This is a genomic window from Microbacterium sp. ProA8 (assembly GCF_039905635.1).
In the GTDB taxonomy this organism is placed as follows: Bacteria; Actinomycetota; Actinomycetes; order Actinomycetales; family Microbacteriaceae; genus Microbacterium; species Microbacterium chionoecetis.
On the sequence record NZ_CP157000.1, the window covers coordinates 4,114,503 to 4,229,845 of the forward strand.

General features: G+C 71.0%; 102 protein-coding genes and 1 tRNA gene (1 of these 103 only partly in view). 58 read left to right on the plus strand and 45 right to left on the minus strand.

The genetic code is table 11. The features are described from left to right. Positions 1–109 precede the first annotated feature (109 nt). Both ABG085_RS18390 and ABG085_RS18395 read left to right on the plus strand, forming a co-directional pair. Positions 110–1,498: an Nramp family divalent metal transporter gene (locus ABG085_RS18390; protein ID WP_347977193.1), complete on the plus strand. Its 1,389-nt coding sequence runs from the start codon at positions 110–112 to the stop codon at positions 1,496–1,498. 22 nt (positions 1,499–1,520) lie between these two features. After that, the gene (locus ABG085_RS18395) at positions 1,521–2,156 is read left to right on the plus strand and encodes a metal-dependent transcriptional regulator (RefSeq protein ID WP_347977194.1); all 636 of its coding nucleotides are present in this window, start codon (positions 1,521–1,523) and stop codon (positions 2,154–2,156) included. A gap of 296 nt (positions 2,157–2,452) precedes the next feature. Here the strand turns inward: ABG085_RS18395 and ABG085_RS18400 are convergent, their stop codons facing one another. Further along, the gene (locus ABG085_RS18400; protein WP_347977195.1) at positions 2,453–3,406 is read right to left on the minus strand and encodes an SDR family NAD(P)-dependent oxidoreductase; all 954 of its coding nucleotides are present in this window, start codon (positions 3,404–3,406) and stop codon (positions 2,453–2,455) included. Between the two features lie 62 nt (positions 3,407–3,468). Between ABG085_RS18400 and ABG085_RS18405 the strand changes: the two genes are divergently transcribed. Then, positions 3,469–4,278: an HAD-IIA family hydrolase gene (locus ABG085_RS18405; protein ID WP_347977196.1), complete on the plus strand. Its 810-nt coding sequence runs from the start codon at positions 3,469–3,471 to the stop codon at positions 4,276–4,278. A gap of 299 nt (positions 4,279–4,577) precedes the next feature. On the opposite strand, the gene ABG085_RS18410 is transcribed toward ABG085_RS18405, so the two are convergent. Next, positions 4,578–5,606, minus strand: a complete 1,029-nt coding sequence (locus tag ABG085_RS18410) for an aldo/keto reductase (RefSeq protein ID WP_347977197.1) — start codon at positions 5,604–5,606, stop codon at positions 4,578–4,580. A 75-nt stretch (positions 5,607–5,681) separates the two neighbouring features. On the opposite strand from ABG085_RS18410, the gene ABG085_RS18415 reads away from it, so the two are divergent. The 3 genes from ABG085_RS18415 to ABG085_RS18425 are packed head-to-tail and all read left to right on the plus strand — an operon-like array spanning position 5,682 to position 7,846. Next, entirely contained in the window at positions 5,682–7,121 is a 1,440-nt protein-coding gene (locus ABG085_RS18415) for a PLP-dependent aminotransferase family protein (RefSeq protein WP_347977198.1), read from the plus strand. A 9-nt stretch (positions 7,122–7,130) separates the two neighbouring features. Further along, on the plus strand, positions 7,131–7,703 hold the full coding sequence (locus ABG085_RS18420; RefSeq protein WP_347977199.1) for a YdeI/OmpD-associated family protein: 573 nt from the start codon (positions 7,131–7,133) through the stop codon (positions 7,701–7,703). Beyond that, positions 7,700–7,846 (plus strand): hypothetical protein, encoded by a 147-nt coding sequence (locus ABG085_RS18425; RefSeq protein WP_347977200.1) that lies wholly within the window; start codon positions 7,700–7,702, stop codon positions 7,844–7,846. Before ABG085_RS18420 ends, ABG085_RS18425 begins: the two co-directional genes overlap by 4 nt. Before the next feature lie 8 nt (positions 7,847–7,854). Here the strand turns inward: ABG085_RS18425 and ABG085_RS18430 are convergent, their stop codons facing one another. From ABG085_RS18430 to ABG085_RS18450, 5 genes are all read right to left on the minus strand, one after another. Beyond that, positions 7,855–8,742 (minus strand): RNA polymerase sigma-70 factor, encoded by an 888-nt coding sequence (locus ABG085_RS18430; protein WP_347977201.1) that lies wholly within the window; start codon positions 8,740–8,742, stop codon positions 7,855–7,857. Positions 8,743–8,752: 10 nt separating this feature from the next. Continuing rightward, complete coding sequence (locus ABG085_RS18435) at positions 8,753–9,343, minus strand: carboxymuconolactone decarboxylase family protein (RefSeq protein ID WP_347977202.1); 591 nt, start codon at positions 9,341–9,343, stop codon at positions 8,753–8,755. 83 nt (positions 9,344–9,426) lie between these two features. Next, entirely contained in the window at positions 9,427–10,005 is a 579-nt protein-coding gene (gene pyrE / locus ABG085_RS18440; protein ID WP_308870194.1) for an orotate phosphoribosyltransferase, read from the minus strand. A 30-nt stretch (positions 10,006–10,035) separates the two neighbouring features. Further along, complete coding sequence (locus ABG085_RS18445) at positions 10,036–10,881, minus strand: hypothetical protein (protein ID WP_347977203.1); 846 nt, start codon at positions 10,879–10,881, stop codon at positions 10,036–10,038. Between the two features lie 122 nt (positions 10,882–11,003). Beyond that, on the minus strand, positions 11,004–13,310 hold the full coding sequence (locus ABG085_RS18450; protein ID WP_347977204.1) for a hypothetical protein: 2,307 nt from the start codon (positions 13,308–13,310) through the stop codon (positions 11,004–11,006). Positions 13,311–13,494: 184 nt separating this feature from the next. On the opposite strand from ABG085_RS18450, the gene ABG085_RS18455 reads away from it, so the two are divergent. Next, positions 13,495–14,334, plus strand: a complete 840-nt coding sequence (locus ABG085_RS18455; protein ID WP_347977205.1) for an exodeoxyribonuclease III — start codon at positions 13,495–13,497, stop codon at positions 14,332–14,334. A gap of 30 nt (positions 14,335–14,364) precedes the next feature. Here ABG085_RS18455 and ABG085_RS18460 read toward each other — a convergent pair whose 3' ends face one another. Next, on the minus strand, positions 14,365–14,928 hold the full coding sequence (locus ABG085_RS18460) for a hypothetical protein (protein WP_347977206.1): 564 nt from the start codon (positions 14,926–14,928) through the stop codon (positions 14,365–14,367). A 239-nt stretch (positions 14,929–15,167) separates the two neighbouring features. On the opposite strand from ABG085_RS18460, the gene ABG085_RS18465 reads away from it, so the two are divergent. After that, a complete protein-coding gene (locus tag ABG085_RS18465; RefSeq protein WP_347977207.1) occupies positions 15,168–17,069 on the plus strand; it encodes a sigma-70 family RNA polymerase sigma factor in 1,902 nt (633 codons plus the stop codon). Positions 17,070–17,133: 64 nt separating this feature from the next. On the opposite strand, the gene ABG085_RS18470 is transcribed toward ABG085_RS18465, so the two are convergent. Next, complete coding sequence (locus ABG085_RS18470) at positions 17,134–17,874, minus strand: helix-turn-helix domain-containing protein (RefSeq protein ID WP_347977208.1); 741 nt, start codon at positions 17,872–17,874, stop codon at positions 17,134–17,136. Beyond that, on the minus strand, positions 17,875–18,312 hold the full coding sequence (locus ABG085_RS18475) for a VOC family protein (RefSeq protein ID WP_347977209.1): 438 nt from the start codon (positions 18,310–18,312) through the stop codon (positions 17,875–17,877). A 194-nt stretch (positions 18,313–18,506) separates the two neighbouring features. Here ABG085_RS18475 and ABG085_RS18480 point away from each other — a divergent pair, with 194 nt between their 5' ends. After that, positions 18,507–19,805: a sensor histidine kinase gene (locus ABG085_RS18480; RefSeq protein ID WP_347977210.1), complete on the plus strand. Its 1,299-nt coding sequence runs from the start codon at positions 18,507–18,509 to the stop codon at positions 19,803–19,805. Continuing rightward, on the plus strand, positions 19,802–20,545 hold the full coding sequence (locus ABG085_RS18485; protein WP_347977211.1) for a response regulator transcription factor: 744 nt from the start codon (positions 19,802–19,804) through the stop codon (positions 20,543–20,545). The genes ABG085_RS18480 and ABG085_RS18485 overlap by 4 nt, the downstream gene beginning before the upstream one ends. Before the next feature lie 250 nt (positions 20,546–20,795). Here ABG085_RS18485 and ABG085_RS18490 read toward each other — a convergent pair whose 3' ends face one another. Then, positions 20,796–21,365 (minus strand): NADPH-dependent FMN reductase, encoded by a 570-nt coding sequence (locus tag ABG085_RS18490; RefSeq protein ID WP_347977212.1) that lies wholly within the window; start codon positions 21,363–21,365, stop codon positions 20,796–20,798. Between the two features lie 255 nt (positions 21,366–21,620). On the opposite strand from ABG085_RS18490, the gene ABG085_RS18495 reads away from it, so the two are divergent. Both ABG085_RS18495 and ABG085_RS18500 read left to right on the plus strand, forming a co-directional pair. Then, positions 21,621–22,505 (plus strand): ATP-binding cassette domain-containing protein, encoded by an 885-nt coding sequence (locus tag ABG085_RS18495; RefSeq protein ID WP_347977213.1) that lies wholly within the window; start codon positions 21,621–21,623, stop codon positions 22,503–22,505. Continuing rightward, positions 22,502–23,629, plus strand: a complete 1,128-nt coding sequence (locus tag ABG085_RS18500; RefSeq protein ID WP_347977214.1) for an ABC transporter permease — start codon at positions 22,502–22,504, stop codon at positions 23,627–23,629. The genes ABG085_RS18495 and ABG085_RS18500 overlap by 4 nt, the downstream gene beginning before the upstream one ends. A 78-nt stretch (positions 23,630–23,707) precedes the next feature. Here the strand turns inward: ABG085_RS18500 and ABG085_RS18505 are convergent, their stop codons facing one another. After that, complete coding sequence (locus tag ABG085_RS18505; RefSeq protein WP_347977215.1) at positions 23,708–24,118, minus strand: VOC family protein; 411 nt, start codon at positions 24,116–24,118, stop codon at positions 23,708–23,710. A gap of 138 nt (positions 24,119–24,256) precedes the next feature. Between ABG085_RS18505 and ABG085_RS18510 the strand changes: the two genes are divergently transcribed. After that, positions 24,257–25,624: a glucose-6-phosphate dehydrogenase gene (locus tag ABG085_RS18510; protein ID WP_347977216.1), complete on the plus strand. Its 1,368-nt coding sequence runs from the start codon at positions 24,257–24,259 to the stop codon at positions 25,622–25,624. 39 nt (positions 25,625–25,663) lie between these two features. On the opposite strand, the gene rraA is transcribed toward ABG085_RS18510, so the two are convergent. Together rraA and ABG085_RS18520 are read right to left on the minus strand one after the other, a co-directional pair. Next, positions 25,664–26,131, minus strand: coding sequence for a ribonuclease E activity regulator RraA (rraA, locus tag ABG085_RS18515; protein ID WP_347977217.1), 468 nt, complete (start codon positions 26,129–26,131; stop codon positions 25,664–25,666). Positions 26,132–26,303: 172 nt separating this feature from the next. Then, entirely contained in the window at positions 26,304–26,840 is a 537-nt protein-coding gene (locus ABG085_RS18520; RefSeq protein ID WP_347977218.1) for a winged helix-turn-helix domain-containing protein, read from the minus strand. Between the two features lie 57 nt (positions 26,841–26,897). Between ABG085_RS18520 and ABG085_RS18525 the strand changes: the two genes are divergently transcribed. The 4 genes from ABG085_RS18525 (at position 26,898) to ABG085_RS18540 (ending at position 31,673) form a co-directional block, all read left to right on the plus strand. Further along, positions 26,898–28,409, plus strand: coding sequence for an MFS transporter (locus ABG085_RS18525; protein ID WP_347977219.1), 1,512 nt, complete (start codon positions 26,898–26,900; stop codon positions 28,407–28,409). Between the two features lie 169 nt (positions 28,410–28,578). Beyond that, on the plus strand, positions 28,579–29,736 hold the full coding sequence (locus ABG085_RS18530) for a type III polyketide synthase (protein ID WP_347977220.1): 1,158 nt from the start codon (positions 28,579–28,581) through the stop codon (positions 29,734–29,736). Positions 29,737–29,836: 100 nt separating this feature from the next. Next, entirely contained in the window at positions 29,837–30,541 is a 705-nt protein-coding gene (locus tag ABG085_RS18535) for a methyltransferase domain-containing protein (RefSeq protein WP_347977221.1), read from the plus strand. Further along, entirely contained in the window at positions 30,534–31,673 is a 1,140-nt protein-coding gene (locus ABG085_RS18540) for an NAD(P)/FAD-dependent oxidoreductase (RefSeq protein ID WP_347977222.1), read from the plus strand. Before ABG085_RS18535 ends, ABG085_RS18540 begins: the two co-directional genes overlap by 8 nt. Before the next feature lie 168 nt (positions 31,674–31,841). Here the strand turns inward: ABG085_RS18540 and ABG085_RS18545 are convergent, their stop codons facing one another. The 3 genes from ABG085_RS18545 to ABG085_RS18555 form a co-directional block, all read right to left on the minus strand. Further along, positions 31,842–32,699: a UbiA family prenyltransferase gene (locus ABG085_RS18545; protein WP_347977223.1), complete on the minus strand. Its 858-nt coding sequence runs from the start codon at positions 32,697–32,699 to the stop codon at positions 31,842–31,844. A 29-nt stretch (positions 32,700–32,728) separates the two neighbouring features. Next, positions 32,729–34,936: an AAA family ATPase gene (locus tag ABG085_RS18550; RefSeq protein WP_347977224.1), complete on the minus strand. Its 2,208-nt coding sequence runs from the start codon at positions 34,934–34,936 to the stop codon at positions 32,729–32,731. Between the two features lie 84 nt (positions 34,937–35,020). Then, the gene (locus ABG085_RS18555) at positions 35,021–36,685 is read right to left on the minus strand and encodes a SulP family inorganic anion transporter (protein WP_347977225.1); all 1,665 of its coding nucleotides are present in this window, start codon (positions 36,683–36,685) and stop codon (positions 35,021–35,023) included. A 257-nt stretch (positions 36,686–36,942) separates the two neighbouring features. Here ABG085_RS18555 and ABG085_RS18560 point away from each other — a divergent pair, with 257 nt between their 5' ends. After that, a complete protein-coding gene (locus tag ABG085_RS18560) occupies positions 36,943–37,350 on the plus strand; it encodes a hypothetical protein (RefSeq protein WP_347977226.1) in 408 nt (135 codons plus the stop codon). Positions 37,351–37,389: 39 nt separating this feature from the next. Here ABG085_RS18560 and ABG085_RS18565 read toward each other — a convergent pair whose 3' ends face one another. From ABG085_RS18565 to ABG085_RS18575, 3 genes are all read right to left on the minus strand, one after another. Continuing rightward, complete coding sequence (locus ABG085_RS18565) at positions 37,390–38,412, minus strand: helix-turn-helix domain-containing protein (RefSeq protein ID WP_347977227.1); 1,023 nt, start codon at positions 38,410–38,412, stop codon at positions 37,390–37,392. Between the two features lie 322 nt (positions 38,413–38,734). Beyond that, positions 38,735–40,039 carry a glycosyltransferase gene (locus ABG085_RS18570; protein WP_347977228.1) on the minus strand — a complete coding sequence of 435 codons (1,305 nt, stop codon included), beginning with the start codon at positions 40,037–40,039 and terminating at the stop codon, positions 38,735–38,737. 5 nt (positions 40,040–40,044) lie between these two features. Beyond that, the gene (locus ABG085_RS18575; RefSeq protein WP_347977229.1) at positions 40,045–41,256 is read right to left on the minus strand and encodes a glycosyltransferase; all 1,212 of its coding nucleotides are present in this window, start codon (positions 41,254–41,256) and stop codon (positions 40,045–40,047) included. Positions 41,257–41,381: 125 nt separating this feature from the next. On the opposite strand from ABG085_RS18575, the gene ABG085_RS18580 reads away from it, so the two are divergent. The 4 genes from ABG085_RS18580 to ABG085_RS18595 are packed head-to-tail and all read left to right on the plus strand — an operon-like array spanning position 41,382 to position 44,574. Continuing rightward, entirely contained in the window at positions 41,382–42,029 is a 648-nt protein-coding gene (locus ABG085_RS18580; protein WP_347977230.1) for a hypothetical protein, read from the plus strand. Between the two features lie 14 nt (positions 42,030–42,043). Further along, positions 42,044–42,880, plus strand: a complete 837-nt coding sequence (locus ABG085_RS18585) for an LLM class F420-dependent oxidoreductase (RefSeq protein ID WP_347977231.1) — start codon at positions 42,044–42,046, stop codon at positions 42,878–42,880. A gap of 60 nt (positions 42,881–42,940) precedes the next feature. Then, entirely contained in the window at positions 42,941–43,612 is a 672-nt protein-coding gene (locus ABG085_RS18590; RefSeq protein ID WP_347977232.1) for a GAP family protein, read from the plus strand. A gap of 47 nt (positions 43,613–43,659) precedes the next feature. Continuing rightward, on the plus strand, positions 43,660–44,574 hold the full coding sequence (locus tag ABG085_RS18595) for a formylglycine-generating enzyme family protein (RefSeq protein WP_347977233.1): 915 nt from the start codon (positions 43,660–43,662) through the stop codon (positions 44,572–44,574). A gap of 96 nt (positions 44,575–44,670) precedes the next feature. Here the strand turns inward: ABG085_RS18595 and ABG085_RS18600 are convergent, their stop codons facing one another. Next, positions 44,671–45,603 (minus strand): HAD family hydrolase, encoded by a 933-nt coding sequence (locus ABG085_RS18600; protein ID WP_347977234.1) that lies wholly within the window; start codon positions 45,601–45,603, stop codon positions 44,671–44,673. 83 nt (positions 45,604–45,686) lie between these two features. Between ABG085_RS18600 and ABG085_RS18605 the strand changes: the two genes are divergently transcribed. The 4 genes from ABG085_RS18605 to ABG085_RS18620 all read left to right on the plus strand — a co-directional run bounded on the left by ABG085_RS18605 (position 45,687) and on the right by ABG085_RS18620 (position 52,676). Further along, positions 45,687–47,189 (plus strand): arylsulfatase, encoded by a 1,503-nt coding sequence (locus ABG085_RS18605; protein ID WP_347977235.1) that lies wholly within the window; start codon positions 45,687–45,689, stop codon positions 47,187–47,189. Positions 47,190–47,348: 159 nt separating this feature from the next. Next, positions 47,349–49,685 (plus strand): arylsulfatase, encoded by a 2,337-nt coding sequence (locus ABG085_RS18610; RefSeq protein ID WP_347977236.1) that lies wholly within the window; start codon positions 47,349–47,351, stop codon positions 49,683–49,685. Between the two features lie 101 nt (positions 49,686–49,786). Then, the gene (locus ABG085_RS18615; protein WP_347977237.1) at positions 49,787–51,400 is read left to right on the plus strand and encodes a phospholipase D-like domain-containing protein; all 1,614 of its coding nucleotides are present in this window, start codon (positions 49,787–49,789) and stop codon (positions 51,398–51,400) included. 418 nt (positions 51,401–51,818) lie between these two features. Then, the gene (locus ABG085_RS18620) at positions 51,819–52,676 is read left to right on the plus strand and encodes a DUF559 domain-containing protein (protein ID WP_347979240.1); all 858 of its coding nucleotides are present in this window, start codon (positions 51,819–51,821) and stop codon (positions 52,674–52,676) included. Positions 52,677–53,091: 415 nt separating this feature from the next. On the opposite strand, the gene ABG085_RS18625 is transcribed toward ABG085_RS18620, so the two are convergent. Further along, positions 53,092–54,219 carry an AI-2E family transporter gene (locus tag ABG085_RS18625; RefSeq protein ID WP_347977238.1) on the minus strand — a complete coding sequence of 376 codons (1,128 nt, stop codon included), beginning with the start codon at positions 54,217–54,219 and terminating at the stop codon, positions 53,092–53,094. 154 nt (positions 54,220–54,373) lie between these two features. On the opposite strand from ABG085_RS18625, the gene ABG085_RS18630 reads away from it, so the two are divergent. Genes ABG085_RS18630 through ABG085_RS18640 form a run of 3 tightly spaced genes read left to right on the plus strand, consistent with a single transcriptional unit; the run spans position 54,374 to position 55,575 of the window. Next, complete coding sequence (locus ABG085_RS18630; RefSeq protein WP_347977239.1) at positions 54,374–54,760, plus strand: SHOCT domain-containing protein; 387 nt, start codon at positions 54,374–54,376, stop codon at positions 54,758–54,760. 24 nt (positions 54,761–54,784) lie between these two features. Further along, positions 54,785–55,204 carry a DUF6325 family protein gene (locus tag ABG085_RS18635; protein ID WP_347977240.1) on the plus strand — a complete coding sequence of 140 codons (420 nt, stop codon included), beginning with the start codon at positions 54,785–54,787 and terminating at the stop codon, positions 55,202–55,204. 11 nt (positions 55,205–55,215) lie between these two features. Next, positions 55,216–55,575 (plus strand): SHOCT domain-containing protein, encoded by a 360-nt coding sequence (locus ABG085_RS18640; RefSeq protein ID WP_347977241.1) that lies wholly within the window; start codon positions 55,216–55,218, stop codon positions 55,573–55,575. 73 nt (positions 55,576–55,648) lie between these two features. On the opposite strand, the gene ABG085_RS18645 is transcribed toward ABG085_RS18640, so the two are convergent. Next, the gene (locus ABG085_RS18645) at positions 55,649–56,485 is read right to left on the minus strand and encodes a potassium channel family protein (protein ID WP_347977242.1); all 837 of its coding nucleotides are present in this window, start codon (positions 56,483–56,485) and stop codon (positions 55,649–55,651) included. Positions 56,486–56,599: 114 nt separating this feature from the next. Here ABG085_RS18645 and ABG085_RS18650 point away from each other — a divergent pair, with 114 nt between their 5' ends. Then, positions 56,600–57,955 carry an ion channel protein gene (locus ABG085_RS18650; RefSeq protein ID WP_347977243.1) on the plus strand — a complete coding sequence of 452 codons (1,356 nt, stop codon included), beginning with the start codon at positions 56,600–56,602 and terminating at the stop codon, positions 57,953–57,955. On the opposite strand, the gene ABG085_RS18655 is transcribed toward ABG085_RS18650, so the two are convergent. The 3 genes from ABG085_RS18655 to ABG085_RS18665 are packed head-to-tail and all read right to left on the minus strand — an operon-like array spanning position 57,932 to position 61,878. Beyond that, complete coding sequence (locus ABG085_RS18655; protein ID WP_347977244.1) at positions 57,932–59,035, minus strand: DUF998 domain-containing protein; 1,104 nt, start codon at positions 59,033–59,035, stop codon at positions 57,932–57,934. The genes ABG085_RS18650 and ABG085_RS18655 overlap by 24 nt on opposite strands. Positions 59,036–59,092: 57 nt before the next feature. Continuing rightward, positions 59,093–60,187 (minus strand): AI-2E family transporter, encoded by a 1,095-nt coding sequence (locus ABG085_RS18660; RefSeq protein ID WP_347977245.1) that lies wholly within the window; start codon positions 60,185–60,187, stop codon positions 59,093–59,095. 56 nt (positions 60,188–60,243) lie between these two features. Then, on the minus strand, positions 60,244–61,878 hold the full coding sequence (locus ABG085_RS18665; protein ID WP_347977246.1) for a SulP family inorganic anion transporter: 1,635 nt from the start codon (positions 61,876–61,878) through the stop codon (positions 60,244–60,246). Between the two features lie 194 nt (positions 61,879–62,072). On the opposite strand from ABG085_RS18665, the gene ABG085_RS18670 reads away from it, so the two are divergent. Then, positions 62,073–64,397 (plus strand): arylsulfatase, encoded by a 2,325-nt coding sequence (locus ABG085_RS18670; protein ID WP_347977247.1) that lies wholly within the window; start codon positions 62,073–62,075, stop codon positions 64,395–64,397. Between the two features lie 118 nt (positions 64,398–64,515). Next, the gene (locus ABG085_RS18675) at positions 64,516–65,919 is read left to right on the plus strand and encodes a DUF2252 domain-containing protein (RefSeq protein ID WP_347977248.1); all 1,404 of its coding nucleotides are present in this window, start codon (positions 64,516–64,518) and stop codon (positions 65,917–65,919) included. A 17-nt stretch (positions 65,920–65,936) separates the two neighbouring features. Here the strand turns inward: ABG085_RS18675 and ABG085_RS18680 are convergent, their stop codons facing one another. Beyond that, complete coding sequence (locus ABG085_RS18680; RefSeq protein ID WP_347977249.1) at positions 65,937–68,303, minus strand: arylsulfatase; 2,367 nt, start codon at positions 68,301–68,303, stop codon at positions 65,937–65,939. A 129-nt stretch (positions 68,304–68,432) separates the two neighbouring features. Between ABG085_RS18680 and ABG085_RS18685 the strand changes: the two genes are divergently transcribed. Beyond that, positions 68,433–68,777: a carboxymuconolactone decarboxylase family protein gene (locus ABG085_RS18685; RefSeq protein WP_347977250.1), complete on the plus strand. Its 345-nt coding sequence runs from the start codon at positions 68,433–68,435 to the stop codon at positions 68,775–68,777. Between the two features lie 7 nt (positions 68,778–68,784). Here ABG085_RS18685 and ABG085_RS18690 read toward each other — a convergent pair whose 3' ends face one another. Both ABG085_RS18690 and ABG085_RS18695 read right to left on the minus strand, forming a co-directional pair. Beyond that, positions 68,785–71,028, minus strand: a complete 2,244-nt coding sequence (locus ABG085_RS18690) for a LuxR C-terminal-related transcriptional regulator (protein ID WP_347977251.1) — start codon at positions 71,026–71,028, stop codon at positions 68,785–68,787. Between the two features lie 46 nt (positions 71,029–71,074). Continuing rightward, complete coding sequence (locus ABG085_RS18695; RefSeq protein ID WP_347977252.1) at positions 71,075–71,689, minus strand: TetR/AcrR family transcriptional regulator C-terminal domain-containing protein; 615 nt, start codon at positions 71,687–71,689, stop codon at positions 71,075–71,077. A gap of 80 nt (positions 71,690–71,769) precedes the next feature. Between ABG085_RS18695 and ABG085_RS18700 the strand changes: the two genes are divergently transcribed. Further along, positions 71,770–73,395 (plus strand): amidohydrolase, encoded by a 1,626-nt coding sequence (locus tag ABG085_RS18700; RefSeq protein ID WP_347977253.1) that lies wholly within the window; start codon positions 71,770–71,772, stop codon positions 73,393–73,395. Between the two features lie 2 nt (positions 73,396–73,397). On the opposite strand, the gene ABG085_RS18705 is transcribed toward ABG085_RS18700, so the two are convergent. After that, the gene (locus ABG085_RS18705) at positions 73,398–73,814 is read right to left on the minus strand and encodes a hypothetical protein (RefSeq protein ID WP_347977254.1); all 417 of its coding nucleotides are present in this window, start codon (positions 73,812–73,814) and stop codon (positions 73,398–73,400) included. 136 nt (positions 73,815–73,950) lie between these two features. Here ABG085_RS18705 and ABG085_RS18710 point away from each other — a divergent pair, with 136 nt between their 5' ends. Beyond that, a complete protein-coding gene (locus ABG085_RS18710) occupies positions 73,951–77,289 on the plus strand; it encodes a DUF5979 domain-containing protein (RefSeq protein WP_347977255.1) in 3,339 nt (1,112 codons plus the stop codon). 71 nt (positions 77,290–77,360) lie between these two features. On the opposite strand, the gene ABG085_RS18715 is transcribed toward ABG085_RS18710, so the two are convergent. The 8 genes from ABG085_RS18715 to ABG085_RS18750 all read right to left on the minus strand — a co-directional run bounded on the left by ABG085_RS18715 (position 77,361) and on the right by ABG085_RS18750 (position 85,892). Then, positions 77,361–78,197, minus strand: a complete 837-nt coding sequence (locus ABG085_RS18715; protein ID WP_347977256.1) for a hypothetical protein — start codon at positions 78,195–78,197, stop codon at positions 77,361–77,363. A 75-nt stretch (positions 78,198–78,272) separates the two neighbouring features. Then, positions 78,273–78,746, minus strand: coding sequence for a MerR family transcriptional regulator (locus tag ABG085_RS18720; RefSeq protein WP_347977257.1), 474 nt, complete (start codon positions 78,744–78,746; stop codon positions 78,273–78,275). A gap of 110 nt (positions 78,747–78,856) precedes the next feature. Next, entirely contained in the window at positions 78,857–79,852 is a 996-nt protein-coding gene (locus tag ABG085_RS18725; RefSeq protein WP_347977258.1) for a DnaJ C-terminal domain-containing protein, read from the minus strand. 14 nt (positions 79,853–79,866) lie between these two features. Further along, the gene (locus ABG085_RS18730) at positions 79,867–80,496 is read right to left on the minus strand and encodes a nucleotide exchange factor GrpE (protein ID WP_347977259.1); all 630 of its coding nucleotides are present in this window, start codon (positions 80,494–80,496) and stop codon (positions 79,867–79,869) included. A 2-nt stretch (positions 80,497–80,498) separates the two neighbouring features. After that, on the minus strand, positions 80,499–82,370 hold the full coding sequence (dnaK, locus tag ABG085_RS18735) for a molecular chaperone DnaK (RefSeq protein ID WP_347977260.1): 1,872 nt from the start codon (positions 82,368–82,370) through the stop codon (positions 80,499–80,501). A 163-nt stretch (positions 82,371–82,533) separates the two neighbouring features. Further along, the gene (locus ABG085_RS18740) at positions 82,534–83,736 is read right to left on the minus strand and encodes a cation:proton antiporter (protein WP_347977261.1); all 1,203 of its coding nucleotides are present in this window, start codon (positions 83,734–83,736) and stop codon (positions 82,534–82,536) included. A 1-nt stretch (position 83,737) separates the two neighbouring features. Then, positions 83,738–84,226: a TrkA C-terminal domain-containing protein gene (locus ABG085_RS18745; RefSeq protein WP_347977262.1), complete on the minus strand. Its 489-nt coding sequence runs from the start codon at positions 84,224–84,226 to the stop codon at positions 83,738–83,740. A gap of 82 nt (positions 84,227–84,308) precedes the next feature. Beyond that, the gene (locus tag ABG085_RS18750) at positions 84,309–85,892 is read right to left on the minus strand and encodes an MFS transporter (protein WP_347977263.1); all 1,584 of its coding nucleotides are present in this window, start codon (positions 85,890–85,892) and stop codon (positions 84,309–84,311) included. A 184-nt stretch (positions 85,893–86,076) separates the two neighbouring features. On the opposite strand from ABG085_RS18750, the gene ABG085_RS18755 reads away from it, so the two are divergent. From ABG085_RS18755 to ABG085_RS18765, 3 genes are all read left to right on the plus strand, one after another. Next, positions 86,077–87,561: an MFS transporter gene (locus ABG085_RS18755; RefSeq protein WP_347977264.1), complete on the plus strand. Its 1,485-nt coding sequence runs from the start codon at positions 86,077–86,079 to the stop codon at positions 87,559–87,561. Positions 87,562–87,734: 173 nt separating this feature from the next. After that, entirely contained in the window at positions 87,735–88,262 is a 528-nt protein-coding gene (locus ABG085_RS18760; protein ID WP_347977265.1) for a hypothetical protein, read from the plus strand. Between the two features lie 120 nt (positions 88,263–88,382). Further along, positions 88,383–90,437 carry a substrate-binding domain-containing protein gene (locus ABG085_RS18765; protein WP_347977266.1) on the plus strand — a complete coding sequence of 685 codons (2,055 nt, stop codon included), beginning with the start codon at positions 88,383–88,385 and terminating at the stop codon, positions 90,435–90,437. Between the two features lie 21 nt (positions 90,438–90,458). Here ABG085_RS18765 and ABG085_RS18770 read toward each other — a convergent pair whose 3' ends face one another. Continuing rightward, complete coding sequence (locus ABG085_RS18770; RefSeq protein WP_347977267.1) at positions 90,459–91,157, minus strand: MarR family winged helix-turn-helix transcriptional regulator; 699 nt, start codon at positions 91,155–91,157, stop codon at positions 90,459–90,461. Positions 91,158–91,274: 117 nt separating this feature from the next. Between ABG085_RS18770 and ABG085_RS18775 the strand changes: the two genes are divergently transcribed. The 14 genes from ABG085_RS18775 (at position 91,275) to ABG085_RS18840 (ending at position 104,992) form a co-directional block, all read left to right on the plus strand. Further along, positions 91,275–92,165 (plus strand): hypothetical protein, encoded by an 891-nt coding sequence (locus ABG085_RS18775; RefSeq protein ID WP_347977268.1) that lies wholly within the window; start codon positions 91,275–91,277, stop codon positions 92,163–92,165. A 151-nt stretch (positions 92,166–92,316) separates the two neighbouring features. Further along, positions 92,317–93,024 (plus strand): CbiX/SirB N-terminal domain-containing protein, encoded by a 708-nt coding sequence (locus ABG085_RS18780; RefSeq protein WP_347977269.1) that lies wholly within the window; start codon positions 92,317–92,319, stop codon positions 93,022–93,024. Positions 93,025–93,186: 162 nt separating this feature from the next. Next, positions 93,187–94,908 carry a nitrite/sulfite reductase gene (locus ABG085_RS18785; RefSeq protein WP_347979241.1) on the plus strand — a complete coding sequence of 574 codons (1,722 nt, stop codon included), beginning with the start codon at positions 93,187–93,189 and terminating at the stop codon, positions 94,906–94,908. 118 nt (positions 94,909–95,026) lie between these two features. Next, positions 95,027–95,770: a phosphoadenylyl-sulfate reductase gene (locus ABG085_RS18790; protein WP_347977270.1), complete on the plus strand. Its 744-nt coding sequence runs from the start codon at positions 95,027–95,029 to the stop codon at positions 95,768–95,770. Positions 95,771–95,835: 65 nt separating this feature from the next. Further along, complete coding sequence (gene cysD, locus ABG085_RS18795) at positions 95,836–96,765, plus strand: sulfate adenylyltransferase subunit CysD (protein ID WP_347977271.1); 930 nt, start codon at positions 95,836–95,838, stop codon at positions 96,763–96,765. Then, positions 96,766–98,157: a GTP-binding protein gene (locus tag ABG085_RS18800; protein WP_347977272.1), complete on the plus strand. Its 1,392-nt coding sequence runs from the start codon at positions 96,766–96,768 to the stop codon at positions 98,155–98,157. 70 nt (positions 98,158–98,227) lie between these two features. Next, the gene (locus ABG085_RS18805; protein WP_347977273.1) at positions 98,228–99,298 is read left to right on the plus strand and encodes an ABC transporter substrate-binding protein; all 1,071 of its coding nucleotides are present in this window, start codon (positions 98,228–98,230) and stop codon (positions 99,296–99,298) included. 1 nt (position 99,299) lies between these two features. Then, a complete protein-coding gene (locus ABG085_RS18810) occupies positions 99,300–100,175 on the plus strand; it encodes an ABC transporter ATP-binding protein (RefSeq protein WP_347977274.1) in 876 nt (291 codons plus the stop codon). Then, the gene (locus ABG085_RS18815) at positions 100,165–101,169 is read left to right on the plus strand and encodes an ABC transporter permease (RefSeq protein WP_347977275.1); all 1,005 of its coding nucleotides are present in this window, start codon (positions 100,165–100,167) and stop codon (positions 101,167–101,169) included. The genes ABG085_RS18810 and ABG085_RS18815 overlap by 11 nt, the downstream gene beginning before the upstream one ends. Continuing rightward, on the plus strand, positions 101,166–101,993 hold the full coding sequence (cobA, locus tag ABG085_RS18820) for a uroporphyrinogen-III C-methyltransferase (protein WP_347977276.1): 828 nt from the start codon (positions 101,166–101,168) through the stop codon (positions 101,991–101,993). The genes ABG085_RS18815 and cobA overlap by 4 nt, the downstream gene beginning before the upstream one ends. Beyond that, the gene (locus ABG085_RS18825; protein WP_347977277.1) at positions 101,990–103,402 is read left to right on the plus strand and encodes an FAD-dependent oxidoreductase; all 1,413 of its coding nucleotides are present in this window, start codon (positions 101,990–101,992) and stop codon (positions 103,400–103,402) included. Before cobA ends, ABG085_RS18825 begins: the two co-directional genes overlap by 4 nt. Next, positions 103,399–103,728 carry a ferredoxin gene (fdxA, locus tag ABG085_RS18830; protein ID WP_347977278.1) on the plus strand — a complete coding sequence of 110 codons (330 nt, stop codon included), beginning with the start codon at positions 103,399–103,401 and terminating at the stop codon, positions 103,726–103,728. Before ABG085_RS18825 ends, fdxA begins: the two co-directional genes overlap by 4 nt. Further along, entirely contained in the window at positions 103,721–104,686 is a 966-nt protein-coding gene (locus ABG085_RS18835) for an NAD(P)/FAD-dependent oxidoreductase (protein WP_347977279.1), read from the plus strand. The genes fdxA and ABG085_RS18835 overlap by 8 nt, the downstream gene beginning before the upstream one ends. A 111-nt stretch (positions 104,687–104,797) precedes the next feature. Further along, on the plus strand, positions 104,798–104,992 hold the full coding sequence (locus ABG085_RS18840) for a DUF2795 domain-containing protein (protein ID WP_347977280.1): 195 nt from the start codon (positions 104,798–104,800) through the stop codon (positions 104,990–104,992). A gap of 54 nt (positions 104,993–105,046) precedes the next feature. Here ABG085_RS18840 and ABG085_RS18845 read toward each other — a convergent pair whose 3' ends face one another. Further along, the gene (locus tag ABG085_RS18845; RefSeq protein WP_347977281.1) at positions 105,047–105,520 is read right to left on the minus strand and encodes a hypothetical protein; all 474 of its coding nucleotides are present in this window, start codon (positions 105,518–105,520) and stop codon (positions 105,047–105,049) included. 171 nt (positions 105,521–105,691) lie between these two features. Between ABG085_RS18845 and ABG085_RS18850 the strand changes: the two genes are divergently transcribed. Both ABG085_RS18850 and ABG085_RS18855 read left to right on the plus strand, forming a co-directional pair. Beyond that, complete coding sequence (locus ABG085_RS18850) at positions 105,692–106,396, plus strand: response regulator transcription factor (RefSeq protein WP_347977282.1); 705 nt, start codon at positions 105,692–105,694, stop codon at positions 106,394–106,396. Next, positions 106,393–107,403 (plus strand): HAMP domain-containing sensor histidine kinase, encoded by a 1,011-nt coding sequence (locus tag ABG085_RS18855; protein ID WP_347977283.1) that lies wholly within the window; start codon positions 106,393–106,395, stop codon positions 107,401–107,403. The genes ABG085_RS18850 and ABG085_RS18855 overlap by 4 nt, the downstream gene beginning before the upstream one ends. Positions 107,404–107,490: 87 nt before the next feature. On the opposite strand, the gene ABG085_RS18860 is transcribed toward ABG085_RS18855, so the two are convergent. After that, complete coding sequence (locus tag ABG085_RS18860) at positions 107,491–108,132, minus strand: helix-turn-helix transcriptional regulator (RefSeq protein WP_347977284.1); 642 nt, start codon at positions 108,130–108,132, stop codon at positions 107,491–107,493. Between the two features lie 288 nt (positions 108,133–108,420). Here ABG085_RS18860 and ABG085_RS18865 point away from each other — a divergent pair, with 288 nt between their 5' ends. Further along, positions 108,421–109,350, plus strand: a complete 930-nt coding sequence (locus ABG085_RS18865; RefSeq protein WP_347977285.1) for a hypothetical protein — start codon at positions 108,421–108,423, stop codon at positions 109,348–109,350. A 55-nt stretch (positions 109,351–109,405) separates the two neighbouring features. On the opposite strand, the gene dcd is transcribed toward ABG085_RS18865, so the two are convergent. Then, entirely contained in the window at positions 109,406–110,014 is a 609-nt protein-coding gene (dcd, locus tag ABG085_RS18870) for a dCTP deaminase (protein WP_347977286.1), read from the minus strand. 103 nt (positions 110,015–110,117) lie between these two features. Then, complete coding sequence (locus ABG085_RS18875; protein ID WP_347977287.1) at positions 110,118–110,744, minus strand: DUF1349 domain-containing protein; 627 nt, start codon at positions 110,742–110,744, stop codon at positions 110,118–110,120. A 126-nt stretch (positions 110,745–110,870) separates the two neighbouring features. Here ABG085_RS18875 and ABG085_RS18880 point away from each other — a divergent pair, with 126 nt between their 5' ends. The 3 genes from ABG085_RS18880 to ABG085_RS18890 all read left to right on the plus strand — a co-directional run bounded on the left by ABG085_RS18880 (position 110,871) and on the right by ABG085_RS18890 (position 114,347). Then, a complete protein-coding gene (locus ABG085_RS18880) occupies positions 110,871–112,091 on the plus strand; it encodes a nucleotide disphospho-sugar-binding domain-containing protein (protein WP_347977288.1) in 1,221 nt (406 codons plus the stop codon). Positions 112,092–112,172: 81 nt separating this feature from the next. Beyond that, positions 112,173–112,243: transfer RNA gene (locus tag ABG085_RS18885), tRNA-Gly, on the plus strand. A 4-nt stretch (positions 112,244–112,247) separates the two neighbouring features. Beyond that, entirely contained in the window at positions 112,248–114,347 is a 2,100-nt protein-coding gene (locus ABG085_RS18890; RefSeq protein WP_347977289.1) for an acyltransferase, read from the plus strand. 37 nt (positions 114,348–114,384) lie between these two features. On the opposite strand, the gene ABG085_RS18895 is transcribed toward ABG085_RS18890, so the two are convergent. Together ABG085_RS18895 and ABG085_RS18900 are read right to left on the minus strand one after the other, a co-directional pair. Next, positions 114,385–115,143, minus strand: a complete 759-nt coding sequence (locus tag ABG085_RS18895) for a class I SAM-dependent methyltransferase (protein WP_347977290.1) — start codon at positions 115,141–115,143, stop codon at positions 114,385–114,387. A 53-nt stretch (positions 115,144–115,196) separates the two neighbouring features. Further along, positions 115,197–115,343: the 3' portion of a hypothetical protein gene (locus ABG085_RS18900; protein WP_347977291.1), read on the minus strand. 138 nt of this gene lie beyond the right edge of the window; 147 of the gene's 285 nt are visible here — the last part of the coding sequence; its start codon lies beyond the right edge, outside the window; its stop codon occupies positions 115,197–115,199.

The window sequence follows — 115,343 nt, forward strand, 5'->3', positions numbered from 1 at the left end:
CCCGGTTTCGTCTCGGTCGTTGGCGCTCTTCTCAGTGAGGGAGCCACTTTTCGGCTCGCCGAAAAACGGTTATGGTTTCGGTGTGCCGAAAACTGCCGAAGACGTCAGGATGCCGTCCGCCACCGCCCGCCGCGCATCGATGCCGCGCCTGGCCTGGCTGATCGGGCCTGCCCTGGTCGCGGGCGTCGCGTATCTCGATCCCGGCAACGTCGCGAGCAACATGACCGCCGGCGCGCGGTACGGCTACCTCCTGGTCTGGGTGGTCGTGCTGGGCAACGTGATGGCCTGGCTCATCCAATACCTCTCGGCCAAGCTCGGCATCGTCACGGGCCGGAGCCTGCCCGAGACCCTGGGCGCGCGCATCCGTTCGAAATGGGGCCGCCGCGCCTACTGGCTGCAGGCCGAGCTCGTCGCGATGGCGACCGACATCGCCGAGGTGATCGGCGGGGCCGTCGCGCTGAACCTGCTGTTCGGCGTCCCCCTGCTCTGGGGCGGCGTGATCACCGGCACCGTCTCGATCACGCTGCTGCTGATCCAGTCGCGCCGCGGGCCGCGGCCGTTCGAGTTCGTGATCATCGGCCTGCTCGCGATCATCGCCATCGGCTTCTCGTTCGGAGTGTTCGTCGCACCACCGGACGGCGCGAGCGTCGTCGCGGGCCTCGTGCCGCGCTTCGAAGGCACCGACTCGGTGCTGCTGGCCGCCTCGATCCTGGGCGCCACGATCATGCCGCACGCGATCTATGCGCACAGTGCTCTGGCAAGGGACCGCTTCGCGCCGCGACCACTTCCCCGGTCGTCGAGCGAGCGAGGAACGCGGTCGTTGAGCGAGCTTGCGAGTCGAAACGCAGAGACGACAGGCGCCGAGCAGACGGCCGACGACGGCCTCGAGCCGCTCAGCGACCGGTCGGCGCCGGACCCGACGCTGGCCGAGCTGCGCGGCATCCCGACCCGCCGCCTGCTTCGCGCGACGAAGTGGGACGTGTCGATCGCGATGCTCATCGCCGGCACCGTGAACCTGTGCATCCTGCTGCTCGCTGCAGCGAACCTGGCCGGCGTGCCCGGTACCGACTCGCTCGAGGGCGCGTACGCCGCGCTGTACGCGGGGCTGGGTCCGCTCGTGGCGACCCTGTTCGCGGTGGGCCTTCTCGCCAGCGGGCTGGCGAGCACGTCGGTCGGCGCCTACGCCGGAGCCGAGATCATGCACGGCCTGCTGCACATCCGCGTGCCGCTCCTCGCCCGGCGTCTCGTGACGCTCATCCCGGCGCTCGTCATCCTGGCGATCGGCTTCGACCCCACCGTCGCGCTGGTGCTGAGCCAGGTGGTCCTGTCGTTCGGCATCCCGTTCGCGCTCGTGCCGCTGGTCGCGCTGACCGCGAACCGCGAGGTGCTCGGCGGGTTCCGCAACCGGGTGTGGACGACGATCGCGGGCATCGCGGCATCCGTCTTCCTGATCGCCCTCAACGGCGTGCTGCTCTTCCTGGTGCTCACGGGGGCGTGACGGGCGCCGGTACCCTGAAGCCGTGGCCTCTCCTGCCGTCGACGACTACCTCAAGACGATCTACCACCACACCGAGTGGCAGGACGACCGCATCACCCCGTCGCAGCTGGCGAGCGAGCTCGGCCTCGCGCCGTCGAGCGTCACCGAGATGGTGCAGAAGCTCGCGGCCCAGGGGCTCGTCACCCACCGGCCGTACGGTCCGGTGTCTCTGAGCGCCGCCGGCGAGCGGCGCGCGGCCGCCATCATCCGCCGCCATCGGCTCATCGAGACGTGGCTCGTGCGCGAGTTCGGCTACGCGTGGGACGAGGTGCACGACGAGGCCGAGGTGCTCGAGCACGCCCTCAGCGACCGGCTGCTCGAGGGCATCGACGAGCGCCTGGGGCGTCCGCGCTTCGATCCGCACGGCGATGCGATCCCGGATGCCGCGGGCCACGTCCACCGCGAGCCCTTCGTGCTGCTCGGCCGGGCGCCGGCGGGTCATGTCGGCCGCGTGCTGCGCGTGAGCGACCGCGACCCCGAGCTGCTGCGGGCTGTGGAGTCGGCCGGCGTCGAGGTCGGGGCGACGGTGACGGTGACGAATGCCGAAACCCTGCGGATCGGCGCCGCCGAGGTGTCTCTGCCGCTCGCCGCCGCCGACGCCGTGTGGCTCAGCGCCTGACGCCCGCCCGCTCGTCACCCGAGGTTCCGCGGCATCCGAGGTCTCGGTCGCTCGTGTCCCGAATTCGGTCGCTCGTGTCCCGAATTCGGTCGCTGATGTCCCAGCTTCCGCCGCAAGCGCTGCTTCGAACGGTGGAAAGTGGGACGTGCGACTTCGGGACAGAACATCGAGCGCGATTGCTCGCCGTAGCCACATGGCGACGGATGCGGCGGCATCCGCTCTTCTCGATGTCGTGACGTCACCGCGTCGTGATCGGCGCGCAGAATCGGAGGCGGAGCCGCGACTCTGCGGCGGGCTCAGACCTGCGAGCGGCGCGCCGCCGCCTCGAACGGCCAGCGCACGCCTGTCGCCGTCTGGGCGAAGTCCCAGAGGCGGGCCGCGACGTCAGGGTCGCGGGTGATCTTGGCCGCGGTCTGCCGGCGCGGTTCGCCGCGCGAGCCGGTGCGCGGCCCCCAGAACTCGCCGCCCTCGACCTCGGGGTCGGTGAGCGCGCGCACGAGCGACCACGCGCCGTGCTCCTTCGACTGCGCGATCGCGGCCTGCAGGTTGTCGCGGAACCGCTTGGCGCGCGAGGGCTCGTTGACCCCGACGATGCCGGGCGTCCTGCCGCCGGTCGAATAGCCCGGGTGCGCGACGACGCTCGACACGCCGATGTCGGCCGCGCGCAGCCGCCGGTCGGCCTCGAAGCCCAGGGCCGCGGTGGCGACCTTCGACTGCACGTATGCGCGCCAGGCGGTGTACCGGTCGGAGAGCTGCGGGTCGACGGGGTCGTACGGCGTGAGCGAGGTCGACATGCTTCCGAGCCACACCATGCGACCGGATGCCTCGGCCAGAGCTGTCAGCAGCTCTCCGGCGAGCGCGTAGTGCCCGAGGGCGTTGGTGGCGAACACGACCTCGTGCCCGTCCATGGTGGTCTCGCGCGCCTTCGGCGCGTGGACGATTCCGGCATTGAGGAGGACGCCGTCCAGGCCGCCCCTGCCCCGCACGCTCGCGGCCGCCGAACGCACCGAAGCAAGGTTGCTGGTGTCGAGGATGAGGGGCTCGGTCGCGTCGGGTGCGGCATCCGGAACCCGCCGCCGGATCGCGGCGCGCGCCGCCGACAGCCGGTTGGGATGGCGGGCCGACATGAGCACCCGGGCACCTGCCCGCACGAGCTGTTCGGACGCGAAATAGCCGAGGCCGGCGTTCGAGCCGGTCACGAGATAGACACGACCCGCCAGGTCGGGAAGGCTGCGGGGATCCCACGTCACGGGATCGACCCTACGCCCGCGCGACACCTGCTCAGGCCACACGACCGCATAGCCTGGGACGCATGCGCACGAGGTCTGACATCGAATGCTGGCTCACCGACATGGACGGCGTGCTGGTGCACGAGAACACCCCGGTTCCGGGGGCCTCCGACCTGCTGCAGCAGTGGCGCGAGCAGGGGGTGCCGTTCCTCGTCCTCACCAACAACTCGATCTTCACGCCGCGCGATCTGTCGGCCCGGCTGCGCGCCTCCGGCCTCATCGTTCCGGAGGAGTCGATCTGGACCTCGGCTCTCGCGACCGCCGACTTCCTGAAGTCGCAGATGCCCGGCGGCACGGCGTTCGTCATCGGCGAGGCGGGACTCACGACCGCGCTCCACGAGGCCGGCTTCATCATGACCGAGACGGACCCCGACTACGTCGTCGTCGGCGAGACCCGCAACTACTCGTTCGAGGCGATCACGAAGGCGATCCGCTTCATCGGCGCCGGCGCCCGCTTCATCGCGACGAACCCCGACGCGACCGGTCCGTCGACCGAGGGCCTGCTGCCGGCGACCGGCGCCATCTCGGCGCTGATCACGAAGGCGACGGGCATGGAGCCGTACGTCGTGGGCAAGCCCAACCCGATGATGTTCCGCTCGGCGATGAACCGCCTGGGCGCCCACTCCGAGAACACCGGGATGATCGGCGACCGCATGGACACCGACGTCGTCGCCGGCATCGAGGCGGGCCTGCACACCGTGCTCGTGCTCACCGGCATCAGCGACACGGCCGAGATCGCCCGCTACCCGTTCCGCCCCGACGAGGTGCTGGACTCGGTCGCCGACCTGCTCGACGCCGAGCCCGTCGAGTCCGAAGACCCCGAGCTGCTCTAGCGCTTCGCGCCGCAGCGCTTTCGGGGGACGGATGCCGCGGCCCCCCGGCATCCGGTCGTCCGGGGTTGTCCGCACCGCTTCTAGCGACTCGCCAAAAGGCGCGGCGCCTGCGGGCCCTTCTTGGCGACTCGCCAAAATCCATGGCCGGCGAACATCCTCGCGATCTGGACGACTCGCCAAAAAGTACCCCCGACGCGCAACGCTCTTGGCGACTCGCCAGAAACGCACCGCGAGGAGACCGGGCCTCCCGGCCGTGCGGGTGCGGCGGGCTTCCGCAGCGCCCGCCGCACCCCGTCCGGCTACGCCAGCTCGAGGCGCGCACGCATCTCTGCGTCGAGCACGAGGTCGGCGGCGTCGAGGCGCGCGCGCACCTCGGGGTCGAGCACGAGGTCGGCGGCGGCCAGTGCCTCTTCGAGCTGCGCGACGGTCGAGATGCCGACCACCGGGATCACCGGCACGGCGCCGCCCAGCAGCCATGCGAGCGCGACCTGGTTCGGCGTCGCGCCGATCTCGGCGGCGATGTCGTGCAGCACGCGGACGCGCTCGCGGTTGGACGCGTGGCGCATCGGCGCCCACATCGGCTTGTCGTCCCGCGTGAAGGCGCCCTGGTGCAGCGGCGAGTACGCCGTGATGGTCAGGGGCGGGCGACCCTCGACGCCCGCCGCGGCGACGTAGTCCAGCATGTCGGCCGACACGTCGTTCGTGCGCCCCGCGGCAGGGCTCGGGTAGACGTAGCTGTATCCCTGCTGCACGACGCCGTACGGGTCGACGCCCTGCCGCAGCGCCTCCTCGCGCGCTTCGACGAGGCGCCAGAGCGCGACGTTCGAGATGCCCGAGATGCCGACGAGGCCCTCGCGCTGCAGCTGCCCGAAGGCGCCGACGGTCTCGGCGAGCGGGGTCTCGCGGTCGTCGACGTGCCCGTACAGCACGTCGATGCGGTCGATGCCGAGGTGCTGCAGGCTGAGACGCGCCTCGCGCGCGACGACCTCGGCCGACAGGCCCTGGAAGTTCGTAGGCTCGACGTTCTGCAGCGGCAGCGCCGGGTCCTTCTTGGCTGCGCCGAGCTTCGTGGCGAGGCGCACTTCGCCGAGGCCGCCGCGCCGGCGGATCCACTCGCCGAGCACGTCCTCGCTGTCGCGGCCGTGGCCGCCGACCCAGGCGTTGTAGTTGTTCGCGGTGTCGACGAAGGTGCCGCCCGCGTCGGCGAAGCGGTCGAGGATCTCGAGCGATGTCGCGGTGTCGGTGCGCGTGCCGAAGAACATGGTGCCCAGGCACAGGGTCGAGACCTCGAACGAGGTCGTCCCGTTGGAGATGGTGCGGTACTGCATGGCGTGCCCTTTCTGGGGTGGGAAGGAGTACTCCCATCGTGGAACCTGAACGGACTGGGAGTACGATCCGATTCCATGGTGGAACTCCAGACCAATCCCATCGCCTGGGACACCCTGCTCGATCTCTCGGCACACGACGGCCCGCGTCATGTGCGCCTCGAACTGGCGGTGAGGGATGCCGTCGCCACCGGCCGCCTGCCCTCCGGCGCCGTCCTCCCCCCGAGCCGGCTGCTCGCGGCGTCACTGGGTGTCTCCCGCTGGGTCGTGACCGAGGTGTACGGGCGGCTCACCGCCGAGGGGATCCTCGAGGCGAGGACCGGGTCGGGCACGCGGGTCGCTGCGCGCGGGGGCGTCTCAGCCGCACGTCCGGCGCCCGCACCGGTGGCGGCGCAGCGGCGACCGCGGTTCGACCTCGCGCCGGGCGTCCCCGACCTGCGGCACGCGCCGCGCGCCCTGTGGCTGCGGGCGATGACCGAGGTGCTGGCCGAGACCCCCGACGCCGAGCTGTTCCGGCTCGACGGCGATGTGCCGGCGGCGCGGGTGGTGCTGGCCTCCTACCTGTCGCGCGCACGATTCGCGAGAGCGGATGCCGACGCCGTCGTGGTCACGCACGGCGCCGCCGACGGCATGCGGCGGGTGGCCCGCGTGCTGCGCGAGCACGGGCACACGGAGATCCTCGTGGAAGACCCGTCGTGGCAGCGCATGCGCCAGGTGGCCGCGGCGGAGGGTCTCACGTCGGTGCCCGTCCCGGTCGACGCGCACGGGGTGGACGTCGACGCGCTGGCCACGGCATCCGTCCGCACCGGCGCGCGCGCCGCGCTCGTGACACCCGCGCACCAGTTCCCGGTCGGCGTGGCGCTGACAGCCGAACGGCGCGATCGCCTGATCGCCTGGGCCCGCAGGTGCGACGGGGTCGTGATCGAAGACGACTACGACGCCGAGTTCCGCTACGACCGCCGGCCGATCGGAGCGCTGCAGGCGATGGCACCCGACCGGGTCGTGCTCGCGGGCAGCCTCAGCAAGACCGCGACGCCGGCCCTCGGCCTCGGCTGGCTGGTGCTGCCGCCCTGGCTGCGGGACGGCGTGCGGGATGCGGGGGCCTCGGCGCCCTCGACGATCGACCAGCTCGCACTCGCCCGCTTCCTCGCCGCCGGCGGCCTCGACCGCCACCTGCGGGCCGCCCGCACGCGCTATCGCCGCCGCCGCGAGGCCTTGCTCGCAGCGCTCGAACGCGCGCTGCCCGAGTGCCGCGTGTCGGGGATCGCCGCGGGGCTCCACGTCGTGCTCGACCTCCCTGCGGGCGTCCGCGCGGCGGACGTGGTGCGCTTCGGCGCGGCCCGTGACGTCGCACTAACCGACATCCGCCGCTATCGCGTGTCGCCCGACGCGCCTGCCCCCGAGCAGCTCGTGCTCGGCTACGGCGACCTCGCCGATCCACTCGTCGAGGAAGCCGTGAGTACCCTCGCCGCCGCGGTCCGCGAGGCCGCTGCGCCCGGGGTCGGCGGCTCCCGATAGGGTCGCGGCATGGGCGTGCTCGACGACGGTGAGAAAGTGGAGGCCACGGATGCCGCCGCCTGGCGGGCCTGGCTCGAGGCGAACCATCGCACCTCGAAGGGTGCATGGCTGGTGAGGCCCCGCCCGGGGTCGGGGCTCGAGCTGGTCGGCTACGAGGAGGCGATCCAGCAGGCGCTGTGCTTCGGCTGGATCGACGGTCCGGTCCGCACGTTCGACGAGCAGCGCGGCGGACTCTGGTTCGCTCCGCGGCGGCCGTCGAGCGGCTGGGCGGCGACGAACAAGGCGCGGGTCGCGCAGCTCGAGGCCGAGGGGCTGCTCACGGAAGCCGGCATCCGTGCCATCGAACTGGCGAAGCAGAACGGGTCGTGGACGGTGCTCGACAACGCCGAGGCGCTGCGCGAGCCCGACGACCTCGCCGCTGCACTCGACGCGGTCCCCGCCGCGCGCCGCACCTGGGACGCGTTCCCGCCCTCGACCCGCAAGATCGGCATCGCGAGCGTCGACTCCGCCCGGCGGCCCGAGACGCGGGCCGCTCGCATCGCGAAAGTCGTCGCGGACACCGCGGAGGGGAAGCGGCCGTGATCTCACCGACCGAGCAGACGCTGCTCCTGGTGGTCACGGCGCTCATCACGCTGACCACGCTCATCGTCGTGGTCTGGCAGCTGTGGCGCGGCCGCGGCCGGCGCGGCGGCGGCGGCGACGGCGACGGCGTCGGCGACGACTGATCAGGCGATCAGCGCGCGACCTCCGCCTCGGCGTCGAGCCAGCCCAGCTTGTCGGGATTGGCGATGGAGTAGATCTGCGTGATCCGCCCGTCGGCCACCGTCAGGCTCACGACTCCGGTCAGCTGACCGTCGAGCTCCACCCGGATCCCCGGCTGGCCGTTCACCCACGTCGCCGACGCGACGAGCGTGCCCTCGAGCTTCGACATGCCGCCGATGAGGTAGCGGGCGAGGCGCTCGGCGCCGACGATCGGCCGGCGCGCGGCGCCCTTCACCTTGCCGCCGCCGTCCGCCACCGACACGACGTCGGGCGCGAGCACGTCCATCAGCCCCTGCAGGTCGCCGGTGTTGAGCGCCGCGACGAGGCGCTCGACGGCCTCCTCGTGCTCCGACGGCACCACCCGCACCCGCGGGCGCCGGGCCGCAACGTGGTCCTTCGCCCGGTGGGCGATCTGGCGCACCGCCGCAGGGGTCTTGCCCACGGCATCCGCGATCTCGTCGTACGGCACGTCGAAGACCTCGCGCAGCACGAAGACCGCGCGCTCGGCGGGGCCGAGCGTCTCGAGCACCGTGAGCATCGCGATCGAGAGGTTCTCGGCGAGCTCGACGTCCTCGGCGACGTCGGGGCTCGTCAGCAGCGGCTCGGGGAGCCACTCCCCCACGTAGTCCTCGCGACGTCGCGACACCGTGCGCAGGTGGTTGAGCGCCTGACGCGTCACGACGCGCACGAGGTACGCGCGCGGCTCCTGCACGGTGTCGCGGTCGACGGCCGCCCAGCGCAGCCACGACTCCTGCAGCACGTCCTCGGCGTCGGCGGCCGAGCCGAGCATCTCGTACGCGACCGTGAACAGCAGATTCCGGTGTGCGACGAACGGGTCGTCGACGTCGTCGGCGCTCATGTCGGCGAGCCTACGCGCGGGCGGCGACGGCGGGCCGCTCGGCCAGCGGCGGCAGTCCGCACGAGTCGGCGAACTGCTCGGAACGGATGCCGAGCGCCACGTTCATGCGGGCCGACATGTTCATGAAGGCGACGCGGGCCGCAAGTTCGATGAGGCCCGCCTCGCCGAGCTGCTGCCGCAGCGCGTCCGACAGCTCGTCGGTCACGGCCGGCGGCGTCTGACTCGCCGCCTCGGCGTACTCCATGACCTGACGCTCGAGCGGCGTGAACACCGTCGATTCCCGCCAGCGCGGCACCTCGCGGACCTTGGCGCCGTCGACGCCGCGATTGCGCGACATGAAGTAGTTGAAGTCGAGGCAGAAGCTGCAGCCGATGGTCGCGGCCGCCGCCATCGCGGCGTAGGTCGACAGGTTCGGATCGAGCTCGTGCCAGTGCTCGACCTTCTGCCCGATGCCCATCGAGTCCTTCATGACGGCCTTGTGGTGCCACAGCACGCCGACGGAGTCGGGCACGCGACCGATCATCTTCTTGGCCGCCGCCTTGACCAGGGCGCCGTAGACGCCGGTGACCTCGGTCGCGGGGATGCGGGTCGTCTCAGTCATGTCTTTCCTCCGTGTCGTCGGATCGAGTCCTTCGACATGGAGACACCGGCCGGCGCCGGCGTGTGACATCCCGGCGGCAAGAACTACTGCGGTTCGAGTCCGAGGTCGTCGAGGTCGATCGCGGCCAGCCACTGCAGGCCCTCGGCCTCGACGGCCGCCTGGGCGCCGGTCTTGCGGTCGACGATGACGGCGACGGCGACGGGCTCCGCGCCCTCGCGGCGCAGCGCCTCGACGGCCTTGAGCGCGGACTGACCTGTGGTCGAGGTGTCTTCGAGCACGACGACGCGCTTGCCCGCGACATCCGCCCCCTCCACCTGGCGTCCGCGGCCGTGGTCCTTGGGCTCCTTGCGCACCACGAACGCGTCGAGCGGCATGTGCGTGCGCGCGGACTCGTGCATCACGGCGTTCGCGATGGGGTCGGCGCCGAGCGTGAGCCCGCCGACCGCGACGATGCCGTCGACGTCGCGGATGAGGTCGAGCATGATGCGCCCGATCGACGGCGCCGCACGGTGGTCGAGGGTGAGCTTGCGCATGTCGACGTAGTACGTCGCCTTCTTGCCGCTCGAGAGCGTGAAGTCGCCGTGGAACACCGCCTCGTCCTGGATGAGGGCGATCAGGTACTGGCGATCGGCTTCGAGCGCAGGCGTGGAGGCGACGGTCATGGCAATGAGTCTACGGATGCCGCGGGCCGGTCACCCGGGCAGAGCCCGGCCCGTGAGCGCAGCGATGCCTCGCGCCTCGGCGGCCGGCAGGACGGCGTCGCGCCGCGCGTCGGGCCCGGTCGCGCCGGGAGGGAGGAGCGCTGCGACCGCCCGTGTCACCGCCGGGTCGCCGGCGACCGCGGCGAGCGCAGCGGTGCGGCCGAGCGCCAGGTTCGCGGCTGCCGCCGTGCCGGCGTCGACGGAGGTCGCGAGGCGCTCGAGCGACGGCGCGGCGGCGCCGATCACCCCGGCGCCGAGAAGGCTCTGCAGCACGTCGCGGTTCCCGAGGTCGGCGGCGTCGGCGTCGGCGGGGGCGGTGCGCACGAGCGCCACCGGCTCCGCTTCGACGGTCTCGCCGCGGCGCGCGGCGAACCGCGCGGTCACCACGTACCGGCCGGGGGCGGGGAACAGCGGCACGCTGCCCGAGGCCAGCAGCGGCACCGCTGAGACGAGGCGCTCACCTGCGGCGAGATCGACCGAGCGCGGCGCGGAGTCCACCGGCCACGGCCACGTCGCTCGCAGCGGCGGACGGCCCGGCGCGGCGACGTCGATCTCGAGGTCGCCTTCGACGAGGTTCAACCGGGCGCTGACCGTCGCCGCCCCCCGCGCGATGAGCTCCACGTCCGCGAAGGCGATGCGATCGAGCGGAACGGTCCACGCGCCCGCTGCACTCGCCGGCGAGTCGCTGCCCCGCGCGACCCCGGGCGCGTCCCCGGGAGCTGGCCCACGTGCGGGGTCGGCGGCGGGCGCGTCCCCGGGAGCCGCGCCGCGCACGGGCTCAGCCGCGGCCGGCCGGAGCCGGAGCTCCAACCCACCGCCGTCCGTGAGAGGTGTCACGGCTCGATCCTTCCCCTGGGCGGGCTTCGTGTCACCCTCCGCAGGAGAAACCGCCCTCCACAGAAACGGTCAAACCTCCTGCGGAAGGCGATTTCTCCTGTCGAGTCGCCGCGACCCCCGGCTCAGCGGCCGGTCGGCTCCACGAAGTCCTCCGCGATGCGCTCGGCCGCCGCGACGTCCTTGCCGGCGACCGACCGGGCTCCGCCCTTCGCGCGCGACTTCAGGGCCGCGATCGTGTCGGCCACGACCGGGGCGTCCTTCTCGGTCGGGCTGGCGACCGTCACCGCCAGGGCGGCCACACGCTCGGCCGATCGGCCGGCGAGCGCCAGCTCGAGGAAGTGCGCCGCCTCGTCCGGCGCCGCCGCGCGCACATCGCGCGCGCGGACGTCGGTGAACGACCGGGCGAGAGCATTGGCGAGCACGAGCGCGCCGGCCGCACCGGTGTCGGTGTCGCTGTGCTGCTCGGCCAGATCGGTCAGCACCGCGCGGGCTGCGGCATCCGTCGCGAAATCGCCCAGCGCGATGGCGCGACCGACCCCCGGCGTGAGCGTCTTGGCGCTGATGTCGACCTCGGGGTCCGAGCCGGGCCCCCGCACGTCGACGGTCATCGGAGTGGACCGCACCGTGGTCATCGCGTCGACCTCGAGCTGGGCCGTGATCGTATGGCGTCCCGGCTCGGTGAAGGTCACGCCCTGGTTCGTGAAGAACACCTGGACGTGGTTGCGGATCGACTCGCCCGGTTGCAGCACCGTCGTCGGGCGCGGCCCGCACCCGATGGCGACGTCGACGAGGTGCTGGAGCGAGTGGTCGGGCGGCGTGTGCAGGAAGACGAGGTCGCCCTCCGACAGGTTGATCAGCGTCGTGACGGTGCGCGGCTGGTCCGACACGTTCGTGAGGACGACCTCGGCGGTGACGTACTCGCCGACGAACGCCTGCGCGGGCATCGCGACGGTGAGCTCCAGGCCCTCGTCTCCCGTGTCGCCCGCGAGGCCCGCCACGTCGACCGGGGCGGGCAGGCCCGCCGACAGGTCGCCGTGGCCCCACCCGAAGTTCTTCCAGCCGGGGCGCACCTGCGGATCGGGCGAGTGGATGAGGGAGGTGCGGTCGTGGTTCGAGAACGCGAACGAGGCATTGCCCGGATAGGGATTGGCCGTGGTCGCGAACCCCATGACATCGCCGGTCTGGTTCATGATCTCGATGCCGATGCCCGGGTTGTGGACGTCGTGCTTCGGGTGCCACAGGTTGAACGCGTGTCCCGCCTCGTGCACCAGGGTGCGGAGGAACGCCGCGGGCACCTCGTCGAGCGGGCGTCCGCGGGCCGCTGCGGCGATGAAGGAGTCGTTGCCGAGCTCGACGTCGGCGAAGCCGGCAGCTCCCTCTCGGGGCACGGTGTCGTCGTCGAACATGATCCCGAACAGGCCGCCCTGCGCGGACCCCACGAACAGCCACAGCCGCCAGGACTCGCCGCTGACCGTCTGGCGGTGCCCCGACATGAGGGTCGCCAGCTCCGCGTTGGTGAGGTCCGCATCGTCGGGCACGCTGATCTCGTCGGTGACGACGGTGACGTCCCATCCCGCACCGGCATAGACCGAACGCACGGTGGCGGCAGCTCCCGAGCCGATGGTGGCGGATGCCGGGAACATGCGGTTCACCATGGCATCGACCTCGATGCGGCAGCCGCGGTACATCGGCGACGTCTTGCGCGCGGTGACGTTCGTGACGGTGCCGCCGATCGACAGCGTGCCCGTCATGCGCTGCGACTCCCCGAGAACCGTCGACGCCGTCGTCACGACGAGCGGTCGCCGGCAGCGGAGCGTGAGAGTGCCGGTGTCGGTCGACACGAACTCCTGGGTCGTGCGGTTCCACAGATGCCGGACGATCTGGACGGTGAGCGTGCCGTCGACGTAGGTGGAGCCGTTGGAGCGGAAGTACCAGGAGTACTCCGACGCCGGGAAGGCCGGATACCAGCGCAGCCCCAGCGGCAGGAACTCGGAGAGGATCGGCGTCTCGTCCTCGGACACGTCGCCGGCCTCGCCCGCATCCGCCGCATCGGCACCGCCACCTGCGAACGGCTCCGGTCCTGGTCCCGGGATGGGTCCGGGAACCGGGAAGGGGATCGGCCTGATCCGCTCGAGCTCGAACTCGGTGAACACGGGCGGGAAGACCCGGCGCGAGTACATGTCGCCCGAGACGCGCAGCGACGACGTGCCCACCTCGATGCGCAGCGCACCGCGCACCTCGGGACCGAACACGGTGCGGCGTTCCAGCTCGAGCAGCCAGGACCCGTCGAGGGTGCCGATCGCACACGGTCGGGTCAGCAGCTCGGGACGGATGACGGGGCCGACGACGAGCTCGCCGTCGGCGTCGAATTCGAGAGACGCGTCGGGCGCGGCGGAGGCCGCGCGGCCGCAGCCGCAGTCGTGGTCCATGGGAAGCCCTCATTCCCGGCCGCGGACGCGGCCGCTGACAGTGAAGAGCGGTCCTCGCTCACGGCTGATACTGCCGCAGCGGCGTCCCTGCTGTCCCGGGGCCGGCGAAACGGGGCCGATGCGTGGAGCCGACGGGGACGGCATCCGCTCCTCCGCGTCTGCACCCCCGCCTAGGCTTGATCCCATGCGCCTGGCCACCTGGAACGTGAACTCCATCCGCGCGCGAGTCGACCGCATCGTCGACTTCGCGGTGCGCGAGCACATCGACGTGCTGGCGATGCAGGAGATCAAGTGCAAGACCGACCAGTTCCCGTTCGACCGCTTCGAAAAGGCCGGCTACCACGTCGAGGCGTACGGCTTCTCGCAGTGGAACGGCGTGGCCATCGCCAGCCGTGAGCCGCTCACGGACGTGCGCACGGCGTTCCCGGGCATGCCGGGCTTCGAGAAGGGGCACAACGGTCCCGACGCACCGCAGGAGGCGCGCGCGATCGGCGCCACCGTCGGCGGCGTCGAGGTGTGGAGCCTGTACGTGCCCAACGGCCGCTCGCTCGGCGACCCGCACTACTTCTACAAGCTCGACTGGCTGTCGGCGCTCGGCCAGTACACGTCGGAGTCCCTCGCGGCGAACCCCGATCTCGCCCTCGCGCTGGTCGGCGACTTCAACATCGCCCCGACGGATGCCGACAACGGCGACCCTGTGGTCGTCCCGGGCTTCTCGACCCACGTGTCACCGCCCGAGCGTGAGGCGTTCGCCGCGCTCGAGGCCGCCGGCCTGCAGGACGTCGTGCGCCCGCTGATCCCCACCGGCTACACCTACTGGGACTACAAGCGCTTGAAGTTCCCTCGCAACGAGGGCATGCGCATCGACTTCATCCTCGGTTCTCACGCGATCGCGGATGCCGTCACCGGCGCGACGATCCATCGCAACGAACGCAAGGGTGAACTCCCGAGCGACCACGTGCCCGTCGTCGTCGACTTCGATCTCGAGGGCCCGGACGACGACGACCGCCCGATGATCTTCTGATCCCGGCCGGCCGCCCGCGCAGGGCGGGCGTCAGTCCGCCGGGCCGGGCGTGCATCCCGGCGGCGCGGAGTTGCCGCTTATGTCGAAGTCGCCGCATGTGAGGAAGTGCTCCTGGTTGAGCCCGAGCACGAACGAGGTGACGGCGACGCCGAGCACCACGAGTGCGATCAGCCACTTCGTGCGTCGCCGCGTCTCGGTCGCGAAGTCGGGCCACACGACGCGCACCAGCACCCACAGCGTGAACGGGATGCCGAGCAGGACGGCCGCGATCGCCGCGAGGTCGACGATGGCCAGCGCCATGTCGGTGGTGTCGTCGGCGACCACGAAGTTGAGGACGAGCCATACCGAGGGAAGCAGGAGGACCAAGGCCCGCGCGAGTCTGCCGCCGACGGGACGCCGCTCGACGAGCACGAACACGAACGCCGCGGTGGAGGCGGCCCAGAGCGCGAGGATGTCGTCGAAGAAGACCTCGCCCCACACGCCGAGAGTGAAGGCGGGCCACCACGCGATCGCGACCATTCCCACCATGGCCACGCCCACCGGCACGTCGCGGCGGCGCTGGTGTTCGTCGGCGGGCGGGGCGGACGCGGTCACAGCCGCACGGTATCGCGCCGGTGCGAGGCATCCGTCGCTCCACGCCACATGATCGGCAGACTTTTCTTGATCCCGCGCGTCATGAAAAGCGCCGCACGCGCGTCTTGCCCGGTGAACCCCCCGTTCTGCACGCGTCGCCGGGACTCCCCAACAGCGGATTCCCAGCGCGCGTCGCTAGCCTGGCGCCGATCGCCGTCGCCGGCTGAACCCTAGAAGCGCCCATCCGGCGAGGAGAGATCGTGACCATCCCCCACAGCGCCGTCGCCGGTCCGCTGGGCGCCCGCTCCGACGAGGATCTCGTCGCGGCCGCGCGCGGGGGCGATGACGCGGCGTATGCCGTGCTGTGGGAGCGCCACGCCGCGAGCGCACGGAGCGCCGCACGCGCGGTGAGTCCCCAGGTCGATCCCGATGACCTCGTCTCGGAGGCGTTCACCTCGATCCTCTCCGCGATCCGCAAGGGCGGCGGCCCGCAGGACGGCTTCCGCCCGTACCTGTTCGCGACGATCCGCAACGTCGCCGCCTCGTGGGGCCGGCGCCCGAGCGAGATGCCGCTCGACGATCTCGACGAGCGCGCCGCCGACTCCGCGGCCGAGTTCGCAGAGCTCGTGGCCGACCGCTCCGTGCTCGCGCAGGCGTTCCGGGAGCTGCCGGCCCGCTGGCGGACACTGCTCTGGTACATCGAGGTCGAGGGCATGAAGCCCCGCGAAGTGGCACCCCTCCTCGGCATGAGCGCCAACGCCGTCTCGGCGCTCGCCTACCGTGCCCGCGAGGGCTTCAAGCAGGCCTGGCTGCACGCCCACATCAGCGACCCCGCGCGGCCGGCCGAATGCCGGTGGGTGTGCGAGCTGCTGGTGGCGAGTGAGCGCAAGGCCGTGGCGCGCGCCGATCGACGCCGGCTCGATGAGCACCTCCGCACCTGTCAGGCGTGCCGCATCGTCGCGGCCGACCTCGAGCACGTGACGCAGAAGCTCCGCGTCGTACTGCTGCCTCTTGTACTCGGCGGGGCTGGGGCCCTCGCCTACACCGCCGATGCCACCACGGCCGTGGCAGCGGTGGCGGCCGGATCGCCCACCGGGGGTGGCGGGGCATCCGGCTCTGGGGAGATGGGCGCGGGGGGCGCCTCTGGCGGAGGTGCCGGCGTGGGGAGCGCCGGCACCACTGCCCTCCCCCTCCTGGGGATCGCGGCGAGCGTCGTCGCGGTGGCCGCGGTCGCCGTGGGGGCGATCGTGTTCGCGGCGACGCCGTGGAGCGCGCCGGCGAGCGAGGCACCGGTCTCGGTGGACGCGCCGGCCGAGACGGATGCCTCCGCCGACGTCGCGCCCCTGCCCGAGGCGAGCGTGCCAGAGGCCGAGACCATCCCGGCGCCCGAGAGCGACGTGCCGGTGCCGGAGAACGCCGAGGCTCCAGCTCCACTGCCCGCGCCGGCCCCGCGACTCGCCCCCGCCCCCGCCCCCGCGCCGCAACCCGGGCCGAGTCAGCCCGCGCCCGCGCCGAACGCGGTCCCGACGCCGGCGCCCACTCCCGCGCCGACATCCACGCCGACACCCGCGCCGACCGCTCCGCCGCCGGCGCAGACGGCGACCCCCGCCCTCGACGCCCCGCGCGACCTGACCGCCGCCGTCCCGGCGCCGATCACGGGCACGGGAGCCGCCGGGGCCACGGTGACGCTGCGCGACGGCGCCGGCGTCGAACTCGTCACCGTCACGGCCGGCGCCGACGGACGCTTCTCGGCCGTCGTCCCGGGCGATCTGCTGCACGCCGGCATGACGGTGCGCGCCGTGCAGACGGCGCCCGGCGAGCGCACCTCGGAGGCGAGCGTCCCGGTCGGGCCGTTCGCGCTCCCGGTTCCCGTGGTGACCGCGTCCGACGGGTCGGTCGACGCACGCCTCGAGGATGCGGACTTCGACGGTCGCGCCGACGACCTCTTCCTCGTCCTCACCGGGCAGCGCGGTCAGACGGTCGCCGTCTCGGTCGACGGCGCCTGGACCGGCAATCTCCACGTGCTGACGGGTCTGCCGCTCCGGCGGGTCGTGTACGACGTCGCCGCCGGCGAGCACGTGATCGCCGTCCGCTTCGTCGATCCCGCCACCGGCGGGGAAGGCCGCGTCGCCCGCGTCGTGATCCGGGCGACCGCCCGCTGACCCCCGCGACTCCGGCGGGGTCATGCCGCGTTCGGCACGGCACCGGCCCGTGGCATCCGTCCCGCTACACGACCGTGGTCAGCGGATCCTCGAGGCTCTGCGCGCCCGCGCTCAGCGGAATCGAGAACGTCTGCGCGAACCGCTCGAGCAGCGTCGCATCACCGGCGACCACGGCCACCACCTCCTGATCGATCGCGTCGGCCGGGGTCAGCTCGCCCGAGATAAGGCGACGGATGCCGGGACCCGCCGCGAAGACGAGGTCGGGGTCGTCCGCGACCGACGCCTGCGTCCCGAGGCGGGGATCGACCGGGCGACCGGCGGGCTGCAGCTGGGTGATCCGCAGGCCCGACGGGTCGACGTGCACGCGCAGCACGACGTCGGCCACGTGCAGCTCGTAGTCGGCGGGCGGCAGCGTGCCGGCGGCATCCGTCCGGAATGCGGTGCGCAACGCCATCGTGAGCGAGTCCGCGGTCACGACGTCGTCGGGTGCCGGGTCGCCCATCTTCGCGAACCCCCACCGGCCCAGGGCGAGCACGATCGGCTCGAGCTCGCGTCCGTACGGCGTCAGCTCGTACACCAGCCCGCAGTGCAGGAGCGGCACACGGCGCACGACGCCGCCCTCCTGCAGCTCTTTGAGCCGCGTGGACAGGATGTTGGTGGGGATCCGGGGCAGCCCCTGCTTGAGGTCGGTGTAGCGGCGCGGCCCGACGAGCAGATCGCGGACGATGAGCAGTGCCCACCGCTCGCCGATCAGCTCGACGGCCGTCGTGACCCCGCAGTACTGCCCGTAGCTGCGGGAGGCCACTTATACCTGCGCCTGCTCCGCCATATAGACGTCGGGCCCCTTGGCGGCGGCCTCGGGATCCATGTACATGAACTGGATGCCGTTGCCGTCGGGGTCGATGAGGTCGCGGCCGTACATGAAGCCGTAGTCCTGCGGTTCGCCGGGGGACGTCCCTCCGGCGGCGACGCCCGCGTCGACGATCCTGTCGACGTCTTCGCGGGAGTCGCGGCTGATGGACAGCAGCACCTGCGCGTGCGTCCGCGGGTCGGCGAACTCCTTGTCGGTGAAGGTTGAGAAGTACTCCTTGGTGAGCACCATGAAGAAGATGTCGTCACTCCACACCACGCACGCGGCGTTCTCGTCGGTGAAGAGCGGGTTCAGCGAGCAGCCGAGGGCGGTGTAATACGCCTTCGAACGCTCGAGGTCGTTCGTCGGGATGTTGACGAAGATGTGCGTCATTGCCTTGCTCCTTCTTGGATTCGAACTGCTGTGGTCGGGGAGCTCGCGCGGTGCTGAGCTTCTTCAGTCATGGTTGCAAAAAACAAGCACGCTTGTCAATAGCAAGTGAATCCTGTTGTGGGACGCCGGAGGGCGGCATCCTGCTCCACCTCCCGGGGGATGCCGCGGCGCCGACTCCGCCCTAGCGTGGAGGGATGTCCGACCTCACCGCCGCCCACGCGGTCCGGCGCCCGCCGCTGACGTCCGTCGACCAGCGCAACGACGTCTGGCTGGCCGCGGGCCTGTTCGTCTCGGCCGTCCTGAGCACCGCGCTCGGGTCGGTGGCCGGCGTGTACGGCGCCGACGCGACCGAGGGCATGCAGTGGGCGCTGCTGTACAGCCTCGGACTCACGGCTCCGCTCGCGGTGCGGCGGCGCTTCCCGGAGGTCGTGGTCGTCGTCATCGCGGTCGTGTTCTTCGTCGGGGTCACGCTGCGGATCCCTGATCTCTACGTCTCGAACATCGCGATGTTCATCGCGATGTTCACCGTCGGCGCCTGGGTCGACGACCGGCGCCGCGCCCTGTGGGTGCGCGTCGGCGTCATCGTCGCGATGTTCGTGTGGCTGATCGTCACCATGTTCCAGACGGCGATCGACCCGTCCGACGGCGGACTCTCCCGAGCCGGGGTGTTCTCGCCGTTCGCGGCGATGCTGCTGCTCCAGCTGCTCGTCAACGCAGGCTTCTTCGGCGGGGCGTACTACATGGGCGACCGCGCGTATGCCGCCGCCATGTCGCGGTCGGCGCTCGAGCAGCGCACCCGCGAGCTCGAGCTCGAGCGCGAGGTGACCGCCGCCCAGGCCGTCGCACTCGACCGCGTGCGCATCGCCCGCGAACTGCACGACGTCGTCGCGCATCACGTGTCGGCGATGGGGGTGCAGGCCGGCGCCGCGCGGGCGGTGCTGGAGCGGGATCCGGATGCCGCGCGCACGGCGCTCCTCGGCATCGAGGAGTCCGCGCGTTCGGCGATCGCCGACCTGCGCCAACTGCTCGAGACGCTGCGGACCACCGCGGGAGACACCGACGGCGCCTCGACGGTGCAGCTGTCGGCGCTCGCCGAGCTGGTCGCCCACGCCAACGACAACGGCCTGCCCACGACGCTGACCGTCGTCGGCGACCCGATGGAGCTTCCCGACCTCGTCCAGGTGAACATCTACCGCGTCGCGCAGGAGGCGCTCACCAACGCCCGCCGGCATGGCGGACCGGATGCCACGGCCGACCTCCGCCTGCGCTACGGCGCCGACGCCGTCGAACTGGAAGTGGCCAACACCGGGCGCCCGGTCGCGGCGCCGATGCGGCCCGGGCTGGGTCTCGTGGGGATGCGCGAGCGGGCGGCGGCATCGGGCGGCGTGCTCGAGACCGGACCCCGCGGACGCGGCGGATTCCTGGTGCGGCTGCGGGTGCCGCTCGCCGCCCCGATCGGCACCGGTGCGCCGCGGGCCGGAGTGGGCGCGTGAGCGACCCGATCCGCGTGCTGCTGGTCGACGACCACGCCGTGATGCGGGCGGGCTTCCGCATGATCCTCGAGTCGGCGGGCGACATCGCCGTCGTCGGCGAAGCCACGACCGGCGTCGAGGCGGTGGCTGCGGCATCCGCTCTGCATCCCGACGTGATCTGCATGGACGTGCAGATGCCCGACATGGACGGGTTGGAGGCCACCCGGCGCATCACGCGCGACGGAGCCGCCGACGCGGCCGTCGTCGTGGTGACGACGTTCGACCGCGACGACTACCTGTTCGACGCGCTGGCTGCGGGCGCGAGCGGCTTCCTGCTGAAGAACGCCGGCCCCGAAGAGCTCATCGCCGCCGTGCGCGTGGCCGCCGCGGGCGACGCACTGCTGGCCCCCGAGGTCACCCGTCGGGTGATCGCCCGCTTCGCGCAGTCCGAGATCGCCCAGCCGGCCGCAGCGTCCCTTCGACAGGCTCAGGGACCGGGCTTCGCCCCGGGATCGGGGGCTGCACACGGCGGGGCGCCATCGGTCGCTGAGCCTGTCGAAGCGCCCGTCGTCGAGCTCACGGAGCGCGAGCGAGAGGTGCTGCGGCTCGTGGCGCAGGCGATGAGCAATGCCGAGATCGCCCAGCGGCTCTACATCGGCGAGGCCACGGTCAAGACGCACGTGTCGAACGTGCTGCAGAAGCTGGGCGCCCGCGACCGCGTCGCCGCCGTCGTCTACGCCCACCGCCACGGCCTCACCTGACCCCGGAGGCTCGCGCAGCGCGTTTCGTCTCGCTTCGCTCGCTCAACGACCGGGGCGAGGAACGAGCGAGACGAAACCCCACGCCGCCAACCGGTCGTTGAGCGAGCGAGGAACGAGCGAGACGAAACGCCCCGAGCCCGGCGGAGAACCACGGATGCCCCGGCCCGCGGCCCGCGAGGGGCGACGAGTCGGGGCATCCGATCGGCTGGAACGAACGTCGCGCTGCGCACGCAGCGAGACGCGGGGGGAATCAGGCCGCGACGGGAACGGCGGCGTAGCGGTCGACGAGGGCGCCGAAGGCCTGGAGGTAGCCGACGAGGAACTCGGCGGTCTGGTCGTTGGTGACCTCGCCGTTGTCGGCGAAGAGGCCGGGCGTGCTCTGCACGTAGCCCTCGGGCTGGCCGAGCGTCGGCGCGTTGTAGTGGCTGAGGATCGCCTTCAGGTGCTGCTGCGCGGCGGCGGTCGCGATGCCGCCCTGCGAGGTGCCGATGACGGCGGTGGGCTTGCCGTTGAACGACATCTGACCGTACGGGCGGGCCGACCAGTCGAGGGCGTTCTTGAGAACGCCGGGGATCGAGCGGCTGTACTCGGGGGTGATGATGATGACGCCGTCGACGTCGTCGATGGCCTGCTTGAAGTCACGTGCGGCCTGCGGGAAGTCGGCGTCGTGGTCGGGCGAGTAGAACGGAAGGTCCTCGATCGGGATCTCCACGAGGGTCGTGCCCTCGGGTGCGAGACGCTCCAGCGCCTTCGCGAGGCGACGGTTGAGCGAGGTCGACGAGATGCTGCCGACGATGTAGCCGATGGTCCGGTCGGTCATTGCTGTACTCCTTCAAAACAAAGGCGTCCCCCGGTGGGGACCACCGTGGACGTTCCACCTCCATGCAAGCACATGAACCTGGCATCTATTCCGTCGCATGGAAGATGGCGTCCCTCACCGTCTCCTCCGCACGGCGGAGCGCGGCACGATCCCCCTCCGGGGGGAGGACGGCGGGCGCCGCGATCCGTAGCGTCGGTTTCGACGGGCTCGATCACCACGTCGGGCCTGGACCACGAGAGCACGAGAGGAGACAGGATGCTGCAGCTTCGCGGTATCGGCAAGAGCTACGGGGGGCGGCGCGTGCTCGACGACGTGTCGTTCGACGTGCGGCCGGGCCGGCTCACCGGCTTCGTCGGCGGCAACGGCGCCGGCAAGACCACGACCATGCGGATCGTGCTGGGGGTGCTCGCCGGCGACGCGGGCACCGTGACGCTCGACGGCGCCGAGGTCACGGCATCCGACCGCCGCCGTTTCGGGTACATGCCCGAGGAGCGCGGCCTGTATCCGAAGATGAAGGTGCTCGAGCACATCGTCTACCTCGCGCGGCTGCACGGGTTCTCCAAGACGGATGCCGCCACCCGCGCCACGGCGCTCCTCGAGCAGCTGGGACTCGGCGAGCGCCTGAACGACAACGTCGAGACGCTCTCGCTGGGCAACCAGCAGCGCGCGCAGATCGCCGCCGCGCTCGTGCACGACCCGCAGGTGCTGATCCTCGACGAGCCGTTCTCGGGCCTCGACCCGCTCGCGGTCGACGTCGTCGCCGGCGTGCTGCAGGAGCGCGCCGCGGCCGGAGCCGCGGTGCTGTTCTCGTCCCACCAGCTCGACGTCGTCGAGCGCCTGTGCGACGACCTCGTGATCATCGCGGGCGGCACCATCCGGGCTGCCGGAGCCCGCGACACGCTGCGCGCGCAGCACTCGACGCGGCGGTTCGAGCTCGTGTCGGCCGGCGACGCCGGGTGGCTGCGCGCCGAGGAGGGCGTCCAGGTGCTCGACTTCGACGGCGGCTACGCCGTGTTCGACGCCGACAGCGACGAGACCGCGCAGCGGGTGCTGCGCCGGGCCGTCGCACAAGGGGATGTGGCGAGCTTCGCGCCGCAGCATCCGTCCCTCGCCCAGATCTTCAAGGAGGTCATCCAGTGAGCACCCTCGACACCCGCACCCGCGGCGGCGCGGCACCCCGTTCGAGCAGCCTGAGCAGCGGCCAGGCGATCTGGCTCGTCGCCGAGCGCGAGATCGGCTCGAAGCTGCGCAGCAAGGCGTTCGTGATCTCGACCGCGATCCTGTTCCTCGGCGCACTCGTGCTCGTGATCTGGGGAGGCTTCCAGGCCGCGAACAACAGCGGCACGCCCGTCGCCGTGACCAGCGATGCGATCGAGTACGTCGAGGGCCTCGACGGACTCGATGTGACCGAGACGCCCGATCGCGCCGGCGCGAACACGCTCGTCGAGAGCGGCGACGTCGACGCGGCGATCGTCGGCGACACGTCGTCGCCGACGGGATTCACGGTGATCGCGGAGTCGTCCGCGCCGACGCAGCTGATGCTGCAGCTGGCGCAGCTGCCGCCCGTGGAGCTGCTGAGCCCCGAGGAGGGCAACGCCGCACTCGCCTACATCGCGGCCGTCGGCTTCGGCATCGTGTTCCTGCTCGCGGCGTCGCTGTTCGGCGGCACCATCGCGCAGAGCGTCGTGGAAGAGAAGCAGACCCGCGTGGTCGAGCTGCTGATCTCGGCCATCCCGGTGCGTTCGCTGCTGGCCGGCAAGGTCATCGGCAACACCGTCCTCGCCATGGGCCAGATCCTGATCCTCGCCGCGATCGCGATCATCGGCCTCACCGTGACCGACCAGACCGCGCTGCTGCAGGGACTCGGGGCGCCGATCGCCTGGTTCGCGATCTTCTTCCTGTTCGGCTTCATCCTGCTCGCGTCGCTGTTCGCCGCCGCGGCCTCGATGGTGTCGCGCCAGGAGGACATCGGCTCCACCACCATGCCGCTGACGATGCTCGTGATGGCGCCGTACTTCCTCGTCATCTTCTTCAACGACAACCCGCTGGTGCTCGCGATCATGTCGTACGTGCCGTTCTCGGCGCCGGTGGGCATGCCGATGCGCATCTTCCTCGGCGATGCGCAGTGGTGGGAGCCGCTCCTGTCGATCGCGATCCTCATCGCCACGTGCGTCGCCGCGATCTTCGTCGCCGCGCGCATCTACGAGAACTCGCTGCTGCGCATGGGCGGCCGCGTGAAGCTCTCGGAGGCACTCGCCCGCTGACGGCGGGTGCCAGCGCGAAGAAGGATGCCGCGGCCCAGCGCGCCTGCGCCGGGCCGCGGCATCCGTCTCTCCGGTGCGTCAGCCGCCCATCATCTGCGGGGCCATCTGGCCGACCGAGATGACATTTCCCGCGGGGTCGCGGAACCACGCGATGTCGGGCCCTCCCTCGAAGCCGCGCGAGATGCCCTTCTCGTCGGTGCCGTAGTCGGGGTCGCTGTAGATCTTCGTGGCGACCCCGCGTGCGTTGAGGTCGTCGACGGCGGCGTCGACGTCGTCGACGCTGAAGTTGAGGATCGTGAACACGGCCGGTTCATGGTCCTCTTTCGGATAGACGAAGACGTTGCCGCCGCCGGGAAGGGCGATCGTGAAGCCGCCGCCCATCTCTTCGTACACGGTCACGTCGAGCCCCAAGGTGTCGCGGTAGAACGCCGCCGCTTCGCCGATGTCGGGTACGGCGAAGCTCGAGAACGGCCGATCGGGTGAGAACATGACAGCCTCCCAGTGTGTATCCCCACGCCCACGATCCTCCTGCGTGCCCTGCCTGTCCAGGGCATCGGCGGTCGGCCATCGGGGCAGCCCTCGCGCAAGCCCCTGCCGGATCCGGTGGCGGATGAATAGGTTGAGCCCATGGCCAACGAGACCACGCTTGTCATCCTCGGCGCCTCCGGCGACCTGACCTCGCGACTGCTGCTGCCCGCGCTCGGACAGCTGCTCACGATGGAGCCGCATCGCCGCGTGCGGCTGCGCGGTGCCGGCATCGACGACTGGGATGACGAGCGATGGCGCGACACCGTGCGCACCTCGTTCGCAGCGGGAGGCTTCGAGCAGGCCTTCGCCGCCGTCGCCGAGACGACCTACCAGCGTGCCGACATCACCGACCCGGGCGACCTCCAGCGGCTGATCGCCGACCCGGGAGGGCGCGTCGCCCTCTACTTCGCCGTGCCTCCGGCCGTGGCCGCCGCCGCATGCGAGGCGCTCGCGGACGTCACGATCCCCGAGGGGACGGTGCTCGCGCTCGAGAAGCCCTTCGGCGTCGATGAAGAGTCGGCCCGTCGGCTCAACGCGACGGTGACCGGCCTGGTGCCCGAAGAGCAGATCTTCCGCATCGACCACTTCCTCGGCCGGTCGACGACGCTCAACCTGCTGGGCGTGCGGTTCACGAACCGCATGTTCGCACCGGTGTGGTCGGCGCAGCACATCGAGTCGGTGGTGATCCGCTACGACGAGATGCTCGGACTCGAAGGGCGCGCCGGCTACTACGACAAGGCAGGCGCGCTCGCCGACATGATCCAGAGCCACCTGCTGCAGGTCATGGCGATGCTGGCGATGGAGCCGCCCGCCACGATCCACGAGCGCGACTTCCGCGACGCCACCGCGGCCGTGCTGCGGGCGACCCACGTGTGGCAGGACGACCCGGCGACCGCGTCGCGCCGCGCCCGGTACACCGCCGGCGCCGTGGGCGAGCGGCGACTGCCGTCGTACGTCGACGAGCCGGGCGTCGACCCGTCACGCAAGACCGAGACGCTGGCGGAGGTGACCTGCGAGGTCCGCAACGACCGCTGGCGCGGCGTGCCGTTCACCCTGCGCTCGGGCAAGGCGCTCGCCGGCAAGAACGGAGAGGTCGTCGTGACGTTCCGGCCGGTCAACCACGTCCCCGACGGACTCACGGGGGCCGCGCCGGGCGCGGTGCTGCGGTTCTCGCTCGGACCGGACCGCATGGACCTCGAGCTCAACGTCAACGGGGGCGACGATCCGTTCGAGCTCGAGCGGGCGACGCTCGAGGCCGACCTCGGGGCGGGCGCGCTCAAGGCCTACGGCGAGGTGCTGTCGGGCATCCTCGACGCCGACGCGATGCTCGCGGTGCGCGGCGACGCGGCCGAGCAGTCGTGGCGGATCGTCGACCCGGTGCTCGCGGCCTGGCGGGCGGGGGACGTCCCGCTCGACGAATACCCGGCCGGCTCGCTCGGGCCCGAGCACTGGCAGCGGCTCCCCTGAGCCGGGAGGCGGCGGAGTCCGTCGACGCGGGGTGAGGGATCAGCGCTCGACGAGGATCCCGTCGGCGTCGGCCCACACGTGCCGGCCGGGAACGAACGCGACGCCCGCGATCGTCACCGGCACGTCGACCTCGCCGATGCCGGCCTTCGCGCTCTTGCGCGGGTTGGAGCCGAGCGCCTTGAGGCCGATCGACAGTTCGGCGATCGCCGTGCGGTCGCGGATGGCGCCGAAGACGATGATCCCCGCCCAGCCGTTCTCGACCGCCGAGGCCGCGATGAGGTCGCCCACCAGCGCGGACTCGAGCGACCCGCCGCCGTCGATCACGAGCACCGCGCCGTCGCCCGGGGTCGCCAGCACCTCCTTGACGAGGGCGTTGTCGCGGTGACACCGGACCGTCCGCACCGGGCCGTCGAAGGCGACACGGCCGCCGAGGTCGTGCAGCTGCAGGGCGAGCGAGTCCAGCTCGTCGCCGCGTTCGTCGTAGAGGTCTGCCGTCGCGATGCTCACCGGCCCAGGCTATGCGGGCGGCCGTCGGCCGTGGCATCCGTCCCGCCGTGAAGTTCTCGCGCCTTTCCGCCGCCGCCAAGATCGTCGACTTGCCTCAGATGCGCGCGACGCGCCGTGCGCGCTGCACATGTGAGGCACGTCAACCCAGAGGACTGATGGGGAGGCGGGCGGGTCAGCGAGGGGCGGGAGGGTTCTCGTCGGGGTGCAGGGTGCTGAAGAACGAGTAGGTGTCGCCGTCCGGGTCGGGGCCGCGCTCCTTGAACTCGTTGACCAGCTCGTACAGACGCTGCCGGAACTCGGCCAGATGCTCGGGCGTGAGCTTCAGGCCCATCCACGTGCTGTCGAGGTCTTCGGGCGCGACGCCCTGGATCTGCTGCAGGAACGTCTCGATGAGGATCGGCGAGCCTTCGGGCATGGAGGTGCGCCACGACAGTCCGGTCGCCCGGTACGGCACTTCGCGCGCACCCTGCGCTCCGGAGCGCTCCGTCTCGGCCGCGAGGTAGCCGGTCTGCACGAGCGTGCGCACGTGATGCAGCATCGTGCCCGGATTCACGCCGAGCAGCTCGGCCAGCTCTTTGTTGGTGCGGGACTCGAACGCGCAGAGCCGCAGCACGCGCAGCCGCAGCGGCGAGCTCAGCGCACGCATCCGCGCCTCGGCCTCGGGATCCCCGTGCCGCAGCTCGATCCGCTCTTCCCCGGCATCCCCCATGGCGCCACCCTACGCCACTGATTGACAGATCTCAATCGGTGGCGCACACTGATTGACATGTCCCAATCAGACGAGCTTCGCGAGGCCGACGCCGGCACCGCGGAGCTCTCCCCCGACTCGCTCGCCGAAGCGCGTGCCGAGGCGTCGACCCTCACGTCACGGGCCGGTGCCGACGAGGCGGTGGAGGCGGATCAGGATGCCGCAGCCCGGCCCGCGACGACGACCACCGGCGCGACGGCGCCCGCCACGGCCGGTAAGGGCTCGGCAGGCAAGGGCTCGCTGTGGCGCGACGCCAACTTCCTGACGCTGTGGAGCGGCCAGGCGCTCAGTCAGTTCGGCGCGCAGATCACCGAGCTCGCGATCCCGGTACTGGCCGTGCTGATGCTGAACGCGACCGAATGGGAGGTCGGCGTGCTCAACGCGGCGCAGGTCGCCGCCTTCCTCGTCGTCGGCCTTCCCGCCGGCGCCTGGATCGATCGCATGCGCAAGCGCCACGTCATGATCGCCGCCGACGGCGTCAGAGCCCTCGCACTGGGCGCCCTCCCCGTACTCGCACTGTTCGGCGCGCTGGAGATCTGGCACATGATCGTCGTGGCCCTCATCATGGGCGTCGCGACCGTGTTCTTCGACGTGTCGAATCAGAGCATCATCCCGTCGCTGGTGCGGACCGACCAGATCGCCGAGGCCAACGGCAAGCTGCAGTCGACCGAGCAGCTGGCGGGCCTCGCGGGCCCGGCGGTCGGCGGGTGGCTGGTCGGGGTGCTCGCCGCTCCCCTGGCGATCTTCATCACCGTCGGCACGTACCTCGCCTCGTTCGTGGCGCTGCTGTTCACCCGCGACCACGAGCGGCTGCGCCCACCCGAAGACCGCAAGCCGCTCGTGCACGAGATCGGCGAGGGGCTGCGCTGGGTGTTCGGCAACCCGCTGCTGCGCCGCATCGTCGGCACGACCGGTGTCGCGAACTTCTTCGGAACGATGGCGACGACGCTGCTGCCGATCTTCGCGCTGCGCGAGCTCGGCCTGACACCCCAGATGCTCGGCATCGTGTTCTCGCTGTCGGCGGTCGGCGGGCTGCTCGGTGCGATCGCGACCCCGCGGATCGTGAAGCGGCTCGGCGAGGCGCGGGCCATCCCGGTCAGCGCCATCGCGTTCTCGATCGCCCCGTTCTTCCTGCCCGCGATCTCGCTCGTGCCGGCGTTGGCGTTCCCCCTGCTGGTGGTGCAGTTCTTCGTGATGAGCTTCACGATCCTGCTCTACAACATCACGCAGGTGACCTTCCGCCAGCGCATCACCCCGCCGCGGCTCCTCGGCCGCATGAACGCCTCGATCCGGTTCGTCGTCTGGGGTGTCATGCCCATCGGCGCACTCCTGGCCGGTGCCCTCGGCACCTGGATCGGCACCGTCCCCACTCTCTGGATCGCGGCGAGCGGCGAGCTGCTGGCGTGCCTCTTCGTCGTGACCGGGCCGTTCTGGAGCATGCGCGAGCTGCCCGACGCCCACGAGGACCACGCGACCGGCGGGCCCGCCACGGCCGATGCCGAGGGCGGGGACACCGAGCCGCGTCGCTGAGCGCGGAAGATCTGCGGATGCCTCGGCCCGCCGTGCAGGGTCGGGCCGGGGCGTCCGCATTCGGCCGACGACTTCCCGCTCGTGCGCACCGGCGCCGCGCCCGGTACCTCACGGCCCGGATTCCGGCAAGACGGTGCTGACGGGTGCCCGGGCGTGCTTAGGTTGCTCCATGACGGCGCGCATCGTCTCGATCGGCACGGCGGTCCCTGCGACCCGGATCCGGCAGGACGATGTCCGTGCGCTGTTCGCGGCGCAGGACGGCGTCGATCGGCTCACCCGGCGGCGCATCCAGGCGGTGTTCGACGCCTCGGCGATCGAACAGCGTCACACCGTCCTGACCGACCTCGCGACGCCGCCCGGTCCGCGCCCCGCAGGCGTGCCGGCCTTCGTCGATGCGGAGGGGCGACTCCTCTCGCCGACGACCGGCACGCGCAACGACCTGTACATCGCCACGGCACCTGCCCTGTCGGCGGAGGCGGCCCGCGCGGCGCTGCGCGACGGGCGCATCGAGCCGTCGGCCGTTACGCACGTGGTGACCGTGTCCTGCACGGGACTGTTCGCGCCGGGACCGGATTATCGCCTCGTGCGCGACCTCGGCCTGAGTCCGACCGTCGAGCGCTGCCACCTCGGATTCATCGGGTGTGCGGCCGCGCTTCCGGCACTGCGCGTCGCGACGGCGCTCGCCGCGACCCGGCCGGACGCCGTGGTGCTGATGGTCTGCACCGAGCTGTGCTCGCTGCACGTGCGCGCCTCGGCCGACCCGCAGCAGATCGTCGCGGCATCCGTCTTCGCCGACGGGGCCGCGGCGGCCATCGTGACGGCGGACCCGGCGATCGGCCGCGCCGGCGGGCTCGACCTCGAACGCTTCGGCACCGCACTCACCGACGAGGGCGAGACCGACATGGTGTGGACGATCGGCGACAACGGCTTCGAGATGGTGCTGTCGGCCGAGGTGCCGCGGATCATCGGGCGTGAGATCCAGGGTGCCGTGGCGAGGTTCCTGGGCGACGACGGCGATCCGGCCGTCTGGGCCGTGCACCCGGGCGGGCGCAGCGTGCTCGACCGCGTCGAGACCGGGCTGGAACTCGCCCCCGATGCACTGGCCGCGTCGCGCGGCGTGCTGCGCGACTACGGCAACATGTCGAGCGCGACGATCCTCTTCATCCTCGCGGCGCTCCTGCGCGACGAGGCGGTGGGCGACGGCGCGCGTGTCGCCGGGCTGGCCTTCGGGCCGGGGCTCACCGTCGAATCGGCGCTCATGACGAAGCGGCGGGTGGCCGAAGCCGTGGACGACGACATGGCCCTCGCCTTGGCGGCATCCGCGTGAGGCCGGCAGTGGCCTCCCTCACGGTCGGCGCGCACACGGCAGGACTGTGCTCCGCTGAGGGCCACTCGCCCCCGGCAGGCGTGATCGGGGGCACGGCCGCATGAGCTTCGCCGTCCGCGACGAGCGCCTCGTCGAGCTCATGGACGACCCGACGTGCGACCCCGACCGACTGCGTGCGACGCTGCGCCGCTTCGGCACGATCAACCGCCTCGTCTCGGGGTGGGGCGCCGTGTACCGGCGGACCCTCGCTCCTCACCTTGCGGCGCTCGGGCGCCCCGCACGCGTGCTCGACATCGGCTCGGGCGGCGGCGACCTCATCGTGCGGCTGGCCGCGGCTGCCCGACGCGACGGGCTGGACGTGCAGTGGACGGGGATCGACCCCGACCCGCGCTCCCACGAGGTGGCGCTCGAGCGCGGCGGAGGCGACGATGTGACCTTCCGGTGCGCCGACGCGGCGACACTCGTCGGCGAGGGTGCCACGTTCGACGCCGTGCTGTCGAACCACGTGCTGCACCACCTCGGCGACGCGCTGCCGGGCTTCGCCGCCGAGTCGCTGGAGCTCTCCCGCGGGCTGGTGCTGCACAGCGACATCGAGCGCTCCCGGCTCGCCTACGGCCTGTACGCCGTGGGCATCACGCCGTTCGCGCCGGGCACGTTCCTCCGCACCGACGGGCTGCGGTCGATCCGGCGCAGCTACACCGCCACCGAGCTGGCGGCGGCGCTCGACGAGGCGATGCCCGGCGCGTGGACCGTGCACACCGGTGCGCCGTTCCGGGTGCTGGCGACGGGTCGCGGCCATGGCTGACGTCACGATCGTCGGTGCCGGGCCGGTCGGCACGCTGCTGGCGGGCGAACTGCAACGGCGCGGGGTCGAGGCGCGGCTGCTGGAGCGGCGGCCCGAGGCCGGCGACGGCACCCGGGCCATCGGCATCCACTCCCCCGTCCTGGCGGCGCTGGAACCGTCGGGGCTCACCGAACGGCTGCTCGCCGAGGCCGTGCGGGTGGGGCGGGGCGAGGCGCGCAGCCGCGGACGCCTGCTCGGCACCGTGCGCTTCGACGCGCTCGCGGCGCGGTTTCCGTTCGTCGCGACGCTGCCGCAGACGACGACGGAGTCCGCTCTCGGCGCCGATGCCCCCGAGCCGCTGCGCGGCGCGCGCGTGATGGCCGTGATGCCGCGGGACACGGGCGTGGTGGTGCGGGCGGCTCACCTCGGCCGCGTCATCGAGTTCGAGAGCGGCATCGTGGTCGTCGCGGGCGGCGGCGGTGCACGCGACCTCGTCTACCGGCCGGGTCGCGTCTCCGTGCGCGAGTACCCCGACCGTTATCTGATGACGGATGCCGCAGCCGCCGGCCGCACGGACGACGAGGTCGCGGTGGTGCACCTCGATCCCGACGGCGTGCTCGAGTCGTTTCCGCTGCCCGGCGGCCTGCGGCGATTCGTGGCGTGGGACGCGCCCGGCGCGGACGATGAGCCCGATGCCCGCGCCGAGCGGCTGCGGCTGGCGCTCGCACGACGCGGCGAGGAGGCGACGGCCGAGGCCGTGCAGGCGGCGACCTCGTTCGGCGTCCGACGGGTCGTCGCGCCGCGCCTGCGCAACGGGCGGGTGCTCGCGATCGGCGACACGGCGCACGAGGTGAGCCCCATCGGCGGCCAGGGCATGAACCTGGGTCTGCTCGACGCCGTGACCCTCGCGCCGCTGCTCGCGGAATGGGTCCGCACCGGCTCCGCGCCCGACGGCGAGCTGCGACGCTGGGAAGAGCGCCGGCTGCGGTCGGCGCGCCGGGCGGCGGCGATGGCGAGCGTGAACACCAGGCTCGGCCGGCCGCTGCCTCGCACCGACGCGCTGCGGCGAGCGGCGGTGCGCGCGATGCTCGCCGGGCCGTCGGGACGCCTGTTCGCCCGCGCGTACGCCATGGGCTTCGACGCCGACGCCTGAGCCTGTGGCGAGCCGGAGCCGCAGCATCCGCCCCTCTCCCCTATGCCATCTCGGGTTTGGGGCGCATGCCGCGCGTTCGGGGCGCACCGTATGCGCCCCAAACGCGCGGCATGCGCCCCAAACGGACCTGCTGGGCGCCGAACGGACCGGCCGCGGCAGGACCGTGCGTCAGCCGGCGAGCGCGCTGCCCGAGGCGACGAGCTGAGCCGCGAGGAGGAGCGCCGCCAGCATCACGAGGCGGAACAGCGTGCGGGTCGGCGGCCGCGCGATCGCCCGCCACGCGGTGACGATCGCGACCGCGACGACGGCCCCGAAGAACACCCACGAGACGGCGGACACGGCGGACAGGTCCCCGCCCGCCGCACCGAGCAGCACGGCGAGCGCCCCGCCGGCCACCGCGAGAGCCGCGATCACCGCCGAGGCGCGCGGGCCCAGGCGGTGCGGAAGACCCCGCACACCGGTGCGGGCGTCGTCGTCGAGGTCGGGCAGCACGTTGGTCAGGTGCACGGCCGCGCCGAGCGCGCCGCCGGCGATCCACGCCCAGCCGGGCGCGAACGTCGGGTCGGCGGCCGACAGCGTCGCGAGCGACGGGAAGACGCCGAAGCTGACGAGGAACGGCGCTATCGACCACGCGGTGGACTTCAGCCCCGCGTTGTACGCCCACGCCGATCCGAGCGTCAGGGCGTGGGCCGCCAGCATCCGCCATCCCAGCGGCACCGAGAGGATCAGCGCGAGAGCAAGCAAACCCCACGCCGCGACCCAGGCGACGCCGAGCGTGACGTCACCCCGCGCGAGGGGCTTGTCGGTGCGACCCACCTCGCGGTCGCGCGCCGCATCGAGCGCGTCGTTCGAGATGCCCACCGACAGCTGCCCCGCGAACACCGCGACCGTCAGCAGGGCGATGCGCCACGCCTCGAGCCCGGTCGCGATGCCCAGGGCGAGGGCGAGCACGGTCACGACGAGCGTCGGCCCCGGATGCGAGGAGCCCCACAGGGCACGGACGGTGCGCACGCTCGATGCTCTCACGCGCGGATCCTCGTGCCGGGTCACCGACCTCAGTCGTCGAGCAGCTCCGCCTCGATCACGTCGTCGTCCTCCGCGGCCGGCTCGGCCGCGGCCGGGCCGTCGCTGGTCAGCACCAGCGATGAGCCGTCGGCCGCGACATCCACCCGCACCACGTCGCCGTCGCGCACTCCGCCCGACAGGAGCGCCATGGCGAGGCGGTCCTGAACCTCGGACTGGATGAGCCGGCGCAGCGGCCGCGCGCCGAACACCGGGTCGTACCCGCGCTCGGCGAGCCACGCGCGGGCGTCGGGGGTCACCGCGAGAGTGAGGCGGCGGTCCTTCAGGCGCCGCTGCAGCGCGAAGACCGCGAGCTCCACGATCTGCGCGAGGTCGTCTTCGCTGAGCGCCGAGAACATCACGATGTCGTCGAGCCGGTTGAGGAACTCGGGCTTGAACGCCTGACGCACGATGCCCATGACCGCGTCGCGCTTCTGCTCGGCCGACAGCGTCGGGTCGATGAGGATCGGCGAACCCAGGTTCGACGTGAGCACCAGGATCACGTTCGTGAAGTCGACGGTGCGGCCCTGCCCGTCGGTGAGACGCCCGTCGTCCATGACCTGCAGCAGCACGTCGAAGACCTCGGGGTGCGCCTTCTCGACCTCGTCGAGCAGCACGACCGAGTACGGGCGCCGCCGCACGGCCTCGGTCAGCTGACCGCCCTGCTCGTACCCGATGTACCCGGGAGGGGCGCCGACCAGGCGCGACACCGTGTGCTTCTCGCCGTACTCCGACATGTCGATGCGCACCATGGCGTGCTCGTCGTCGAACAGGAACTCGGCGAGCGCCTTGGCGAGCTCGGTCTTTCCGACGCCGGTCGGGCCGAGGAAGAGGAACGAGCCGGTCGGGCGACCGGGGTCGCTGATGCCGGCGCGGGAGCGGCGCACGGCATCCGACACCGCCTTCACGGCCTGCTTCTGGCCGATGAGGCGCTTGCCCAGCTCGGCCTCGAGGTGCAGCAGCTTCTCGGTCTCGCCCTGCAAAAGCCGGCCGACCGGGATGCCGGTCCACGCCGCGATGACGGCCGCGATGTCCTCGTCGGTGACCTGCTCGTTGACCATGCGGTCACCCGCCGGCTCGTCGCGCTCGGCCTCGACGAGCTGACGCTCGAGCGCCGGGATCTCGGCGTAGAGCAGGCGCGACGCCTTCTCGAGGTTGCCCTCGCGCTGCGCGCGCTCGGCCTCCATGCGTGCGGCGTCGAGCTTGGTCTTGAGGTCGCCGACGCGGTTGAGCGATGCACGCTCGCGCTCCCAGCGGCCCTGCAGCTCGCCGAGCTTCTCCTGCTCGGTGCGCAGCGTCTCGCGGAGCGCCGCGAGACGCTCCTTCGAGGCCTCGTCCTTCTCCTTCTTCAGCGCGAGCTCCTCGAGCTTCAGGCGGTCGACGTGGCGACGCAGCTCGTCGATCTCGAGCGGCGCCGAGTCGATCTCCATGCGCAGCCGCGACGCGGCCTCGTCGATGAGGTCGATGGCCTTGTCGGGCAGCTGCCGGCTAGGGATGTAGCGATGGCTGAGGGATGCCGCGGCCACGAGCGCGGCATCCGCGATCGCCACCTTGTGGTGGGCCTCGTACCGCTCCTTGAGTCCGCGGAGGATCGCGACGGTGTCTTCGACGCTCGGCTCGCCGACATAGACCTGCTGGAAGCGGCGCTCGAGCGCGGCATCCTTTTCGATGAACTCGCGGTACTCGTTGAGCGTCGTGGCGCCGATCATGCGCAGCTCACCGCGCGCCAGCATGGGCTTGAGCATGTTGGATGCCGCGACCGACCCCTCGCCGCCGCCCGCGCCCATGAGCACGTGCAGCTCGTCGATGAACGTGATGACCCGTCCATCGGACTCGGTGATCTCCTTGAGGACGCTCTTGAGGCGCTCCTCGAACTGGCCGCGGTACATGGCGCCGGCGACGAGCGCCGAGATGTCGAGGGTGACGAGCTCCTTGTCCTTGAGCGACTCGGCGACGTCGCCCGCGACGATGCGCTGGGCGAGGCCCTCGACGACGGCGGTCTTGCCGACGCCGGGCTCGCCGATGAGGACGGGGTTGTTCTTCGTGCGGCGGGTCAGCACCTGGCTGACGCGCCGGATCTCGCTGTCTCGCCCGATGACGGGGTCGAGCTTGCCCTGACGGGCGCGGTCGGTGAGGTTGATGCCGAACTGCTCGAGGGCGCTCTGCGCGTCCTCCTGTCCGGGCTGTTGTGTGGCGTTCATCTGTCTCCTGAAATCTGTGGGACTCGAAACTTGAGTCGTCTTGGCTCAAGTTTACCAGCGTGCCGAGTTCGGATCAATGTCGCGTCAGGCTTCGATCTCCGTCAGCGCATCGGCGTACGCGCGACGCAGACCCTCACCGACCCACTCGGAGCCGCGATAGACGTTGTCCTCCCCGATGTCGGCGGTGAGTCCCCCGGCGGCCAGATGCGCGATGACCCTGTCCTCGCTGGCGACCACCTTGAGCGTCGAGTCGGCGTCGCGCAGCTGATGGGCGAAGCGGCGCAGCACCTCGACGTGCGACAGGCCGATCTCGTCGGTGCCGCGCAGCCGCACGATGACCACCGCACCGCTCGACTCGCGGCTGACGTCGGGCAGCTGGCGCTCGAAGACCGGGGCGCTGGCGAAGAAGAGGCTGCCGTAGGGCTGGAGCACCAGCACCTCCCCCGGCGGGACGACGGCCGGCGGGTCGCTCTCGCGCATGCGCCCGTCGTCGGCGAGATGCACGGCGCGCACGCGCACGCTGTTGGACTGCTCGGCGACGTACAGGATGACGCCGAGGCCGACCCCCACCAGCACCGCGAACTGCAGCGGGATGATCAGGGTCAGCCCGAACGTGACGCCCATGATCGCCGTCGGCAGGGCGCCCGATTTCACCACCGAGTAGATGCGACTCGGTTTGACCGCGCGCCACCCCACGATCATCAGGAGGCCCGCGAGCGCCGGCATCGCGACGTACGACACCAGATCCGCGGCGACGAACACCACGACGGCCATGACGGCGCCCGCGATGAAGAGCGACAGACGGGTCTTGGCGCCGGCCTGGACGATCAGCGACGATCCCGACATCGACCCGCCCACCGGCATCCCCTGGAACAGGCCCGACACCACGTTGCCGAGACCCTGTCCGAGGAAGTCGCGGTTGGCATCGGCGCGCTTGCCGTCCGCGGTCGGGATGCCCGCGGACACGGCGGCGCCCTGCACGAGGCCGATGAAGGCCAGGGACAGCGCCGGGATCAGCAGCGCAGGGACGTCGGCGATGCTCGGCAGCACCGGAGCCGGCAGCCCGCGTGGGACCTCGACGATGTCGCGCAGCAGCACCACCGTGCTGTTCACCCACGTGTTCAGCATCACCGCGCACACCGAGCCCAGGATCACGGCGATGACCAGGCCCATGCTGCCGACCCGGGTCGGCAGCAGCACGACGATGACGAGCACCGAGATCGCGCCGACGATGAGCGACGGGATGCTCCACTGCCCGACGTGCAGGAACACGTCGACCGTCTTCAGCAGCCGATTGCCCCCTTGGGCCTGGTAGCCGGTGAAGTTCGAGAGCTGGCCGAGCACGATGTTCACGCCGATGGCCGTGACGAACCCGGTCATGACCGCGGTGGGCACGAAGCTGATCAGCCGGCCGCCACGCAGCAGTCCCGCGACGATCATGACGATCCCGGCGAGGATCGCGAGTGTGAAGAGCCCACGATCCGGGTCGGGAAGCGTGCCGAGTTCCGCATCCGAGACGACGAGCGCCATCGCGCTGGTGGCCTGCACGGCCATGAACGCGCTGCTGGTGAGCGCCGCCGCACCGACCATGCCGAACAGGTAGCCGTAGAGCCCGGCCAGCGGGTTCACACCGGCGAGCAGCCCTGCCGCCAGGCCGTCGGGCACCGCCTCGATGCCGAGGATCACGCCCGCGACGGCATCCTTGCGCAGGGTCTTGCGCGAGAACCACGTGCGCGGATGGAAGGCCACGGTCTCACGCTAACGAAGGCCGGACGATTCCACCCGACATCCTTCTCCGGGCGCGAGGCCCGCGCATCTCATGGGGCTGAGCGCGCAGCATGACGCCACACGACCGCCGATGACCCCCCGCGAGGATCGCGGAAAGAAAAGCACTCAGGAATCTCCCAGGTTCGCTAGTGTGTGCCGCAAGTGCTTCAGAGCACCCCTGTGGTGCGGGTCGGATTCCCTCATCGCACCGGTTTCTCGCCGAACGAAGGGTTCTTCACATGACAGACAACACGACTACGACCGGCTGGGCAGGATGGGGCGTGTTCACCGCCGTCCTCCTGATCGTCGCGGGCGCCATCGACGCGTTCCACGGCCTTCAGGCTCTCATCGGTCCCGACACCGCCTACTTCGTCGGCGACGCCGGACTCTTCTCGATCAACATCCAGGGATGGGGATGGTGGCACCTCATCGCGGGCCTGCTGCTCATCCTCGTGGGCATCGCCCTGCTCGGCGGTGCGAAGTGGGCCCGGGTCACCGCGATCGTGCTCGTCGCGATCAACGCCATCGGGCAGCTCTCCCTCATCGCCGCACAGCCCTGGCTGTCGCTCTCGGTGCTCGCCCTCGACGTGATCGTGATCTACGCGCTCACCGTCCACGGCCGCGAGATCGACGCGCGCCGCGCATAGCCGCGTGAGGGCGCGGTGCTCGAACGCACCGCGCCCTGCTCACGCCACCGATTCGAGCATGGATGCCTCGGCCACCGCTTCGGCGGCGGTCGGGGCATCCGTCATGTCGTCCTCGTGACACGCGAACCGCGAGCGGTACGCGGTCGGGGTGGTGCCGAGCACGCGCGCGAAGTTCTGCCGCAGCACCGCCGCCGAGCCGAACCCGCTCTCGTACGCGATGCGATCGAGGCCGAGGTCCGTCTTCTCGAGCAGGCGCTGCGCGTGGATGATCCGCTGCCGGGCGAGCCAGGCCGCCGGCGTCGCGCCGTGGTCGGCCTTGAAGCGGCGTGCGAACGTGCGCGGCGACATGTGCGCCTTCGCCGCGAGCTGGTCGACGGTGAGCTCGAGCCGCAGGTTGTCGAGCATCCAGTCGGTGACCGGTGCGAGCGACAGGGACGTGGTGGCGGGCAGCGGGTTCGCGATGAACTGCGCCTGGCCGCCGTCGCGCTGCGGCGGCACGACCATGCGGCGGGCGATGATGTTGGTCAGCTCGGCGCCGAGTTCCTGGCGCAGCAGGTGCAGGCACGCGTCGAGGCCGGCGGCGGTGCCCGCGCTCGTGATGATGCGGCCGTCCTGCACGTAGAGCACGTCGGGGTCGACGTCGATCTGCGGGTACATCTCCTTCATCTTCTTGGCGTACATCCAGTGCGTCGTGGCGCGCCGGCCGTCGAGCACGCCGGAGGCGGCGACGACGAACGATCCGCTGCAGACGCTCAGCACCCAGGCGCCGCGCGCCACGGCAGCGCGGATCACGTCGAGCACGCGCTCATCGATGCGCCCCCAGTACTGATGCGGAATCGGCGACACGACGACGAGGTCCGCCTCGTAGGCGAACGACAGGTCCTCGTGGACGTTGATGGAGAAGCCCATCTTCGACTCCACGACGCCGGGATCGGGCGTGACCACCCGGAAGTCGAAGTTCGGAATGCCGTCCTCGGAGCGGTCGAGGCCGAACGCCTCGCACGCGACCCCGAACTCGAACGGCGCGAAGCCGTCGGTGACGATGCAGGCGACGGTGTGCATGCGGACCTCCTGTATGGCGCTCGTCCGTGGGCGCGGTTCCGGTGTGGCAGTTTTCCTGCGGTTCGTGGCCATTCTGCCACTCGTGGCAGTTCTTCCGCAAGCGTAGCGTTTCTGCCATGTTCATCGTGATTCTTCTTGCAGCACTGTCCGCGGTGGCCCTCGGCTCGACGATCGCCGCCCTCCGCTCCGACGGGTACCGTCGGACTCCCATCGATCCCACCCGCCTCTACTGACCTGCCTCCAGGCCCCGTCAGGAATCGCGAAAGGGGAGCTCTCCGCAAGCTCGGGCGTGCGGAGATCTCCCCTTTCGCGATTTCGAGGGTCAGGCGGTGACGCGCTCGTAGACCGCGACCATGGCCGCGGTCCGCGACGACTGCCGGAACCGCTCGCGGATCGTCGGGTCGGGCAGGCGTGGCGTTCCGGCGGAGATATCGGATGCCGCCGCCCGCAGCGCGTCCGCCAGTGCGGCGACCGAGTCGTCGGCGCCGCCTCGGCCGGGCGCATCGCCGTCGGCGACGGCCCAGTACCCCGATCCGAGCTCGGCGGCCAGATCGGGGTCGCTCACGACCGCCGGAGTCCCGAGCGACGCGGCCTCGAAGATCGTCATGCCCTGCGTCTCGAAGCCGATCGAGGTCTGCACGACCGCGTCGGCGGCCGCGATGCGCCGCAGGGTCTGGGCGTACGGCATCCGTCCCGCGAAGGTGACCGTCGCGCGCGGGCGCAGCCGCTCGACCAGGCGCCGCGCGGCGCGCAGCTGCCCGCCGCCCCCGATGATCTCGACGTCGGCGTCGACGCCCGCCGCGGCGAGCGCCTCGAGGAACGGCAGCAGCCGCTTCTCGGGGCTCATGCGCCCGAGCCACACGAACCGCGGCCGCGCGGGTGGCGCGGACGGCGCGGTCGTCTCGGCGAGCACCTCGTCCAGCACGTCGTCGTCGATGCCGTTCCAGATCACGTCGACCGTGGGAACGACCGGCGTCACGCCGGGGTTCGGCCGGGATGCGCGGCGACCACGCGGCACCGCACCGTGCGCCTCCAGCCGTCGCGCGAAGTGGGACGAGGGGGCGGTGACCGCCTCCGACCGGCGCGCGAACCGGCGCAGGTAGGTCCACCCGTCGCCCGCGGCGGGCCCCGCCTCGCCGGTGACGCCGAGCGCGCGCCGCTGCCACGCGTTCAGCACCCGCAGGACGAGCGTCGGGAATGGCGCCGTCGCCTCGATCCCCACGTCGACGCGGTTGTGCATCGTGTGCACCACCGGAAGCCCGTGACGCCGGGCGAAGCGATGCCCGATGTACGCGCCCCAGAAGTCCGCCTGCACGTGGACGACATCGACCCGCGGCCGGCCGGTGTCGGCGATGAGGCGCCGGAGCGCGGCATCCAGCCAGCGATCCGTGCGGCGTCCCGGCCACGTCATCGAGTACTCCCGGTCGAGCGTGATCGGGATGGAGGGAAGGTCGAGGTACGACGGATCGGCCCCCGCCGCCGCCCGCGCCCGCGCGCCGTGCATCCTCGGTGCGACGATCGTGACGGTGTGTCCGGCCTTCTCGAGGAATCGCCGCTGCAGCCGCATCGAGACCTGCGCGCCGCCGAGGGTCTCAGCGTGCTGGTCGCCGAACATCACGACGTGCACGGTGGCTACTCGGGCAGCGGTTCGTCGCGGTACAGCGCCTCGAACGTGTCGAGCGTGCGGCGCATGTCGTGCACCTTGACGCCCTCGAGCGAGGCACGCTGCATGCGCTCGCGCTCCTCGGGCGTCTGCGTCAGCACCGTCGTCAGCTTCGCGGCGAGATCGTCGGCGTCGCCGGGGCGGAAGAGGTAGCCGTTCTCGCCGTCGTGCACGAGGTGCGGAAGCGCGACCGCGTCGGCGGCGACGATCGGCAGGCCGGACGCCATCGCCTCCATCGTCGCGATCGATTGCAGCTCGGCGATCGAGGCGATCACGAACGCGCTCGCGCCGGTCAGGAACGATCGCAGCTCGTCGTCGGTGGTGTGACCGTGGAAGTGGATGCGGTCGCTGATGCCGAGGTCGGAGGCCAGCTGCTCGAGGTTGCGGCGCTGGTCGCCGCTGCCGACGATGTCGAAGCGCACGTCGAGCGCGGGGTCGAGCTGCGCGATCGCGCGCAGCACGACGTCGATCTGCTTCTCGGTCGTGAGACGGCCCACGAACACGAGGCGGTGGGACTCGCGCGGCGAGAGGTCGGCCGTGTAGTTCGAGGCGTCGATGCCGCAGCTGACCGGGATGACACCCTGGACGTCGATCGTGCGCTCGAGGAACTCGGCGGCCTTGCGGGTCGGGGTGGTGACGGCGCGGGTCATCTTGAACGTGCGCTCGGCGTCCTGCCAGGCGAGCTTGACGGCGTAGCGCGTCCACGAGTCGGGGAGGATGGTGAAGTCGAGCACGTTCTCGGCCATGACGTGATTCGTGGCCACCACGGGGATGCCGCGCTTGCGCGCCTCTCGCGTGAGACCGCGCCCGATCACGATGTGGGACTGGCTGTGCACGACGTCGGGCTTCACCTTGTCGAGCACGCGACGGGCGTAGTACTTCGAGCGGAACGGCATGACGAACGTCAGCCAGTCGTGCGGATACCAGCGCCACGACGGCAGGCGATGCATCGTCATCGGCTGCCCCTCGATCACCTCGGTGAACGTGCCGTGCTCGCGGTGGGTCCTGCTGGGCGCCATCACGTGCACCTCGTGGCCCCGGGTCACCAGTCCGGCGGCGAGGCGCTCGGCGAAGCGGGCGGCGCCGTTCACGTGGGGAAGGAAGGTGTCGGCGCCGATGAGGATCTTCAGCGGTCGAGCGGTCGCGGCGGGGGTGTCGTCGGGCGTCGCAGGATCGGTCACGGGATGGGGGCCTGTCTGTGCGGCGGGCGGGCGGCGGGGGGCGGGTCGCCGCGCGGAACCACTGTACCCGAGGCTTCCCGGGGCCTCTCCAGGAACGCGCCGCGCGGGGCACGTACCCTGGTCGCATGCCCCGTCTGCAGGCCGACGCCGACCCGAACCTCTGGGTGCCCGTGACCGAGTCGCTCGGCTTCCGCGGGCGCCGTCACCGCAAGGCGGCGATACGGATGCTGCTCAGCCAGGCCGGCAGCGCCCTCCGCGGTCCCGCGGGCGATGAGTCGCCGACAGGCGCTTCGACGGGCTCGGCGACCACCGGTCCGCGCCCGGGACGCGGCGTCGCCGCCTGGGCGATGAGCCAGGCCGCACCCTTCCTCATGCGCAAGGCCGCCGGCCGCGTGCTGGTCTGGGTCTGGAAGGCCGACGCCGAGCTGGTCGTCGTCATGGCGCAGATCCAACAGGCCACGAACGATCTGCGCGCGGCGCGGGCGATGATGCCGATGGAGTACGACGACACCGAGTCGTTCCGCAACCCCTACCTCGGCGTCGGCGAGAAGCTCGAGCTTTCGCTGCCGCCGGATCCGCGCACCCCGCCGTTCGCGACCTACACCTGGGACACCGGCACGCACTTCGTGACGGTGACGGCGGTGTGCTCCGACCGGGGACGCTTCGGCACCGTGATCGGCAGCGTCGACGACCTCGCCCGCACGCTGCGGATCGTCGACGACCTGGCCGTCGGCGAGTCGCCCGAGGTGCTGCGCATCGAGCCGAAGAACTGAGGGAGTTCCGCGACGTGACCGAGCTCCGGCATCCTGCCGCTCATCGACCGCTCCGGATCGGCGTGCAGCTGGCGCCGCAGCACTCCTCCTACACCTCGTACCGCGACGCGGTGCTGCGCGCGGAGGATCTCGGCGTCGACGCGGTCTTCAACTGGGACCACTTCCTCCCGCTCACCGAGCCGATGGACGCCGAGCACTTCGAGGCGTGGACGGTGCTCGCCGCCATGGCCGAGCAGACGGAGCGCGTCGAGTTCGGCCCCCTCGTCAACTGCAGCTCGTACCGCAACCCCGACCTGCAGGCCGACATGGCCCGCACGGTGGACCACATCAGCGCCCGCGCCACCGGCACCGGCCGGCTCGTCTTCGGCACGGGCTCGGGCTGGGCGCAGCCCGACTACGACGCGTACAGCTACGAGTTCGGCACCGTCGGCTCGCGCCTCGACGCGCTCGCCGACGATCTGCCGCGCATCCGCTCGCGCTGGGAGCGGCTCAACCCCGCACCCACCCGGCGGATCCCGATCCTGATCGGCGGGCAGGGCGAGCGCAAGACGCTGCGGATGGTCGCGCAGCACGCCGACATCTGGCACACCTTCACGGCGCTCGACGACATGCCGCGCAAGATCGGCGTGCTCCACGAGTGGTGCGCTCGGGAGGGCCGCGACCCCGCCGAGATCGAGTTGTCGACCGGCTACACGATCCGCGGCTTCGGCCCGCTTCTCGAGACGGATGCCGCTCCCCGCCTGTACGAGCTGGGCTTCCGCCTCCTCATCCCGGCGATCGACGGGCCCGACTACGACCTCTCGCCTCTTGTGCCCCTGCTGGAGTGGCGCGACCGGATCAACGGCGCCTGAGCGCGGCGGGCCGGTACCGTAGCGACGTCCGCCGTCGCTCGATCCCCCAGGAGGCAGCCCATGGGCGCCGTCATCGGAGACATCCTCACGCTCGCCCTCGGTGTCGCGATCAGCCCGATCCCGATCATCGCGGCCATCCTGATGCTGCTGTCGCCCAAGGCACGGGTGACCGGAACCGGATTCCTCGTCGGCTGGGTGCTGGGAATCGTCGTCGCCGTCACGGTCTTCACGCTGCTCTCGTCGATCCTGCCGGGCGAGGAGGAGGACGCCTCGCAGCCGATCAAGGGCGTCATCCAGCTCGTGCTGGGCGCACTGCTGCTCCTGCTCGCCGTGCGCCAGTGGCGCGGCCGGCCGAAGGCGGGAGAAGAGCCGGCGATGCCCAAGTGGATGCAGGCGATCGACACCATCACCTTCCCGAAGGCCCTGGGCCTCGGCTTCCTGCTGGCGGCGGTCAACCCGAAGAACCTGCTGCTGGCGGCGAGCGCCGGCGTGACGATCGGCGCCGCCGGCCTCGACGCCGGGTCGATCGTGGTCGTGATCGCGGTGTTCACGCTGATCGCGGCATCCACCGTCCTCGTTCCCGTCGTCGGATATCTGCTCGCGGCCGACAAGCTGCGCGGTCCGCTCGACGCGCTGCGCGGCTGGCTCGCGAAGGAGAACGCGGTCATCATGGCGGTGCTGCTGCTGGTCATCGGGGTCGCGATCATCGGCAAGGGCATCGGCAGCTTCTGACCCCGCGCGCGGGCCGTCCGGCCGCGCCGGCCGGTTACGGTGGAGCGGTGACTGCGGCGATCCACGACCAGGTGCTCCTCGACGGCGGCGTGTTCCGCATGGGATCGGACGAGTTCTACCCCGACGAGCGCCCGGTGCACGAGCGGGAGGTCCCGCCGTTCCGCATCGACCGGCACGCGGTGACCAACGCGCAGTACGCGGCGTTCGTCGACGACACCGGTTACGTCACCGTCGCCGAGCGCGAGCTGGACCCGGCAGCTTTTCCCGGTGCCGACCCCGCCGACCTCGTCCCCGGATCCATGGTCTTCACGCCCACGCCGGGCCCGGTCGACCTGCAGAACTGGCGCGGCTGGTGGCGCTGGCAGCCCGGTGCCTACTGGCGGCGGCCGTTCGGACCGGATTCGTCCGTCGACGAGCGGATGCGGCATCCCGTCGTCCACATCGCCTTCCAGGACGCTACGGCCTATGCCGAATGGGCGGGCCTGCGCCTGCCGACCGAGGCGGAGCACGAGTACGCCGCCCGCGGCGGGCTCGACGGCCGGCGGTTCGCGTGGGGCGACGAGGCGTACCCCGGCGGGGTGGCGCAGGCGAACTCGTGGCTCGGGCGCTTCCCCTACGACAACCAGGGCGTCGGCGATGCGGCCCCCGTCGGCTCGTACCCGGCCAACGGCTACGGCCTCTACGACATGACCGGCAACGTGTGGGAGTGGACCACCGACTACTACACCCCGCGACACCTCCGCCTGTCGGACAAGCCCGTCGACGCCGGCAAGCGCGCGAACCTGCTCGCCGCCGCGAGCGCGCAGGAAGGGTTCCCTGCCATCCCGCGCCGAGTGCTCAAGGGCGGCTCTCACCTGTGCTCGCCGGACTACTGCCTGCGCTTCCGCCCGGCCGCCCGGTCGCCCCAGGCCGAGGACACGGGCATGTCGCACATCGGCTTCCGCTGCGCCGCCGACGCCTGACCCGGAGCTACGCGCTCGCTGTCGAGGAGCGTCGGATCGTCCGCGACCGAGGATCTCGGTCGTTGAGCGAGCGAGGAACGAGCGAGACGAAACGCGTCACGCGTTCGGGAAGACCTGCGACCAGTCGTCGCGGACGCTCACGACGGTGAAGTCGTGGACGGATGCCTCCGCCAGCGCCTGCTCGGCACCCTTGTCGTAGGGCGCGTCCCCTCGGCCGGTGTCGTCGTCGTGGTGGATCAGCAGGCTGAGGCTGCGCGCAGTCCCCTGCGCGAACCGCAGCATCGGGATGTCGCCGTTCGAGTTGCCGCCGGCGAGGATCGGCCGCCGGCCGACGCGCATCCAGATGCGCACCGGCTTCTCGGGACCGTCGTCGAAGAAGTCGAGCTTGGGGACGTAGCGCACCACGTTCGCGTCCGCGTCGTAGGTGAGCCCCATGCCGGTGCCGACCACGCGCTCCGCCGGGATGCCGTAGTACGCCTCGGTCATCGGACGCATGAAGTCCCGTTCGCCGCCCGAGACGATGTACGTCGTGAAGCCGTTGGCCTCGAGCAGGCGGATGAGCTCGACCATCGGCTGATAGACCACCTGCGCGTAGGGGGCGCCGAGGGTGAGGTGACGGGCATCGCGGTAGAAGTCGCTGACGGATGCCGCGTACTCGTCGACGCTCGTGCCACCGGACGTCGCCGCGACCGCGGCGATGAGCAGCCCGAGATCCGCGTCGTCGCCGGCGTAGTGCTTGTCGATCGCCGCCCCGAGCCACGCCAGGTCGCCGGTGACCGCTGCCTGGTACGGCTGGCGCTCGGCGAGCGACGGGTCCGCTTCGGCCGCGGCCTTCCACTGCTGCAGCAGGTAGGCGAGCTGCGTGGGCATCGGCTTCTCGGTCCAGAGCGTCCCGTCGTTGTCGAACACGGCGACGCGGGCGTCCGGGGCGACGAAGTCGGGGCCGCCCTCCTCGGTGACGGCGGCGATGAACTCGAGGATCGCGGTGCGGGTGGCGGTGTCGCGCCACGACGGCAGCAGGTCGGTCATGAACGCGACTCTAGCCGCGGGGCGCCGGCGGATGTTTGGATGCAAGAGGACATCTGGATCCCCGCCGCACGACAGGAGCACTCATGCCCGGCAAGCCCAACATCCTCATCATCTGGGGCGATGACATCGGAATCTCCAATCTCAGCGCCTACTCCGACGGACTGATGGGTTACCGCACACCGAACATCGACCGGGTCGCGCACGAGGGGGTCAAATTCACCGACTACTACGGCGAGCAGAGCTGCACGGCGGGCCGCGCGGCCTTCATCACCGGCCAGAACCCGTACCGCACGGGCCTGACCAAGGTGGGGATGCCCGGAGCGACGCTCGGTCTGCAGGCGGAGGACCCGACGATCGCCGACGCCCTCAAGCACCACGGCTACGCCACCGGCCAGTTCGGCAAGAACCATCTCGGCGACCGCGACGAGCACCTTCCGACCGCGCACGGCTTCGACGAGTTCTTCGGCAACCTGTACCACCTCAACGCCGAGGAGGAGCCGGAGCACCCCGACTACCCCACCGACGAGGAGTTCCCGGGGTTCAGCGAGCGGTTCCGGCCGCGTGGCGTCATCCACTCATGGGCCGAGGCCGACGGAACCCAGCGCATCGAGGACACCGGCCCGCTGACGAAGAAGCGCATGGAGACCGTGGACGAGGAGTTCCGCGACGCCGCGTCCGACTTCATCCGCCGTCAGGCCGAGGACGACACCCCCTTCTTCGTCTGGTTCAACTCCACGCACATGCACTTCCGCACGCACACCAAGCCGGAGAGCAAGGGCCGCTCCGGGCGCTGGCAGTCGGAGTATCACGACACGATGCTCGATCACGACGAGGTCGTCGGCAGCCTCCTCGACCTGCTGGACGAGCTGGGCCTCGCCGAGGACACCATCGTCATGTACTCCACCGACAACGGGCCCCACATGAACAGCTGGCCCGACGCCGGCATGACGCCGTTCCGCAACGAGAAGAACTCGAACTGGGAGGGTGCCTACCGCGTCCCGGCGATGGTGCGCTGGCCGGGCCGCATCCCGGCGGGGACCACCCTCAACGGCATCGTCAGCCACAACGACTGGTTCGTGACGCTGCTCGCTGCGGTCGGCGACGACGACATCGCCGAGCGACTGAAGGCGGGCACCGAGCTGCACGGCACCGAGTTCAAGGTCCACCTGGATGGGCACAACCAGCTGGACTACATCACGGGCGAGGCCGACCACAGCCCCCGGCGGCACTTCTTCTATGTCTCCGACGACGGCGATCTCACGGCGCTGCGCTTCGAGAACTGGAAGCTCGTCTTCCTCGAGCAGCGCGCCGCGGGGACTCTGCTGGTGTGGCAGGAGCCGTACACCGAGCTGCGCTTCCCGAAGCTGTTCAACCTGCGCACCGACCCGTACGAACGCGCCGACATCACCTCGAACACGTACTGGGACTGGGTGCTCGCACGCGTCTTCCTCATGATCCCCGCGCAGGCGTACGTCGCCCGGATGCTGCAGACGCTCGCCGAGTTCCCGCAGCGCCAGGAGTCGGCGTCGTTCACGATCGACCAGGTGCTCGAGAAGCTCGAGAACGCGACGGCGGGGGCCTCGTAGCCCAGACGCGCCGGATAGACGGTGGACGGATGCCGCGGCATCCGTCCACCGGTGTGCGGTGGTGGCAGCGCCGGACCTTTTCCGCAGACCGGGACGACGAATAGGGTTTGGAGCAAGGGGACCCACGGGTCCCTCGCTCATGTGACTGAAGGAGAAGCTGTGCCACGCGAATTCCAGGGGAAGATCGAACTCGACGTCCGCGACTCCGTTGCCGATTGGGACGCCTTCCTTACTGAAAAGGCGCCGCAGGGCGCGCCGAACGTGCTCGTCGTGCTGTACGACGACACCGGAACGGCGGCGTGGTCCCCCTACGGCGGCCGGATCAACATGCCGACCATGGAACGGCTCGCCGACAACGGCCTCACGTATTCGCAGTGGCACACCACGGCGCTCTGCTCTCCGACGCGCTCGACGTTCCTGACCGGTCGCAACCACCACCAGAACGGCTTCGCGACGATCTCGGAGTCCTCGACCGGGTTCCCGGGCTACAACTCGCACATCCCCCCGACGAACGCGACGATGGCGAATGTGCTGCGGGATGCCGGCTGGGCCACGTTCTGGGTCGGCAAGAACCACAACGTGCCCATCGACGAGTGGACCGCGGGCGCTTCCAAGAAGAACTGGCCGCTCGCGCAAGGCTACGACCGCTTCTACGGCTTCATCGGCGGCGAGACCAACAACTGGTTCCCCTCCCTCGCCGAGGACAACCACTACATCGACCAGCCGTACCTGCCGGAGGACGGCTACCACCTGTCGAAGGACCTCGCCGACCAGGCGCTGAAGATGATCCGCGACGTCAAGCAGACCGAGCCTGACAAGCCCTGGTACCTGTGGTTCTGCCCCGGGGCCAACCACGCACCGCACCACGCGCCGCAGGAGTACATCGACAAGTACAAGGGCAAGTTCGACGACGGCTACGAGGCCTACCGCGAGTGGGTGCTGCCCCGCATGATCGAGCGCGGCATCCTGCCCGAGGGCACCGACCTCACCGAGATGAACCCGATGCCCGACGGCACGTTCACCCAGACCGACCTCGTGCGGCCGTGGGCCGAGTTGAACGACGAGGAGAAGGCGATGTTCTGCCGCATGGCGGAGGTGTTCGCCGGGTTCTCGGAGTACACCGACGCCCAGGTCGGACGGATCGTCGACTATCTCGAGGAGTCCGGCCAGCTCGACAACACGCTCATCCTCTACTGCGCCGACAACGGCGCCTCGGGCGAGGGCAGCCCCAACGGCTCGGTCAACGAGGGCAAGGTCTTCGGCGGCTACCCCGACTCGCTGGAGGACAACCTGCGTCTGGTCGACAAGCTCGGCAGCCCCGACACCTACAACCACTACCCCACTGGCTGGGCGATGGCGTTCTCGACGCCCTACCGCATGTTCAAGCGGTATTCGTATCAGGGCGGCGTCTGCGATCCGCTGGTCATCCACTGGCCCGCGGGCATCGCCGCGAAGGGCGAGGTGCGCTCGCAGTACCACCACTGCACCGACATCGTCCCGACCATCCTCGAGGTCTGCGGCGTGGAGATGCCGGCCGAGTACAACGGCGTCGCGCAGACGCCGCTGCCCGGCGTCTCGATGCGCTACTCGTTCGAAGCCGACGGGCCGACCAACAAGAAGACGCAGTACTACGAGATGCTCGGCAGCCGCGGCATCTGGCACGAGGGCTGGAAAGCCGTGGCCGAGCACGGGCCGATGGCCGGTATGGCGAGGTTCGAGGACGACGTGTGGCAGCTGTTCCACACCGACGTCGACCGCGCGGAGGCGCACGACCTCGCCGCCGAGCATCCCGAGAAGCTGGAAGAGCTCAAGGCGCTGTGGCTCGAAGAGGCGAAAGCCAACGACGTGCTGCCGCTGAACGACCTGCAGATCATCGGCAACGCGAAGGACTTCGAGACGTTCGTCGGCATGGAGTTCCACCAGCCGGCGCCCCCGAGCGGGCAGTTCGTCTACTACCCGGGCACCTCCGAGGTGCCCGAGCGGTCCGCGGCGAACGTCCACAACGTGTCGTACAAGATCGCGGCGGCCGTCGATCTCACCCCGGACACCGAGGGTGTGATCTTCGCGCACGGTTCCCGCTTCGGCGGGCACGCGCTCTTCGTGAAGGACGGCACGATCACCTACGCGTACAACTTCCTCGGCATCCCGCCCGAGGACCGCATCCAGGCGCCTGTCCCCACCTCGGGCAAGCACGTCATCGGGGTCGAGTTCACCAAGGAGCGGATGGGCGAGTACCGCGAGGGCATCGGGCCGCTCAAGCTGTACATCGACGACCAGCTCGTCGCCGAGCAGGAGATCCGGACGGTCCTGGGTCACTTCTCACTGTGCGGTGAGGGCCTCACGATCGGTCGCGACAGCGCCGACCCGGTGTCGTCGCTGTACGGCTACGGGTTCGACTTCACCGGCGGCGAGATCGAGAAGGTCGTCTTCGACATCGCCGACGACGCGTACATCGACCTCGAGGCGCATCTCGCCGCAGCCATGTCGCGGGACTGAGCAACGCCACGACGGGACGGATGCCTGAGCTCAGGCATCCGTCCCGTTCTTCACGTGTGCTGAACTACGCGCGAGGGTCGGCGACGGTGCACACTTAGCCCGTGGACTCCACTTTCCTCGCCAACCTGTCCTGGACCCTCGCCGTGCTCGTGCACGCCGCGATCATCATCACTGCGCTCATCGTGATCCCACGCGGGCGCAAGCCCACGGCGGCGATGGCCTGGATCCTGCTGATCGTGATCCTCCCCGGCGTCGGTGTCGTGCTGTATCTCGTGATCGGCAGCGTGCGCCTCCCCGAGAAACGGCGGGCCGAGCAGGCCCGCATCGACGGGATCATCCGCGGCAGGGTGCAGCAGAACGCCCTCGCGATGACGGACGCCGAGTGGCCGCGGTGGTTCCAGCGGGTCGTGCAGCAGAACGAGGAGCTCACGGCGCTTCCCGCGTCGACGGGCAACGCCGCCTCGCTGTACGGGGATTACCAGGCCTCGATCGACGCGATGGCCGCCGAGGTCGACACGGCCACGAGCTTCGTGCACGTCGAGTTCTTCGTCGTCGCGTGGGACGACACCACGCGCGGCTTCTTCGCCGCCATGGAGCGCGCGGTGGCCAGAGGCGTGTCGGTGCGCCTGCTCGCCGACTACGTCTCGACGCGCCGGCTCGGCAACAGCAAGGAGACGCTGGCCGAGCTCGACCGCATCGGCGTGACGTGGGCGTGGATGCTGCCGGTCATGCCGTTCCAGGGCAAGTACCAGCGTCCCGACCTGCGCAACCACCGCAAGATCGTCGTCGTCGACGGCCGCGTCGGCTTCATGGGCTCGCAGAACCTCATCTCACGGGACTACGACTCCGAGAAGAACATCAAGCGGGGTCTGAAGTGGCAGGAGCTCATGACGCGGCTCACCGGTCCGGTGGTCGCGTCGGTCAACGCCGTGTTCCTCTCGGACTGGCTGATCGAGACCGGTGAGGACCTCTCGGCGACCGAGCACCTGGCGCCGGCCGCGATCGAGGCGGCGAGCGCTGCGGCGTCCGTGTCGGACGGCGCTGCGGCGGCCGTGGCGGACGGCGCTGCGGCGGCCGAGGTGGCTGGCGCTGCGGCGGCCGTGTCGGGCACAGCAGCACGCTCGGCGGGTGCGGCCGACGGTGCCGGTGCGTCCGGCGCTGACGGGCTGCTGTGCCAGGTCGTGCCGAGCGGGCCCGGGTACGACACCGAGAACAACCTGCGCCTCTTCCTGTCGCTCATCTACGGCGCGACCGAGAAGGTCATCATCACGAGCCCGTACTTCGTCCCGGACGAGGCGATGGTCTACGCCATCACCACCGCCTGCCAGCGCGGGATCGAGGTCCAGCTGTTCGTCTCCGAGATCGGCGATCAGTTCATGGTGTGGCACGCGCAGCGCTCGTACTACACCGCGCTGCTCGAGGCCGGCGTGCGGATCTTCCTCTACCCTGCGCCGTTCATCCTGCACTCCAAGCACTTCTCGATCGACGACGACATCGCCGTCATCGGCTCCAGCAACATGGACATCCGCTCGTTCAGCCTCAACAACGAGGTCTCGCTGATGGTGCGAGGCGCGTCGTTCGTCGCCGGCATGCGCGAGGTCGAGCAGGGCTACCGCGACGCGGGCCGCGAGCTCACGCTCGAGGAGTGGCGCCGCGAGCCCGCCAAGGCCACGTTCCTCGACGGCCTCATGCGCCTCACCTCCGCCCTCAACTGACCCGCCGCTCCTCGCGCTCTGGCTGTTCGACCACTAGCTCGCGGTTCCTCATTTGAGGAACTCAGCCGAGTTGAGGATCGCCGGGGGTAAATCGGTCCGCATTCCGGCACGCTTCCTCAAATGAGGATCGAGGACTGTGTGGGGCCGTCCGGCCGCGCCGCCGGTCCCGTTCCTCAACTGAGGAAACGAGCGGAGTTGAGGACCATGCAGGGCATATGGCTCCGCATCCCGGCAACGATCCTCAACTGAGGAACGAACACCGGCGAGTGACCGGGTAGCGCACTGAGAAGGCGTTCCTCACGAACGTGGGTCAGCTCGGTCTCCTCCACAGACTCTGCTCGATGCAGACTTTCCGCAGAACCGCATCCCTCGCACCAGGCAAGCTCGCTCGCCAGGCGAGGCTCAGATCGTGGAGACGATGACCGAGCCGGCGTGGCTGTCCATGCTGCGAGAACAGGGCGGGATCGCTCGCCAGACTGCGCTGCTCGCGCGCCGGACGAGTAAACGTGAGCTCAAGGATGCCGTCGAAAGCGGAGCGCTCCTGCGGATCCGGCGATCCTGGCTCGCGCTTCCCGATGCCGACCCGCTCCTGATCGCCGCCGCCCGCGCAGGAGTCACGCTCGGCTGCATCACGCGCGCGGAGCGCCTCGGGCTGTGGGTCCACGGCGTCTCGACGAAGCCTCACGTCGCAGCACCGCCATGTGCGGGCGGGGTACGAATCGAGACCGACGACAACGATGTTCCCAAGGCAACGGTTCACTGGTTCGCGCCGGTGGTCCCGCGGGTACCACACGCCCTTGAAGACGGCATCGAGAACGCGCTGGTCTCCATCGCGCTGTGTCAGCCCTTCGAGGCTGCGCTCGCCACCTGGGAGTCCGCGTTTCGGAAGGGACTTGCCGACCGAGCGGTCCTTGCGCGCCTGAAACTGCCGAGAATCGCTCGAGAACTCCTCAGCGAGTCCACACCGTACGCAGACTCCGGACTCGAGACGATCGTGCCGCGCCGCCTCCGTTGGCTGCGAGTTCGCATCGTGCCCCAGGCGTGGTTGCACGGTCATCGTGTCGACTTCCTCCTCGGGGAACGGCTCGTACTCCAGATCGATGGCGGACACCACGTCGGGCCGCAGCGCGACTCCGACAACCGTCACGACGCAGAACTGGCACTGCGGGGATTTCACGTGATCCGGGTCGGCTTTCACCAGATCATGAACGACTGGCCGAGCGTGCAGCACCTCATCATGACCGCCGTCGCCCAGGGTCTGCACCTCGCTCGCTGAGGCAAGACCGCCCTCGCGCCCTCCCCCGAGGCATCCGTCTGAGGCGCTAGCCGCAGACGTCGGCGCTCTTGATCCTCAGTTGAGGATCGGACCCTAGTTGAGGAAGGAACAGAGGCACATCGTCCTCATTCCGGCGCAGGTCCTCAGCTGGGGGCGGAAGGGCGGCTGGGGCACACTGGGAGCGAGGGTCGGGACCGGGCGCCGCGGCCTGCACACCCACGGAGTACGAGAGCCACAAAGACCCGCGCAGCCACGGGCGCGGCGGATCATGCCTCCCGGAGCGGCATGCCGCGGGGCATGCGTCCCGGAGCCGCATGCCGCGTGGCATGCGTCCGCAGCGCGTGCGGCCGGCGGGGCGCTGCGACCGCCGCGCGCCGCGCCGCCGCGGCGGGCCGCGGCGCGGCGGCGCCGGGCGTCAGACCTTGAGGTTCTGGCGGGGGACGACGACCTCGCGGATGATCAGCAGGATCGACGCCATCACCGGCAGCGCCACCAGGACGCCGACGATGCCGGCCAGCGCTCCGCCGGCGAGCGCGCCGATCAGCACCAGGGCCGCGGGGATCGCGATCGCCTTGTTCATGACGCGGGGGCTGATGACGTACGACTCGAGCTGGATGTAGATCAGGTAGGCGACGAAGAAGATGAGGGCCTGGGTGGGGCTCGAGAACAGCGCGACGACCGACGCGAAGATCCAGAAGATCACCGACCCGAACAGGGGGATGAGGGTGATCACGAACGCGATCACCGCCATGAGTGCGGGGAAGGGCAGGCCGATCACCACGTGCAGGATGAAGACGGCCGCGGCGTTGAGGGACGAGAGGATCACGGAGCCGATCAGCGCACTGCCCACGGAGCCCGTGATGCGCTCGGTGAGGTCCTCCAGTCGAACGCGGCTGCGCGCCGGGGCGAGGGCGTAGAGCGCCTGCTTGGCCGCCGAGAGCGAGGCGAGGAAGTAGAGGGTCAGGGCGATCACGATGAAGCTCGCCGAGATCGCCGCCACGAAGCCGACGCCGACGGCCAGCACGCCCCCGCCGAGCATCGCGATGGTGGACGGTGCCGAGATCCAGTCGGCGAGCTGGCCCATGCCCCCGAGCACCGCGGCCTGCCCGTCGGGGGTGAGCTGGGCGAACCAGTCCGATTCCGGAATGTCCGCGACGCCCTCCGGGATCGCCTCGACCAGCTGCACCACCTGGGCGATGACGGGAGGCAGCACGAAGACGAAGAACGCGACCGCCACGAGCGCGAAGCCGCAGAACACGATGGCGATGCCGGCGCCGCGCTTGACCCTGTGGCGCTCGAGCATCCGCACGATCGGGTCGAGGCCGAGTGCCAGGAACATCGCCAGCACGATGTAGACCAGGATCGTCGAGATCGAACCGATGGCCGAGCCGAGCACGAGTGCCCCGAGAACGCCGATCGTGGCGAGGAACCCCACCGCGAGCGGATGATCGAGTGCTGCGAGGACACGCGTGAAGCGATTCGGGCCTGCTTCCGCGACCACGGGGACCACGTCGATGTCGGATCCCTGAGGTTCGTCGGTCATGGGGACATGATGCCGTCAACCGGTCCCGAAATCACCCCAAATGCGTCATGTGGATGCGGCGTGTTTGGCGGTAGTCTCCGAATCAGGGCACTGCGAGGGACGCGGTGCTTGCAACTGCACAACGACGGTCGACCCGTCGAGAAAGCTGGTATCCATGGGCGGCTTCTGGGATTTCATCCTCTGGATGTTCTGGATCTTCGTGTTCGTCGCGTACCTGATGGTGATCTTCTCGATCATCGGCGACCTCTTCCGCGACGAGAAGCTGAACGGATGGCTGAAGGCCGTCTGGATCCTGTTCCTGATCTTCGTGCCCTTCCTGACCGCGCTGGTCTACCTCATCGCACGCGGGAACGGCATGCAGCAGCGCTCGATCGCGCAGGCGCAGGCCATGCGCTCGGCACAGGACGCGTACATCCGGCAGACCGCGGGCTCCGGAGGGAGCGCCGCAGATGACATCGCCAAGGCGAAGACGCTTCTCGACTCGGGTGCGATCACCCAGGCCGAGTTCGACACCCTCAAGGCCAAGGCGCTCGCTGCCTAGCGGGCACCGGAGACAGGAGAAGACATGACGACGTTCGACTACGGCCCCATCGAGTTCTACGCGATCGCCTTCGAGGGCGACCGTCCCGGCCCGGCGGTGCTCCAGGCGATCGACGATCTCGTCGCCTCGGGCACGGTCAACGTGCTCGACCTCGTCTTCGCACGTCGGTCGCCGGAGGGGGAGCTCGAGATCCTCGAGCTCTCCGACACGATCGACGACGGCGGCGCGCCCTCGCTCGACCTCGCCGGACTCGCGGGCCAGGACGACATCCTGTTCCTCGCGGAGAACCTCCAGCCGGGCTCGTCCGCCGCGATCCTGGTAATCGAGCTGCTGTGGGCGAAGGCGTTCGCGTCGGCGCTCTACGACGCCGGCGGTGCCGTCATCGCGCGTGAAGGCATCCCCGCACCGATCGTGAACGCGTTCCTCGCTGAGAACGCCGACTGAAGGAGGAAGACATGCCACTGAGAAGAATGGGCCGCCCCGGCCTGATCGGCATGGCCGCCCGCACCGCTGTCGTCGCCGGCACGGCGACGGCAGTCTCGGGCAGCGTGCAGCGCCACCAGCAGGAGAAGGCGTACGCGCAGTCCGAGCAGCAGGCGTACGAGGCCCAGCAGCAGCAGGCGGCCATGGATGCCGCCGCCGCGCAGGCCGTCGCCAACGCGCAGGCCGCAGCACCTGCTGCCGCGCCCGCCGCTCCAGCCGCGCCGGCCGGAGACGACATGATGGCCAAGATCACCCAGCTCGCGCAGCTGCACGCGCAGGGCATCCTGTCGGACGAGGAGTTCGCGGCCGCGAAGGCCAAGCTGCTCTCCTGACAGCCGATCGCACGAAGAGGGCCGCGTCCGTCCGGGCGCGGCCCTCTTGTCGCGTCGCTCCGGCCGTCGGCGGTCAGCCGCCGGGGCGCTCGTCGCCGCCGTCGCCCAGCGAGTCGTTGCCCCGCTCGCCGCCGGCATTCTCACCGCCCGAACTGCCGCGCCCACCCGCGCCACCCACGCCATCCACGCCACCCGTGCCGCCCGCGCCACCCGCGGCGTTCTGCGCGGTGAGCGCGTCGATCTTGTCCATGAGCAGCCGCACCTGTGCCCGGGTCGCCGGTTCCTGGTCGTCGTGCTCGCGCGAGGCGCGCTCGAGGACCCACGAGGCCAGGGTCGCGGTGATCACGCCCGCCAGCGCGACCCCGCCGAGCATGAGCCCCACCGCCACCCAGCGCCCGATATCCGTCACCGGCGTGTAGTCGCCGTAGCCGGTCGTCGTGACCGTCACGCACGACCACCAGAGCGCGATGCCGAAGGTCGTGATGTCGGCGTCGGGCGCGTGACGCTCGGCTTCGAGCACCGCGAGCGACGCGATGTAGATCAGGATGACGGAGGCCCCGGCGCCGTAGACGAGGATCTGCGTGCGCAAGACCCCGCCCGCCGTCGTCTTCATGCCGGGGAGCCGGGTCAGGAAGCGCAGCAGCCGCACGAGGCGCAGGACCGGGATCAGCGCGAACGCGAGAGCCGGCAGGTGGCGGCGGAACCACAGACGGCGGTCGGTCGCGAGCGCCAGTCGCACGAGGTAGTCGGCGATGAACATGGCCCACGTCACGAGGATCACCGTCGACGCGATCACGCGGCCGGTGCCCTCGAGGTCGGCGATCACGCGCCACGAGTACGCGACCAGGTACGCCAATGAGGCGATGATGAGCGGCAGCGCGGTGCGCTTGTGCCAGGCGGACTCCTCCACATGCGAATTGTGCCCTGGTATTGCCGTCCGTCACCGTACCGGCGCGCCCGCGGCGACGCAGCGGTGCACACGCGCTGGTCGCCGCATCCGTCCGGCGCCCGCTATCGTGTGCCCATGCCCGGCCCCACCGCCGCCTCGCCCGCACCGGCCACCGCTCAGGGTCCACAGCTCACCGTCCGCCGGCTGGTGCTGCTGTCGATTCCCGCCCTCGTCATCGGCGTGCTGTCGGCGCTGTCCCTGTGGCTGCTCGACCTCATCGCCGAACAGCTCGACGGGGTGCTGTGGACCAGCATGCCGAAGGCGCTGGGCATCGCGCCCGACGCCCCCTGGTGGATCTTCGCCGTGCTCACGGCGACCGGGATCGCCGTCGGCCTGGTGGTGTGGCTCGTGCCGGGCCACGCCGGTCCCGACTCCGCGACCACCGAACTCGCCGAGAAGCCGCTGCAGCTGTGGGTGCTGCCGGGCCTCGCCGTCGTCGTGATCCTGGGCCTCGCGGGCGGTGTGAGCCTCGGCCCCGAGAACCCGATCATCGCGATCAACATCTCGCTCGCCGTCGCCCTGATCGCGCGTGTCACCAAGGCGGTGCCGCCGGAGCTGATCGGCGCCCTGGCCATCTCCGCCACGATCGGCGCGCTGTTCGGCACTCCGGTCGCCGCGGCGCTCGTCTTCACGGGCATGGTGGGCGAGTTCAGGATGGGCGGGTCGCTGTGGGACAAGCTGTTCCTCCCCCTCGTCGCGGCGGGCGCCGGGTCGGTGACGACGTTCCTCCTCGGCGGCGGGTTCGGGTCGGCGGCGACGCTCGCGCCCTACGGGTCGCCGCAGCCGTTCGATCTGCTGCTCGGCGCGATCGTCGCGTGCGCCGCGGCCGCCTTCGGTCTGGTCGGGGTCTATCTCTTCCCGCTGGTGCATCGCGCATTCCATGCGCTGCGGCATCCGCTCATCTACATCGCCCTCGGCGGCGTGGTGCTGGGCCTGCTCGGCATGATCGGCGGACCGATCACGCTGTTCAAGGGCCTCGAACAGAGCGGCGAGCTCCTCGCCGACCCCGACGCCTACTCACCCGGTGAGCTGACGGTGATCCTCCTGGTCAAGCTCGCGGCGCTCGTCGTCGCGGCATCGGCGGGCTTCCGTGGCGGCCGCATCTTCCCGGCGGTGTTCCTGGGCGTCGCATTCGGGATGCTCGGCAGCGCGCTGCTGCCCGAGCTGGCGCTGTCGCTCGCGGTCGCGTGCGGGGTGCTGGGACTCCTGCTGGCGATCGCCCGCGACGGCTGGGTGGCGCTCTTCGTGGCCGTCGCGATGGTCGGGGACGTGACCGTGCTGCCGATGCTGTGCATCATCGTGCTGCCCGCATGGCTCGTCGTCACGTGGGCCCGCGAAATGCTCATCACGCCCGCCGACCTCGCACGCGAGCGCCCCGAGGCGCACCTCCCGTGGGCGGGAGCCCGCTCAGCCGGCAGACGCCTCGGCTGACGGCTCGTGGCGCGCGTCCTGCGCCAGGGCGGCCGCGTTGCGGATGAACAGCACGATCCAGGTGAAGACCAGGATGCCGGCGACGAGCTCGACCGCCGTCAGCGTGTAGTAGCCGATGAAGAAGAACACCGCGAGCACCAGCGTGACCGCGAGGAACAGCCAGCCGAGGGCGACGAACGCCCGCGGCATCGACGGGATCCACCGCGGCAGGGCGATGACGAGCACGCCGTACGCGACCACCATGCCCGACGCGACGCCGGTGTGGAGTGCGAAGAACTGATCCACGGGGAACACGCCGACCATGCCGAGGAAGACACCGACCACGATGAGCGTGAGGCGCACGCGGGCGATGCCCTTCGGATGGGTGGTGGGGATGCCTCGCGTGGAGTACCGCGCGAGCGTCGTCACGAGGAAGCCCGCCACGATGATCGTGATGTTGAAGGCGAACGCCGACACGTTCGACGACATGCCGAGAGCACTCAGGTTGTCTTTCCACCAGTCGGGGTCGCTGGCGGTGAGCATGCTGGCGAGCACGCCGAAGACGAGGAACACCGCGAGGACGACGGCGAGCAGCTGCAGATCCATGTGGGTCGCGGAGTAGAACGCGAGGTAGGCCGTCATCGCCGAGGTGGCGCCGGCGAGGATGAGCACGGCGAGCGGGAACACCTCGGCTCCGATGAAGGCGTCCTCCAGGATCACGGCCAGCAGCGTCCAGCCGAGGAGCGCGATGACGGCGTGGGCGAAGGCCAGCGCGGCGACATCGACGTAGTCCAGCGGCGTGAGGCGACGGTGCACGCCCTGCCGGTGGACGAGGATCCGGCCTCCGATCACCGCGAGGAACGCCACGACGCCGGACGCGATCGCCGCGAACTGGCCCACCGAGCCCGGACCCGAGATCGGGGTCGGCTGGAACCCGAACGCGACCATCGCGAGGATGGCGACGATGACGAACGAGACGGCGCCCGCGCCGAGCGCGAGGGACTCGAGCGACCGCTCGCTGAACCGGTCGAGCACGCGTGGTGCGTGATGAGTCCGCGGCTGACCCTCGGGCGAAGGCAGATCGAGCGAAGTCTGGGTCATGACTGCCTCCGTGAGGGATGCGATGGGTCGGGTCGGGCGGATCGGTCGAGCGGAAGATCAGGAACGCGGATGCGGATCACGGGCGGCCTCGGCCGGTGTGGCCGTGCGATCGCCCGAGAGCCATCGCAGCCACAACGAGCCCGGGTCGCCCTCGAGCACGAGAGCCCGCACGAACAGCGTGAGCGGGATGGACAGGATCGCGCCGAGCGGGCCGATCACGAACGTCCAGAAGATGACCGAGAAGAAGCTCAGCGTGAGGCTGAGGTCGACGGCGTCGCTGACGAACTTCGGCTGCACCAGCACCTGCAGCACGACGTTGACGACGCTGTAGATCGCGATCACGGCGAGCAGCATGGGCCAGCCGCCCACCACGAAGGCGAGCACGGCCGGCGGGATCAGCCCGAGCACGAAGCCGATGTTCGGGACGAAGTTCGTGACGAACGCGAGCACGGCCCAGACGATGGGCGCGGGCACGCCGAGCGCCCACAGCGCCAGTCCGTCGATGATCGCCACGACCGCGCCGAATGAGGCGTTCACGACGTAGTAGCGACGGATGCCGGTGTTCAGGCGCCCGATCCGGGCCAGAGCGGGCCGGCGCGCGGCCCCGAACACCCTCTCCGCGTCGCGGTACCGGGCGGCGTCGGCCGCCATGAAGATGATGTACGACACCACGAAGAAGAGGGCGGTCGCGACGCCGATGACCGTGCCGCCCACGCCGGAGACCAGCCGGAGGATCGCCGAGGGGTCGAGGACGGAGGCCGCGGCATCCGTCGCCTCTCCGTCGAGTCCGACGGACTGCAGCCATGCCACGAAGCCGTCGACACTGCCGCGCAGCTGGTCGAGGTAGTCGGTGACCAGCCGGGCGAACTGGACGCCGGCGACCCACAGCAGCAGCCCCATGACCACGAGCACGAGATACGCGACGACGATGACCGCGGTGGTGCCCGTCCAGCGGGGCCAGCCCCGCCGCTCGAGCGGGCGCCGGACGGGTTCGCAGATGACCACGAGCACGACCGCGAGCGCGAGGGGCCCGATGAGACTCCGGGCGAAGTACATGCCGGCGAGCACCACGACGGCGCATGCCACCACGATCAGCACGCGCAGGCCCGGCGACAACACGGGTGCGGGGGGCGGAGGAACGTCGCGCTTCACGAGGCCAGGCTAGGGGACGGCGGGTCTGCGGGACCGCATGCCGGACCGCATGGCGTTCAGTGCGGGTCGGATGCCGCGGCCAGCCCGCCCTCGATGCTCGCGTGCACGCGGCCCGCACTCGCCAGCGCGCGGTACCAGTCGACCCGGCCGGCGATCTCGGCTGCCGGCTCGGGCAGACGCGCCAGGTGCAGCTCGATGCCGTGCTGCGCGAGCTCGCGATCGAGGTCGGCGAGCGCGTCGAGCACCGTGATGGTCACGACGTCGAGGCGCTCGACATCGAGGACCACCGCCGACACGGGCTCGGCCTGAGTCGTCGAAAGCTCGACGATCGCCCGCTCGTTCGCGAGGGCGTTCGCGGTGTACAGCCCCCTGCCCAGGTGGATCGCCACCGCCGAGCCCCGTCGCTGAGTGATGTCGACCTTCGGCGTGTTGATCTCGCGGAGCACCAGCACGAGGGTGACGACGACCCCCACCGCGACCGCGGCCAGCAGCCCCGCTGTGAGTCCGACGATCGCGACGGCGAGGGCGATGCCGAAGTCCCGCCGGCTGATCCCGGCCCACCGTACGAGCTTCGGGATGTCGATGAGCGCGATGACCGCCACGAACACCATCGCGGCGAGCGTCGCCTGGGGCAGCAGGCTGAGGACCGGACCGAGGAACAGTGCCACCAGCACGGCGAGCGCCACGGTGACGAGTCCCGCGACCTGGGTCTTCGCCCCCGCACCCTGGTTGACGGCGCTCTGCGAGAAGCCGCCGGCGGCGGGGAGCGTGGTGAAGAAGGAGCCGGCGAGGTTCGCCGCGCCCGTGGCGAGCAGCTCCTGGTTGCTGTCGACCTGCGGCTCGGTCATCTGACGGATGCCGCGGGCGACCGCGGCGGATTCGAGGAGCGCCATGACGGCGATGGCGAGGGCACCCGGGATCAGCGCCACCAGATGCGTGGGATCGGGAAGACCCGGCAGCGGCAGCCCCGACGGCACCGGTGCGATCAGCTCGACACCCGACTCCTCCAGCGGCGTGAACGCGACCAGCAGGATGCCGGCGACCACGACGATCAGCGCGCCCGGCACCCGCGGGGCGAAGGCCTTGAGCACCAGGAGGATGAGGATCGACCCGGCCGACAGCACCATCGTCGCCGGATCGGCGCTGTCCAGAGCGTCGACGGCCGCGGCGATGGAGCCGAAGAACCCCTCACCCGACGCGTTGGCGGTCTCGCCCAGGAGCTTCGGCAGCTGACCGACGGCGACCGTGGCGCCCACGCCGATCTGCACCCCGAGCGCCGTGGCGTCGCTGATGTTCTCGACGAGCGACCCGAGTGAGAACACACGGGCGAGCAGGAGGATCGCCCCCACGAGGAGCGTCAGCATCATGAGAGACCCGAGCGCGTCGTCCGAGCCTGCGGCGATGCCCGCCGACACCATCGTCGTCGCGGTCAGGGTGGCGATCGTCGACGTGGTCGAGACGCTCATCGCGCGGCTGCCGCCGAGCATCGCGTACACGAGCATCGGCACGATGCACGTGTAGAGGCCCACCTGCACGGGAAGGTTCGCGATGGTCGCGTAGGCCATCGCCTGCGGCACGACGACCGCGCCCGCTGTCAGGCCGGCGAGGATGTCGCGGCCGAGCCACGCCGTCCGGTACCCCGAGAGCGTCGGCAGCAGCCAGGGAGGAAGGCGCGACGGCGAGGAGCTCACACGCCGAAACTACCCGGTGCGGCGGCGCCGGCGTGCCCACGCGCCTGGGGACTCGCGACGATGACCCGGGGTGTGCGGAGGAGCCGCGGCATCCGTCATGCCTCCCGGATTCTCCTTCTCCGCTCTCGCGACACCCGATAGCGTCGGAAGCGGTGCCGCTCCTCGCGCGGCGCCGCAGGCGAGAGGGAGTCATGATGTCGAAGGAATTCGCGGGAACGATCAAGGTGGACATCCGGGACTCGGTGGCCGACTGGGCACCGTACGAACTGCCCCGGGCGCCGGAGGGCGCACCCAACATCCTGGTGATCCTGTACGACGACACCGGATTGGCGTCGTGGTCGCCGTACGGCGGGCGGGTCGCCATGCCGACGCTCGACCGCCTGGCCGAGAACGGCCTCACCTACACGCAGTGGCACACCACGTCGATCTGCTCGTCGACGCGGTCGACGTTCCTCACCGGACGCAACCACCACGCCAACGGCATGGGCGTCATCATGGAGGGCACCAACGGCTTCCCGGGGTACTCGGGCCGCATTCCGCAGGAGTGCGCGACCATCGGCCAGGTGCTGCAGGACAGCGGGTACTCCACCTTCTGGGTCGGCAAGAACCACAACGTGCCCGAGGAGGACATCTCGTCGGGCGGCAGCAAGTCGCAGTGGCCGCTGGCGATGGGCTTCGACCGCTTCTACGGCTACCTCGGCGGCGAGACCAACCAGTGGTACCCCGACCTGGTCGAGGACAACCGCTTCATCGAGGCGCCGTACACGCCGGAAGAGGGCTACCACCTCTCGAAGGACCTCGCCGACCAGGCCATCCGGATGATCCGCGACCAGAAGTCGTCGAACCCGTCGAAGCCCTGGTTCACCTGGTACAACCCGGGCGCCAACCACGCCCCGCACCAGGCGCCGCCGGAGTACATCGCCAAGTACAAGGGCCTGTTCGACGACGGCTACGACGCGTACCGCACCTGGGTGCTCGAGCGCATGATCGAGCGCGGCATCATGCCGGCAGGCACCGAGCTCACCCCCTTCGACCCGCTGCCCGACGACCAGGCGAACGCGGCCGACCACGTCAAGCCGTGGGACTCGCTCTCGGACGACGAGAAGCGCCTGTTCAGCCGCATGGCCGAGGTGTTCGCCGCGTACAGCGAGTACACCGACGTCGAGATCGGCCGCGTCATCGACTACCTCGAGGAGTCGGGCCAGCTCGAGAACACGCTGATCTTCTACTGCGCCGACAACGGCGCCTCGGGCGAGGGAAGCCCCGACGGGTCGGTGAACGAGAACAAGTTCTTCAACGGGTTCCCCGACGACCTGCAGGAGAACCTCTCGAAGATCGACGTGCTGGGCACCGCCGCGACGTACAACCACTACCCCACGGGGTGGGCCGCGGCGTTCTCGGCCCCGTTCAAGATGTTCAAGCGCTACGCCCAGTTCTCGGGCGGGTCCTGCGATCCGCTGATCATCCACTGGCCCGCGGGGATCAAGGCCAAGGGCGAGATCCGTCACCAGTACCACCACTCGGTCGACATCGTCTCGACGATCCTCGACGTCATCGGCATCGAGTTCCCCGATGAGTATCGCGGCGTGAAGCAGCGTCCGCTGCCGGGCGTCTCGATGAAGTACTCCTTCGACGCCGCGCCGGACGCTCCGACCGAGAAGCACGTGCAGTACTACGCCATGCTGGGCACCCGCGGCATCTGGAAGGACGGCTGGAAGGCGGCCGCGATCCACGCGCCGCTCACCGGCCACGGCCGTTTCGACGAGGACCGGTGGGAGCTCTACCACGTCGACGTCGACCGCTCGGAGTCGAAGGACCTGTCGGCGGAGCATCCCGAGAAGCTGCAGGAGCTGATCGAGACATTCGACGCCGAGGCGAAGGCGAACTTCGTCTACCCGCTCGACGACCGTCCCGCGCGAGAGCAGCTGACGATCGACCGCCCCCAGGCCGAGCCGCCGCGCGAGCGCTACATCTACTACCCCGACACGACGGCGGTGCCGGAGTCCGTCGCCGTGAACGTGCGGGGGCGCTCGTTCAAGATCATCGCCGACGTCGTGCTCGAGGCGGGCGCAGAGGGCGTGATCTTCGCCCACGGCTCGCGCTTCGGCGGGCACACGCTGTTCCTCAAGGACGGCAGGCTGAACTACGTCTACAACTTCCTCGGCATCCCGCCGGAGCAGACGTACACGTCGGGAGCCCTCACGGCCGGGCCCCACGCGGTGGGCATGGAGTTCATCCGCGAGAGCGCGGGAGAGCACGGCGAGTCGATCGGCACGTGCCGGCTCTACGTCGACGACCAGGTCGTCGCCGAGGGCCCGATGCGCGCCCAGATCGGCAAGTTCACGCTGTGCGGCGACGGGCTGTGCGTCGGCTTCGACAGCTCCGACACGGTGAGCACGCAGTACAAGAACCCGTTCCCGTTCACGGGCGGCAAGCTCCTGGGCGTCGCGGTCGACGTCAGCAGCGAGCAGTACCTCGACCTCGAGCTGGAGGCGCTGGCCGCCCTCGCGCGCGAGTGACGTGACCGCCTGACCGCACGGAGGGGGACGGATGCCGCGGCATCCGTCCCCCTCCCGCGTTCCGGGGCCATCCAGATCACCTGATGCCGACGGAGCGCTGCGGTGCCACACTGAGCACATGTCAACGACCGACACTGCGCCTGCGGCGCCGACATGGCCGGCGCCGCCGGCCGTCGCCGATCAGATCGCCCTCGGGCGGGCGGAGCGGGACCGGCTCCCGCGCGAGCGCCTCGCCGGGCTCGAGACCTCGGGCCGCACGCCGATGGAGATCCTCGACGCCCAGGACGCCACGCGTGTGCCGGACCTGGTTCCCATCCGCACGGAACGCATGGCGCAGAGCGCGTTCGCGTTCTACCGGGGGACGGCCGCGATCATGGCGGCCGACCTGGGCGCATCGCTCAGCACGGATCTGCTCGTCGGGTCGTGCGGCGACGCGCACGTCTCGAACTTCGGGCTGTACGCCTCGCCGCAGCGCAGCCTCGTGTTCGACCTGAACGACTTCGACGAGGCCGCCTGGGCGCCGTGGGAGTGGGATCTCAAGCGCCTCGTGGCCAGCATCGTCATCGCCGGCCAAGCCGTCTCCCGCGACGAGTCGGTGGTGACGGCGGCGGCGCGCGGCGCCGTGCGGACGTACGCTCGCGCGCTCGAGCACGGCGTCCGGCGCAGTCCGCTGAAGCGGTATTTCGAGCACTTCGACGCGGAGGCGGCGGCCGAGGGCGACGACCCGGAGACCCGGGCTGCCATGCGCAGCGCCGTGAAGGATGCCGAGAAGCGCACGGCCGCGCGTGCGGCGCGTCGTCTCACCGTGCGCGCCGCCGACGGGCGCACCACGTTCGTCGAGCAGCCGCCGACGATGACCCACGTCGACCCCGCGATCGCACAGCGGGTGAGTGAGGTGTTCCACGACTACGTCTTGTCGGCCAACATCGACATCCGTGTGCTCATGCAGAAGTACGGGGTGGCGGATGTCGCACGCCGCGTCGTCGGGGTCGGCAGCGTGGGCACCCGCTGCTACCTCATCGCCTTGCAGGACGGCGACGAGAACGTCCTCCTGATGCAGGCGAAGGAGGCGAACGCCAGCGTGCTGATCGAACCCGGCAAGGTCGCGCAGCCGCCCGCCGTGGCCGGCTACATCGACGAGCACGGCGACGGCAGCCGCGTGGTGGCGATGCAGCGGATCCTGCAGGCGGTGTCGGATCCGTTCCTCGGGCATGTGCGTGGGACGCCCGCCGACGGCGGTCCGGAGCGCTCCTTCTACGTGCGCCAATTCCACGACAAGAAGGGCGGCTTCGACGTCGACACGCTCGAGGACTCGGCGTTCGGATGGTACGCCGAGGCCTGCGCGGCGACGCTGGCGCGCGCGCACGGGCAGTCCCCCACAGCCGCCACCGTCGTGGGATACCTCGGCGGCGGCCGGGTCGCCGGCGAGGCGATCACGGAGTGGGCCTACGCGTACGCCGACGTCTCCCGCGCGGACTGGCAGCTGTTCCGCCGCCACCGCGGGCTGGACTCCGGCGACTGACAGCCCTCACGCGTTCCTCACTGGCGTGCCATGGCCACGCGAAGCCGTTCCTCGGGGTCGATGAAGTGATCGTGATCGTCGTCGCCGGTGTCGATCCGCACCCAGTGGATCTTCCCCGTGAACCGGCTGCCCTGTGGCGTGTAGTCCTCGCTCACCGGCGTGCCCGACTCGTAGCCGACGTCGGTGGTCTCGTCCGCCGAGAACACCAGCGGCTGAGTGGCCCCCACCCGGCCGGTGCCGACGGCGACCCCGTCGCATAGCAGTGTGACGTCTCCCCCCTTGGCCAGCCCGCCGCCGTCGTAGGCGAACTCCATCCGCACCCGATGCGCGCCCTCGGTGAGCCGAGAGTCCGCCGCAGTGGCGAAGTGCTGGATGCCCAGCACGTTGTAGACGAATTTCAGGCCGCCGTCATCGACGTAGAGGCTCCAACCGCCGAAGCGGCCGCCCTGCGCGATGATGACGCCGCGAGCACCCTCGGCCGGCACCGTGACGTCGGCCGTCACCGAGAACGACTTGTTCTTGATGCTCACGACGCTGTTCTCCGACAGCCGGCCCATCCCGGGGTAGAGGAGCTGCGATGTACCCTTCACGAGCGTGGGCCGCCCTGCGATGTCGGGATTGAGCCGATCGGCGGTGCGGTCGTCGAGCGGCAGCACGTTGTACTTCACGGCCTCGATCAGCCAGAGGCGCTGCAGCTCGTGCAGACGCTCCGGCTGCTCCGCCGCGAGATCGCGCGCTTGGCTGTAGTCGACGTTCCCGTCGTACAACTCCCACACGTCGTCGTCGAACGCCACCATCCCTCCGCCCGTCATGACCCAGGGGGTGCGGTGCTTGGTGACGGCGCTCCAGCCCCGGTGGTACACGCCGCGGTTGCCGAACATCTCGAAGTACTGCAGATCATGGCGCTCTGCGGCATCCGCCTCGGTGAAGGCGTAGAGCATGCTCGTGCCCTCCATCGGCGACTGCTGCACGCCGTTGACCATCGCCGGCTCGGGAAGACCTGCGGCCTCGAGGATGGTCGGGGCGACGTCGATGCAGTGCGTGAACTGCGAGCGCAACCCGCCCTTGTCGGCGATGCCGTTCGGCCAGTGCACGATCGCGCCGTTGCGGGTGCCGCCCCAGTGCGAAGCCACCTGCTTGGTCCACTGGAACGGGGTGTCCATCGCCCAGGCCCATCCCACCGCGTAGTGGTTGTACGAGTAGGGCGTGCCGAACTCGTCCATCTTCGAGCGCATGAACTCGGGCGTCTCGAGGGCGGCCATCCCGTTGAAGTTCGCCATCTCGTTGAAGGCGCCGTTGATCGTGCCCTCGGCCGAGGCGCCGTTGTCTCCGATGATGTAGTAGACGATCGTGTCGTCCAGCACGCCGAGATCCTCGATGGCATCGAGCACGCGGCCGACGTGGTGGTCGGTGTGCTCGAGGAAGCCCGCGTAGACCTCCATCTGGCGCTCGAGCACGGGCTTGAGCTCGTCGGGCATGTCGTCCCAGGCAGGGATCTCGTCGTGTCGCGGCGTGAGCCCGGCGTCCGCCGGGATGACGCCCATCTCCTTCTGCCGAGCGAACGTCTTGTCCCGCTGGGCGTCCCATCCCTCGGCGAACCTGCCCCTGTACTTGTCGGCCCACTCCTGGGGCACGTGGTGCGGCGCGTGCGTCGCACCCGGTGCGAAGTAGACGAAGAAGGGCTTGTCCGGCATGAGCGCCTTCTGCGTCCGGATCCAGCTGATCGCGCGGTCGGCGAGGTCCTCGGTCAGGTGATAGCCCTCCTCCGCCGTCGCGGGCGGCTCGACCGGAGTCGTCCCGTCGTACAGCGCCGGCTCCCACTGGTTGTTCTCGCCGCCGATGAAGCCATAGAAGGTCTCGAACCCGCCGCCCCCCGAAGGCCACGCATCGAAGGGGCCGAGAGGCGATGACTGCCACACCGGCACCTCATGGCACTTGCCGAACTGCGCCGTCGAGTACCCGTTCAGCTTCAGGGTCATCGCCAGTGGCGCCTTGGTGTTCGGGCGCAGCGAACTGTTGCCGGGTGCGGACGTGGCGGTCTCGGTGATGCTGCCCATGCCGACCGAGTGGTGATTGCGGCCGGTGAGCATCGCCTGGCGCGTCGGGGCGCAGAGCGCCGTGGTGTGGAAGCGGTTGAACTTCAGCCCGCCGGCAGCGAGCCTCTCGGCGTTCGGGGTCGCACACGGACCGCCGAAGGCGCTCGACGCCCCGAACCCGACATCGTCGAGAAGCACGATGAGCACGTTGGGTGCGCCCTCGGGAGGAAGCAGCGGCTCGATCGGCGGATACGAGGTAGCAGGATCCTTGGCGTCGTAGGTCGTGAGGCCCGCGGCCGGGCGGTCGGGAATGGGCAGCATGGTGCGCGCGTGGCGGTCGATGGGCATGGCGTCTCCTTGCGTCTGACTGTCTCCACCCAACTCCCGCCACGCGACGAACACGTCATGCGTACTGCATGATGTCTCGGCGACGGTGGCGGGCTACGGTCAGGTGATCACGAACGGATCGAGGATGCCGTGGCTGCGACGTATCGGGATCGGCTCAGGCAGATCGCCCTCAGCGAGGCCGGGATCCGCGTCGCCGACTTCGCGCCCGACGCGGCTCATCAGCACATGGACGTGCGACACATCGACGGGAAGGCACTGGCCCTCGCCCGGCTCGCCGCGCTCATCGCCATCGGCGGGGCCGACCCGTCGTTCGGAGAGCACGCCGACGCAGCCGTGAGTGCGGGCGCCAGCGCCGACGAGATCGTCGATGTGCTCGTCGGGGTCCGCACCATCGTGGGTGAGCCGCGCGTCGTGGCCGCCGCGCCCCAGATCGCGCTGGCACTCGGGTACGACCTCGACGGCGCGTTCGGCTGATCCCGGCTCAGCCGCCGAGCAGGCCAATCGCCGTCGCGCGTTCGACCGCCTCGGTGCGCGACGAGACTCCGAGCTTGCGGTAGATGGAGCTCACCTCCGTGCGCACCGTGTTGCGCGAGACGAACAGCCGCTCCCCGATCTCCGGCATCGAAAGGTGCGTCTGCAGGTACGGCAGCAGTCGCAGCTCGGCCGGTGTGAGGGGCGGTCCGGCGGCGACGCCCCCGACCGCGGCATCCAGCACGGCGCGGAACCGGGAGACCTCGTGGGTGAGCGCCCCGAGCGCGGGACGCTGAGCGAGGATGTCGTCGATCTCGCGCATGAGGTGGCGGGCGGTCGGCGCGGCGCCCATGGCCACGTGCGCGATTGCCGTGTGCAGGCGCAGCCGGACGGCGAGCATCGGGTGGATGTAGGTGCAGATGGCCCGAGCTCGCATGGCTCTCGCGACTTCCCGTCGGGCCCACGTGCGGTCACCCCGATGCAGGGCGAGTCGCGCTGCGGCGGCGAATGCCAGGGACACCGCCGCGTAGTCGTGCATGCCCTGCGCATCGATCGCCGACGACGTGTGGTCGACGAGCTGGGCTGCGAGCTGCCACGAGCCATGGTCCATCGCCAGCAGCGCGCGCTCGGCATCCGCGATCGCCATGATCTCCCAGTTGCCGGCGGCGCGTGCAAGGGCGGATGCCTCGGCGAAGCGGGCGTCGGCCGCCTCGTCATCGCCGGCGAGAAGGAGCGCCTCCCCCGCGACCGCCAGCGCGAGGTCGCGCCAGGGACTCCACGACGGCTCTGCGGCGAGCGCGAACTCGGCATCGACGAGACACTGCTCCGGCCCGGCCGGACACATGAAGGACCGCATCATGGCCCGTGCCGACGCGAATGACGCCGTACCGTCGGCGGGCGTGCCCTCGAACTCCGCATTCTCGACGATGGACGCCCATCGCTCAGCCTGGCGGACCTGTCCCGTCAGTCCCGCGGCCCACCCCGCGATCGCCGCGATCGGCGGGTAGGCGGCGATCGCCTCGTCGCCGAGGGTGTCCAGCCATCGCGTCAGCGTCGCGACCTGACCGGACTCGTACACCGGCAGGGCGAGGCGGTTCACCAGTCTCACCGTCCGGCCCCGATCGGACGTGAGCAACAGGTGCTCCACCGCGTTCGGTGCGGACGCGCTCGCCTCGTACCAGTCCGCCGCACGCGTGTGCAGCCGTTCCTCGATCTCCGGCTCCGACCGCCGCAGCTCACCGCGCAGAAACTCCCGGAAGAGCCCGTGATACCGGTACCACCGGCGGTGCCGGTCGAGCGGGATGAGGAACGCGTGGGATGCCTCGAGTTCGCGCAGCACGCCCTGCGAGTTCGTCGTCTCGAGGAGCCTGTCGCAGAGTTCCGCCGAGAGCCGCTCCAGCACGGAGGTGCGCCGAAGGAAGCGGCGGGTGTCTTCGGGCAGGGAGGCGAGCGACTCTCGGTACAGATAGTCGGTCACGTAAGGGTCATCGCCCGAGACGACTGCCGTCGCGTCCGGCCGGTCGCGCGCCAGCAGAGCGGCCAGGTGCAGGCCCACCGGCCAACCCTCGGTGCGCTCGACCACGGCCTGTGCCAGCTCGGGCGCCAGCGGCGCCTTCGCCAGTGCGAAGACCTGCGTCGCACCGGCGGCGTCGAGGGCGAGGTCCCCGGCGCCGAGCTCCACGACGTCGTCCGACGCGCGCAGCCACGGCACGTGCGGCTGCTCGTGACGGCTGGTCGCGACGAACAGCGAGCCCTTCGGCACTCCCGAGACGAGCACGCTGAGCACGTCGTGGCACGCGGGAGCACGGAGCTCGTGCAGGTCGTCGATCATCATCGCGAACGGCATCGGGCTGTTCCGCAGCGCGGATGCGAGCTGCGGGGCCGCACGGCCGAGCATCGACGGGCCCATGCTGCTCATGTCGGTCACCAGGCGTGCGTCGCCGCCGACCGCACGGACATAGGCGGCCGCGATCAGCGGGAGCAGCGCGGCCGGATCGTCGTCGAGCCGGTCGAGGGAGATCCAGGCGACCGAGCGCGTCTCCGTCGCCGCCCATTCGGCGAGAAGGCTCGACTTGCCGTATCCGGCGGGCGCAGAGATCGCCACGACGCGTCGGCCGTCGCCGCGGGCCCGCGAGATCGGGCCCGCGCGGCTGACGAGACCTGCCCTCGGCGTGGGCGCCGTGAGTTTGGTCTCCAGCAGCAGCGCATCGAGGTCGAGCCGAGGCGGGCCCGGAGCAGGAGGGGAGTCCGCCACAGCTGGATCCTACGGGTGCGTTCGGTGGCGGCTCAAGCGATCCGCATCATCCGGCCGACCGTCTCTCGACGCGCAGCCGCAGCGAGGCGATCAGCATCTCGAGCCCGATCTCGAAGGCGGCGTCGCTGCGCTCGGCGCCCTGGGCGGCATCCGTGATCAGCCGCCCGAGCGTCGTCGTGGGTGTGTCCGGTTGCCAGACCTCGTCGGGAGAGGCGAGGTCGAGGCCGAATCCGATGGCGTAGGCGTCCACGATCGCGACGACGGCGAGCACCTCGCCGTCGGGGACGCCGGCCTCGACGAGCGCGGCGGCCAGATGGTCGTACTGGGCGATGACGCCCGGGTCGGTGATGGTCTTGCCGACGATGAGCGGGACGATGAGCGGATGCTCGGCGTACAGGCGCCGCAGTGCCCGCACCGTGCCGGCGATCACGGCCTCCCAGTCCCCCGCCACGGGCGCCGGCAGGTACCGGCGCGAGAGGCGACCGCGCATGAGCTCGATGATGGCGTCCTTGCCGTCCACATGGTTGTAGAGGGACGAGGGCGTGACGCCCAGCCGGCGCGCGAGGGCGTTCACGCTGAACGGCTCGCCCGAGTCGGCGAGCGCGATGGCGGCGTCGGCGATCAGCTCGACCGACAGCAGGTTCACTCTGGGCCTTGGCATCCGTCCTCCATGAGGCATAATAACGAACGGTATTCGTTTAGTGGGCCGCGACGCGGTTCCGGGCACAGGGAGGTACCCGCATGACCACGACGGTCTACACCGGAGGGCGCATCTTCACCGCGGGGGCGGAGCCGTGGGCCGAGGCGCTCGTCGTCGAGGGTGACACCGTCGTGTTCGCCGGCGACACCCCGCGCGCGACGGCCGCCGCGGGACCGGACGCCGCCACCGTCGACCTCGGCGGCCGCCTGCTGCTGCCCGGATTCACCGACGCGCACACACACCTCGTGATGATGGGCGAGGCGCTGGGTCGCGTCGGGCTCACCGACGCGCGCACACTGGACGAGATCCAGGAGCGCCTGCGCGCGGCGCGTGCGGCGCAGCCGGACGCCGTCCGGCTGCTCGGCCGCGGCTGGCTCTTCGACTCGGTGCCCGGCGGCATCCCGACGGCCGCCATGATCGACGCGGCCGTGTCGGACGTGCCGGTGTACCTCGACGCCAACGACTACCACTCGTGCTGGCTCAACTCGGCTGCCCTCGACGAGGTCGGGATCACGCGCGACACCCCCGACCCGCTCGGCGGCCGCATCGGGCGCGACGCCGACGGCGAGCCCGACGGCATGCTGTACGAGACCGCGGCCCAGGCCCACGCCTGGGCGTTCCTGGCGGCGCAGACCGACGACGCCGACCGCGACGCGGCGGTCGAGCGCACCCTCGCCGCCTACGCGGCGACGGGCGTGACGGGGGCGGTCGACATGGCGTTCGACGAACTCGGACTCGCCGCATTCCAGCGCGCGGCCGAGCGGCGCGGCGGGCGTCTCCCGCTCCGCGTCGCGGCGCACTGGTTCGTCGAGAACACCGGTGACGAGGCGGCGAACCTCGCGCAGGTCGCGCGCGCCGTGGCGCTCGCCGAGACCGTGCGATCGCCGTGGCTGCGGATCGTCGGCATCAAGCTCGTGGTCGACGGCGTCATCGATGCGTGCACGGCCGCGATGCGGCATCCGTATTCCGACGAGTCCAATGCCGAGCCGATCTGGCCGCTCGCCGACATGACGCCCGTCGTCGCGGCAGCCGATGCCGCGGGCCTGCAGGTGGCCCTGCACGCGATCGGCGACCTCGCGAGCGACATCGCCCTCGACGCGCTCGAGCACGCGGCTGAGGTCAACGGCCCCCGCGCCCGCCGGCACCGCATCGAGCACCTCGAATACGCGGCTCCCGGCACGGCCGAGCGGATGGCGCGACTCGGCGTGACCGCATCGATGCAGCCGGTGCACGCCGACCCGGCGATCTTCGGCAACTGGGCCGCGATGCTCGGCGACGAGCGCGTCGACCGCGCCTTCGCGTGGCCCGAGTATGTCGGGGCCGGTGCGCTGCTCGCGTTCTCGACCGACGCGCCGACCGCGCCCCACGAGGCCCTCCCCAACGTGTACATCGCGGCGACGCGCAAGTCGGCGCTCGACGGGTCGTTCGCGCCGCGGCATCCGCAGTTCGCGCTGCCGCTCGAGCAGGTGCTCGGTCACGCGACGAGGGATGCCGCGGCCTCCGTCGGCGACGGCGCGACGCGCGGGCGGCTCGAGGCCGGCCTCGCCGCCGACTTCGCGATCGTCGACGTCGACCCGTTCACCGCGGGCGCCGAGTCGTTGCTCACCGCCCGCGTCGCGCGGACCGTCGTCGCCGGGGAGACCGTCCACGACACCGACGGGCTCTGACGTCATCCGGCCGGCGGGGGGTGCGCGGCGAGCCACTCGTTCGCGACGCGCTTGGTGACTTTCAGCAGCCAGGCGTCGATGACGACCTCGCGCAGCAGCGCCGGGTCGATCGCGTCGAGCCGCACGAGCACGGCCGGGTAGCCGTCGAAGTGCGGGATCGTGAAGAACGCGTCGGGGTAGGTCTCGAGCAGCGCCTGCTTCACCTGCTGCCCGTCGGTGCGCACCCCGATGACGTGGCCCGGCGGCCAGTCGCGACTCAGAGCCGCGAGCTGTTCGAGGTCGCGGCCGCTCGGTCCGCGCTGCCACGCGAACGCCCCGGCCGGCGTGCGCCAGCTCGCCCCGCCGCGGTGCCCGTCCACCTGCTCGATCACTCCGGGGAGGCCGAGCGCGACGGCGCGGACGTCATCGAGAGTCGCCATGCCTCCATCCTGGGACGGAACGTCGTCTCAGGCGAGTCCCGCGCCCTGTCGTCCGGTTCACAGGGGACGGTAGGGTACGTGGAACAGGTCTACCGAGACGCGTCCCCTCGCGCCTCGGACGGAGGGGACTGGCTACATGGCACGATCCGATCGCTCACGCCCACGTCTGCGCCGCTGGGTCGCCGGTCTCACCGCCACCCTGCTCGCGGCTACCGGAATGGTCGTGGCAGAAGCAGTCGATCCGCAGCCGGCGGCGGCCGCCTATCCGGAGTCGGTCAACCCCTTCGCGATCGCGGGCGGCTTCACGGTGTACGCACGGGAGGACGCGCTCCTGCAGAATCAGGAGACCGAGGGCAGCATCGCCGTCGGCGGCACCGCGACCGTCGCTCCCAGCGCGAGCCAGTACACGATCATCCACGTGTCCGCCGGCACCGGCGACTACGACCTCCCCACGGTCGACGGCGACCCGACCCGCTTCCTCGTCGGGGAGTACAGCACCGCGAGCACCGGCATCCTGGCCATCACGAGTGCCGGCACCAGTGAACCGTCGCTGCTCGGCGACCTCAAGATGGTGCAGCGCGACGGCGGATGGCAGGCGTTCGCCCGCGCCGACTGGCTCCGTCTGAACCAGAACCCGGCGAACCCGGATCAGACGCCGCTCATCGACGCGACGCATCAGCAGTACCCGGAGGATGCCGCGCCCCCGGCCGGCGCGACCGGCAACGGCAGCATCTACACCGCGAACACCTCGGCCACCGCCGTGGCCGACTATGTCGAGGGGAACCGCGATGCCTCGTGGGAAGAGGCCAGCAGCTGCTTCGACGACATCGCCGACCCCACCGCCGGCATCGGCTACCCGGTCGAGGTGGCCGAGGACGCGGGCAGCCGGGTCGTGCTGGCCCCCTTGAGCCCCGACCAGCCGAACATCGTCGACTACGCCGACATCGCCGGCACGGCGCTGATCCAGTTCTCGCCCGGCCCGACGCCGGGTGTGTCGAACCCGCTCGTCATCCGGGTGCCGGCCGGCACGACCGACGTCGTGGGCGCCCGCGCCGACCCGCAGGGCGTGCACTCGCCCTATATCGTGTGGGACCTGTCGCAGCTGACCGGCGACGTCACCGTGACCGCCGCGGAGGGCCGCATCGACGGCTCGATCTACGCGCCCGACGCCTCGGTCACCGTGAACGCCGCCCCGCTCGACGGTCAGGTGATCGGTCAGAACGTCATCCTGCAGGGCGGGGAGGTGCACTCCTTCCTCTTCTCGGGCGAGATCTCCTGCGCCGCCGACAGCGGCACGTTAGCCGTGCGCAAGGAGCTGTCGGGCATCGACGAGGCCGACCTTCCCGACGGCGCCACCTTCACCGTCAACTACCGCGCCGTCGATCCCGACGGCAACGCCTCCGTCGGGACTCTCGAGGTGCCGGCCGACGGCACCGCTGTCGCCGTCGACGATCAGTTCCCCATCGGCACCGTCGTGACCTTCGCCGAGGTCGAGCCCGAGAGCATCCCGGGCTGGGAGTGGGGCGAGGCGACCATCACCCCGAATCCGCTGACGATCGGCACCGGCACCGCCGATGTGCTCGTGACCAACACCGCAACGCAGCTCACCGGCACGTTCAGCATCGTGAAGCTGATCGACGACCTGTCGGGAGGCGCGCCCGGCCCCCCGTCACAGGCTTCGGTCCCGGTGGTGTGGACCGCGTGGTACGGCGGCGTGGAGATCGCCGAGGGCACGCTGAATGTGCCGTTCGACGGCACCCCTGTCGACGTCGAGCAACAGTTCCCGCTCGGCACCCGCATCGTCCTGACCGAGAACCTCGACGGCATCGAGCCCCCCGAAGGCTACGAGTGGAACGACGTCGGCTGGGACCCGGGCCGCACCTTCGTGATCGAGGAGACCGGCACCGTCGCCGTCGAACTCACGAACGCGGTGACCCCCGCGGAGGCCGAACGGACGATCACGATCGTCAAGGCCGTCACCGGCGCGGGCGCCGATCCGGCCTACGGCTACGCGGTGAGCTACAACACCGACCCTCCGGGCACGCGCACCACCATGGACGTGCCCCTCGGGGAGCCGCAGCTCATCGAGGACGTCGAGAGCGGCGCCGACACCCTCGAGCTGGCCGAACTCGTGCCGACCCTCAACGGCGACCCCACCGACCCCGCCGACTGGGTGCTCCCCGTCATCGACGTCACCGTCGACGACGTCACGACGCAGTACCTGCCGGACAACTTCGAGGGCGGCGGACCGCTCGACACGGCGATCGTCGACATCCCGCTGCCCGACACCGGAGACATCGCGATCACGGTGACGAACGCGTTGCGCGAAGGCACGTTCACGCTCTCGAAGGAGTTCGTCAACCTGCCCGCGGACGTTCCGGTCGACGCCCTCGAGTACACGGTCGAATGGACGGCGACTCTGCCCACCGGCGAGGTGGAGCAGGGCACCGTGCGCCTTCCCGGCGACGGCACGCCGGTCAGCCCGCTGGACGACACCGGCGCACCGCTCACCTTCCCGTACGGCACCGTCGTGACCTTCTCGGAGCATCCCGCCCCGGCGCTGCGCCACGTCTCGTGGCAGGGCACGTCGTTCGACCCGGCGCAGCTCGTGATCGGCGAAGGCGGCGAGGCCGTCGTGCACTCGACGCTCACCAACGACGCATCGCTCCTGCGGGGCACATTCCTGGTTCGCAAAGACCTCGCGGGCATCGACGCAGACCAGCTGCTCATCGACTCGTTCATGGTCGACTACGTGGCCCATCTGCCCGGCCAGATGCCGACGGCCGGACGATTCGTGCTCCCCGCCGATGGGACGCCCGCCGGCCCCGTGGACAGTGAGGGGCAGCCCATCCAGTTCCAGATCGGCACCGTGGTGACGCTGCTCGAGGAGGAGCCCGATCCCGCGGCTCTGCCGCCGGGCTACGAGTGGAGTGAGACGACGTGGAGTCCTTCGAACTTCGTGGAGATCGGCTTGGGCGAGACGCCCGTGCTGGAGGTCACGAATTCGGTCGTCGCGCTGACGCGTTTCGCCGTCACGAAGGTCGTCAACGGCGACGGCGCGTCGGCTCTGCCGGCAGGCGCCACCTTCCCGCTGGACTGGTGGCGGGACGGCGAGGCGCAGCCGCGCGTCGACCTCGAGCCGAACGTTCCCGTGTACTCGGAGTACTTCCCCGTCGGCACGATTCTCGAGGCGGCGGAGGGTGAGCTCCCGGTGATCCCCGGCGTGGACTGGGGCACAGCCTCGTGGACGGTCGACGGCGAGACGCTCACCCCCGAATCGAACGGGCGCGTCCTGCTGCCCATGTCGATCTCGCGGGATCCGCAGATCGCCGAGCTGACGCTGACCAACACCGCCGGCACGCGCCCGCTTCCGGCCACCGGCGGTGGCGGCGTGTCGCCGCTGGTGCCGCTCGGCGCCGTCGTGCTCATCGCGCTCGGCGGGCTGCTCGCGGCACGGCGCCCCCGACGCGTCTGATTCCGGATGCCGCGGCCGCCGCGCGTCGCCGGCCGCGGCATCCGTCCCCACGCTGTGAGCCGGTCGCGTCCTCAGGGAGTGTCGAGGAAGACGCCGACCCGGTCGCCGTCGCGCACGAACTGCAGGGCGCTGCCTTCGGGGAACTGCGAGCGCAGCTCCTCCGGCGTATTGCTGTCGACAGGCAACTCGATCGTCGCCGGGAAGTCGCCGACGCCGCAGCCCGAGTGCACGGCTCCGCTCATCGACCAGTTGCCGGTGTCGGCGTCCGCCGCCGGCAGTTCCTCGGTGGGCACGATCACGAAGCAGTCCGAACCGCCGGACGAGGTGAAGCCGTCGGCCGTCTCGAAGAGCGTCATGCCGTAGAACTCGAACGCCATCGAACTCGGCCCGGCGCCGAACCACCCCGGGGGAAGCTCGACCATGGGCACGGGCTCGAGGGTGGCGATCTGCTCGGCGCCGCTCGAGACGGAGACCGGGGCGACCCAGGTCAGCGCATAGGTCACCGCGGCCGCCAGCGCGGCGGCCGCGACGACCGACACCGCCCACGTGAGCCGCATCATCGGCGACATTCCCGCCGCGCGTCCCTCTCGGCCCCGGCGAACAACGGCCGATTCGAGCGCACCGAAGATGTCGGTCGAGGTCGACGTCTGGACCGCATCACTCTGCGCTTCGGGCTCCCAGGCTCGTTCCGCCTGTGATGGGGACGCGGGAGGCGCGGGCTGCGGGGGCGGCTTCCCGACGTCTGCGGCAGCGGCGGGCGGTTCCGCGCCCGGGGACCCGAGCGGCTTCCGGACGGCTTCCAGTTCGTGCAGGCGTCGCACGGCTGCGGGATCCTGGTGGATGTCGGCCGAGGGGCCGTACGCGCGTGCCCGGAGTGCGCGCAGTTCGTCGAGGGTGGCGGTGTCCATCACCTGCATAGTGGCATGCGCGGTACGTCACCGTCATCCGCCGAAGCGCGCGAATCGCGCAGGCGCGGAGGCGTCTCAGTCGTCTGCCGGCTGCTCGGGGCTCTCGGAGGCGGGCGGGAGCGGCGTCCGCGGCCGCCACACGACGATCTCGGTCGCCCGTCGCACACGCGTGCCGTGCCGAAGGGTCACGACGTTGCCGGTGGAGCCGGCGGCGAAGACGCGGGCGCCGGGACGTCGCTCGAGTTCGGCCCTCATGCGGTCCTCGAGGTCGCGCACCCGCTCGTGCAGCTGCTGCACGCGGTTCTCGAGCTCGAGGATGCGCACGATGGCGGGCAGCCCGATGCCGTCGGCGGACATGCGCGCGACTTCGCGCAGCTGCTCGACGTGCCGCAGCGAGTACCGGCGCGAACCGCCCTGGGTGCGGGCGGGCACGACCAGGCCCAGCCGGTCGTACTGACGGAGGGTCTGGGGGTGCATGCCCGACAGCTCGGCGGCGACGGCGATCGCGAAGATCGGGGCATCCGGGTCGATGTCGTGCGATTCAGCCATGTCGATCACCTCGCTTCCGCGGGCGCCAGAACAGGTGATCTCGCGAAGGGAGGAGGATTCCGCTGGAATCGTCCTGCGTTCGCCAGATCACCGGTTCTCGGCACATGACGTCAGCCCCGCGCCTTGGTCATGAGATCGGCGCGCGGGTTCTCCTTCGGCTCGAGGCTCTGGAAGCGCTCGAGCGCCTCGCGCGCGGCGTCGTCGAGGTGCGACGGCACAGCGACCTGCACCTCGGCGAGGAGGTCGCCGGTGCCCTTGCTCGTCTCGACCCCTCGGCCCTTGACGCGCAGCACGCGACCGGACGGCGTTCCGGGCGCGACGCGCAGCCGCACGGGGTCTCCCCCGAGCGTCGGCACCTCGATGGTCGCGCCCAGCGTGGCCTCGGTGAAGGTGACCGGCACCGTGACGCGCAGGTTGAGTCCGTCGCGGGTGAACACCGGGTGCGGACGCACCGCGACCTGCACCACGATGTCGCCGTTCTCGCCGCCGTCGGGCGAGGGCCGCCCGCGGCCGCGGAGCCGGATCTTCTGCCCGTCCGAGACGCCGGCGGGGATCTTCACCTTGAACGGCTTGCCGTCCTCGCCCTGCAGCGTGATGGTCTCGCCCTTGGTCGCGGTGACGAAGTCGATCGTCGTGCGGGCCGTGACATCGGCGCCCCGGGTGGGACCGCCGTAGCCGCGGAAGCCGCCCGTCGACTGCCCGAACCGGCCCGAGCCGAAGCCCGCGCCCTGCTGCTGGTTGAACATCGCGAAGATGTCTTCGAAGTCCTCGGCGTTCTGGTACCGGGCGCCGCGGCCCTGGTTGAACATCGAGAAGACGTCCTCGAATCCACCGGCGCCGCCCTGGCCGCCCGCGGTAAAGCGCGCGCCCGAGCCCATCGCGCGGATCTGGTCGTACTCCTTGCGCTGCTCCGCATCGGAGAGCACCGAGTACGCCTCGCTGACCTCCTTGAACTTCGCCTCGGCGGCGGCGTCACCCTGATTGGAGTCCGGGTGATACTTGCGGGCGAGCTTGCGGTACGTCTTCTTGAGGTCAGCCTCGCTGACGTCCTTCGAGACGCCGAGCACCGAGTAGAAGTCTTTGTCGAACCAGTCCTGACTGGCCATGGGTGCTCCTTCGGCTAGTCGGCAGGAACCGCGACGACGACCTTCGCCGGACGCAGCTCCACCGAGCCGAGGCGGTAGCCGATCTCGACGACCTCGAGGATCGTCGCGTCGGTCGCGCCGGGCGTCGGCACCTGGAAGATCGCCTCGTGATGCTGCGGATCGAACGCCTCACCGGCGGCGCCGTAGGTCGACAGGCCCATGCGCTCGGCGACACCGCGAAGCTTCACGGCGATCGCGGCGAACGGGGAGCCCTCTTCGAGGTCGCCGTGCTTGTCGGCCCGGTCGAGATCGTCGAGCACGGGCAGCAGGCCCTTGGCGACCGCGCCCTGCGCGCGCTCGATCTCGACCTCGCGCTGCTCCTCGGTGCGACGGCGATAGTTGGCGTACTCCGCCTGCAGCCGCTTGAGGTCGTTCAGCAGCGCCGACTCGAGGTCGGCCAGCACCGCGTCCTCCGCGGCGGCGTCGGCGTTCTGCGTCGAGCCGAGGATGTCGTCCACCGTCAGCTCGTCGCCCTCGTCCTGGGCCTCTCCGTCCTGCGGGACGGGGCCGGAGGCCTGCGCCTCCGACCCCTCCTCGGCAGGACGGACCTCTTCCTCGTCGCCGGCTCCCGAGCCGGCCGTGGGGTCGTGGTCCTTGTCTGCCATGGTTACTTCTTCTCTTCGTCTTCGTCGATGACCTCGGCGTCGACGACATCCTCGTCGGCGCTCGGGGCGCCCTGGGCGTCACCGGCCTCAGAACCTGCCGCGCCGTCCGGAGCCGCCTGCGCAGCCTGACCGGCGGCGTAGATCGCCTCGCCCAGCTTGCCCTGGCTCTGGTTGAGCTTGTCGAACGCCGTCTTCACGGCGTCGTCGTCGTCACCGGCGAGCGCGGTCTTGAGCGCGTCGACGTCGCCCTGGACCTCGGTCTTGACGTCTTCGGGAAGCTTGTCGTCGTTCTCCTTGATGAGCTTCTCGATCGAGTACGACAGGGTCTCGGCCTGGTTGCGCACCTCGGCGGCCTCACGGCGCTTCTTGTCCTCGGCGGCGTGCTCCTCGGCCTCGCGCACCATGCGCTCGATGTCGTCCTTCGGCAGCGACGAGCCGCCGGTGATCGTCATCGACTGCTCCTTGCCGGTGCCCTTGTCCTTGGCGGACACGTGGACGATGCCGTTGGCGTCGATGTCGAAGGTGACCTCGACCTGCGGGATGCCGCGCGGGGCCGGCGCGATGCCGGTCAGCTCGAACGTGCCCAGCGGCTTGTTGTCGCGGGTGAACTCGCGCTCGCCCTGGAAGACCTGGATCGCGACCGACGGCTGGTTGTCGTCGGCGGTCGTGAAGGTCTCGCTGCGCTTGGTCGGGATGGCGGTGTTGCGCTCGATGAGCTTCGTCATGATGCCGCCCTTGGTCTCGATGCCGAGGCTGAGGGGGGTGACGTCGATGAGGAGGACGTCCTTGCGCTCGCCCTTGAGGACGCCGGCCTGTAGGGCAGCGCCCACGGCGACGACCTCGTCCGGGTTGACGCCCTTGTTGGGCTCCTTGCCGGCCTCGCGCTGGACGAGCTCCGACACCGCGGGCATGCGGGTCGAGCCGCCGACGAGCACGACGTGGTCGATGTCGGCGACCTTGATGCCGGCCTCGCGGATCACGTCTTCGAACGGCTTCTTGGTGCGGTCGAGCAGGTCCTTGGTGAGGTCCTCGAACTTGGCGCGCGTGATCGTCTCGCTCAGCGACACGGGGCCCGAGTCGGTCAGCGACAGGTAGGGCAGGTTGACGCTCGTCGAGGTGGACGACGAGAGCTCCTTCTTCGCCTGCTCCGCGGCCTCCTTGAGGCGCTGCAGCGCGATCTTGTCGCCCGAGACGTCGACACCGGTGGTGTCCTTGAACTGCTTGATGAAGTAGTCGACGAGGCGCTGGTCCCAGTCGTCACCGCCGAGGCGGTTGTCACCGGCCGTCGAGCGCACCTGGATCGTCGAGAAGTCGTCGTCCTTGCCCACCTCGAGCAGCGAGACGTCGAACGTGCCGCCACCCAGGTCGAAGACGAGGATGAGCTCGTCCTCCTTGCCCTTGTCGAGGCCGTACGCGAGAGCGGCGGCGGTGGGCTCGTTGATGATGCGCAGCACGTTGAGGCCCGCGATCTCGCCGGCCTCCTTGGTGGCCTGGCGCTCGGCGTCGTTGAAGTACGCGGGGACGGTGATGACGGCATCCGTCACGGTGTCACCGAGGTACTGCTCGGCGTCGCGCTTCAGCTTCTGGAGGATGCGTGCCGAGATCTCCTGCGGCGTCCACTTCTTGCCGTCGACCTCGAACGTCCAGTCGGTGCCCATGTGGCGCTTGACCGACGAGACGGTGCGGTCGACGTTGGTGACGGCCTGGCGCTTGGCGGTCTCGCCGACGAGCACCTCGCCGTCCTTGGTGAATGCGACGACCGACGGGGTCGTGCGGAAGCCCTCGGCGTTCGCGATGACCTTGGGCTCGCCGCCCTCGAGGACGCTCACGACCGAGTTGGTCGTACCGAGGTCGATTCCAACAGCACGTGCCATGTGTATCTCTCCTTCATATGGACGCAGAACGGATGCCGGCGCCCGGGGTTGATGGGAAGTCTGCTCGCGGCTCCACCTGAGGTTGAGTCGCGATGGCTCAACCATACGCCCGGGGCGCGGCATCCGTCAAATCAAAGTTGATATGGTTCGACTCAACTTGACATCAGGATGCCGCAGCTCCGCGTGCAGCGGCACGCCCGGCCTGCACCCTGCCCGTCCAGGCCGCGAACCAGGCGGCTTCGGGCAGTCGCGCCAACAGGGGCCCGGCGATCATGGTGATCAGGACGTACGCGGTGGCCAGAGCCGCGAGCGATCGGTCGACCCCGGCGCCGACCGCCAGCCCTGCGATGACGATCGAGAACTCGCCCCGCGGGGTCAGGGCGAAGCCGGCACGCCACCGGCCGGCCTCGGCGATACCGGCAGACCGTGCTGCCAGGTAACCCGTGATCACCTTGGCCGCCATCGTGACGACCGCGAGGACCACGGCGGGAACGATCATCAGCACGAGGTCGGCCGGGTCGGTCGACAGCCCGAAGAAGAGGAAGAACACCGACGCGAACAGGTCGCGGAGCGGGGTGAGCAGGCGATGCGCGTGAGCGGCGACCGGTCCCGAGATCGCGATGCCCACCATGAAGGCGCCCACCGCCGCCGAGATGCTCGCCTGCGCGGCCAGCCCCGACACCACCAGGGTGAGGCCCAGCACCGAGAGCAGCAGCACCTCGCCGTTGCGCGACCACACCAGCCTCGAGACGAGATGGCCGTGCCGCAGCGCCACGTACAGGATGAGCACGACCGCAGCCAGCGCGAGGACGACCGTCACGATCGCGGCGCCGGGATCGAGCCCGATCAGCACGGCGGTGAGGATCGGCAGGTAGAACGCCATCGCGAGATCTTCGATCACCAGGATCGACAGCACCACCGGCGTCTCGCGGTTGGCCAGGCGCCCGAGGTCCTGCAGCATCTTGGCCACGACCCCGGACGACGAGACCCAGGTGATGCCGGCGAGCGCGAGCGCGGCGACCGGGCCCCAGCCCAGGACGAGAGCGGCGAGCGCGCCCGGTGCGGCGCCCAGCACCACGTCGAGGAGGCCCGCACTCCGCGACCGGCGCAGGCTGCCGACGAGCTCGTCGGCGGTGTACTCGAGCCCGAGCATGAGCAGCAGCAGGATGACGCCGATCTCGGCGCCGACCTCGATGAACTCCTCCCCCGAACGGAACGGCAGCAGTCCGCCCTCGCCGAACGCCAGCCCCGCCAGCAGGATCAGGGGGATCGGGGTGATGCCCAGCCTTCCGGCCAGGCGCCCGATGAGGGCGATACCCAGCAGCAGCGCGCCGATCTCGATGAGAACGAGCGCGCCGTCGTCCACGTCAGACCCCGTCGACGATGCGCGCCAGGTGCTCGAGCCCTTCGCTCGTCCCGACCACGATGAGGGTGTCGCCCACCCTCAGCATGTCGGCCGGACCGGGTGCCGGCAGCACGCCGCCCGCACGGACGATCGCCACGATCGAGCAGCGGGTGAGCGTGCGGGCCCGCGTGTCGCCGAGCGGTCGCCCGACATACGGGCTGTCGGCGCGCAACGTGATCTTGCCGGTCGACAGGCCGTCGATCTGCTCACGGAGCCCTGCCAGCTGGGTCAGGATGACCGAGCCGCCGAGCACCTCCGACAGCGCGGTGGCCTCTTCATCGGTGAGAGCGACGGTCTGCGCGGTGCGATCCGGGTCGCCCGCGTCGGCGACCGCGAGCTCGCGACCGCCGTCGCGAAACGTGATGATCGACAGCCGCCGCCCGGCGGCGGTCTCGAGATCGTGCCGGATGCCGATCCCGGGCAGTTCCGCGCGGTCCACGTGTACGGACATGCCCCCATCTTGGCACCGCTGCCGCGCGCGGGTCAGGGCCTGTCCTGCGTACTCCTTCGCCCGACCGATCGGGCAGCGCCCGTCATCCGAGCATCGTCCCCTCCGCGGCCGCATTCGCCACCGGGTCGGGCAGGCGCCGCATGCGGAACGCGTTCAGTGCGCCCAGCAGCGCGGCGAGGATCGGGATCAGCAGCGCGACCTGCAGCGCGATGTGGCGGGCCTCGGTGTTGATGCGGACGACCTCGTCGGCGGTCGCCGCGGGCTCGTCCTCGAGCAGCTCCTCGAGGCCGGTGTTCGACATCAGCTGCGCGTCCTCTTCGAGAACGGTCGAGACCTGCTGCTGCTCCTCCGGCGTGAGCACGGTGCTCGCATCGGAGAGCGCGGTGAACGACGTGGCGAGGGTGGCGAGCATGATGGCGCCGGCGAACGCGAGGCCGAACGAGAGCCCGAACGATCCTGCCGCGGAGTTGACCCCGGCCGCCTCGCTGACCCGCTCGTCGGAGATGGGCGACAGGGTGTAGTTGTTGAGCTGCGAGACGAGCAGGCCCAGCCCCGACCCGGTGATGACGAGCGGCACCGCGAGGAACCACCCCGAGTCGGCGATCGGCACGAGCGGGACGATCGCGACGAGCCCCACGAGGGCGAGCGAGAACCCGATGAGGATCAGGTTCGCCGGGCGCCCCTTGCCGCGGCGGCCGGCCCAGATCGCCACCGCGAACATGCTCAGCGACAGCGGCGCGATCGACAGGCCCGCCTGCAGCGCGTTGTACTCGAGCACCATCTGCAAGTAGAGCGGCAGCACGATCATCGTGCCGCCGAGCGCGATCTGCTGAAGGAGCTGCCCGCTCACCCCGGTGCGGAACGGCTTCGACGAGAAGAGCGCGGGGTCGAGCAGCACCGGCTTGCCCCGCTTCTTGCGGGCGTTGAGCCACCACGCGAGCCCCCCGAGGGCGACGATGCCGAGGCCGATGAGGAGTCCGACATAGCCGCCGCCCTCCTGCCAGACGAGGATCCCGAGCACGACGCCGCCCATGCCGACGACCGACAGTCCGGCGCCGACGAGGTCGATGGAGCGGTCTCCGTGGTACTTCACGTCTTTCACGAGACCGAGGCCGAGGAGCACGACGGCGATGATGACGGCCTCGAGCGCGAACGCGACCCGATACGACCAGAACGTCGTGATGAACCCGCCGAGCAGCGGGCCGACCGCCGCGGCGATCGCGGCGGATGCGCCCACGAGCGCGTAGACGCGCTTCTGGTGCTCCCCGACGAAGTTGCCGTGGATGAGCGACTGCATCGACGGCAGCAGGAGGGAGGCGCCGATCCCGCCGATCACCGCCCAGAAGATGATGACGCTCGTGAGGCTCTGCGCGAAGGTCATCGCCACCGCGCCGACGGCGTAGCCGAGGAGACCCAGGGTGTAGGCGAGCTTGCGTCCGATGAGGTCGCCGGTCTTGCCGCCGAGCAGGATGAAGGCGGCCGACACCAGGGCTTCGAGCGCGATCGCGCCCTGCACGCCGCTCGCGGTCGTGTCGAGCTCGGTCACCACCGCCGAGATCGAGACGTTCATGATCGACGTGTCCACCACGAGCACGAACATCGCCATGGCGAGCAGGATGGCGAGGCGGCCGTTGAAGGCCGGCGCCGGCGTGGATTCGCGAGTCATGGACGAAGCAAACCATCCGGCCCCCCTCGAGCGCTACGGCGAGACGAACATACGACTGCCACCACGCCGTTACGGAACCGATGTCGGGAGCGGCGCGGCGCCGGAGTAGCCTGGCGTGGCGCCGCGATGCGGCGGCGCTGCCGGTGCCACCCGCCGTTCACCGAAGGGCCATACCTTGCCGACCATGGGCAACGAGCACGAACCCCCCGCGTCCCGTCCCGGCGAGCCCCAGCAATCACCGACGCCTCCCGCTCCGCCGGCGACCGCCACCACGGGCGCCATCGCGGCGATGGGCCTCGACCTTCAGGAGGGCGCCCATATCCCGCGCAGGCGGGTGATCTCCTGGGCACTGTGGGACTGGGCCACGCAGCCGTTCAACACGGTGCTGCTGACGTTCGTGTGGGTGCCGAGCTTCCTCGTCTCGCCGTTCTTCCTCGACCCGGCGATCGCGGCGAGCGGCGTCATCGACGGCGACACGATCGACTGCGACACCGCGGCGAACACGGCTACCGAGTACTGCCGGGCGCTCGGCACGCTCGACAGCAACCTCGGCTGGGGCATCACGGCGGCAGGCGTGCTCATCGCGCTCCTCGCGCCGGTGCTCGGCCAGCGCGCCGACGCGGCCGGCCGCAAAAAGCTGATGCTCGGCATCTTCACCGCCCTGCTCATCCTGTGCCAGCTCGCGATGGCCTTCGTGGGCGGCGTGCCCACGCAGTTCTGGTTCGGCGTCGCGATGATCGCCGTCGGCAGCATCGTCGGCGAGATCGCCGGCGCGAATTACAACGCACTGCTCGTGTCGGTGTCGACGCCCAGGACCGTCGGCAAGGTGTCAGGTCTCGGGTGGGGCTTCGGGTACCTCGGCGGCATCATCGCCCTCGCCATCGTCGTGGGGCTCATCCTCGGCGGGGTCCTCGACGGCACGCAACCGCTGACCTTCCAGCTCATCGCCGCGGGAGCGACGGTGTGGACGCTGCTCTTCGTGATCCCGATCTTCCTCAACGTGCCCGAGCCTCCCCCGGCGCCCGATGCCCGCCGCGTCGGCTTCTTCCGCGGGTACGTCGAGCTGGCGCGATCGATTGCGCGCCTGTGGCGCGATACGCGCCCCACCTTCTGGTTCCTGCTCGCGTCGGCCGTGTACCGCGACGGGCTGGCAGCCGTCTTCACGTTCGGCTCGGTGATCGCGGGGCGGGTGTTCGGGTTCGGCTTCACGGATCTCGTCGTCTTCGGCATCGTGCTGAACCTCGTCGCCGGCGTCTCGACGATCTTCGCCGGCCGTCTCGACGACCGCTTCGGCCCGAAGCCGGTCATCCTCGTCGCCATCGGCGTCCTGGTGCTGTGCTGCCTCACGGTGTTCTTCGGTGCGGGAGCGGGCAAGGGCCTGTTCTGGGTCGTCGGCATCGTGCTCGCCGCGTTCGTCGGCCCCGCGCAGGCCGCGTCGCGCTCGTTCCTCGCACGGGTCACGCCGGCGGGGCACGAGGGTGAGATCTTCGGCCTCTACGCGACCACGGGGCGCGCGGCGAGCTGGATGGCGCCGCTGCTGTGGGGCGTCTTCATCGCGACCGCCGCGCACCAGACGCTGTACGGCATTCTGGGGATCGCTCTCGTCCTCGCGGTCGGCTTCGTCCTGCTGCTGTTCGTCAAGGCTCCGCGGCGCGTCGCGCAGAGCTGAGTCGCGCAGAGCTGAGAGGCGGACCGCAGGGCCCCGCGGCATCCGATAATCTCGCATTCGGTGAGAGATCACCGGTGCGACTGGGGGGCCGTCGCGCTCCCCCGCGCCGCAGCCGAATCCCGAGAGGCACCGTGATCCCGCCGACCCAGCGACGACTCGCCGAGCGTCGGCGCGTGGCACGCCATCGCCGCGCCCTCGGCTATTGGGGCGTGCTGATCGCGATGTTCCTCTCACTGTGGATCGGCACCACCGTCGTTCCCCCCGCGTGGCTGCACACCCCCGCGCTCTTCGGCCACCTGGCTTCGGTGATCGCCGGCCTCGGCGCCGCTGTGCTCCTCGAGCTCAGTGGACTGCTCTGGATGCTGCGGCGCGCGGCGCTCGACGACCTCCGCCGCGTCGAGGGCCTGGTGAGCACGCTCGCGTGGCTCGGCATCGCCGGGCTGCTCGCGACGGGTGCGTTCCTGCAGCCCGACCTCGGGCAGCCGCTGACCGCGATCAAGATGGTCGCGGTGCTCATCGCCGCCATGAACGGGGTCGGGATGACGCGACTGACCGACGAGTTGGCGCGGCTTCCGGGCGGCGTGCGGTTCTCGGCCTTGCCCCGTCGATTGCAGGCATGGTGCGTCTGGAGTGCGGTCGTCTCGCAGTCGGCATGGTGGACCGCGGTGCTGATCGGGATGCTGAGCACCGCTTCACGGTGATCTCTCGGCATCCTCGCCCTCGCCTCGCAACGTCGGTCAGGTTAGGCTCTAGCCTTACCGGACTACCCGGCCGGTGACCCCCCGCCCGGCCTCACGGCCGCATCGACCTCGAGGATGCCCATGCGCGATCAGACGCGCGGCGACGAGGACGCGCCCGGACCCCGCCGCGGCCAGTCCTTTCAGCCGGAGACCGCTGCAGTGCCTGCGGCATCGCCCCCCGCTCTCTCTCCCACCCTCTCGTCCACCGCATCGTCCGCGGCGCCTGCCAAGCCGGCCGCGCCCTCGGCGATCGACGAACGCCGTGAACGCCGGCGCAAGCGCCGGCGCCGGATGGTGATGTGGACCACCGTCGTCGGCATCGTGGTGCTGGTCGGATCGATCAGCACCGTGTCGTACGCGATCGTGTCGAATCTCGCCGAACCGGAGCCGGCCGCGGAAGAGCCGGCGGCCGCACCCCCCGCGGTCGTCGAGGCGATCGAGTTCCCGCAGGACGAACCGGCCGCTGCCGCCGGAGCCCAGCCGTGCGCGACGGTGAGCGTGCTCTCGTCGTTCGAGAACGCCGAGATGGTGGAGAGCCTCGCCGCCGCCTACAACAGCCAGCCGCGCAACGTCGCGGGCTCGTGCGTCACGGTGACGACCGCGAAGGAGAAGTCCGGGCTCGCCGCCGCGGTGGTGGCGACAGGGTTCCCCAACCTGGGCGCCGAGCAGAAGCCGACCGTCTGGCTGCCCGACTCCTCCACCTGGGTCGACGTCGCCCAGTCCCAGGGAGCCACGAACCTGCGCGCCGACGGCACGAGCGTCGCGATCTCGGACGTCGTGATCGCAATGCCCGAGACCCTCGCCGAGGCGATCGGATGGGATGCCGCGGCGCCCACCTGGAACGACATCTTCCAGGCGGCGGGCGACCCCGACCTCTGGAGCGGTCTCGGACACCCGGAGTGGGGCGCGTTCAAGCTCGGCAAGACCAGCCCCCTGATGGCGACCTCGGGCGAGGCCGCCATGTACGCGTCGTACGGCACCGCGGCGGGGTCGCTCGCCGACCTCACCGCGGCGCAGGTGCAGGACCCCACCGTGCAGGCCGAGGTGCACGAGAACGAGACGGCGACCAGCCACTACATGGCCACGCCCGAGCACTTCCTCTGGCACGCGCGCCAGGCCGAGGCATCCGGTTCCACCGCCGACTTCCTCTCGGCGGTCATCGTCGACGAGAAGTCGGTGTGGGATTACAACCGCGGCATCACCAGCCGTGACGGCATCACCCGCACCCAGGGCGAACCGCCGTCGGAACAGCTCGTGCCGATCTACCCGACCGACGGGTACTACTCGGCCGACAACCCCGTGATGCGACTCACGGGCGAGTGGATCGACCCCGTCGAGGCGGAGGCCGCGGCGGACTTCATCCGCTTCACGCACACCGCGCAGGGCCAGTCGGCCGTGCGCGCCGCCGGCTACCGCGACCTCAACCGCGCCCTCGACGAGGGCGTCGCGGATGTCGGCCAGCTCGACGCCGCCCAGCAGGGCACGCTGGCGTTCCCTGCCGCCGATGTCGTGACGGCCGTGCAGGCGTCGTTCCCGGAGGTGCGCAAGCGCGCGAACGTGCTGTTCCTGCTCGACGTCTCGGGGTCGATGGACGAGCCCATTCCCGCGGGCGACACCAAGCTCACGCAGGCTCGCAAGGCGATCGAAGCGGCGCTCGGGCACTTCACCACGGGCGATGACGTCGGTCTCGCGGCCTTCGCGCAGGGTCCGGACGGCGCGATGCTGCCCGGTCTCGTGGCGCCGGTCTCCGACATCGGCGGGTCGCGCGATACGTTCCTCGGTGCACTCGGCGGGCTCACGTCGATGGGAGACACGCCGCTGTACCAGGCGGTCGACACGTTCGCCGCGCAGCAGGCGGCGTCGTGGACGAGCGACCACATCAACGCGATCGTGCTGCTCAGCGACGGTGAGAACGACACCCCGAACGCCCCGACCATCGGCGCCGACCAGATGCTCGCGAACCTGAAGGACATGCACCACGCGACACCGGTGCTCATCTTCACGCTCGCCTACGGGGCCGACGCCGACGTGGCGACCCTGCAGTCGATCTCGAGCGCCACGGGCGCCCACTACTACGACGCGACCGACCCGTCCAAGCTCCAGGCCGTGCTCGGCGACCTCGTGACGAGCTTCTGAGCGCGGCGACCTGGTCCGCGGCTAGGACGCCCCGGGCCAGGAGTCGGCGAGTTTCGTCAGCAGTCGCGCAAGCTCCGCGCGCTCGTCGTCGGTGAAGGCGGCGAGCGCCGCGTCCATCGCCTCGCGCCGCTCGCCCCGGAAGCCGCGCACGAGCCGGGTTCCGGCATCCGTCAGCGCCACGCGCGTGCGGCGGGCATCGCCGGGGTCGGCCTCGCGCCGCACCAGCCCCAGCTCGACCGCCTGCTGCACGAGCCGCGACGCGCGGGGCTGATCCACGCCCACCGCGTCGGCGATCTCGCCGACCGACAGCGGATGGGATGCCGCGGCCAGCGCCTCGAGCAGTCTGAGTCGTGCCGGTCCTCCGATGCGTCCGGCGCCGCCCCACGGCGGCCCGCCGAACCCGGGAGGCCCGCCGAACCCCGGAACGGTCGCACCCCGGCCCCAGGGCCCGCCGCGGCCGCCGCGACCCGCGAAGCCGCGGATCGGCTCGTCGCCATGCGCCTGATCCGGGCCGTGGCCCGCGTGCTCGCCGTCGTCGTGCCCGCCGTCGTGGCCGTGGCCGCCGCCGTGACCGTGAGGCCCTGCGTGCCCATGGCTGTGCGGGCCTGAGCCGTGGGGCCCGGAGCCGTCCGCCCACGGCGGGCGGGGCATCCGCCGTCCGCGCAGGCGCGCGAGCGCGGCGGCGATGGCGTCGGCGGGGTCGGCGGGAGTGGACGGCATGCGTCCAACTTACATGCGACTTGACATGTATTCGAATTACATGTCACACTGCATGCACATGCACTTCGACATGTAATCCGGCGGCCCCTCGTGCGGCCCCTCCGTAAAGGACTTCCCATGAACGACATCACTGACAACCCCGAGAACGACAACGAATCCGAGACTCCCCTGCCCACCGACCGGCGTCCGCTGGGCTACTGGCTGCGCGCGGTCGACGGGCTGCTGACGCGCGAGTTCGCGACGGCGCTCGACGCCGAAGGCGTCAGCCGACGCGACTGGATGCTGCTGAACCTGGTCTCCGGCGACATCGACGCTCCGGAGCTGCGTGAGCGCCTCGCCCGCAAGGGCAAGCGCCTGCGTGGCCTCGAAGAGCGCGGCTGGGTCGAGGAGCACGGCGACGGCACGTGGAGTCTGACCGACCTCGGCCGCTCCGAGAAGGACCGCATCGGCGTCATCGTCGACGGCATCCGCTCGCGCGTGGTCGACGCGGTCGGCGACGCCGAGGCGTACGCGGCGCTGACGAGCTCACTCGAGGCGATCGCCCGCGAATTCGGCTGGGACGAGAACACCACCGGCCGCGAGCGCGGCTTCGGCGGGTTCGGCGGATTCGGCCGGCGCGGCTTCCCGGGCTCCGGCCCGCAGTTCCGCGGCCACGGCTTCGGCCCGGGCTGGCGCCAGGGCTTCGCCGGGGGGCCGCGGCCGTTCGAGCCCGACATCCACGAGGGCTACGGCCACAACCGCCACCGCGGCTTCGCGCCCGGGCGCCCCGGCCACCCGGCCGAGCGCTTCGACGAGCCGATGCGCGGCTACGGCGATGAAGGATGCCACGGCCACCACCCGCACGCCGGCCATGGCCACCATGACCACGAGGCCGACCACGGCTACCACGGTCACCACGGCCACCACGGCGAGCGCGGCCACGGCCGCGGTGGCCGAGGTGCGCAGCAGGCGTACGAGCGCGGCTTCGACGCCGGCTTCGCACGAGGCCGGGAGGCCGGCGCCGCCTGAGCCCCGCCATCCTCACTCCCGGAAGGGTGGACTCCCGCGTCTTGCACGTGCGGGAATCCGCCCTTTCGCCGTTCCGGGGCACGGGGAGGGGACGGGCGGCGAGGAAGTGGCGCGATACACGCGCGTCACACCGGCGAGGCAAGATGGGCAGGTGACCACCGCGCCCGCGCTCCTCGCCATCTCGCACGGCACATCGTCGCCCGCGGGGCAGGCGGCGGTGGCCGCCCTCGTGGACGCCGTCGCACGCCGCCTTCCCGCCGTCACGGTGCGCCTCGGGCATGTGGACGTGCAGCAGCCGGATGTCGCGGCATCCCTCTATGCGATCCCCGAGGGCACGCCCGTCGTCATCGTGCCGCTGCTGCTGTCGGCCGGGTACCACGTGCGCGTCGACCTGCGGCAGCAGACCGCAGGCCGCGACGGCGTGGTGATCGCACCCGCGCTCGGCCCCGACCCTCGGCTGGTCGATGTGCTCCTGGCGCGCCTGACGCCGCTCGCCCCGGCAGCGCACGACGAGATCGTGCTCGCGGTGGCCGGATCCAGCGACGACCGCGCGAACGAGGACTGCCGCGAGATCGGACGGATGCTGGCCGCCCGGCTCGGCCGCGATGTGCGCGTCGGCTTCCTCGCCGCGGCCGACCCGCGCCTCGACGTCGCCGTGGCGGAGGCCGTCGGCTCAGCAGCAGCGCGCACGGTGGTCGCGAACTACCTCCTCGCCCCGGGCTACTTCCACGACCTCGCCGTGCGGATGGCCGCCGGTGCCCCCGTGGGGCCGCCGCTGCTGGGTGACGACGAGCCACCGGCATCCCTGGTGGAGATCGTGGTGGACCGCTATCGGCACGCTGCGGGCTTGTCGGACTGAGTCCACAATCGGTCCACCCGCAACTGTGTGACGCCCCGTTACGCCGGTTAACGCCCGTTGACATTCGGATAGGCCCTCAGCCGGGTCGCTTCTAGCCTCACGGAAGGACCTCGTCAGGGTCCGCCCGGGGACGCCCGGGAACACCCGGAGGCCATCGTGACCATCAGCGAAACCGAAGCGCGCGCTGCGGCGGACCGCCCGCGCGCCGCCGTGCGCCCGCCGCGCGCGTCGTCGAAGCCGAACGGCCAGTGGAAGATCGACGGCACCGAGCCGCTCAACGGCAACGAGGAGTGGAAGCAGGTCGACAACGGCCTGAGCGTGCGCGAGCGCATCGAGCAGACCTACTCCAAAGGCGGGTTCGCCTCGATCGACCCGACCGACCTGCACGGCCGCTTCCGCGTGTGGGGGCTCTACACCCAGCGCAAGCCCGGCATCGACGGCGGCCGCACCGCCACTCTGACGGCCGAAGAGCTCGAGGACGAGTACTTCATGCTGCGCGTCCGCATCGACGGCGGCCAGCTCACCACCGAGCAGCTGCGCGTGATCGCCGGCATCTCCACCGAGTTCGGACGCGACAGCGCCGACATCACCGACCGGCAGAACATCCAGCTGCATTGGATCCGCGTCGAGGACGTGCCCGAGATCTGGCGCCGCCTCGAAGCCGTCGGACTCGGCACCACAGAGGCGTGCGGCGACGTGCCGCGCGTGGTGCTCGGCTCGCCGGTCGCGGGGATCGCGGCGGACGAGCTCATCGATCCGACGGCGCAGATCGACGAGATCACGTCGCGCTTCATCGGCGACGAGTCGCTCGCGAATCTGCCCCGCAAGTTCAAGACCGCCCTCACCGGCCACCCCAGCCAGGATGTCGTGCACGAGATCAACGACGTCGCGTTCGTCGCCCTGGAGCATCCTGACCTCGGCATCGGCTACGACCTCTGGGTCGGCGGCGGCCTGTCGACGACCCCGCGTCTCGGCGAGCGCCTGGGTGCGTTCGTGCGGCCGGATCAGGTGGCGGATGCCTGGCACGGCGTCGCACAGATCTTCCGCGACTACGGCTACCGGCGCCTGCGCAACAAGGCGCGCCTGAAGTTCCTGCTCGCCGAGTGGGGCGCCGAGAAGTTCCGGCAGGTGCTGCAGGACGAGTACCTGGGCTATGCCCTGCCCGACGGCCCCGCCGCCCCCAAGCCGCTCACCCCCGGCGACCACGTCGGCGTGCACGAGCAGAAGGACGGCCGCTTCTACATCGGCGTCACCCCGATCGTCGGCCGCGTCTCGGGCCCGACCCTCGCGAGGCTCGCCGACGTCATCGAGGCGCACGGATCCACCCGCCTGCGCACCACGCCGCACCAGAAGCTCGTCATCCTCGACGTCCCCGCCGAGAACGTCGAGCCGCTCATCGCGGAGCTCGACGCCCTCGGGCTGCAGGCGCGTCCGAGTCTGATCCGCCGCGGCACCATCGCGTGCACGGGCATCGAGTACTGCAAGCTCGCGATCGTCGAGACGAAGGTCAACGCGACGGCGGCCGTGCTCGACCTCGAGGAGCGTCTCAACGGCTTCGAACTGCCGCATCCGATCTCCCTCCACGTCAACGGATGCCCCAACTCGTGCGCGCGCATCCAGACGGCCGACATCGGGCTCAAGGGCCAGCTCGTCACCATCGACGGCGAGCAGGTGCCGGGCTATCAGGTGCACCTGGGCGGCGGCCTCGCCTCGCAGGACCGCGACGAGCCGGGCCTCGGCCGCACCGTGCGCGGGCTGAAGGTGGCCGCCGACGGCATCGCCGACTACGTCGAGCGCGTCGTCACGCGCTTCCTCGCCGACCGCGAGGCCGACGAGACGTTCGCCGAGTGGGCCCACCGCGCCGAAGAGGAGGCGCTCCAGTGACCGTCTCCGCAACGCGTTTCGTCTCGCTTCGCTCGCTCAACGACCGGGTTCCGGTCGTTGAGCGAGGGAGCGCCAGCGACCGAGACGAAACGCCCCGGATCAACGAGGAGGCTCAGGCATGACCGTCTCGCTCGCACCCCGCGTCGCCGTCAAGCGCACGGCCGAAGAGCTGAAGGCCCTCGCCGAGCAGGGCAACCTCGAGCTCGGCAGCCTGACCGACCACGAGGCATCCGCTGCCGAGGTCGTCGCGTGGGTCGCGCGCAATTTCGGGACGGATGCCGCAGCCGTCGCCTGCTCGATGGCCGACGCCGCACTCCCCCACCTCGTGGCCGAGCAGCTGCCCGGCGTCGACGTGCTGTTCCTCGACACCGGCTACCACTTCACCGAGACGTACGCGACGCGCGACGAGGTGCAGCGCGCGCTCGACGTGCGGATCGTCGACATCACCCCGTCTCAGACGGTGGCCGAGCAGGACGCGGAGTTCGGCGCGCAGCTCTTCGCGCGCGACCCGGGCCTTTGCTGCGCGCGCCGCAAGGTGGCGCCGCTGCAGGACGCGCTCGGCGGCTACGAGGTGTGGTTCACCGGCGTCCGCCGCGACGAGGCGCCGACGCGCACGAACACGCCCCTGGTGACGTGGGACGAGCGCAACGGGCTCGTCAAGGTGAACCCGGTCGCGGCGTGGAGCTTCGACGACGTCCTCGCCTACGCGACGGCCCACAAGGCGCCGGTGAACCTGCTCGTCGGGTTCGGCTACCCGTCGATCGGCTGCGAGCCGTGCACGAAGCCGGTCGCCGCCGGCGAAGACCCCCGTTCCGGCCGATGGGCCGGACTCTCGAAGACCGAATGCGGGCTCCACGAATGACTCTCGATACAGCTCAGGGCGTTTCGTCTCGCTTCGCTCGCTCAACGACCGAAAGCCACCGGTCGTTGAGCGAGCGAGGAACGAGCGAGACGAAACGCGCCGACGGACTCAGCACCCTCGACCTGCTCGAGGCCGAGGCGATCCACGTCATCCGCGAGGTCGTCGCCGAGTTCGAGCGGCCCGTGCTGCTCTTCTCCGGCGGCAAGGACTCGGTCGTCGTGCTGCACCTCGCCACCAAGGCCTTCGCGCCCGGCCGCGTGCCGTTCCCCGTGCTGCACGTCGACACCGGGCACAACTTCCCCGAGGTGCTGGCCTTCCGCGACGAGACCGTGGCGCGGCTCGGCATCCGCCTGGAGGTCGCCCGCGTGCAGGACTACATCGACGACGGCCGCCTGCAGGAGCGCGCCGACGGCACCCGCAACCCGCTGCAGACGGTGCCGCTCCTCGACGCCATCGCCGCCGGCCGCCACGACGCCGTGTTCGGCGGCGCCCGCCGCGACGAGGACAAGGCCCGGGCCAAGGAGCGCATCATCTCGCTGCGCGACGAGTTCGGTCAGTGGGATCCGCGCAATCAGCGCCCGGAGCTGTGGAGTCTTTACAACGGCCGCCACACGCCGGGCCAGCACGTGCGGGCGTTCCCGATCTCGAACTGGACCGAGCTGGACGTCTGGCGCTACATCGAGCGCGAGGGCGTCGCGCTGCCGCCGCTGTACTTCGCGCACGAGCGCGACGTCTACGCCCGCGACGGCATGTGGCGCCCCGTCGGCGAATTCTCGCCGCCGCGCGAGAACGAGACCGTCGAGCGCCGCACGGTGCGCTACCGCACCGTCGGCGACATGAGCTGCACCGGAGCGGTGGAATCGGATGCCGCGGACCTCGCCGCGATCGTCGCCGAGGTCGCCGTCTCCACCCTCACCGAGCGCGGCGCGACCCGCGCCGACGACCGCCTCAGCGAGGCGGCCATGGAGGACCGCAAGAAGGACGGGTACTTCTAAATGTCTCTCGATACTCAGAGCGTTTCGTCTCGCTTCGCTCGCTCAACGACCGAAAACCCTCCGGTCGTCGAGCGAGGAGCGCAGCGACGAGACGAGACGCGCGAGCCGACGCTGTTCCGGTTCGCGACCGCGGGCTCGGTCGACGACGGCAAGTCGACGCTCGTCGGCCGGCTGCTGCACGACTCGAAGGCGATCCTCGCCGACCAGCTCGAGCAGGTCGCCCGCACCTCCGCCGACCGCGGGTTCGCGCACGGCGACTTCGACTTCGCCCTCCTGACCGACGGCCTGCGCGCCGAGCGCGAGCAGGGCATCACGATCGACGTCGCCTACCGCTACTTCTCGACCGGTACGCGGTCGTTCATCCTCGCGGACTGCCCGGGCCACGTGCAGTACACGCGCAACATGGTCACCGGCGCGACCACCGCCGACGCCGTGATCGTGCTCGTCGACGGCCGCAAGGGCGTGCTCGAGCAGACCAAGCGGCACCTCGCGGTCGTGGCGCTGCTGCGCGTGCCGCACGTGATCGTCGCGGTGAACAAGATCGACCTGACCGGCTTCTCGGCGGATGCCTTCGCCGACGTCGCCGCCCAGGCCCGTGCCGTCGCGGCCGAACTCGGCATCGACGATCTGCACGTGCTCCCGGTGTCGGCGCTCGAGGGCGACAACATCGTGGACCGATCGGAGCGCACCCCCTGGTACGACGGCCCCGCACTGCTCGAGCTGCTCGAGACGCTTCCGGCGGCCGAAGCGCTCGAGCAGGAGCTCGAGCCGCTGCGGCTTCCCGTGCAGCTCGTGCTGCGCCCGCAGGGCGGTCTCGCGCCGGGCATCGAGGCCGACGAGGCGGAGCGGCTGCGCGACTACCGCGCGGTCGCGGGCCGCATCTCGAGCGGGGTCGTGCGCGTCGGCGACCGGGTCGAGATCTTTCCGGCCGGCCGCACGACCACGGTCACCGGCATCCGCTCGGCCGGAGCAGAGGTCGATCAGGCCACCGCCCCCCAGTCGGTGTCGCTCGAGCTCGAGGACGACATCGACACCGCGCGCGGCGCGCTCGTCGTCGCCGCCGGCTCGCTGCCGGCGGCCCGGCGGGAGTTCGAGGCCGAGCTCTTCCAGCTCGATGCGCGGGCGCTGACCCCCGGCATCCGTGTGCTCGTCAAGCACGGCACCGCGACGGTGCAGGCCATCGTCGCGCAGATCGAGTCGCGCTACGACCTCGACGCGCTGACACACGAGCCGGCGCAGACCCTCGAGACCAACGACATCGGCCGTGTGCGGCTGCGTGTGGCGGCCGACCTGCCACTCGAGCCGTACCGCACCAGCCGCCACGGGGGCTCGTTCCTCGTGATCCATCCGTCCGACGGCGCGACACTCGCCGCCGGCATCGTGCGCGACTGAGCCTGTCGAAGTCTGAACGCCGCGCACACCACCCCGACTGAGTACCACCCGAACTGAAGGAGGCGACACCGTGAACACAATCCGCACCGCGACCACACTCACAACCCTGGGACTCGTGGCAGTCATGATGGCCGGCTGCGCCTCCGCCGCGGCGGACTCCGGCAGCGGCGAATCCGCCGCACCGGTCGACGAGCTGCGCCTGGGCTACTTCGCCAACGTCACCCACGCGCCCGCGCTCGTCGGGCTGGAAGAGGGGCTCTTCGAGGACGCCCTCGGCGACGTCGACGTGACCACCCAGGTGTTCAACGCCGGTCCCGCCGCGATCGAGGCGCTCTCGGCCGGCGCCATCGACGCGACCTACATCGGACCGAACCCGTCGATCAACACGTTCATCCAGTCGGGTGGCGAATCCGCGCGCATCGTCGCGGGAGCCGCCACCGGCGGCGCGGCGCTCGTCGTGCGGGAGGGCATCGATTCGCCGGACGACCTCGCGGGCACCACGCTCGCGTCGCCGCAGCTGGGCAACACGCAGGACGTCGCGCTGCGGAAGTGGCTGGCCGACGAGGGCTTCGAGACCGACACCTCCGGCGGCGGCGACGTGCAGGTCACCCCGACCGAGAACGCGCAGACCCTCACGCTCTTCCAGCAGGGCGAGCTCGACGGCGCCTGGCTGCCCGAGCCGTGGGTCTCGCGCCTGATCCTGGATGCCGGCGCGCACGTTCTGCAGGACGAGGCCGACCTCTGGGAGGACGGCGAGTTCCCGACGACCGTGCTGCTGGTGCGCAAGGAGTTCCTCGAGCAGCACCCCGACGTGGTCGCCGACCTGCTGAAGGGCCACGCCGCCGCCGTGCAGTGGATCGCCGACAATGCCGACGAGGCATCGGGCGTCATCAACGGCGCGATCGAGGCGGAGACGGGCAAGCCGCTCGACGACGCCGTGATCGAGCGGGCGCTCGAGCACGTCGTCTTCTCGGTCGACCCGCACGCCGACACGTTCCAGACGCTCGTCGAGAACGGCATCGAGGCGGGCACCCAGAAGGAGGGCTCGATCGAGGGGCTCTTCGATCTGCGCCTGCTCAACAAGCAGCTCGAGGCCGACGGTGCAGACCCCGTGTCGGCGTCAGGGCTGGGCGAGGACTGACATGAGCACCGCTCCCGCATCCGCCTCCGGGGCCGCGCAGGCGACCCCGGAGGCGGGCGCGCCCGCGCAGGCCGCGTCCCGCAGCCCGCTCGGCCCCAGCTTCGACAGCGTCACCCCGGTGCCGGTCGCGGCACCGCCGCCCGCACCCGCGGTGCGGATCGAGGGCGTCTCCAAGCGCTTCGGCGCCGGACCCGTCGTGCTCGACGACGTGTCGCTCGACATCGCCCCGGGCGAGTTCGTGTGCCTCCTCGGCGCGTCGGGCTGCGGCAAGTCGACGCTCCTCAACCTCATCGCCGACCTCGACAAGCCCACCGCCGGGCGCATCGAGACCCCGGCCGAGGGCGCAGCCGTCATGTTCCAGGAGTCGGCGCTCATGCCGTGGCTCACGGCGCGGCGCAACGTCGAGCTGGCCCTGCGCCTGCGCGGCGTACCCCGCGGCGAGCGCCGTGAGAAGGCGCTGACGCTGCTGGATGCCGTGAACCTCGCGGATGCCGCCGAGAAGCGCCCGCACGAGCTCTCGGGCGGCATGCGCCAGCGCGTGGCGCTCGCGCGCGCCCTGGCCCAGGACCGCCCCGTGCTCCTGATGGACGAGCCCTTCGCCGCGCTCGACGCCATCACGCGGGACCTGCTGCACGAAGAGCTCGAGCGCGTGTGGCGCGCGACCGGCCGCACGATCGTCTTCGTCACGCACAACGTGCGCGAGGCGGCGCGGCTCGGCCAGCGCGTCGTGCTCATGGGAAGCCGCCCCGGCCGCATCGTGCAGGAGTGGACCATCGCGAAGACCACGGGACGCCGCATCGAGTCGCCCGAGGTCGCCGCTCTGTCGGTGGAGATCACCGACCAGCTGCGGAAGGAGATCCGCCGCAATGCCGCGTGACACTGTCCGGTCGTTGAGCGAGCGCCCTTCGACAGGCTCAGGGACCTCGAGCGGGACGAAACGCCCCCAGTCGACGAACGACGTTTCGCCGGCGCGTTTCGACTCGCAAGCTCGCTCGACGACCGAAGCGAACGACCTGCGCAGCCTGGCCGCCGGGCTCGACAACCTCCAGACCGACGCCGATCGCGGCCCCAGCCCATGGCGCCGTTTCGCGACGAGCGTCGTGCCGCCCATCCTCTTCGTCATCATCCTGCTCGTCGCGTGGCAGCTGTACGTGGTCATCGCGCAGCCCCGGCCCGACATCATGCCGGGCCCCGTCGACGTGTGGAACGCGCTCGGTGCGGCCTGGGAGTCGGGTCGCCTCCAGGAGGCCGTCTCGACGAGCCTCGAGCGCGGCATCGTCGGCTTCCTCATCGCGATCGTCGTCGGCACGCCCATCGGCCTGCTGCTCGCCGAGGTCCGGCCCATCCGCCGTGCCGTGGGCCCCATCATCTCGGGCCTGCAGGTGCTGCCCTCGGTCGCATGGGTGCCCGCCGCCATCATCTGGTTCGGCCTGTCGGATGCCACGGTCTACTTCGTCATCCTCATGGGCGCGATCCCCTCGATCGTCAACGGCCTGATCGCCGGCATCGAGCAGGTGCCGCCGCAGCTGCGCCGGGTGGGCACCGTGCTGGGCGCCTCACGGTGGCAGCTGGCGACCGCCGTCATCCTTCCCGCCGCGCTCCCGGGGTACCTCGCCGGGCTCAAGCAGGGCTGGGCCTTCTCCTGGCGCTCGCTCATGGCGGCGGAGATCATCGCGACCGGCGGCACCATCGGCTTCGGGCTGGGCTCGATGCTCGACCAGAGCCGGGAGCTCGCCGACCTCGCCGGCGTGCTCGGCACCATCATCGTCATCCTCGCGATCGGCATCCTCATCGAGCTCGTCTTCTTCGGGCCTCTCGAGCGACGGATGCTGAAGCGCCGGGGCCTGCTCCTCACGGGAGGCGGGCGATGACACTTCGACACGCACAGGACGCCGTGGGCAAGGTCTGGCTCGTCGGCGCCGGTCCGGGTGACGCCGGGCTCCTCACCATCAGGGGCCTGCGCGCCCTCGAGGCGGCCGACGTCATCGTCGCCGACCGGCTGGGCGCGCGCGCCGTGCTCGACGGACTCGCCGCCGACGGCGTGACGCTTCGCGCCGAGGTCGTGGACGTCGGCAAGCTGCCGGGGCACCACGCCGTGCCGCAGGATGCGATCAACGCCCTGCTCGTGCAGCTCGCCCACGACGGCAAGACGGTCGTCCGGCTCAAGGGCGGCGACCCCTACGTCTTCGGCCGCGGCGGGGAAGAGCTCCACGCGTGCCAGGAGGCGGGCGTGGTCGTCGAGGTCGTGCCGGGGATCACCAGCGCCATCTCGGTGCCGGCGATCGCCGGCATCCCGCTCACCCACCGCGGTGTCGCCACCGCCTTCACTGTCGCCACCGCGCACGACCAGATCGCGTCCCTCAGCGGCGGCCGCGACCACACCGTCGTGCTGCTCATGGGGATCGCCACGCTCGCGAACTCCGCGATCATCCTCGCCCGCGGCGAGCGCGGGGCGGACTGCCCGGTCGCCGTCGTGGAGGACGGCTTCGGGCCGCGCCAGCGGGTGACGGTGGGGACGCTCTCGACCATCGCGCATCAGGCCGCGGCCCGCGGCATCCGCTCGCCCGCCGTCGTGGTCGTCGGCGACGTCGTGCGGCTGAGCCCGTACGCCCCCGCCGAGCTCGCGACCCTCGAACTCACCCACTACGACCCCCTCGCCGTCCCCGGCGCCTCCCGAAAGGCCCCCACCCAGTGACCGCTTCGAGCACTGTGCCCACCTCTGATCTTGGGAACCTCCGCGTCGCGATCGTCGGCGCCGGTCCCGCCGGCATCTACGCCGGCAACATCCTCACCAACTCGGTCGCCGAGGCCGGCGGATCCGTGTCGATCGACCTGTTCGAGTCGCTTCCCGCGCCGTACGGACTGATCCGCTACGGCGTCGCGCCCGACCACCCCCGCATCAAGGGCATCGTCAATTCGCTGCACGAGATGCTGGATGCCGGCACCACGCGGTTCATCGGCAACGTCGAGGTCGGACGCGACATCGCGCTCGACGAGCTGCAGGAGCGCTACGACGCCGTGATCATCGCGACCGGCGCCATCCGCGACGCCGCGCTCGACATCCCGGGCATCGACCTGCCGGGCTCGTACGGCGCCGCCGACTTCGTGGCGTGGTTCGACGGGCACCCGGACGTGCCCACCGAGTGGACGCTCGACCAGCCCGAGGTCGCCGTCATCGGCAACGGCAACGTCGCCCTCGACGTCGCGCGCGTGCTCGCGAAGCACGCGGTCGACCTGCGCTCCACCGAGATCGCCGACAACGTGCTGGCCGGTCTCGAGGCATCCGCCGTCACCGATGTGCACGTCTTCGGCCGTCGCGGCCCCGCCGACATCAAGTTCACGCCCATCGAGCTGCGTGAGCTCGGCGAGGTGCCGAACGTCGACATCGTCGTGCACGACGAGGACTTCGTCGACGCCGACCCGGCGAACGCGGCGAACAATCAGCTCAAGGTCATGCTGCGCGTCCTGAACAGCTGGCGCACGCGCGAGGCGACCGGCGCCGGCCGCCGCCTGCACCTGCACTTCTACCACTCGCCCGTCGAGGTGCTCGGCGACGGCAAGGTCGAGGGCATCCGCTTCGAGCGCACCGAGCCGATCGGCGACGGCCGGGTGCGCGGCACCGGCGAGTTCCGCGAGATCGCGGTGCAGCAGGTCTACCGCGCCGTCGGCTACTACGGCACGCCGGTGGTCGGCGCCCCGTTCGACGAGCGGGCCGGCGTGGTCTCGAACGTCGAGGGCCGGGTGAAGGACGCCGCGCGCACGGACGACGCTGAAGCCCCGGCGATCCCGGGCCTGTACGCCACCGGCTGGATCAAGCGCGGCCCTGTCGGCCTCATCGGCCACACCAAGTCCGACGCGATGGAGACCATCGCGCACCTCGTGGCGGACGTCGAGGCCGGGCGCCTCTCGGCCCCCGCCGTCGACGGCGACGTGCTCGACGTGCTCGACGAGCGCGAGGTCGCGTACACGACCTGGGACGGCTGGCTGGCCCTCGACGCGCACGAGCGCGACCTCGGCGCCAACCACCTCCACACGCGCGAGCGCGTCAAGGTCGTCCCGCGCGACGAGCAGGTCGGGATCTCCCGGGGAGCGCTCGTCCGGTGACGTATGTGATCGCCCTGCCGTGCGTCGATGTGAAGGACCGCGCCTGCATCGACGAGTGCCCGGTGGACTGCATCTACGAGGGCGACCGATCGCTGTACATCCACCCCGACGAGTGCGTCGACTGCGGCGCCTGCGAGCCGGTCTGCCCGGTCGAGGCGATCTACTACGAAGACGACCTGCCCGACGAGTGGCAGGACTACTACAAGGCCAACGTCGAGTTCTTCGACGACATCGGCTCCCCCGGCGGCGCCGCCAAGACCGGCGTCATCGCGAAGGACCATCCGGTCATCGCGGCGCTTCCTCCCCAAGGAGACGGCCATGACTGATTCCCTTCCGACGGCGGAGACCACCGAGGTCGACGTCGTCATCATCGGCGGCGGTCCCGCCGGGCTGTCGGCGGCGCTCAACCTCGGCCGCGCGCGCGCCTCGGTCGTGGTGGTGGACGCGGGACGGCCACGCAACGCCGCGACGCTGCGCTCGCATGGTTTCCTCACCCGCGACGGCGTCCCGCCGCTCGAGCTGCGCAAGCTCGCCCGCGCCGAGCTCGCCGCGTACCCGAACGTGCGCGTGCTCGATCGCACCGTCGTCACGGCGCTGCTCGAGAACGAGGGCGAAGGCGGGCTGCGGTTCATCGCCGCGCTGCAGGGCCGCGGCGCCGGCATCCCGCCCGCCGTAGCGGCGCGCTCCGTGCTCGTGGCGACCGGACTGCGCGAGACGCTGCCCGACATCGCGAGCCTGCGCGCCTACTACGGCATGACGATCTTCAGCTGCGCGGCCTGCGACGCGTGGGAGCTGCAGGATCGCCCCCTCGCGCTGATCGGCGAGACTCCCGACCTGGCCGCCCGCGCGCGGCTGATCGCGCGCTGGACCGACCGCCTCACCGTCTTCACGAACGGGTCGGATGCCGTGGACACGGTCGAAGAGGCCGAGCTCGCGGCATCCGGGATCGTCGTCGAGCGGCGCGCGATCGCCGACCTCGAAGGCGACCGCGGCGCGGTGTCGGCCGTGCGCCTCGTCGACGGCACGCGCGTCGAGATCGACGGCGGGTTCGTGCGGCCGCAGTGGCACCCGGCGCTCGATTTCGTCAGCGGCATCGAGCTCGAGCGCGACGAGTTCGGCAACCTGGTCACCGACCGCTCCGGGCGCACGTCGGTCGCGGGGCTGTATGCCGCCGGGGATGCCGCGTCCCCGGGTCCGCAGCAGCTCATCGTCGCCGCGGGTCAGGGTGCGCGGGCCGCCGCCGTGCTCGTGCACGACCTCGTCGGGGTGCGCACCGCCCACTAGGACGCGAACGGCGGAGTGTCACCCGCCGCGCACACGGTGTCAACCCCGAGGCGGGAGACGGCCGGCCGCGCGTAGCGTCGCCGCATCCACACCGATGCGGAGGTCATCATCATGAGCGACAACCTCGACTTCATCGAGCTGCAGAAGTACCTCGGCGGCGTCGACTACCCTGCCAGCCGCGAGGACCTCGTGGCCACCGCCCGCGAGAACGGCGCGCCCGACGAGCTGGTCTCGATGCTCGAGGAGGCCGGCGCCGACTCGTTCGACGACCCCACCGACGTGAGTCAGGCCGTCACGCGGGACTGAGCCGGGCCGGCGCACCGCGTCGGGCGATGCGCCGGCATCGGCTCGCCGCGGACGCTAGGGCACCCGGTTCAGCGTGCAGACGAACTGCTTGACGACACCGTCGTCGACGAGGTCGCCGGCGCTGAGGGCGGCCCACACCTCGTCGGCGGCATCCAGCACTCCGTCGCCGTCGATGTCGCCCGACGCCAGCGCGGCGTCGTACCCGTGGGGTGCCGACACGGCGTGCACCTGCCACCGGCCGCCGTTGTAGCCGGGGTCACCCGGTGCCACCTCGGCGACGCTCGCCTGCAGGGCGCCGAAGCTGTAGATCACGTCCCACGTCTGCGCCGGAGCGCGGGTGTGCGACAGGTCGTTCGGCGTCACCACCGTGCGCCATAGCACGTGGTCGACGTAGATGACGCCGTCGTCGGTGACGCCGCCCGATCCCGCCGCGAACGCGGCACCACCCGTCGTCAGCGACGCCCCGCCGAGCGCCACCCCGACGACGACCGCGGCCAGCCGGCCACGGGAGAACTTCCTGCGAATCATCGGATTCCACCTCCCCTCCCGGCCGTGCGGCCGGATCGGGTCTCAGTCAACGCGCGGTGGCCGCCGCACTCCATGACGGCATCCTCACCGAGTCCTTACGAAGTCCTTTCGCGCCGCCGCGAAGACGCCAGGACCGGTGCAGCGGCTCCATGGGAGACCTATCCTGACGACGTGAGCACGGTGCTGGTCGTCGACGACGACGAGGACGTCGGCGACGTCGTCGCCGCGTACCTTCGCAGCGCCGGCCTCACGGTGCGTCGGGCAGCGGACGGGATCGACGCGCTCCAGGCGGTCGTCGCGGATCGTCCCGACATCGTCGTGCTCGACCTCATGCTGCCCGGCATCGACGGCCTCGAGGTCTGCCGGCGGCTCCGGCAGCGGTCGCCGGAGCTGCCGATCGTGATGCTGACCGCGCGGGGCGAAGAGGACGACCGCATCCGCGGACTCGAGGTCGGGGCCGACGACTACGTGACCAAGCCCTTCAGCCCCCGCGAGCTGGTGCTGCGGGTGCAGTCGGTGCTGCGGCGCAGCGCCGCACTCACCGCAGAACCAGGGGCGCCGGCGGAGCTGCCCGACGTTGCGATCGACGGAGATCTCGTGGTCGACCGGCGAGCACGCCGCGTGCACCTGGCCGGCAGCGAGCTCTCACTCACCGTGCGTGAGTTCGACCTGCTCTCGTGGCTGGTCGCCCACCCGGGCGACGCCCTGCGCCGCGACGACCTGATGCGGGACGTGTGGGGCTGGGACTTCGGCGACCCGTCGACCGTGACCGTGCACGTCAGCCGCCTGCGCGACAAGATCGAGCACGACCCGGCTGCGCCGCGCCGGCTCGTGACCGTGTTCGGCGTCGGGTATCGATGGGATGCCGCGCCGTGAGCGTCTCGACGGACGCCCTGCTCTTCTCGGCCGGCGCCGCGGCGGCGACCGGCATCGTGGGTGCGGCGCTCGTGCTGGCGCTCGCCCGTGTACGAGTGGCAGCCGCAGCCATCGTCGCCCCGCTGGTGGTCGTGCTCTCGATCGCGGTGGGGGTCGTCGTCGGCGCAGCGTCGATGCTGCTGACCGCCGGTGACATGACCGGACTGCTGCTGGTGCTGCTCGCCAGCGTGCCCGCCGCCCTCGCCGCGGGCATCGTGATCGCCGCGCGCATCCAGTCCGCCGCACGAGCCGCCGAGCGGGCCGCCGCGGCCGCCGAGACCGAGCGCCGGGTCGAAGGGCAGCGACGCGACCTCGTCGCCTGGATCTCTCACGACCTGCGCACGCCGCTCGCCGGCATCCGTGCGACGGCCGAGGGCATCCACGACGGGGTGCTGCCCGACACCGCCGCGGCCGCCGTCACGATCCAGCGGAACGCGCAGCGGATGAGCGACATGGTGGACGACCTCCTCACGCTCTCGCGACTGCAGGCGCCGTCGGTCACGCTGGAGCGCACCGACGTCGACGTCGGCGACCTCGTGTCCGACACCGTGGCCTCATTGCGCCCCCTCGCCGATGCCGGCGGCGTCACGCTGTCGGGACGCGCCGAGACCGGCGTGCGCGCGAGCGTGGCCGCTCCCGAGCTGCGCCGGGCCGTGGCGAATCTGGTGGCCAACGGCATCCGTCATTCGCCCCTCGGCTCCACCGTCGAGACGACCGTCGAACTGCGCGACGGCGGGTTTCGGATCTCGGTCGCCGACGCCTGCGGGGGCATCTCACCCGACGACCTGCCACACGTCTTCGAGACCGGATGGCGGGGTACCGCGGCCCGGCCCGCTGACGCCGGCGCGGGTCTCGGCCTCGCGATCGTGCGCGGCGTCGCCGACGCGCATCGCGGCTCCGCCACCGTCCGCAATGCCGCGGCGGGATGCGTGTTCGAGCTGCAGCTGCCGCTGCGCTCCGACCCGTGAGCGGGGCGTCCGCCACGTTCGCGTCCGGCATCCGGGACGCGTGCCGGAGCGCCGGAGCGATGACCCCGCTGCGCTGAGCCCAGGAGGTCAGGTTTCGTCGTGCTGCAGCGCCTGGCGACCGGCGGCCAGCATCTCGCGCACCTGATCGCCGTGCGTCGTGGCGGGGCTCACCGTGTCGGGCCAGGACGAGAGCTGCGCCTCCGCCCAGTCGGCCCAGGCGATGACGTGCTCGTAGTGGCCGATCATGAAGGTGTTCGCCAGCGCGAAGAGGTGGCGACGCTCGGGGAAGGTGCCACCGGTGCCACTGATGTACGTCGCGTAGCGGGCGAACATCTCGCGGTTGGCGAGCGCCTGCTCCTTCGTCCGCGCGAGGGTGCCGCGCAGGTCGTCGAGCGACCCCTGATCCGCGAGCAGCACCCGCACCATGCCCTCGAACTCCAGCGTCGGCGGACGCACCGGTGTGCTCAGCCACGCGGCGAGCGCTTCGCGACCGGCCGGGGTGATCGAGTAGATCGTGCGGGCCCGCTTGCCGGTGTGCTCCTGTCGCGTCTGCACGAGACCGTCGTCGCTGAGGCGGTTGAGCAGGGCGTAGCGACCACGGTCGGCCGAGGGCCACAGCTCCGCCACGCCTCGTCCCAGCTGTTCGGCGAGCTGATAGGCCGACCAGTCGTGGTCGGCGAGCAGCCCGAGGATGAGGTAACCCGTGGTCGAGAGTTCGCGGTCAGCCACAGTGTGCTCCTTCCTCGCGCCGGTGCGGTTCTTCGTGCGGAACGTAAAGGGTATCCCGCCGCAGCCCTGACGACTCTATACTGCGAAGTGCAGTAAGTACGGGCACAGCTTCCCGAGTGGGGACGAGGGACTGTCGCCGAAAGGCGGCACGGCGCGGGGGCGCCGGCTGCCTCGCGGCGGGCGATCTGGGGATCGCCCGCCGCACACTCCTCGCGCGGGTGCCCGACACGATCCGCCGGCGGCACGCACAGCGGCCGCCCGGTGCCGCGGTGAGGGAGGATGGCTTCGATGTCAACGCCGACCGAACCGCCGCTCGACGAGCTGCGCGCCCTGCGGGAGCGCGCCTACGGGCGCCATGCCGATATCCAGGACGACCCCGATGCCCTGGCGCGGCTCCGTGAGCTCGAGGCCCAGGCGTCCTCCGCGACGACGAGCACGCCGGCGGAGAGCGCCGCGCCGGCCGCCGTCGGCGGCATCGCACCAGGCGGCATCGGCGGGGACGGGTCGGGGCGGCTGCCCGACGGTGACAGGACGACGGATGCCGCAGCCCTGCGCAGCGGGATCACGCCGGTGGACGGTGCGCAGGGTTCGAGCCGGGCCGTCGAGGCCGGGCAGTCGCTGGGCTCCCGTGCCACGGCCGCAGATGGCGGCGAGTCCTCGGTCGCGGCCACGATCCCGCCGGGCGCCCCCGGCGACCCCTCGCCCGCCGAAGACGGCGTTCTCGCCGAGCAGAACACCGCGCCGCGGTCGCCGTGGTGGCGTCGACGCACGCCCCTGCTCTGGGTCGCCTCGGTCGTCGCCGGAGTGCTCGTCGGCGTGGGGCTGACCTTGGCGGTGCAGGCGGCGGGCGAGGGCAGGGTCGCAACTCTGAACGAGGATGCGGACGCCGAGTGGCCGGAGCAGTTCTTCGGCGCGCGGCCCGCCGATGCCGCCGTGTTCGATGACTTCCATGGCCTCACCGTGCTCACGTTCCGCCAGCCGGCGCAGCCGGGAAGCCCGCAGAGCTGCCTGTACATCCTGACCCCGCCGGACGGCTTCGGCGCGGGAACCTGCGCGGCCGACGCGTTCCCGCCGACAGCCTCCCTGGAAGTCGGCCCCGCATCACCCGACGAGCTGCGCGATCGCTACCCGAGAGGCACCGCACTGCAGTTCGTGCTCGAGGGCTCGAGCGTCCAGGTCTACGCACGCGAGCCGAGCCTCGTGGAGCCGACTCCCTGAGGTTCAGCCACCCGCGACCTCCCCCAGTTGGCGCGGCGTGCCCGGAGGTCTCGACCTACACGTCGGCCGTGGGGACGGGGACGGTGTCTCCCACGTCGGTGCGGTGGAAGTTCTGGAACGAACGGGATGCCGTGGGCCCCCGCTGTCCCTGATACCGGTTGCCGTACGTGCCCGAGCCGTAGGGGTTCTCGGCGGGCGAGGTGAGGCGGAAGTAGCAGACCTGCCCGATCTTCATGCCCGGCCACAGCTTGATCGGGAGGGTCGCGACGTTCGAGAGCTCGAGCGTGACGTGGCCGGTGAAGCCGGGGTCGATGAACCCCGCGGTGGAGTGCGTCAGCAAGCCCAGCCGTCCGAGCGACGACTTGCCTTCGAGCCGGGCGGCGATGTCGTCGGGCAGCGAGATGCGCTCGAAGGTCGAGCCCAGCGCGAACTCGCCGGGGTGCAGGATGAACGGCTCGCCGGGATCGACGGAGATGAGGCGCGTGAGCTCGGGCTGATCCTCGGCGGGATCGATGAACGGGTACTTGTGGTTGTCGAAGAGCCGGAACGAGCGGTCGAGGCGCACGTCCACGCTCGACGGCTGCACCATTCCGGGTTCCCACGGGTCGAGCCCGATGCGCCCCGCGTCGATCTCGAGCCGGATGTCGCGGTCACTGAGCAGCACGGGGCCAGCCTATCGGGGCCGCCCGGGGTGCCGGCATCCGATGTCCTGATGGCCGCTCGGGGGAACCGCAAGCCGGGTTCTGACGAGCGGCTCGGACGACCGTTCAGCTGCCGTCGCGCAGGTCTGCCGGCGGGTCGGGCGAGAAGACGATCTCGCCGAACGTGGCGACGCACGCGTCGCCGAGAGGCGCCTGCGCGAGGAAGCCGACCTGCACCGGGCCGTCCCAGTCGAGCCGGAACAGCCGCACGAAGTCCCAGCGCCGTCCGTCCGTCGAGGAGTGGAACGCCCAGACCTGATCGCCCACCCGCGACACGCGCAGGTGCACGAAGGGATCGGCGACGACCACGGAGTTGCAGTCGTCGGACCACACGTCGGTCACGACAGAGACCACCATGGCCTCGCCCTGCGGCGAGTACTCGAAGCAGAGCTTCGCCCAGTGGTCGCGATCGCCCCAGACGGCGAGCGCTGCGGCATCGAAGGTCGTGCGCGGCGTCGTGGCGACGCCGGCGCGCGCCGACAGCGCGAAGCGGTCGGGCGCCTCGAACCCCAGCAGCGCCGCGGCGTGCTGCTGCGGGCCGCCGAGGGCGTCGTTGGTCCAGTCGGTGCCTGGAGCGGCCGACAGCTCCAGCCGCCCGTCGGGCTGCAGCGCCGCCGTTCCGCTGCCCACCGCCCACTCGAGATCGGGCAGCCCTGCCGGCATGCGGAACACGGAGCGGTCGTCGGTCAGCACGCCGCCAGCCTATCCGCACGGCATCCTCGCGGACCGCAAGCGGCGGGCCCTACGCTCGAGACGACGATGACGGATGCCGCAGCCCGGCCATGCCAGTGCCGACCGGGCCGCTGATGGAGGGGTGCCATGGCCACCGTGCTGTTCTGTCCGGTGACGTTCAACCTGGCCGAGACGACGCGGATGATCCAGGTCGCACGCGCGATGGATCCCGCACACCACATCGTCTTCATGGGCTACGAGGATGATTACGTCGGGCTCATCCGTGATGCGGGGTTCGAGTACCGGGCGTGCGAGCCGGTGCTCACGTCGCGCGAGCGGGAGCAGCTGATCGCGTTCGACCAGGGCAAGACGCTGAAGACCCCGCTGACGCAGGCGTTCGTCGGCGCGCGGGTGGACGTCGAGCGGCGCCTCATCCGCGAGCTCGACGCCACCGCCGTGGTGACGGGATCGAACCTCACGTCGTACATCTCGGCCCGCGCAGAGCACGTGCCGCTCTTCTATCCGGTGCCGTTCGCCTTGACCGAGCCGCAGGTGCGGCAGGCGCGCCACCTGTTCCTCGTCGGCGGGCGCGGCCGGCTGTCCCGGTTCGCGGATCGGCTGGCCACGGCGGCCTTCCGGTGGATCTACACGAAGGCACCGCTCGCGCCGCGGGCCTTCGGGAAGGTCGCCACCGCCAACGGCGTGCCGCCGCTGCGGACGGTGGCGTCCCTCATCACCGCCGACCGCAATCTCCTCACCGAGATGCCCTGGGAGCTCGAGGGCTTCACCCTTCCCGACGGGTTCGAGCGGGTCGGCCCGATCTTCGCCCACATCGACGCCCCGATGCCCGAGATCGTCGAGCAGCTCGCGGCGGCCCCCGAACCGCTGGTCTATCTGGGACTCGGCTCGTCGGCGAACCGCAAGCTGGCCGTGGCGGCCGCCCGCGCGCTCGGCGAACTGCCGGTGAACGTCGTCGCCCCGATCGCGCATTACCTCGAGCCCGACGACGTCCTCCCGCCGAACGTCCACGTCACCGACCTGCTTCCGGCACACCGGCTGGGCGGACTGGTCGACGCCGCCGTGCTGCACGGCGGGCAGGGAACCGTCCAGACGGCGTGCGCCACCGGCATCCCGTTCGTCGGAATGGGGCTGCAGCCCGAGCAGACCTGGCACGTGCGCATGTGCGAGAAGCGCGGACACGCCATCGCCGTGACGCCTCGGCGCGTCGGGTCGCCGGAGTTCCTCGACGCCGTGCGCCGCGTGCTGTCCGACCCCGGCATCCGCGGGGTCGCGCAGGACGTCCGGCGCGCCTACGCCGACGCGGACGGAGCCGCCGCCAGCGCGCGGATCATCGAGGCGTCGCTCTGACGCGAAGACGGTGACGGATGCCGCGACTTCGTGCTCACGGCATCCGCTCTGTTATCCTTGCCACGCGCCGAAAGGCTGCACGGGGATGTAGTTCAATGGCAGAACTTCAGCTTCCCAAGCTGATAGCGCGGGTTCGATTCCCGTCATCCCCTCTCTATGCCAGCGATCGCCGCCCACGAGTACTCGCCCTGGGATTTCTGGCGCGAAGCCTCGGCCGACGAGCGCGACGCGCAGCTCGCGATCCAGCACGCATTGGTCGAGGGTCGCGCCGATCACTCGCTCGGAGAGCAGTGCTTCATCTCGGAGCTCGCCTCGATCGACAACGACGCCCTGCGCCTCGGCGACCGCACCTACGTGGCCGCCGGCGCCTACCTCACGGGTGATCTCACCGCGGGCGCCGACTGCAGCATCAACCCCTACACCGTCATCCGCGGACGCGTCACCATGGGCGACGGCGTGCGCATCGGCGCGCACACCTCGATCCTCGGCTTCAACCACTCGATGGAATCCGGCACACCGGTCTTCCGGCAGCCGCTCACCTCGAAGGGCATCGAGATCGGCGACGACGTGTGGATCGGCTCCCACGTCGTGATCCTCGACGGCGTCCGCGTCGGCTCCCACGCGGTGCTCGCGGCGAGCGCCGTGGTCACCAAGGACGTCCCCGCCGGCGCTGTCGTCGGCGGCAACCCCGCGCGGTTCATCCGCTGGCGCGTCGAGCCCGACGACACCGGGGTCGCGCCGGACGCGGCCGCCGATGCCGCCGCACGCGGCGTGGACGACGGCGCGGGTGCGGGAGCGGGTGCGGGAGCGGGTGCGGGTGTCCCGGCGGACGCGGATGGTGCGGCCGACGACGACGCCCCCGTCAGCGAGACCGGCGCGGCCTTCGCCTCGGCGGCGGCGCTGCGAGCGATCGTGTCGCAGGCCGCGGCCCGCGAGGGTGATGCCGTGAGCGCCGACGCACCACCGGACCCGGCCCCTGGCTCGGTCCCTGACTCGGCCTCTGCTGTGATTGCCGGCCTGGCGATTCCGTCCGACGGCTCGGCGCGTTTCGTCTCGCTCGTTCCTCGCTCGCTCAACGACCGGGATGCAACAGCCCCCGGCTCCGAGCCGTCGCCGTCCGGAGGGCCGACGTACGCCACGGCACTTGCCGGCGCACCGGCGTCGACCGCAGACGACACCGTCGGCCTTGCGGAGCGGGTCACTGAGCTCGCCGCACGCGCTCGGGCGGAGGCATCCGCTCTCCTTCAGCGCGCGTGGAACGACGACCTCGGGCTCTTCGCCGACCGTCCCGGCGCGGCGCCGACGATCCGTGCGCAGGCCGATGCGATCGAGATCGCCGACCTGCTGCTTCACACGGCGCCCCCGCAGGCTCCGGCGGACGCGCAGGTCCGGCGGCTGCAGGACTGGCAGGATGCCGCCACCGGCGCGGTCGCGCCCCTCGATGCGGACGGACACCAGCAGGCGGGCCTCGGCTTCTCGCACGGCGACGTGGCGTACCACGTGCTGAGCGTCGGGTACGGACTGGATCTGCTGGGTTCGGCGTTTCCGGCTCCGCTCACGTGGGTGACCGCGGCCACGCCCGAGCGCGTGGTCGCGTTCTGCGAGAGTCTGCCGTGGGCATCCGACGCGTGGAACGCCGGGCACCACATCGACGGCTTCGGCACGGCGATTCTGTGGACGCGGCGGACGGGGCATCCGGTTCCCGCAGGTGTGGAGGAGGCGCTGTTCGGCTGGCTGACCCTCAACGCCGACCCGCACACCGGCATGTGGGGCGCGGCGACCGCCGACGGCGGGCTGCTGCCCGTCGTGAACGGCTTCTACCGCGCCTCGCGCGGCACCTTCGCACAGTTCGGGATGCCGCTCCCCTACCCCGAACGCGTGATCGACACCGTGCTGCGGCACGCGCGCGATCCCCGCTGGTTCGCGCCCGGCACGCGCAACGCGTGCAACGTGCTCGACGTCGCGCACCCGCTGTGGCTCACGCGCGGAACCGGCTATCGCGGCGACGAGGTGCGGGCCCTCGCCGCACGCCTGCTGTCGGACGCGCTGTCGACATGGGTGCCGCACGCCGGTTTCTCGTTCCGCGAGCCGACGCCGGCTGCCCGCGGGCTCGCCGAGACCGAGCCCGGACTGCAGGGCACCGAGATGTGGCTCGCGATCCTCTGGTACCTCGCCGACCTCGCGGGGGTATCCGACGCCCTCGCGTACCGGCCGCGGGGCGTGCACCGCCCCGAGCCCGCAGCGGCGCTGCGGTAGACGCCCCGCCTGGAGAGGCGTCCCACGCTGGTCGGCGTCAGGACCCGCTCTCGTCAGGCGTCGGGGCGAGCACGAGCAGCCACGAGGAGTAATGCTCGGTGACGGTGCCGCCGAGCTCCCCCACGGCGTCCACGGCCTGCGCCACCTCGGCAGCGGACCAGTCGCTGAACGTGCGGAAGAGGCGGCCGACCCCGTCGGCGTCGAGGTCGAGACTCCAGCGGTAGGTCGAGGCATCCACCACCGCGAACAGACCGGATTCCGTCAGCGCACCGGTCGTCGCGGCGAAGTCTTCGGCGGGCGGACCGGGCCGCGGCGGCGCACGGCGCGCTCGGACGATCTCGGCGACGCGCGCGCGGAACGGCGTCGGTGGCGCCTCGGAGTCGCCGAAGACGTTGCGCCACACGGCCAGGCGCCCGTCGTCCGTGAGAGCCGCGCGCACACGGGGAAGCACGATCGGCAGGTCCATCCAATGGATCGCCGTCGCGGCGACGACGAGGTCGAAGCTCGACGCGGGCAGCTCGACGTCTTCGGCGCGAGCGACCTGCACCGTCGCGGTCGGATAGGACTCGCGAAGAAGGCGGGCCAGTCGGCGGCCGGGCTCGATCGCTGTCACACGCAGCCCGGCGGACAGGAGCGGTCCGGTCGCCTGCCCGCTGCCGGCACCCAGATCGAGTGCCGTCGTCCCCGGGCGCAGCAGCCCGAGGTCGTGCAGGCGGCGCCACAGCTCCGGCGGGTAGGGCGGGCGCGCGGTCGCGTACTCGTCGGCGAGCCCCTCGAAGTGCATGCCGTCCACCACAGGGACGAGCGTAGGCGGGCACGGCGAGCCTGACGACCCTCGAGGGTCAGCCGCTAGAGGAGACGCGCCAACTCATCCGCGTTCAGACCGCCGAAGTGCTCAGCGATGAAGCTGCGCAGCTGAGACGAGTCGACCCAGTCGACATCCCAGCCATTCGTGACGTCCAGAGTGCTCTGGTCGTCTTCCCAGTACGAGTCGTT

Coding starts and splice junctions, on each gene's coding strand:
- ABG085_RS18390 (WP_347977193.1), top strand. CDS start 110: ATGCCGTCCGCCACCGCCCGCCGCGCATCGATGCCGCGCCTGGCCTGG.
- ABG085_RS18405 (WP_347977196.1), top strand. CDS start 3,469: ATGCGCACGAGGTCTGACATCGAATGCTGGCTCACCGACATGGACGGC.
- ABG085_RS18410 (WP_347977197.1), bottom strand. CDS start 5,606: ATGCAGTACCGCACCATCTCCAACGGGACGACCTCGTTCGAGGTCTCG.
- ABG085_RS18415 (WP_347977198.1), top strand. CDS start 5,682: ATGGTGGAACTCCAGACCAATCCCATCGCCTGGGACACCCTGCTCGAT.
- ABG085_RS18420 (WP_347977199.1), top strand. CDS start 7,131: ATGGGCGTGCTCGACGACGGTGAGAAAGTGGAGGCCACGGATGCCGCC.
- ABG085_RS18430 (WP_347977201.1), bottom strand. CDS start 8,742: ATGAGCGCCGACGACGTCGACGACCCGTTCGTCGCACACCGGAATCTG.
- ABG085_RS18435 (WP_347977202.1), bottom strand. CDS start 9,343: ATGACTGAGACGACCCGCATCCCCGCGACCGAGGTCACCGGCGTCTAC.
- pyrE (WP_308870194.1), bottom strand. CDS start 10,005: ATGACCGTCGCCTCCACGCCTGCGCTCGAAGCCGATCGCCAGTACCTG.
- ABG085_RS18450 (WP_347977204.1), bottom strand. CDS start 13,310: ATGGACCACGACTGCGGCTGCGGCCGCGCGGCCTCCGCCGCGCCCGAC.
- ABG085_RS18455 (WP_347977205.1), top strand. CDS start 13,495: ATGCGCCTGGCCACCTGGAACGTGAACTCCATCCGCGCGCGAGTCGAC.
- ABG085_RS18475 (WP_347977209.1), bottom strand. CDS start 18,312: ATGACGCACATCTTCGTCAACATCCCGACGAACGACCTCGAGCGTTCG.
- ABG085_RS18480 (WP_347977210.1), top strand. CDS start 18,507: ATGTCCGACCTCACCGCCGCCCACGCGGTCCGGCGCCCGCCGCTGACG.
- ABG085_RS18490 (WP_347977212.1), bottom strand. CDS start 21,365: ATGACCGACCGGACCATCGGCTACATCGTCGGCAGCATCTCGTCGACC.
- ABG085_RS18495 (WP_347977213.1), top strand. CDS start 21,621: ATGCTGCAGCTTCGCGGTATCGGCAAGAGCTACGGGGGGCGGCGCGTG.
- ABG085_RS18505 (WP_347977215.1), bottom strand. CDS start 24,118: ATGTTCTCACCCGATCGGCCGTTCTCGAGCTTCGCCGTACCCGACATC.
- ABG085_RS18510 (WP_347977216.1), top strand. CDS start 24,257: ATGGCCAACGAGACCACGCTTGTCATCCTCGGCGCCTCCGGCGACCTG.
- ABG085_RS18520 (WP_347977218.1), bottom strand. CDS start 26,840: ATGGGGGATGCCGGGGAAGAGCGGATCGAGCTGCGGCACGGGGATCCC.
- ABG085_RS18525 (WP_347977219.1), top strand. CDS start 26,898: ATGTCCCAATCAGACGAGCTTCGCGAGGCCGACGCCGGCACCGCGGAG.
- ABG085_RS18530 (WP_347977220.1), top strand. CDS start 28,579: ATGACGGCGCGCATCGTCTCGATCGGCACGGCGGTCCCTGCGACCCGG.
- ABG085_RS18535 (WP_347977221.1), top strand. CDS start 29,837: ATGAGCTTCGCCGTCCGCGACGAGCGCCTCGTCGAGCTCATGGACGAC.
- ABG085_RS18540 (WP_347977222.1), top strand. CDS start 30,534: ATGGCTGACGTCACGATCGTCGGTGCCGGGCCGGTCGGCACGCTGCTG.
- ABG085_RS18550 (WP_347977224.1), bottom strand. CDS start 34,936: ATGAACGCCACACAACAGCCCGGACAGGAGGACGCGCAGAGCGCCCTC.
- ABG085_RS18560 (WP_347977226.1), top strand. CDS start 36,943: ATGACAGACAACACGACTACGACCGGCTGGGCAGGATGGGGCGTGTTC.
- ABG085_RS18565 (WP_347977227.1), bottom strand. CDS start 38,412: ATGCACACCGTCGCCTGCATCGTCACCGACGGCTTCGCGCCGTTCGAG.
- ABG085_RS18580 (WP_347977230.1), top strand. CDS start 41,382: ATGCCCCGTCTGCAGGCCGACGCCGACCCGAACCTCTGGGTGCCCGTG.
- ABG085_RS18590 (WP_347977232.1), top strand. CDS start 42,941: ATGGGCGCCGTCATCGGAGACATCCTCACGCTCGCCCTCGGTGTCGCG.
- ABG085_RS18600 (WP_347977234.1), bottom strand. CDS start 45,603: ATGACCGACCTGCTGCCGTCGTGGCGCGACACCGCCACCCGCACCGCG.
- ABG085_RS18605 (WP_347977235.1), top strand. CDS start 45,687: ATGCCCGGCAAGCCCAACATCCTCATCATCTGGGGCGATGACATCGGA.
- ABG085_RS18620 (WP_347979240.1), top strand. CDS start 51,819: ATGACCGAGCCGGCGTGGCTGTCCATGCTGCGAGAACAGGGCGGGATC.
- ABG085_RS18625 (WP_347977238.1), bottom strand. CDS start 54,219: ATGACCGACGAACCTCAGGGATCCGACATCGACGTGGTCCCCGTGGTC.
- ABG085_RS18630 (WP_347977239.1), top strand. CDS start 54,374: ATGGGCGGCTTCTGGGATTTCATCCTCTGGATGTTCTGGATCTTCGTG.
- ABG085_RS18635 (WP_347977240.1), top strand. CDS start 54,785: ATGACGACGTTCGACTACGGCCCCATCGAGTTCTACGCGATCGCCTTC.
- ABG085_RS18640 (WP_347977241.1), top strand. CDS start 55,216: ATGCCACTGAGAAGAATGGGCCGCCCCGGCCTGATCGGCATGGCCGCC.
- ABG085_RS18650 (WP_347977243.1), top strand. CDS start 56,600: ATGCCCGGCCCCACCGCCGCCTCGCCCGCACCGGCCACCGCTCAGGGT.
- ABG085_RS18655 (WP_347977244.1), bottom strand. CDS start 59,035: ATGACCCAGACTTCGCTCGATCTGCCTTCGCCCGAGGGTCAGCCGCGG.
- ABG085_RS18670 (WP_347977247.1), top strand. CDS start 62,073: ATGTCGAAGGAATTCGCGGGAACGATCAAGGTGGACATCCGGGACTCG.
- ABG085_RS18675 (WP_347977248.1), top strand. CDS start 64,516: ATGTCAACGACCGACACTGCGCCTGCGGCGCCGACATGGCCGGCGCCG.
- ABG085_RS18680 (WP_347977249.1), bottom strand. CDS start 68,303: ATGCCCATCGACCGCCACGCGCGCACCATGCTGCCCATTCCCGACCGC.
- ABG085_RS18695 (WP_347977252.1), bottom strand. CDS start 71,689: ATGCCAAGGCCCAGAGTGAACCTGCTGTCGGTCGAGCTGATCGCCGAC.
- ABG085_RS18700 (WP_347977253.1), top strand. CDS start 71,770: ATGACCACGACGGTCTACACCGGAGGGCGCATCTTCACCGCGGGGGCG.
- ABG085_RS18705 (WP_347977254.1), bottom strand. CDS start 73,814: ATGGCGACTCTCGATGACGTCCGCGCCGTCGCGCTCGGCCTCCCCGGA.
- ABG085_RS18710 (WP_347977255.1), top strand. CDS start 73,951: ATGGCACGATCCGATCGCTCACGCCCACGTCTGCGCCGCTGGGTCGCC.
- ABG085_RS18715 (WP_347977256.1), bottom strand. CDS start 78,197: ATGGACACCGCCACCCTCGACGAACTGCGCGCACTCCGGGCACGCGCG.
- ABG085_RS18720 (WP_347977257.1), bottom strand. CDS start 78,746: ATGGCTGAATCGCACGACATCGACCCGGATGCCCCGATCTTCGCGATC.
- ABG085_RS18725 (WP_347977258.1), bottom strand. CDS start 79,852: ATGGCCAGTCAGGACTGGTTCGACAAAGACTTCTACTCGGTGCTCGGC.
- ABG085_RS18730 (WP_347977259.1), bottom strand. CDS start 80,496: ATGGCAGACAAGGACCACGACCCCACGGCCGGCTCGGGAGCCGGCGAC.
- dnaK (WP_347977260.1), bottom strand. CDS start 82,370: ATGGCACGTGCTGTTGGAATCGACCTCGGTACGACCAACTCGGTCGTG.
- ABG085_RS18745 (WP_347977262.1), bottom strand. CDS start 84,226: ATGTCCGTACACGTGGACCGCGCGGAACTGCCCGGGATCGGCATCCGG.
- ABG085_RS18750 (WP_347977263.1), bottom strand. CDS start 85,892: ATGACTCGCGAATCCACGCCGGCGCCGGCCTTCAACGGCCGCCTCGCC.
- ABG085_RS18755 (WP_347977264.1), top strand. CDS start 86,077: ATGGGCAACGAGCACGAACCCCCCGCGTCCCGTCCCGGCGAGCCCCAG.
- ABG085_RS18765 (WP_347977266.1), top strand. CDS start 88,383: ATGCGCGATCAGACGCGCGGCGACGAGGACGCGCCCGGACCCCGCCGC.
- ABG085_RS18770 (WP_347977267.1), bottom strand. CDS start 91,157: ATGCCGTCCACTCCCGCCGACCCCGCCGACGCCATCGCCGCCGCGCTC.
- ABG085_RS18775 (WP_347977268.1), top strand. CDS start 91,275: ATGAACGACATCACTGACAACCCCGAGAACGACAACGAATCCGAGACT.
- ABG085_RS18790 (WP_347977270.1), top strand. CDS start 95,027: ATGACCGTCTCGCTCGCACCCCGCGTCGCCGTCAAGCGCACGGCCGAA.
- ABG085_RS18800 (WP_347977272.1), top strand. CDS start 96,766: ATGTCTCTCGATACTCAGAGCGTTTCGTCTCGCTTCGCTCGCTCAACG.
- ABG085_RS18810 (WP_347977274.1), top strand. CDS start 99,300: ATGAGCACCGCTCCCGCATCCGCCTCCGGGGCCGCGCAGGCGACCCCG.
- ABG085_RS18815 (WP_347977275.1), top strand. CDS start 100,165: ATGCCGCGTGACACTGTCCGGTCGTTGAGCGAGCGCCCTTCGACAGGC.
- cobA (WP_347977276.1), top strand. CDS start 101,166: ATGACACTTCGACACGCACAGGACGCCGTGGGCAAGGTCTGGCTCGTC.
- ABG085_RS18835 (WP_347977279.1), top strand. CDS start 103,721: ATGACTGATTCCCTTCCGACGGCGGAGACCACCGAGGTCGACGTCGTC.
- ABG085_RS18840 (WP_347977280.1), top strand. CDS start 104,798: ATGAGCGACAACCTCGACTTCATCGAGCTGCAGAAGTACCTCGGCGGC.
- ABG085_RS18845 (WP_347977281.1), bottom strand. CDS start 105,520: ATGATTCGCAGGAAGTTCTCCCGTGGCCGGCTGGCCGCGGTCGTCGTC.
- ABG085_RS18865 (WP_347977285.1), top strand. CDS start 108,421: ATGTCAACGCCGACCGAACCGCCGCTCGACGAGCTGCGCGCCCTGCGG.
- ABG085_RS18880 (WP_347977288.1), top strand. CDS start 110,871: ATGGCCACCGTGCTGTTCTGTCCGGTGACGTTCAACCTGGCCGAGACG.
- ABG085_RS18890 (WP_347977289.1), top strand. CDS start 112,248: ATGCCAGCGATCGCCGCCCACGAGTACTCGCCCTGGGATTTCTGGCGC.